The 115343-nt window shown below is 72.6% G+C and carries 105 protein-coding genes and 1 pseudogene (1 of these 106 only partly in view); 41 read left to right on the forward strand and 65 right to left on the reverse strand.

Going from position 1 to position 115343, the window contains the following annotated elements; all coding sequences use genetic code 11:
• The 9 genes from LX83_RS02070 to LX83_RS02110 form a co-directional block, all read right to left on the reverse strand.
• On the reverse strand, positions 1–470 hold the 5' portion of the coding sequence (locus LX83_RS02070) for a hypothetical protein (RefSeq protein WP_253766318.1). It extends 331 nt beyond the left edge of the window; the window shows 470 of its 801 coding nt (coding positions 1–470); its start codon is at positions 468–470; its stop codon lies off the left edge, out of view.
• A 307-nt stretch (positions 471–777) separates the two neighbouring features.
• On the reverse strand, positions 778–1296 hold the full coding sequence (locus LX83_RS02075; protein ID WP_253766320.1) for a hypothetical protein: 519 nt from the start codon (positions 1294–1296) through the stop codon (positions 778–780).
• Between the two features lie 61 nt (positions 1297–1357).
• A complete protein-coding gene (locus LX83_RS02080; RefSeq protein ID WP_253766322.1) occupies positions 1358–2020 on the reverse strand; it encodes a hypothetical protein in 663 nt (220 codons plus the stop codon).
• 7 nt (positions 2021–2027) lie between these two features.
• Positions 2028–2732, reverse strand: coding sequence for a WXG100 family type VII secretion target (locus tag LX83_RS02085; protein ID WP_253766324.1), 705 nt, complete (start codon positions 2730–2732; stop codon positions 2028–2030).
• On the reverse strand, positions 2729–3043 hold the full coding sequence (locus LX83_RS02090; protein WP_253766326.1) for a type VII secretion target: 315 nt from the start codon (positions 3041–3043) through the stop codon (positions 2729–2731). The genes LX83_RS02085 and LX83_RS02090 overlap by 4 nt, the downstream gene beginning before the upstream one ends.
• Positions 3044–3046: 3 nt before the next feature.
• The gene (locus LX83_RS02095) at positions 3047–3529 is read right to left on the reverse strand and encodes a YbaB/EbfC family nucleoid-associated protein (protein WP_253766328.1); all 483 of its coding nucleotides are present in this window, start codon (positions 3527–3529) and stop codon (positions 3047–3049) included.
• A gap of 141 nt (positions 3530–3670) precedes the next feature.
• A complete protein-coding gene (locus tag LX83_RS02100) occupies positions 3671–5002 on the reverse strand; it encodes an MFS transporter (protein ID WP_253766330.1) in 1332 nt (443 codons plus the stop codon).
• Positions 4999–6657, reverse strand: a complete 1659-nt coding sequence (locus tag LX83_RS02105; RefSeq protein WP_253766332.1) for a hydantoinase B/oxoprolinase family protein — start codon at positions 6655–6657, stop codon at positions 4999–5001. The genes LX83_RS02100 and LX83_RS02105 overlap by 4 nt, the downstream gene beginning before the upstream one ends.
• A gap of 1 nt (position 6658) precedes the next feature.
• A complete protein-coding gene (locus tag LX83_RS02110; RefSeq protein ID WP_253766334.1) occupies positions 6659–8716 on the reverse strand; it encodes a hydantoinase/oxoprolinase family protein in 2058 nt (685 codons plus the stop codon).
• Positions 8717–8926: 210 nt separating this feature from the next.
• Between LX83_RS02110 and LX83_RS02115 the strand changes: the two genes are divergently transcribed.
• From LX83_RS02115 to LX83_RS02125, 3 genes are all read left to right on the forward strand, one after another.
• Positions 8927–10045: an NAD(P)/FAD-dependent oxidoreductase gene (locus LX83_RS02115; protein WP_253766336.1), complete on the forward strand. Its 1119-nt coding sequence runs from the start codon at positions 8927–8929 to the stop codon at positions 10043–10045.
• A 194-nt stretch (positions 10046–10239) separates the two neighbouring features.
• On the forward strand, positions 10240–11274 hold the full coding sequence (locus LX83_RS02120; RefSeq protein WP_308203892.1) for a Gfo/Idh/MocA family protein: 1035 nt from the start codon (positions 10240–10242) through the stop codon (positions 11272–11274).
• Positions 11271–12350 carry a LacI family DNA-binding transcriptional regulator gene (locus tag LX83_RS02125; protein ID WP_253766340.1) on the forward strand — a complete coding sequence of 360 codons (1080 nt, stop codon included), beginning with the start codon at positions 11271–11273 and terminating at the stop codon, positions 12348–12350. The genes LX83_RS02120 and LX83_RS02125 overlap by 4 nt, the downstream gene beginning before the upstream one ends.
• Positions 12351–12362: 12 nt before the next feature.
• Here LX83_RS02125 and LX83_RS02130 read toward each other — a convergent pair whose 3' ends face one another.
• Complete coding sequence (locus LX83_RS02130; RefSeq protein WP_253766342.1) at positions 12363–13088, reverse strand: SDR family oxidoreductase; 726 nt, start codon at positions 13086–13088, stop codon at positions 12363–12365.
• Positions 13089–13171: 83 nt separating this feature from the next.
• On the opposite strand from LX83_RS02130, the gene LX83_RS02135 reads away from it, so the two are divergent.
• Together LX83_RS02135 and LX83_RS02140 are read left to right on the forward strand one after the other, a co-directional pair.
• Positions 13172–14059, forward strand: coding sequence for a LysR family transcriptional regulator (locus LX83_RS02135; RefSeq protein WP_253766344.1), 888 nt, complete (start codon positions 13172–13174; stop codon positions 14057–14059).
• 133 nt (positions 14060–14192) lie between these two features.
• Positions 14193–14909, forward strand: coding sequence for a DJ-1/PfpI family protein (locus LX83_RS02140; protein ID WP_253766346.1), 717 nt, complete (start codon positions 14193–14195; stop codon positions 14907–14909).
• A gap of 19 nt (positions 14910–14928) precedes the next feature.
• Here the strand turns inward: LX83_RS02140 and LX83_RS02145 are convergent, their stop codons facing one another.
• Entirely contained in the window at positions 14929–15528 is a 600-nt protein-coding gene (locus LX83_RS02145; protein WP_253766348.1) for a TOPRIM nucleotidyl transferase/hydrolase domain-containing protein, read from the reverse strand.
• A 54-nt stretch (positions 15529–15582) separates the two neighbouring features.
• A complete protein-coding gene (locus LX83_RS02150; RefSeq protein WP_253766350.1) occupies positions 15583–16197 on the reverse strand; it encodes a TetR/AcrR family transcriptional regulator C-terminal domain-containing protein in 615 nt (204 codons plus the stop codon).
• A 129-nt stretch (positions 16198–16326) separates the two neighbouring features.
• Between LX83_RS02150 and LX83_RS02155 the strand changes: the two genes are divergently transcribed.
• Positions 16327–17850 (forward strand): FAD-dependent monooxygenase, encoded by a 1524-nt coding sequence (locus tag LX83_RS02155; RefSeq protein ID WP_253766352.1) that lies wholly within the window; start codon positions 16327–16329, stop codon positions 17848–17850.
• Here LX83_RS02155 and LX83_RS02160 read toward each other — a convergent pair.
• Together LX83_RS02160 and LX83_RS02165 are read right to left on the reverse strand one after the other, a co-directional pair.
• Positions 17823–18431 (reverse strand): helix-turn-helix transcriptional regulator, encoded by a 609-nt coding sequence (locus LX83_RS02160; protein ID WP_253766355.1) that lies wholly within the window; start codon positions 18429–18431, stop codon positions 17823–17825. The genes LX83_RS02155 and LX83_RS02160 overlap by 28 nt on opposite strands.
• Positions 18432–18565: 134 nt before the next feature.
• Entirely contained in the window at positions 18566–19498 is a 933-nt protein-coding gene (locus LX83_RS02165) for a PfkB family carbohydrate kinase (protein WP_253766357.1), read from the reverse strand.
• 306 nt (positions 19499–19804) lie between these two features.
• Between LX83_RS02165 and LX83_RS02170 the strand changes: the two genes are divergently transcribed.
• Together LX83_RS02170 and LX83_RS02175 are read left to right on the forward strand one after the other, a co-directional pair.
• Positions 19805–23284, forward strand: a complete 3480-nt coding sequence (locus LX83_RS02170) for a BTAD domain-containing putative transcriptional regulator (protein ID WP_253766359.1) — start codon at positions 19805–19807, stop codon at positions 23282–23284.
• 80 nt (positions 23285–23364) lie between these two features.
• The gene (locus LX83_RS02175) at positions 23365–27108 is read left to right on the forward strand and encodes a BTAD domain-containing putative transcriptional regulator (protein ID WP_253766361.1); all 3744 of its coding nucleotides are present in this window, start codon (positions 23365–23367) and stop codon (positions 27106–27108) included.
• Between the two features lie 33 nt (positions 27109–27141).
• On the opposite strand, the gene LX83_RS02180 is transcribed toward LX83_RS02175, so the two are convergent.
• From LX83_RS02180 to LX83_RS02210, 7 genes are all read right to left on the reverse strand, one after another.
• Entirely contained in the window at positions 27142–27735 is a 594-nt protein-coding gene (locus LX83_RS02180) for a putative immunity protein (protein ID WP_253766363.1), read from the reverse strand.
• Between the two features lie 117 nt (positions 27736–27852).
• Complete coding sequence (locus LX83_RS02185) at positions 27853–28656, reverse strand: carbohydrate ABC transporter permease (protein WP_253766974.1); 804 nt, start codon at positions 28654–28656, stop codon at positions 27853–27855.
• Between the two features lie 98 nt (positions 28657–28754).
• The gene (locus LX83_RS02190; RefSeq protein WP_253766365.1) at positions 28755–29717 is read right to left on the reverse strand and encodes a carbohydrate ABC transporter permease; all 963 of its coding nucleotides are present in this window, start codon (positions 29715–29717) and stop codon (positions 28755–28757) included.
• A 7-nt stretch (positions 29718–29724) separates the two neighbouring features.
• Positions 29725–30996 (reverse strand): extracellular solute-binding protein, encoded by a 1272-nt coding sequence (locus LX83_RS02195; RefSeq protein WP_253766367.1) that lies wholly within the window; start codon positions 30994–30996, stop codon positions 29725–29727.
• 108 nt (positions 30997–31104) lie between these two features.
• Positions 31105–31683, reverse strand: a complete 579-nt coding sequence (locus LX83_RS02200) for a helix-turn-helix transcriptional regulator (RefSeq protein ID WP_301327537.1) — start codon at positions 31681–31683, stop codon at positions 31105–31107.
• A 129-nt stretch (positions 31684–31812) separates the two neighbouring features.
• A complete protein-coding gene (locus tag LX83_RS02205; protein ID WP_253766372.1) occupies positions 31813–33867 on the reverse strand; it encodes an ATP-binding protein in 2055 nt (684 codons plus the stop codon).
• 446 nt (positions 33868–34313) lie between these two features.
• Positions 34314–34934 carry a helix-turn-helix domain-containing protein gene (locus LX83_RS02210; protein ID WP_253766374.1) on the reverse strand — a complete coding sequence of 207 codons (621 nt, stop codon included), beginning with the start codon at positions 34932–34934 and terminating at the stop codon, positions 34314–34316.
• Positions 34935–35059: 125 nt separating this feature from the next.
• On the opposite strand from LX83_RS02210, the gene LX83_RS02215 reads away from it, so the two are divergent.
• Positions 35060–36145, forward strand: coding sequence for an NAD(P)/FAD-dependent oxidoreductase (locus tag LX83_RS02215; RefSeq protein WP_253766376.1), 1086 nt, complete (start codon positions 35060–35062; stop codon positions 36143–36145).
• Positions 36146–36254: 109 nt separating this feature from the next.
• On the opposite strand, the gene LX83_RS02220 is transcribed toward LX83_RS02215, so the two are convergent.
• From LX83_RS02220 to LX83_RS02240, 5 genes are all read right to left on the reverse strand, one after another.
• On the reverse strand, positions 36255–37412 hold the full coding sequence (locus LX83_RS02220) for a S1 family peptidase (RefSeq protein ID WP_253766976.1): 1158 nt from the start codon (positions 37410–37412) through the stop codon (positions 36255–36257).
• A gap of 42 nt (positions 37413–37454) precedes the next feature.
• A complete protein-coding gene (locus LX83_RS02225; protein WP_253766378.1) occupies positions 37455–37853 on the reverse strand; it encodes a septal ring lytic transglycosylase RlpA family protein in 399 nt (132 codons plus the stop codon).
• A 136-nt stretch (positions 37854–37989) separates the two neighbouring features.
• Positions 37990–38769 (reverse strand): thaumatin family protein, encoded by a 780-nt coding sequence (locus LX83_RS02230; RefSeq protein WP_253766380.1) that lies wholly within the window; start codon positions 38767–38769, stop codon positions 37990–37992.
• 9 nt (positions 38770–38778) lie between these two features.
• Positions 38779–39657: a glycoside hydrolase family protein gene (locus tag LX83_RS02235; RefSeq protein ID WP_253766382.1), complete on the reverse strand. Its 879-nt coding sequence runs from the start codon at positions 39655–39657 to the stop codon at positions 38779–38781.
• Between the two features lie 54 nt (positions 39658–39711).
• Positions 39712–40599, reverse strand: a complete 888-nt coding sequence (locus LX83_RS02240) for a glycoside hydrolase family 16 protein (protein WP_253766384.1) — start codon at positions 40597–40599, stop codon at positions 39712–39714.
• Between the two features lie 367 nt (positions 40600–40966).
• On the opposite strand from LX83_RS02240, the gene LX83_RS02245 reads away from it, so the two are divergent.
• The 5 genes from LX83_RS02245 to LX83_RS02265 all read left to right on the forward strand — a co-directional run bounded on the left by LX83_RS02245 (position 40967) and on the right by LX83_RS02265 (position 46358).
• Entirely contained in the window at positions 40967–41632 is a 666-nt protein-coding gene (locus tag LX83_RS02245; protein WP_253766386.1) for a response regulator transcription factor, read from the forward strand.
• Between the two features lie 27 nt (positions 41633–41659).
• Positions 41660–42973, forward strand: a complete 1314-nt coding sequence (locus LX83_RS02250) for a sensor histidine kinase (RefSeq protein WP_253766388.1) — start codon at positions 41660–41662, stop codon at positions 42971–42973.
• Between the two features lie 147 nt (positions 42974–43120).
• Entirely contained in the window at positions 43121–44473 is a 1353-nt protein-coding gene (locus LX83_RS02255) for a helix-turn-helix transcriptional regulator (RefSeq protein ID WP_253766390.1), read from the forward strand.
• A gap of 177 nt (positions 44474–44650) precedes the next feature.
• On the forward strand, positions 44651–45196 hold the full coding sequence (locus tag LX83_RS02260; RefSeq protein ID WP_253766392.1) for a lytic transglycosylase domain-containing protein: 546 nt from the start codon (positions 44651–44653) through the stop codon (positions 45194–45196).
• A gap of 133 nt (positions 45197–45329) precedes the next feature.
• Positions 45330–46358 carry an L-idonate 5-dehydrogenase gene (locus LX83_RS02265; protein WP_253766394.1) on the forward strand — a complete coding sequence of 343 codons (1029 nt, stop codon included), beginning with the start codon at positions 45330–45332 and terminating at the stop codon, positions 46356–46358.
• Between the two features lie 15 nt (positions 46359–46373).
• Here LX83_RS02265 and LX83_RS02270 read toward each other — a convergent pair whose 3' ends face one another.
• Genes LX83_RS02270 through LX83_RS02285 form a run of 4 tightly spaced genes read right to left on the reverse strand, consistent with a single transcriptional unit; the run spans position 46374 to position 51704 of the window.
• Entirely contained in the window at positions 46374–48116 is a 1743-nt protein-coding gene (locus tag LX83_RS02270; protein ID WP_253766396.1) for a dipeptide ABC transporter ATP-binding protein, read from the reverse strand.
• Positions 48113–49804 (reverse strand): ABC transporter substrate-binding protein, encoded by a 1692-nt coding sequence (locus LX83_RS02275; RefSeq protein ID WP_253766398.1) that lies wholly within the window; start codon positions 49802–49804, stop codon positions 48113–48115. Before LX83_RS02275 ends, LX83_RS02270 begins: the two co-directional genes overlap by 4 nt.
• Positions 49805–49839: 35 nt before the next feature.
• A complete protein-coding gene (locus tag LX83_RS02280; RefSeq protein ID WP_253766400.1) occupies positions 49840–50835 on the reverse strand; it encodes an ABC transporter permease in 996 nt (331 codons plus the stop codon).
• A complete protein-coding gene (locus LX83_RS02285) occupies positions 50835–51704 on the reverse strand; it encodes an ABC transporter permease (RefSeq protein WP_253766402.1) in 870 nt (289 codons plus the stop codon). The genes LX83_RS02280 and LX83_RS02285 overlap by 1 nt, the downstream gene beginning before the upstream one ends.
• 361 nt (positions 51705–52065) lie before the next feature.
• On the opposite strand from LX83_RS02285, the gene LX83_RS02290 reads away from it, so the two are divergent.
• From LX83_RS02290 to LX83_RS02305, 4 genes are read left to right on the forward strand one after another with little or no spacing between them, the layout of a single operon-like run.
• Positions 52066–52947 carry an ABC transporter permease gene (locus tag LX83_RS02290; protein WP_253766404.1) on the forward strand — a complete coding sequence of 294 codons (882 nt, stop codon included), beginning with the start codon at positions 52066–52068 and terminating at the stop codon, positions 52945–52947.
• A 56-nt stretch (positions 52948–53003) separates the two neighbouring features.
• A complete protein-coding gene (locus LX83_RS02295) occupies positions 53004–54050 on the forward strand; it encodes a taurine ABC transporter substrate-binding protein (RefSeq protein ID WP_253766406.1) in 1047 nt (348 codons plus the stop codon).
• The gene (locus LX83_RS02300; RefSeq protein WP_253766408.1) at positions 54040–54867 is read left to right on the forward strand and encodes an ABC transporter ATP-binding protein; all 828 of its coding nucleotides are present in this window, start codon (positions 54040–54042) and stop codon (positions 54865–54867) included. The genes LX83_RS02295 and LX83_RS02300 overlap by 11 nt, the downstream gene beginning before the upstream one ends.
• Before the next feature lie 17 nt (positions 54868–54884).
• Positions 54885–55760, forward strand: a complete 876-nt coding sequence (locus LX83_RS02305) for a TauD/TfdA dioxygenase family protein (RefSeq protein WP_253766411.1) — start codon at positions 54885–54887, stop codon at positions 55758–55760.
• Positions 55761–55780: 20 nt separating this feature from the next.
• Here the strand turns inward: LX83_RS02305 and LX83_RS02310 are convergent, their stop codons facing one another.
• From LX83_RS02310 to LX83_RS02320, 3 genes are all read right to left on the reverse strand, one after another.
• Positions 55781–56506 (reverse strand): AroM family protein, encoded by a 726-nt coding sequence (locus tag LX83_RS02310; protein ID WP_253766413.1) that lies wholly within the window; start codon positions 56504–56506, stop codon positions 55781–55783.
• 18 nt (positions 56507–56524) lie between these two features.
• A complete protein-coding gene (locus LX83_RS02315) occupies positions 56525–58207 on the reverse strand; it encodes an OPT/YSL family transporter (protein WP_253766415.1) in 1683 nt (560 codons plus the stop codon).
• 104 nt (positions 58208–58311) lie between these two features.
• Positions 58312–59256 carry a DUF1177 domain-containing protein gene (locus tag LX83_RS02320; protein WP_253766417.1) on the reverse strand — a complete coding sequence of 315 codons (945 nt, stop codon included), beginning with the start codon at positions 59254–59256 and terminating at the stop codon, positions 58312–58314.
• Positions 59257–59387: 131 nt separating this feature from the next.
• Between LX83_RS02320 and LX83_RS02325 the strand changes: the two genes are divergently transcribed.
• Entirely contained in the window at positions 59388–60215 is an 828-nt protein-coding gene (locus tag LX83_RS02325; RefSeq protein ID WP_253766419.1) for an IclR family transcriptional regulator, read from the forward strand.
• Between the two features lie 62 nt (positions 60216–60277).
• Entirely contained in the window at positions 60278–61003 is a 726-nt protein-coding gene (pepE, locus tag LX83_RS02330; RefSeq protein WP_253766421.1) for a dipeptidase PepE, read from the forward strand.
• Between the two features lie 94 nt (positions 61004–61097).
• Here pepE and LX83_RS02335 read toward each other — a convergent pair whose 3' ends face one another.
• The 6 genes from LX83_RS02335 to LX83_RS02360 all read right to left on the reverse strand — a co-directional run bounded on the left by LX83_RS02335 (position 61098) and on the right by LX83_RS02360 (position 66988).
• Positions 61098–62291: an acyl-CoA dehydrogenase family protein gene (locus LX83_RS02335; protein ID WP_253766423.1), complete on the reverse strand. Its 1194-nt coding sequence runs from the start codon at positions 62289–62291 to the stop codon at positions 61098–61100.
• Complete coding sequence (locus tag LX83_RS02340; protein WP_253766426.1) at positions 62288–63316, reverse strand: 3-hydroxyacyl-CoA dehydrogenase NAD-binding domain-containing protein; 1029 nt, start codon at positions 63314–63316, stop codon at positions 62288–62290. Before LX83_RS02340 ends, LX83_RS02335 begins: the two co-directional genes overlap by 4 nt.
• The gene (locus LX83_RS02345) at positions 63313–64056 is read right to left on the reverse strand and encodes an acetoacetate decarboxylase (protein WP_253766428.1); all 744 of its coding nucleotides are present in this window, start codon (positions 64054–64056) and stop codon (positions 63313–63315) included. The genes LX83_RS02340 and LX83_RS02345 overlap by 4 nt, the downstream gene beginning before the upstream one ends.
• Positions 64053–64817, reverse strand: a complete 765-nt coding sequence (locus tag LX83_RS02350; RefSeq protein WP_253766430.1) for a crotonase/enoyl-CoA hydratase family protein — start codon at positions 64815–64817, stop codon at positions 64053–64055. Before LX83_RS02350 ends, LX83_RS02345 begins: the two co-directional genes overlap by 4 nt.
• Positions 64814–65968 (reverse strand): CaiB/BaiF CoA transferase family protein, encoded by a 1155-nt coding sequence (locus tag LX83_RS02355; protein ID WP_253766432.1) that lies wholly within the window; start codon positions 65966–65968, stop codon positions 64814–64816. The genes LX83_RS02350 and LX83_RS02355 overlap by 4 nt, the downstream gene beginning before the upstream one ends.
• A 99-nt stretch (positions 65969–66067) precedes the next feature.
• Positions 66068–66988 carry a LysR family transcriptional regulator gene (locus LX83_RS02360; protein ID WP_253766434.1) on the reverse strand — a complete coding sequence of 307 codons (921 nt, stop codon included), beginning with the start codon at positions 66986–66988 and terminating at the stop codon, positions 66068–66070.
• Positions 66989–67168: 180 nt separating this feature from the next.
• Between LX83_RS02360 and LX83_RS02365 the strand changes: the two genes are divergently transcribed.
• Complete coding sequence (locus tag LX83_RS02365) at positions 67169–68905, forward strand: GMC oxidoreductase (protein WP_253766436.1); 1737 nt, start codon at positions 67169–67171, stop codon at positions 68903–68905.
• A 41-nt stretch (positions 68906–68946) separates the two neighbouring features.
• Here the strand turns inward: LX83_RS02365 and LX83_RS02370 are convergent, their stop codons facing one another.
• Positions 68947–70005: a LysR family transcriptional regulator gene (locus tag LX83_RS02370; RefSeq protein ID WP_253766438.1), complete on the reverse strand. Its 1059-nt coding sequence runs from the start codon at positions 70003–70005 to the stop codon at positions 68947–68949.
• Between the two features lie 235 nt (positions 70006–70240).
• On the opposite strand from LX83_RS02370, the gene LX83_RS02375 reads away from it, so the two are divergent.
• The 4 genes from LX83_RS02375 (at position 70241) to LX83_RS02390 (ending at position 73427) form a co-directional block, all read left to right on the forward strand.
• Positions 70241–71359 carry a radical SAM protein gene (locus LX83_RS02375; protein WP_253766440.1) on the forward strand — a complete coding sequence of 373 codons (1119 nt, stop codon included), beginning with the start codon at positions 70241–70243 and terminating at the stop codon, positions 71357–71359.
• On the forward strand, positions 71356–72012 hold the full coding sequence (gene tmk / locus LX83_RS02380) for a dTMP kinase (protein WP_253766442.1): 657 nt from the start codon (positions 71356–71358) through the stop codon (positions 72010–72012). The genes LX83_RS02375 and tmk overlap by 4 nt, the downstream gene beginning before the upstream one ends.
• Complete coding sequence (locus LX83_RS02385; protein ID WP_253766444.1) at positions 72003–72842, forward strand: endonuclease/exonuclease/phosphatase family protein; 840 nt, start codon at positions 72003–72005, stop codon at positions 72840–72842. The genes tmk and LX83_RS02385 overlap by 10 nt, the downstream gene beginning before the upstream one ends.
• Positions 72843–72929: 87 nt before the next feature.
• Complete coding sequence (locus LX83_RS02390) at positions 72930–73427, forward strand: NUDIX hydrolase (protein ID WP_253766446.1); 498 nt, start codon at positions 72930–72932, stop codon at positions 73425–73427.
• A 23-nt stretch (positions 73428–73450) separates the two neighbouring features.
• On the opposite strand, the gene LX83_RS02395 is transcribed toward LX83_RS02390, so the two are convergent.
• Positions 73451–74425: a helix-turn-helix transcriptional regulator gene (locus LX83_RS02395; RefSeq protein WP_253766448.1), complete on the reverse strand. Its 975-nt coding sequence runs from the start codon at positions 74423–74425 to the stop codon at positions 73451–73453.
• A gap of 138 nt (positions 74426–74563) precedes the next feature.
• On the opposite strand from LX83_RS02395, the gene LX83_RS02400 reads away from it, so the two are divergent.
• Complete coding sequence (locus tag LX83_RS02400) at positions 74564–74959, forward strand: RidA family protein (RefSeq protein ID WP_253766978.1); 396 nt, start codon at positions 74564–74566, stop codon at positions 74957–74959.
• 90 nt (positions 74960–75049) lie between these two features.
• On the opposite strand, the gene LX83_RS02405 is transcribed toward LX83_RS02400, so the two are convergent.
• The gene (locus LX83_RS02405; RefSeq protein WP_308203893.1) at positions 75050–78340 is read right to left on the reverse strand and encodes a BTAD domain-containing putative transcriptional regulator; all 3291 of its coding nucleotides are present in this window, start codon (positions 78338–78340) and stop codon (positions 75050–75052) included.
• 123 nt (positions 78341–78463) lie between these two features.
• Here LX83_RS02405 and LX83_RS02410 point away from each other — a divergent pair, with 123 nt between their 5' ends.
• Positions 78464–79342: an alpha/beta fold hydrolase gene (locus tag LX83_RS02410; RefSeq protein WP_253766450.1), complete on the forward strand. Its 879-nt coding sequence runs from the start codon at positions 78464–78466 to the stop codon at positions 79340–79342.
• Between the two features lie 62 nt (positions 79343–79404).
• The gene (locus tag LX83_RS02415) at positions 79405–80463 is read left to right on the forward strand and encodes a DUF2293 domain-containing protein (protein ID WP_253766452.1); all 1059 of its coding nucleotides are present in this window, start codon (positions 79405–79407) and stop codon (positions 80461–80463) included.
• 32 nt (positions 80464–80495) lie between these two features.
• Here the strand turns inward: LX83_RS02415 and LX83_RS02420 are convergent, their stop codons facing one another.
• The 6 genes from LX83_RS02420 to LX83_RS02445 are packed head-to-tail and all read right to left on the reverse strand — an operon-like array spanning position 80496 to position 86902.
• Positions 80496–82199: an adenine deaminase C-terminal domain-containing protein gene (locus LX83_RS02420; protein ID WP_253766454.1), complete on the reverse strand. Its 1704-nt coding sequence runs from the start codon at positions 82197–82199 to the stop codon at positions 80496–80498.
• Positions 82200–82219: 20 nt separating this feature from the next.
• The gene (locus tag LX83_RS02425; protein ID WP_253766456.1) at positions 82220–83182 is read right to left on the reverse strand and encodes a nucleoside hydrolase; all 963 of its coding nucleotides are present in this window, start codon (positions 83180–83182) and stop codon (positions 82220–82222) included.
• The gene (locus tag LX83_RS02430) at positions 83179–84225 is read right to left on the reverse strand and encodes an ABC transporter substrate-binding protein (protein ID WP_253766459.1); all 1047 of its coding nucleotides are present in this window, start codon (positions 84223–84225) and stop codon (positions 83179–83181) included. Before LX83_RS02430 ends, LX83_RS02425 begins: the two co-directional genes overlap by 4 nt.
• Positions 84222–85262, reverse strand: coding sequence for an ABC transporter ATP-binding protein (locus LX83_RS02435; protein WP_253766461.1), 1041 nt, complete (start codon positions 85260–85262; stop codon positions 84222–84224). Before LX83_RS02435 ends, LX83_RS02430 begins: the two co-directional genes overlap by 4 nt.
• A 30-nt stretch (positions 85263–85292) precedes the next feature.
• Positions 85293–86078 carry an ABC transporter permease gene (locus LX83_RS02440; RefSeq protein WP_253766463.1) on the reverse strand — a complete coding sequence of 262 codons (786 nt, stop codon included), beginning with the start codon at positions 86076–86078 and terminating at the stop codon, positions 85293–85295.
• Complete coding sequence (locus LX83_RS02445; RefSeq protein ID WP_253766465.1) at positions 86078–86902, reverse strand: ABC transporter permease; 825 nt, start codon at positions 86900–86902, stop codon at positions 86078–86080. Before LX83_RS02445 ends, LX83_RS02440 begins: the two co-directional genes overlap by 1 nt.
• Before the next feature lie 330 nt (positions 86903–87232).
• On the opposite strand from LX83_RS02445, the gene LX83_RS02450 reads away from it, so the two are divergent.
• The 4 genes from LX83_RS02450 (at position 87233) to LX83_RS02465 (ending at position 90456) form a co-directional block, all read left to right on the forward strand.
• On the forward strand, positions 87233–88213 hold the full coding sequence (locus tag LX83_RS02450; protein ID WP_301327411.1) for a LacI family DNA-binding transcriptional regulator: 981 nt from the start codon (positions 87233–87235) through the stop codon (positions 88211–88213).
• 249 nt (positions 88214–88462) lie between these two features.
• Positions 88463–88879, forward strand: coding sequence for a DUF346 domain-containing protein (locus LX83_RS02455; protein ID WP_253766469.1), 417 nt, complete (start codon positions 88463–88465; stop codon positions 88877–88879).
• A gap of 28 nt (positions 88880–88907) precedes the next feature.
• A complete protein-coding gene (locus LX83_RS02460; RefSeq protein WP_253766471.1) occupies positions 88908–89330 on the forward strand; it encodes a hypothetical protein in 423 nt (140 codons plus the stop codon).
• A 598-nt stretch (positions 89331–89928) separates the two neighbouring features.
• Positions 89929–90456, forward strand: a complete 528-nt coding sequence (locus LX83_RS02465; RefSeq protein ID WP_253766473.1) for a hypothetical protein — start codon at positions 89929–89931, stop codon at positions 90454–90456.
• 288 nt (positions 90457–90744) lie between these two features.
• On the opposite strand, the gene LX83_RS02470 is transcribed toward LX83_RS02465, so the two are convergent.
• From LX83_RS02470 to LX83_RS02480, 3 genes and pseudogenes are all read right to left on the reverse strand, one after another.
• A complete protein-coding gene (locus LX83_RS02470) occupies positions 90745–91008 on the reverse strand; it encodes an alpha/beta fold hydrolase (RefSeq protein WP_253766475.1) in 264 nt (87 codons plus the stop codon).
• 83 nt (positions 91009–91091) lie between these two features.
• A pseudogene (locus tag LX83_RS02475) lies at positions 91092–91391 on the reverse strand (helix-turn-helix domain-containing protein); the annotation flags it as partial.
• A gap of 172 nt (positions 91392–91563) precedes the next feature.
• A complete protein-coding gene (locus tag LX83_RS02480) occupies positions 91564–92142 on the reverse strand; it encodes a TetR/AcrR family transcriptional regulator (protein WP_253766477.1) in 579 nt (192 codons plus the stop codon).
• Between the two features lie 83 nt (positions 92143–92225).
• On the opposite strand from LX83_RS02480, the gene LX83_RS02485 reads away from it, so the two are divergent.
• Positions 92226–93278: an NAD(P)-dependent alcohol dehydrogenase gene (locus LX83_RS02485; protein ID WP_253766479.1), complete on the forward strand. Its 1053-nt coding sequence runs from the start codon at positions 92226–92228 to the stop codon at positions 93276–93278.
• Positions 93279–93481: 203 nt separating this feature from the next.
• Here LX83_RS02485 and LX83_RS02490 read toward each other — a convergent pair whose 3' ends face one another.
• The 11 genes from LX83_RS02490 to LX83_RS02540 all read right to left on the reverse strand — a co-directional run bounded on the left by LX83_RS02490 (position 93482) and on the right by LX83_RS02540 (position 104353).
• The gene (locus tag LX83_RS02490) at positions 93482–94831 is read right to left on the reverse strand and encodes a sensor histidine kinase (protein WP_253766481.1); all 1350 of its coding nucleotides are present in this window, start codon (positions 94829–94831) and stop codon (positions 93482–93484) included.
• 53 nt (positions 94832–94884) lie between these two features.
• Positions 94885–95532 (reverse strand): response regulator transcription factor, encoded by a 648-nt coding sequence (locus LX83_RS02495; RefSeq protein WP_253766982.1) that lies wholly within the window; start codon positions 95530–95532, stop codon positions 94885–94887.
• Positions 95533–95948: 416 nt separating this feature from the next.
• Positions 95949–96485 carry a hypothetical protein gene (locus tag LX83_RS02500; RefSeq protein WP_253766483.1) on the reverse strand — a complete coding sequence of 179 codons (537 nt, stop codon included), beginning with the start codon at positions 96483–96485 and terminating at the stop codon, positions 95949–95951.
• A complete protein-coding gene (locus tag LX83_RS02505; protein WP_253766485.1) occupies positions 96482–98257 on the reverse strand; it encodes a class I adenylate-forming enzyme family protein in 1776 nt (591 codons plus the stop codon). The genes LX83_RS02500 and LX83_RS02505 overlap by 4 nt, the downstream gene beginning before the upstream one ends.
• Positions 98254–99195 (reverse strand): hypothetical protein, encoded by a 942-nt coding sequence (locus LX83_RS02510; RefSeq protein ID WP_253766487.1) that lies wholly within the window; start codon positions 99193–99195, stop codon positions 98254–98256. The genes LX83_RS02505 and LX83_RS02510 overlap by 4 nt, the downstream gene beginning before the upstream one ends.
• A complete protein-coding gene (locus tag LX83_RS02515; protein ID WP_253766489.1) occupies positions 99192–100364 on the reverse strand; it encodes a beta-ketoacyl-[acyl-carrier-protein] synthase family protein in 1173 nt (390 codons plus the stop codon). Before LX83_RS02515 ends, LX83_RS02510 begins: the two co-directional genes overlap by 4 nt.
• Positions 100354–100623, reverse strand: a complete 270-nt coding sequence (locus LX83_RS02520; protein WP_253766491.1) for a hypothetical protein — start codon at positions 100621–100623, stop codon at positions 100354–100356. Before LX83_RS02520 ends, LX83_RS02515 begins: the two co-directional genes overlap by 11 nt.
• Positions 100620–100892 (reverse strand): acyl carrier protein, encoded by a 273-nt coding sequence (locus tag LX83_RS02525; RefSeq protein ID WP_253766493.1) that lies wholly within the window; start codon positions 100890–100892, stop codon positions 100620–100622. Before LX83_RS02525 ends, LX83_RS02520 begins: the two co-directional genes overlap by 4 nt.
• Before the next feature lie 34 nt (positions 100893–100926).
• Positions 100927–102399 (reverse strand): class I adenylate-forming enzyme family protein, encoded by a 1473-nt coding sequence (locus LX83_RS02530; protein WP_253766496.1) that lies wholly within the window; start codon positions 102397–102399, stop codon positions 100927–100929.
• Entirely contained in the window at positions 102399–103508 is a 1110-nt protein-coding gene (locus tag LX83_RS02535) for a 3-dehydroquinate synthase II family protein (RefSeq protein ID WP_253766498.1), read from the reverse strand. The genes LX83_RS02530 and LX83_RS02535 overlap by 1 nt, the downstream gene beginning before the upstream one ends.
• A gap of 32 nt (positions 103509–103540) precedes the next feature.
• Entirely contained in the window at positions 103541–104353 is an 813-nt protein-coding gene (locus tag LX83_RS02540) for a 2-amino-3,7-dideoxy-D-threo-hept-6-ulosonate synthase (protein ID WP_253766500.1), read from the reverse strand.
• Positions 104354–104609: 256 nt separating this feature from the next.
• Between LX83_RS02540 and LX83_RS02545 the strand changes: the two genes are divergently transcribed.
• The 5 genes from LX83_RS02545 to LX83_RS02565 all read left to right on the forward strand — a co-directional run bounded on the left by LX83_RS02545 (position 104610) and on the right by LX83_RS02565 (position 108824).
• Entirely contained in the window at positions 104610–105233 is a 624-nt protein-coding gene (locus LX83_RS02545) for a flavodoxin family protein (RefSeq protein ID WP_253766502.1), read from the forward strand.
• 7 nt (positions 105234–105240) lie between these two features.
• Positions 105241–106779: an MFS transporter gene (locus tag LX83_RS02550; RefSeq protein WP_253766504.1), complete on the forward strand. Its 1539-nt coding sequence runs from the start codon at positions 105241–105243 to the stop codon at positions 106777–106779.
• Positions 106780–106788: 9 nt separating this feature from the next.
• Positions 106789–107757 (forward strand): LysR family transcriptional regulator, encoded by a 969-nt coding sequence (locus LX83_RS02555; RefSeq protein ID WP_253766506.1) that lies wholly within the window; start codon positions 106789–106791, stop codon positions 107755–107757.
• A gap of 63 nt (positions 107758–107820) precedes the next feature.
• Entirely contained in the window at positions 107821–108165 is a 345-nt protein-coding gene (locus LX83_RS02560; protein ID WP_308203895.1) for a TFIIB-type zinc ribbon-containing protein, read from the forward strand.
• On the forward strand, positions 108162–108824 hold the full coding sequence (locus LX83_RS02565; RefSeq protein ID WP_253766509.1) for an AAA family ATPase: 663 nt from the start codon (positions 108162–108164) through the stop codon (positions 108822–108824). Before LX83_RS02560 ends, LX83_RS02565 begins: the two co-directional genes overlap by 4 nt.
• Positions 108825–108918: 94 nt before the next feature.
• Here the strand turns inward: LX83_RS02565 and LX83_RS02570 are convergent, their stop codons facing one another.
• A complete protein-coding gene (locus LX83_RS02570) occupies positions 108919–109293 on the reverse strand; it encodes a VOC family protein (protein WP_253766511.1) in 375 nt (124 codons plus the stop codon).
• A 56-nt stretch (positions 109294–109349) separates the two neighbouring features.
• On the opposite strand from LX83_RS02570, the gene LX83_RS02575 reads away from it, so the two are divergent.
• Positions 109350–109799, forward strand: a complete 450-nt coding sequence (locus LX83_RS02575) for a MarR family winged helix-turn-helix transcriptional regulator (protein ID WP_253766513.1) — start codon at positions 109350–109352, stop codon at positions 109797–109799.
• A 28-nt stretch (positions 109800–109827) separates the two neighbouring features.
• On the opposite strand, the gene LX83_RS02580 is transcribed toward LX83_RS02575, so the two are convergent.
• On the reverse strand, positions 109828–112686 hold the full coding sequence (locus LX83_RS02580) for an FAD-binding and (Fe-S)-binding domain-containing protein (protein ID WP_253766515.1): 2859 nt from the start codon (positions 112684–112686) through the stop codon (positions 109828–109830).
• Between the two features lie 80 nt (positions 112687–112766).
• Positions 112767–113741: a cupin domain-containing protein gene (locus LX83_RS02585; protein WP_253766518.1), complete on the reverse strand. Its 975-nt coding sequence runs from the start codon at positions 113739–113741 to the stop codon at positions 112767–112769.
• Positions 113742–113822: 81 nt separating this feature from the next.
• Between LX83_RS02585 and LX83_RS02590 the strand changes: the two genes are divergently transcribed.
• Positions 113823–114659 (forward strand): NAD(P)H-binding protein, encoded by an 837-nt coding sequence (locus tag LX83_RS02590; protein ID WP_253766520.1) that lies wholly within the window; start codon positions 113823–113825, stop codon positions 114657–114659.
• Between the two features lie 79 nt (positions 114660–114738).
• Positions 114739–115167 carry a pyridoxamine 5'-phosphate oxidase family protein gene (locus LX83_RS02595; RefSeq protein WP_253766522.1) on the forward strand — a complete coding sequence of 143 codons (429 nt, stop codon included), beginning with the start codon at positions 114739–114741 and terminating at the stop codon, positions 115165–115167.
• Positions 115168–115343 lie beyond the last annotated feature (176 nt).

The following is a 115343-nucleotide window of genomic DNA, read 5'->3' on the forward strand; positions in this document are numbered from 1 at the left end:
CGCTCGACGTAGTCGTCGATCTCCTGCTCGCCGTACCGGTTCTGCAGCAGTCCCCGGTTGTTCAGGTCGTGCAGGCACAGCTCAAGCATTCGCCGCACGAACCGCGGGTCTCCCAGGCAGTGGTTGAGCGCGGCCTCGTCCAGGCTCTCCGCGTGGCGGATCTCGCCCTGCCGCAGTCCTTCGGCCTGGGTGTTGTCCGCATCGGCCGGGGGCTGGAACGACTGGAAGTGATCGGCGACGAAGGAGACGAGTTCAGCGTTCGTCAGGGTCGCGTAGAACACGCGGTTGACCCGGTCGTGCACCTCTCGCGAGGTGCGGGGGTGCAGACCGAGCCGGGTGAGCACACCGCTCGGATCGCGAATGAATTCCTCGGCCGTGGCCGGGTCGGCGATGATCTGGGACATGACCCGGTCGACCCGGGACAGGTCGGCGTGCGCGTCGAGCGACAGGCGGTCGCCTGGTTCCGTCATCGGTTTCGCCTCTCTGCCTTGGCCTCTCGCGGTGGCGCTGGGCACGGAGGCGGGAGGCAGTCGCGCGGCGACCACCACCTCGGCCGGCTTGGTCCGGATCCGATCCGGACCGTTGTCGCCTGCCGGTCATGGCGTCAACCTGGTTCGCCCCCTTCGCCACGCACGTGTTCCCCGCCGTCAGCGGCATGCCACGCTTCCGACCACTGTGGACAGAACGGTCCGAGCGCGCCAGTCGATCACGGCCGCGGGTGATGGCGCGGCCACGGCAGTTCGCCGCGGCAGCCCTTCCCCGACGAGGGCACCCCGCTCACGGAATCCTGTTGGTGATCTGCTCGTCGCGCTCGTAGCGCGCGATGGAGCGGTAGTCGCCGAACACGGGGATCGGTTCCCAGTTGGTGCCGACCGGCACGTCGGTGTACTCGACGGTCTCCTGAAAACGTTCCACCTTGTTCTTGACGACCCGCTTCACATAGCCGTCCTCGCGGTAGTGCACCGTCTCGTGGGACGAGGAGTCGGACAGCCGCAGCCCGGGCTGTTCGCTGGGATAAGTCCACATGTGGACACGGGTCAGAAAAAGACTTTCGTCGGTCTTCTTCATGAACGTGTACTCGGTCGCCTTTCGACCGGGGTCGTCGAGGAAGGTCACGACCACCACACCGGTTTTCCACACGGGCGTCACCAGCACCGGTGATTTCGTCCCGGGCCGGGGCGGCATGACGGCCGTGTACTCCTCGCCCGCGCTGTCCCTGACCCGCGCCTCGTCCTCGGTCAGCGGTTCCCCGGGAGCGCCGTCCGCGTAGTTCCACTTGAAGCAGTAGTCGACCATGTCTCCGTGCTCGCGGTGTCCGGTGTCACGTCGTGGAGAATGACATCAGTAGGTATGACCGTCAGTAGGTATGACCGTTCTCGTCCCTGATAATGATACCCAGACGTCTCGCCTCGGCGAGCACGGCAGGCGGAACAGCATTTCTCTGCACTGGAACCTCAAGGACCATGTCCCCGTCCATTGGTTGACCAATCGCGTCGTCACCGAGATCGCGACGATTTGTCGGGGTGTCCGCGACAATGGTGCCCGGGCCATAGGTGTTGGCGAGTTCGCGCAGATAGGCGAACGCCGTCTTCTCCTGCACGTCCGCTAACTGGGTGTGCTTCCGGCTGACGATTTCCTCGCCGGGCACGTAGGAGTCGACGCGCGGGTACTGGCCCCGCTCCGACTTCGGCTCGACGTGCACCTCGTTCGCGCCGCCCTGCTCCTCGTAGTAGGGCTCGCGCCGCCGGTTGAACTCGTTGCCCTCCTCGATCTGCCGCCGCAGCCACTCCGGCCGGCTCGACTCCTCGCCGGAACCCGGTTCGCCGGGCCGCTCCGGCTGGTTCGGTTGGCCGTTGCCCGACCCGCCGCCAGGTCGGCCTCTGCTGGCGATGTCCTGGGTCTTCTGCTGGGCGCCGGAGATGCTCGACGACGCGTCGACGTCGCCGGACCGCTGGGACGGATGCCCTGTCGAGCCGTCGCCGTCGTCTCCGCCCTTCGGGCGCCGTGGTCGTGGGGTCATGTCGCGCCTATCCGTCCAGCAGCAGCGAGAGGTTGGTGATGCTCTCGACCAGCGAGGTCGTGTAGTTGAGGATCCGCCCGGCCCACTTGACCACCGCGGCGACGATCTGCGCCGCGATCACCGGGATGGTCACCACCAGCAGCGCCTCAACGGCCCAGACGATCACCCTGGCCACCAGGTCGGCGATCAGGTCGCGGACGATCTCGCGGGTCATCTCGACCAGGCCACCCGCGCCCTCGGTGGCCGCCGCCAGCCCGGCCGAGGTCGCGGCCAGCCCGCCGAGCGCGTCGACGTTGTTGGCCATCAGGGCGCGGTAGGCGTCGGCGGCGCCGCCGGTCCACTCCGTCAGGTCGTTGGTGAGGTGCGCGCCGAGGTCCTGGGACATGCTGTACAGCTCAGTCGCCATGTTGTTCCAGGTCTCGGCGTGCGACCGGACGACGTCCGGCAGGCCGGTCAGCTCGTCGAGCACCTGCCGCAACGGCTCGAAGTACTCCATGGCCCAGCCGAGCCCGTTGGACAGCAGCGCGCTGAACGGGTCCATCACCGTGGCCGCGGTCTCCACGGCCAGCCCGGCGCCGGCGAGCGCGCCGGTGACCCAGTTCTCGCTCTTGATCGCGTCAACCAGGTCCTCGATCCCGTCCGCGAGGCTGGATCCGGTCCACGCCTCGCGGGTCGACCGCACCGGGGCGACCAGGGAACCGTCGTCGGTCATGGCTGCCGCACCACCCCGATCTGGTTGAGCCGGTCGCTCCCGTCGTTGTCCACGGTGTCGTAGGCGTCCGCGGTCAGCTCCAGCTCCTCGGTGACCAGGTCGAGGTTCTCAGCGACGTAGGCGAGCAGCTCGTCCTGTTTCTGGTGCCTGCCCTCCAGCACCCCGGCGATCCACCCGCACAGCAACCCGTACGCCTGGTCGTTGCGCGCGATCTGCGCGCTGGCGCTCTGCACGGCGGCGAACCGCTGCCGAACCGCCTGCACGTTCTGCGCGTGCGTGCGCAGTTGTGGGATGTCGACGTTGAATCCCATGCCTCACCGCCGCCGGAAGCTGGAAAGCGGGTCGTAGTCGTCGTCATCGCCGACGTCGTCGGCGCGGCCTCGGCCGCGTGGCGCCCGCTGTTCCGGGCCCTGCTCGGCGAAATCCCGCCGGAGGTGGCGGTCCACGCTCTCCGCGATCGCCCTGGCCGCCGCCGACTCCGTGCCGACGGTGTCCGCGATGACCTCCCTGGACCGGTCGGCCAGCATGTTCCTGGCCGTGCCCAGCGTTGTCATGATGGTCTGGGCGACCACGTCCGGCGCCACCCGGTTGATCCGCTCGGTCAGCCGCAGCGCGACCAGCGCTCCCGTCGAGTCGACCGAGACCTCGGCCAGCCCGTTGGGATCGCGCGCGGTCACCCGCAGGTCCTGCAGTCGCTGACGCATGGCCTCGGTGTCACGGGCCATCTTGTCGATCCGCCCCTTCCACGCGGCCAGGTGCTCACGCGCGCCGTCCGGGTCGAGGATTGTCCCGTCCATGCCCGAGGAGCGTAGGTGACCGGCGACACCCAGCAGGAGGAAATGACCAAAATCGGCGTACCGGTCCAGGCCGGACCCGATCAGCACACCCGATCGGCACAGCCGGTTGGGCGCGGCCCGGCGCCCCGGGCCGCGCCGGGGTCAGGCCGCGCGGGTGGGTGCGGCCTGCTGGCTCCAGTCGGGCTCGCGGTAGTCCACCGATGGTGGCAGGGCGAAGACGGTGACCAGGATGGACACCGCGCAGGCCGCCGTCATGTACCAGCCGAAGGCGACGTCGGTGCCGGTCAGGCTGTGCAGCCACACCGCGACGAGGCCGGCGGTCGACCCGATGAGCGAGGTGCCGATGTTGAAGTTGAGCGCCGCCGCGCTCGACCGCACCTCGGGCGGGAAGCTGAGCACGTACGCGGTGTTGAGCGGCGCGGAGACCAGGTTGTTGAGCACGGTGAAGACGATGACGGCCGCGGTGGCGAGCACGATGGACCCGCTGCCGATCGCCATGAACGTCGGCACGGTCAGCAGCACGAACAGGCCGTAGCCCACCAGGAGGGGCACCCGGGCGCCGTGGCGGTCGGCGAGCACCCCGCCCCAGATGCTCGGCAGCGGGCCGACCGCGTAGGTCAGCATCGACGCGAGCAGCGACAGCGACGTGGGGAAGCCGGCGCTGATCAGCGCGGTCACGAAGTACGCCTGGATGGTGTACGTGCCGATCCGCTGTCCCGCGCCGAGTCCGATCGCCCTGAGCATGTCCCGCCAGTGGTAGCGCACCGCGTCGCGCAGGGGCGTCTGCTCGACGCGGCCGTGCTTGGCCAGCTCCAGCACCTCGCGGAACTCGGGTGTCTCGTCGAGCCGGCGGCGGATGTAGAGCCCCACGAACGCGATGGGCACCGCGAGCAGGAACGGGATCCGCCAGCCCCAGCTGGTGAACGCCTCGGCCGGCATGACCGTGGTGAGGGTGAACGCCACGGCGGCGGCCAGCAGCGAGCCCACCGAGCAGGTGGCGTTGATCAGCCCGGTGAGGTAGTTCCGCCGGTTGCCGCGCTCGTGCTCCAGCATGAACTGGGCGGCGGTGGTGAACTCGACGCTCGCACCGAAGCCCTGCAGGACCCGGCAGAACAGCAGCAGGGCCGGTGCGGCGACACCGATCGCCGCGTAGGTGGGCAGCAGGCCGATCCCCGCGGTGCCCGCGCTCATCAGCATGATCGTGAGGAAGAGCACGAAGCGGCGGCCCCTGCGGTCGGCGAGCGGCCCGAGGACCAGCCCGCCGAGGGGGCGGACGAAGTACGACAGCGAGACACCCACGTAGGTGGACAGCAGCGCGACCGCCGGGTCCGCCGAGGGGAAGAACAGCGTCGACAGCACCGCGGCGAGCGTGCCGTACAGGGTGAAGTCGTAGTACTCGACGATGTTGCCGAGCATGGTCGAGGCGAACACCCGGCGCCGCGTGCCGGTGCTGACGGTGGTGGGCGCGGTCATGGACGTTCCTCCGAGGGGTCCGGACGGCGGTAGTGGCGTGCGGCGGTGTCCGCCGTGATCCGCGACTCGGCGAGGTCCTGCTCGACCGCCTGCGGCGACCGGTCCTCCGGACGGCCGTAACCGCCCGCGCCCGCGGTCTCCACGGTGACCACGTCCCCCCGCCTGAGCAGCGCGTACCCGTGGTCGACCGGGCCGGCGCCCTGGCTGAGCAGCACCTTGGCCGTGGCACCCGGCCCGCCGCCGCACAGGCCCCACGGCTGCGACCGCTGGCGGCTGGTGTCCACCCAGAAGTGCACCTCGTCGCCCTCCACCCGGACGCGGCGGCGGATGCCCATGCCGCCGCGGTGCTCGCCGACGCCACCGGAGTCGTCGATCAGCTCGTAGGCCTCGACGAGCAGCGGGTACTCGGTCTCCAGGCTCTCCACCGGCAGGTTGGACGTGTTCGTCATGTGCACCTGGACGCCGTCGAGCCCGTCCTTGCTCGCCCGCGCGCCCGACCCGCCGCCGATGGTCTCCAGGTAGACGAACTCGGCGCCGGTGACCGGATGCCGCCCGGAGAAGTGCACGCCGGTGTTGGCGCCGTTGCTGGCCGCGGTCACCCGCTCCGGCACGGCGCCGGCCAGCGCGCCGTGGATCAGGTCGACGATGCGCTGGCAGGTCTCGCTGCGCCCGTTGACCGCGGCCGGCAGCACGCAGTTGACGATCGAGCCCTCCGGCGCGCTGATGTGGATCGGCCGGTAGAGCCCGGCGTTGGGCACGATGTCGGCGTCGATCAGGCTCTTGACCGAGTAGTAGACGGTGGCGTGCAACGCGGTCCAGACCACGTTCACGCTCGCCCGCACCTGCGGCGGGTTGCCGGCGAAGTCGAAGTGGATCTCGTCGCCGGCGATCCGCACGGCCACGCGCAGCTCCAGTTCGTCGTCCAGTTCCGGACAGTCGAACAGGTCGGTGAACGCGTACTCGCCGTCCGGCATCTCGGCGATGGCCGCCCGCGTCCGACGTTCGGTGTAGTCCAGCAGTTCCTCACCGGCCGCGACCACCGCGGCCGTGCCGTAGCGCTCGCACAGCTCGCGGTAGCGCAGCACGGCGAGCCGGTTCGCCGAACTCTGGGCGCGCAGGTCGGCCCGCCGCTCGTGCGGCACCTGGCAGTTGAGCAGGATCAGCGACAGCACGTCCTGCTGGAGCACGCCGGCCCGGACCAGGCGCACGGGCGGGATGCGCAGCCCCTCCTGGAAGATGTGCGCGTGCCCCCGGTCGCCGAAGTCCGCGTGGTGGGCCAGGGTCGCGGCCCACGCGGTCAGCTCGCCGGCCACGAAGATCGGCGTCGCCAGGACGATGTCCGGCAGGTGCGAGCCGCCGCCGTTGTACGGGTCGTTGCCGATGAACGTGTCCCCGTCCTGGATCTCCTCGCGGGGGTAGCGCGCCAGGATGCTGTCCACGATGCCCATCAGCGAGCCGAGGTGCAGCGGTGAGCCGCCCTCGTCCTGCGCGATGCCCCGGCCGGCCGCGTCGAACAGGCCCGCGGTGCAATCCCGCCGCTCCTTGATGTTGGTGGAGAAGGCCGCGCGGACGAGCGTGCCGCTCATCTCCTCCACGATGGTGGCCAGTGCCGAGCCGATCACCTCGACCAGCACCGCGTCGAGTTCCCGTGCCACGTCAGCTCCTCGAAGTCCGGATGATCAGGTTGCGCATCTCGTCCACCGCGCAGGTGTCGGAGGGCAGCAGGAGGGTTGTGCTGTCCATCTGCTCGACGATCGCGGGGCCGGTGAACCGGTGGCCGACGTCCAGCAGCGCGCGGTCGTACACCGGGCAGTCCACCCGGCCGCCGGCCTCGGCCAGGTAGACCGAGCGGTGCGCGACCACGGCGTCGGCCAGGTCGGCTCCACTGGGCGCGGAGCGCTCGACCCGGGCGCGGGGCACCGCGCCCACGGCCTGCGCCCGGAAGGTCACCGCCTCCACCGGCTCGTCCTCGGCGCGGTAGCCGTACATCCGCTCGTGCGCGTCGTGGAAGCGGTCCACCAGCACGCGGATCGTCGCGGCCGTGACGGGCCCGTCCGGGACGTCGACGCCCAGTTCGTAGTTCTGGCCGGTGTAGCGCAGGTCCACGGCGCGGGTGACCGACCGCCGCGCCGGCTCGATGCCCTCGCTGTCGAACCAGGCGTCCGCCTGCGCGGACAGGTCGGTGAGCACGGCCGCCAGTTCCTCGCCGGTCTCCGGGCGCACCGGCACGATCCGGGTGCGCATGAAGTCGCTGCGCACGTCGGTCATGAGCAGGCCGAGCGCCGACTGCGCGCCCGGGATCTCCGGGATGACGATCACCGGTGAGCCCAGCTCGGCCGCCAGCCGCGCCGCGTGCAGCGGGCCGGCCCCGCCGAACGGCACCAGGGCGTAGTCGCGGGGGTCGTAGCCCCGGTGCACCGAGATGACCCGGATCGCCCTGGCCATGTTCGCGGTGACCACGCTGATGATGCCCTGCGCGGTCGCCTCCACCGACATGCCCAGCCGCTCGGCCAGTCGCCCCACGGCCCGGTGCGACGCGTCCTTGTCGATCTTGAGCTGGCCGTTGAGCAGGTAGTCGGGGTTCAGCACGCGCAGCACCACGTTGGCGTCGGTGACGGTGGGTTCCTCGCCGTTGCCGTAGCAGGCGGGGCCGGGGAAGGCGCCCGCGCTCATCGGGCCGACCCGCAGGTGCCCGCCGGAGTCGATCCACGCGACCGAGCCGCCGCCCGCGCCCACGGTGTGGATGTCGAGCATGGGCGAGCGGATCGGCCGGCCGTCGATCTCCAGGCTGGCCGCCACCTTCGGCTCGCCGTCGCGGACCAGCGAGACGTCGGAGGACGTGCCGCCCATGTCGAAGGTGATGATGTCGCGGAAACCGGCCGCCGCGCAGATCGCCGCGGCGCCGACCACGCCGGTGCTCGGACCGGACAGCACCAGCCGCACCGGCAGCCGCTCCGCGGTGACGAACGGGATGACCCCGCCGTTGGACTGGGTCACGTGCGGTTCGCAGCGCAGCCCGGACGCGGCCAGCGTCCCGCGCAGCCGCGCGAGGTAGTCGGCCACGACCGGACCCAGGTAGGCGTTGGTGACCACTGTGGACAGCCGCTCGAACTCGCGGAACTCCGGCAGCACCTCACTGGACAGCGAGACGTGCGCCTCGGGGAACTCCGCGCGGATGATCTCGCCGATGGCCCGCTCGTGGTCCGGGCGGACATAGCTGTAGAGCAGGCACACGGCGATCGCCACGACACCGCGCTCGCGCAGTGCCCGGACGGCCGCGCGGACCTCGTCGTGCGCGAGCGGGACCTCGACCCGGCCGTCGTGGCGGACCCGTTCGGTCACCTCCATCCGCAGGTCCCTCGGGACGAAGGGCACCGGCTTGTCGGCCTGCGCGTCGTACATGTGCGGGCGTCGCCCGCGACCCAGTTCGAGCAGATCGCGAAAGCCCCGGGTGGTGATCAGACCGGTGCGCGCGCCGCGGCCGGTGAGCAGGGCGTTGGTGCCCACGGTGGTGCCGTGCGCGAAGTAGGCCACCTCGTCGACGCCGCGCCCGCCGATCTGGTCCAGCAGTTCACCGAGGCCACGCACGATGGCCTGCCCCGGGTCCTCGGGGGTGGAGGAGACCTTGCGGACGTGGATCTGTCCGGTCGTGTCGTCGTAGGCGCACAGGTCCGTGAAGGTGCCGCCGGTGTCCACACCGATTCTCAGGCTCATGGTGCCCTTGCCTCACGCTGGGATTCGGGAACGTTCCCGGACTGGGAATTGGGGAGGGAATCTACGCACGCCCGTCCACAGTGGTCAAGAGTGTGTTTTCCCTGGATCTGTTCGGCCGCAGAATTGCTTGACCACCGACAGCGCGGGTGCCTAGGGTCAGCGCCACGAGATCCCGGGAACGTTCCCGGATTGGGTGGGGAGGAAAGACACATGGTTCGGAGAGCACCGGCGATGAGGGTGGTCGTCCTCGGGGGCGGTGTCCTGGGTGTGTCCACCGCGCACCAACTCGCCCGGCAGGGGGCCGCGGTCACGCTCGTGTCCGAGGCCGCACCGGCCAGCGGCGCGTCCGGCCGGTCGCTGGCGTGGCTGAACTCGGCCGCGGCGCGCTCGGCGGAGTACCACCGGCTGCGGGTGCTGGGCATCGACCGCTACCGCACCCTCGGTGCCCGCGTGCCCGGCCTGGACTGGCTGCGCTTCGACGGCGGACTGGCCTGGGGCGCCGAAGCCACCACCCGCGAGACGTTCGCGCGCCAGCGGGCCGTGGGCTACGACGCGGAGTGGGTTCTCCCCGACGAGATCGCGGCCCTCGCCCCGGGGGTCGACCCCGCCGCCGTGCCCGACCACGGCGCGATCTTCAACCCCGGTGAGGGCTGGGTCGACCTGCCGTCCCTGATCGACCTGCTCCTGCGGCAGTTCACCGGCCTCGGCGGGACCGCCGTGTTCGACGCCGGTCCGACCGAGGTCCGCACCGAGGGCGACCGGGTGCTCGGCGCCCGGACCGGGTCCGGCCACGACGTCGACGCGGACGCGGTCGTGCTCGCCACCGGCGCCGCCGTGCCGGCGGAACTGGCCCGGCTGGGCGCGCCGATCGGCGACCGGACCCCGATCTCGGTGCTGCTGCGCACCGAACCCGTGGCCACCGGGCTGCGCTCGGTGCTGAACACGCCGCGGGTGTCCATCCGCCCCACGCCCGACGGCGCGCTGGTGTTCGACTCGGCGTGGTCGGAGGAGGAGGTCGTGCACCACGACGACGGCACCTTCGAGATCCCACAGTCCACTGTGGATGGGCTGCTCGCCGAGGCGAGCGCGGTGCTGGCCGGCAACCCCCGCCTCCCCCTCGACTCGGTGGCGACCGGCCGGAAGCCCATCCCCGCCGACGGGGAACCGGTGCTGGGACCGGTGCCCGGGATCGACGGCCTGCACGTCGCGTTCACCCACAGCGGCGCCACCCTCGGCCTGATCGCCGGAGAACTGCTCGCCGAGCAGATCGTCACCGGCCAGCCCCACCCGCTGCTGGCGCCCTTCGGGCCGGGCAGGTTCCTGACGTGAGCGCGCGAGCGAGCAATCCACACCGCGAGCTGACAGCGAGGGAGCATCGCAGCGAGCGCCAGCGAGCGAGGAACGGACCGAGCGCGGAAGCGAGCAATCCACACCGCGAGCTGACAGCGAGGGAGCATCGCAGTGAGCGCCAGCGAGCGAGGAGCGGACCGAGCGCGGAAGCGAGCAATCCACTCCGGACAGCTGTGGTCGGTTTCGGCACGGCAGGGCGGGTGTTCCACGCGCCGTTCCTCCACTCGGACCCCCACTACGCGCTGCACGCGGTGGTGACCAGGGACGAGCAGCGCCGGGCCGAGGTGCTGGCCCGGTACCCCGACACCCACGTCGTGTCCGATGTGGACGCGTTGCTCGACCGGGCGGCCGAGTTGGACCTCGTGGTCATCGGCTCGCCGCCGGCCACCCACGCGGAGTTCGCGGACGCCTTCCTCGACGCCGGTGTCGCCGTGGTGGTGGACAAGCCGTTCACCGTCACCTCGGCCGAGGGCCGGGCGCTGGTGGCCAAGGCCGACCGCCTCGGCGTGCCGCTGACCGTGTTCCAGAACCGCCGCTGGGACGGGGACTTCCGCACCCTGCGGCGGTTGCTGGCCGAGGACGCGCTGGGCGAGGTGTGGCGGTTCGAATCCCGGTTCGAGTGGTGGAAACCCGACCGCGACCCGTCGTGGAAGACCCGGACACCGGCCAGCGCCGGTGGCGGCATCCTCTACGACCTCGGCACCCACGTCATCGACCAGGCCGTGCGCCTGTTCGGCACCGCGGTGCCCGTCCACTGCGAGGTGTTCACCCGCGACCCCGGCGGCAGCGCGGACGACGACGCGTTCGTCGTGCTGGACCACGAGTCGGGTGTCCGGTCGCACCTGTGGATGAACGGCCTGGCGGCGCAGGCCGGTCCCCGGTTCCGGGTCCTCGGTTCCCGGGGGGCGTTCACCAAGCACGGACTGGACCCCCAGGAAGCCGCGCTCGCCGCCGGCGCCCGGCCCACCGACCCGTCCTTCGGGCACGAGCCGCGAAGCGCCTGGGGCCGCCTGGGCGTCGACGGCACGACGCGGGCGGTGCCGACCGAACCCGGTCGCTACGCGGAGTTCTACGCGCTGCTGGCCAGGGCACTGCTGGCCGGCGAGCCGGTGCCGGTCAACCCGCTGGACTCGGTGCGGGTCATCGAGTTGATCGAGCGGCTATTGTCAACGCCAGCGCCAGCAACGAGGAGGAGCCCGCAGCCGTGACGTCGCGCCAGACGGTGACCATCGTCGACGTCGCCAGGGCCGCCGGGGTGTCGAAGTCGACGGCCGGTCGCGCGCTCGCCGGTGCCGCCGAGGTCAGTGCCCGCACCCGGGACAAGGTCGCCAGGGTGGCCGCCGAGCTGGGGTACCGGCCCAACCAGTTGGCGCGCAGCATGATCACCGGCAACACCCAGACGGTGGGCGTGGTCGTCCCCGACCTGAGCAACCGGTTCTTCGCCGAGGTGCTGCAGAGCACCGCCCGCACCGTGCGCAAGCACGGCTACGAGGTGCTGGTCAGCAGCACCGAGGGGGAACCCGAACTCGAACGCAGGGCGGTGGAGACACTCGCGGCCAAGCGCGTGGACGGGTTGATCGTGGCGCCGCTCGACGGCACGGACGACGACCACCTGCGGCGGCTGGCCGAGGACGGCACCGCGCTCGTCCTGCTCGACCGGCGCGCCCCCGGGGTGGACCGGGCGAGTTTCGTGTCCGCCAACAACATCGAGGCGTCCCGGCTGGCGATCGACCACCTCATCAGGCTGGGCCACCGCCACATCGGCATCATCAGCGAAGCGCGCTACGACCCCGCGCTGCTCGACGTGACCGAGCCCAGCGCGGCCGGGCTGCGGCCGAGCGCGATGCGGCTCGCCGGTTACCTCCAGGCGATGACGGCCGCCGGGGTGCCCACGCGGCCCGACCACGTCATGCACAGCGCCTACTCCAGCGCGATCTCCTACGACGCGACCCGCACCCTGCTGCGCACCAACCCGGAGATCACCGCCATCTACTGCACGGACAACGTGCTGAGCGCCGGCGCGTTCGCCGCCGTGCAGGACAGCGGGCTGCGCTGCCCCCAGGACCTGTCCCTGATCGGCTTCGACGACCACGAGTGGGCCACCCTCGTCCGTCCCCGGCTGACCGCCGTGGAACAGCCGACCGAGGCCATCGGCGTCGCCGCCGCCGAGGACCTGCTGGACGCCATCGCCACGCCGGCGCGTCCCCCGGTCACCCGGCTGCTCGCCGCCCACCTCGTCGTCCGCGACTCCACGGCGGTGCCCCGCCGCCAGGACGTGGACTAGCCGGCGGCGTGGTCACCAGGGGATGACGCCCGCGTCGTCGAAGAAGCCGCCGCGCGGCCCGTCGTCGGGCAGGGTGGCCAGCCGGATCGCGATCGCGGCGCCCTGCTCGGGTGTCCTCGGCGCGCTGAAGCCGGTGAAGTCGGTCGCGACGTAGCCAGGGCAGCAGGCGTTCACGATGACGTCGGTGTCGGCGAGTTGGCGGGCGTACTGCACGGTGATGCTGTTGAGCATGGACTTCGACGGGGCGTAGGCGGCCATGACCGGGCCGGTCCGCAGCGTCAGCGAGCCCATGTTGCTCGACACGTTGACGATGCGCGGTGCCTCGGCCCGGCGGAGCAGCGGGAGCATCGCGTTGGTCACCCGGACGACCCCGAACACGTTCGTGTCGAGGACGGTGCGGACGACGTCGAGGTCGAGCGTTGTCGGATCCTGCGCGCCACCGTCGGTCCGGCCGGCGATGCCCGCGTTGTTGACGAGGATGTCGAGCCGTCCTGCCGTCCGCTCGACGGTCGCCGCCGCCGCGGTGACGCTCTCGGCCGAGGTGACGTCGAGGGCGACGCCGAACGCGTCGACGCCCGCGGCGCGCAGCCGCGCGACGGCCGCCGCGCGCCTGGCGTCGTCGCGCGCGCCCACCGCGACCGTGCAGCCGATCGCGCCGAGCCCCTGGGCGATGGCGAAACCGATTCCCTTGTTCGCGCCGGTGACCAGCGCGGTCTTCGTGTCGTTCACGCGATCCATGCTCGGCGGGCCGCCGCCCGGTGTCCAAGATCGATTCAGTACGCCCTGATACCCGCCGGGTATCAGGCGGGTAGCATCCGTCCGTGGACGACCTCGAAACCCGCGAACTCCGGTACTTCGTCGCCGTCGCCGAGGAACTGCACTTCGGCCGCGCCGCCGTTCGGCTCGGGATCGCCCAACCGCCGCTCTCACGCGCGATCCGCCAGTTGGAACACCGGCTCGGCGTCCAGCTCCTGGACCGGGACCGTCGTGGCGCGGTGCTCACCGACGCCGGCCGGGTGCTGCTCCGGGAGGCCAGAACGGCCCTCGACGCGGTCGCGGCGGCCGCGCGCCGGACCCGACGCGCCGGGAATCCGCAGCGTCCGCTGGTGCTCGTGACCAAGGCCGGGGCATCCCACGAGCTGCTGCAACGGCTGCTCGACGCGCTGGCGGGCGAACCCGGTGCGACACCGGTCGAGGTCCTGCTGTGCGAGGTCGGCGAACAGGCCCGGCGGCTCCGCGACGGCCAGGCCGACGTGGCGCTCATGCACCGCCCGTTCGACGACCTGGCCGGGTTCGACACCGAGGACCTCTGCGTCGAAGGCCAGGTCGCGATCCTTCCCGCGGCACACCCGCTCGCGTCCCGCGACCAGCTCACGCTGGCGGACGTGCGCGACGTGCCGGACCTGCCGATGGCTCGATGGCCCCGGCTCGACGGGACCTACCCCGACGGGCCCGGGCCGGAGGTGCGCACCCAGTCGCAGCTCGCCCAGCTCGTGGCGCTCGGCAGGACGCTGCTCGTCATCCCCGCCTCCAGTCGCGCCTGGCAGTGGCCGGAACACGTCGCGGTGCCCGTCGTTGACGCGCCGGAGGTCACGACGGTGCTCGCGTGGCCGCCAAGCACCCACTCCGCCGCGGTTGCCTCCCTGGTCCGCTCAGCGGCCAGGCTCCGCGACAGCGCCCCGCCGGCAGGTCGGCGGGATCGTGACTGACACCGTTGCGGATCACGATCCGCAGCACCGACAGGTCCTCGCCCGGCAGCTCCGACCGGTTCACCCGAGCGCGCGGGAACCACCGGGGTGGTTCGCCCGACCAGTGGGGCGAACCGGAATCGGGGAGGTCATCATGCGACGCCGTGTTTTCCTGCGTGCCTCGGCGCTGTCCGCGGGCACGGCAACCGGCCTGGGTGCGCTGGCTGTCGGAGCACCCACCGCGGCCGGAGCACCCGCCGAGGCCTCGGCGCACCCGCTGCGGGTGCAGGTGCTGATGTTCGACGGGGTGGAGGAGCAGGACTTCACCGCCCCGGTGGAGGTGCTGGGGCTGGCCGGGCGCGCCAGCGGCGGCGCGGTGACCGCGACGCTGGTGACCACCGGCCGGCCCGGCACGGTGACCTGCGCCTACGGCACGCGGGTCGAGGTGGCGACGGGCTGGTCGCCGCGGGCCGCGGACGTGCTCGTGGTGCCCGGCGGTGGCTACGCCGACCCGGCCGGGCCCGGCGTGCGCCAGCTCATCGCCGACCGGGACTTCCTGCGTCGGCTGGCCGCCTCGGCCGTGCTGCACGTCGGCATCTGCACCGGCACGATGGCGCTGTCGGCCGCCGGGTTGACCAGGGGGCGCCACGCCACCACGCACGCGTCGGCAAAGGCCGACCTGGCCGCGCAGGGTGCCACCGTGGTCAACGCCCGGGTCGTCGACGACGGCGACCTCGTCACCGGTGGCGGCATCACCTCCGGTCTGGACGTCTCGCTGTGGCTGGTGGAACGCTTCCTCGGCGCACAGCTGGCCCAGCGGGTGGAGACGGTGCTGGAGTACGAGCGGCGCGGCACGGTGTGGCGGGCCTGATCCGGTCCACCCGACGCGGTCAGCTGGGCGGCGGGAGGTGGTCGAGCACCGCGTTCAGCGGTCGCGGCACCCGGTCGAGGTCGACGGCCTCGGCCATCAGCCTGGCGTAGCGGTACTTCCCGCCGGCGCGGCCGCCCATCAGCCGCCGCAGCTGGTCGTGCAGGCTGCGGTCGCGCTGCGCCGGCTGCCGTTGCAGCCGCCGGAACGAGGCGATCCCGCCGTCGGCCTCGACGAGGCGTTCCACCCGCTCGGCACCGATCGCGCGGATCAGCTCGTCCTCCAGGTCCGCGGTGCACCTGAAGAACCCGCACTCCGCCATGCCGTCCGGCCCCGGCCCCGGACGCCGGCCGATCCGCTCCAGCCCCCGCCGGAAGAAGCGCTCCTCGGCGCTGTCGTAGAGCCCGGCCACCGTGACATCGAGCCCGGGCGGTCCGTAGTGGTCGAGGTAGCGCGCGATGTTCGTCGCACCGCTCATCGCCACGACACCGATTCCCTCGCCGGCCAGGTCCCGGCCGAGGCGCCGGGCGAGCACCTGCAGAGCGAGCTGATCGCTGTGCCCCTCGACCAGCACGACCGCGCGCAGGCCCCGGTCCCGTCCTGGTTGGGGGCTGGTCGGCACGGGTCCACCCTAGTCACCCGGGCGGCCCGCCCCGCCGCGGTGCGCGCGCCCGCGTCAGCTCGACCGCGTCAGCTCGGCGGCGGACCGGATGATCAGGTCCAGGCCGAACTCGAACCGCTGGTCGAAGCCGCCCCCGCCGAGGTGCGCCCTGGCGCGGGTCAGCGCGGGATGCGCCTGCGGCGAGACCGCCGCAGTGAGCACCTCGGCGACCGCGTCCACCGCGCCCTGTTCCTCCTGGACCAGGCCCAGCACGAAGTAGATGACGGTCCAACTGGTCCACATCGCCTCCCGCTCGGTGAGCCCGCCGTCCAGCAGGCAGGCGAGGAACGCCTCGCCCACCCGCAACGTGTGCTCCTCGGCCGCGAAGGTGCCGGCCACGACCCGGGCGCCGTCGCGGTGGCGGAGCAGGGCCGCGCGGTAGCGGTGCGCCAGTTCCCGCAGCCGGGCCTGCCACTGCTCGGGCAGCTCGGCCAGGGACAGGTCGGCCAGGACGGCGTCGGCCATCAGCTCCAGCAGCCGCGCCTTGGTCTTGATGTGCCAGGAGACGGTGTTGAGCCGCACGCCGAGCCGGTCGGCGACCGCGCGCAGGCTCACCGCGTCCACGCCCTTCTCGTCGAGCAGGTCCAGTGCCGCGGCCACGATCTCGGCCCGCCGCTGTGTGTTCGCCACGTCACACCCCGTTGCTTTCTTGGTCAGCAACCAAGTGTACTGACCCCGGTTCGTTGGTCACTGACCAAGAGTCGGGTCGGTCCGGGTGAACGCCCCGCACCGGCACGTGTGGACGATCAAGGAGATCGCGTGGAACAGGAACAGGTAGTCGTGGTCGGGGCCGGTCCGGTGGGCCTGTGGACCGCGGCGGAGCTGGCCCTGGCCGGACTGTCCCCGCTGGTGGTGGAGCGGGCGCCGCGGCGAAGCCCGCACTCGAAGGCACTGACCGTGCACCCGAGGACCGTGGAGGTGCTGGCGATGCGCGACGCGCACCAGCCCTTCCTCGACGCGGGCACCCCCATCCCCAGCGGGCACTTCGCCGGGCTGCCCACCCGGCTGGACTTCCGGCCGCTGGACACCCCCTTCCCGTTCACCCTGCTCATCCCGCAGGAGCGCACCGAGGAACTGCTGGAGCGGCACGCCGTCGGCCTTGGCGCGCGCGTCCTGCGCGAGCACACCGTGACCGGCGTCGCCCAGGACGCGGACTCGGTGCTGGTGAGCGTGCGCGGCCCGGACGGCGAGCACCGGGTCCGGACCGCGTACCTGGTGGGCTGCGACGGCGCCGGGAGCACGGTCCGGACCCGGGCCGGCATCGACTTCCCCGGCACCGACGCCACCGTGTACGGCTTTCTCGGCGACGTCGTCCTCGACACCCCGCTGCCGCACGGGGCCAGCTGGTACAGCGAACACGGCGGCGCCATGGCCACCCCGCCGCTGCCGGACGGCCGGCACCGGCTGGTGGGCGCCGTCGCCGCGCAGCCCGACCGCCCCGGCACCGAACTCACCCTGGCCGAGCTGCGCGACAAGATGTCCCGGATCGCCGGGGTCGACCTCGGCCTGCGCGACCCGTCCTGGCTGTCCCGGTTCGGCAACGCCACCCGCCAGGCGGCCAGCTACCGGCGCGGCCGGGTGCTGCTCGCCGGGGACGCCGCGCACATGCACTTCCCCACCGGCGGCGTCGGCCTGAACGTCGGTGTCCAGGACGCCATGAACCTGGGCTGGAAGCTGGCCGCCGTGCTCACCGGCCGGGCCGAGGAACGGCTGCTGGACACCTACCACGCCGAGCGCCACCCGGTGGGCGCGGCCCTGCTGGCCAACACGCTCGCGCAGACCGCGCTGATGACCGCCTTCTCCGCCGAGGGCAGGGCGCTGCGGACGCTGTTCGACGGGCTGCTGCGCGAGCACCCCGAGCTGTCCCTGGACCTGGCCCGGCGACTGTCCGCGCTCGACGTCGACTACCCGGCCGCCACGCCGGGAGCCCACCCGCTCACCGGCACCAGAACGCCGGACCTGCGGCTGTCCCAGGACAACCACGTGTTCGCGCTGCTGCGCGCGGGCCGCCCGGTGCTGCTCGACCTCTCCGGCGGCGCGCTGGCCACCGCCACCGACCAGGCGCGGGCACTGGCCGTCCCGACCTGCTCCGGCGTCCTCGCCGAGCGGGACCGGCCAGCCTGGTCAGCGGTGCGGGCCGCGCTGATCCGCCCGGACGGCCACGTGTGGTGGGCCGGTGACCACGCCGACGACCCGGCGCTGGACCGCGCGGCCGGACAGGCACTGTCCACACTGACCTCCGGGCGGACGGGCGCTCAGATCACCCCGGCCCGCAGCGCGTAGGCCACGGCATGCGGGCGGTTGCGCAGGTTGAGCCGGTTGGTCATCGCGTAGATCACGTTCTTCACGGTGCGCTCGGAATAGCACAGCTTGTCCGCGATCTCCGCGGTGTCCCAGCCCTCGGCCATCAGCCGCAACACGTTGATCTCGCGGGGCGCGAGATCCGAGGCGACCGGCCGGTGCCGGCCCAGCACCTCGCGCCGCACCCGCTCGAAGCGCCGCGCCAGCTCGGCCGGTTTGCCGGAGCCGCCCGAGGCCGCGGCCCACACCGCGTCGACCAGGCGGTCACCGGTGGCCGCGATCCTGGGCAGCGCCACGGCCACCCGGCACTCGGCGATGCCGAGCAGTTCGGACTCGTCGAGTTCACCGGTCACCAACACGATCGGCAGACCGGTCTCGCCGGCTATCCGCCGCAGCAGGGCCGCCACCGCCGGGATGATCCGGTCGGCCGCGAAGACCACGACATCCGCGTCGGCCGGTTGGCCGGTCACCACGAGCACCTCAGGACGGGAGGTGAGGTAACTGGTGATGCCCGCCTGCGACAGGGGGTCCGACGCCTTGACGGCTACCCGCACTCGTTCCATCGCTACCTCCACACGCCGGGTTACCACCCCGACAGTGTGTTGGCCGAGACTTCACAATCTCTCTACGAAATCCGTCAACTCCTCAATCCGCAGGTCAGCGGCGGTGTGCACGGGGCCGTGGCGCCGGCTGGCCGTCACCCCGACCGGCCGGACAGCTGGGCGCGCGCCAGGCAGGACCGCCCCTGGACGTCGTGCACGGTGACCAGCCAGGGGTGGATGTCCCTCGGTCCCGGCACGGCGCCCACCGGCAGGCACGCCGCGGCCGCGGCCCACGCCGTGCCGACCAGCAGAGCCAGCGCGCCCGACCCGCCCACGGCCAGGAAGCCGGCCAGCAGGGTGTCCTCGTGCCGGTCGGTGGGCCGGCGGGGTTCGCTGGCCGAGCGGGCGTACCAGGCGCCGGCGCTGTCAACCAGCACGGCGCCCTGCCCGCGCAGGCTGACCAGCACCGCGTCCGTGCCCTGGTCGCGCAGGCGCCCGGCCGCGGCGACCACGTCCGCGAGTGTCCACAGTGGCCAGTCGACCAGCTCCGCCAGCTCGGCCAGGTCGAGCGCGACCAGCGGCGGCCGTTCGGCCAGGGCGTGGCGCAGTGCCGGGCCCCTGGCGGCCACGGCGACGGCCAGGCCGTGCGCGGAGATCCGCCGCACCAGCGTGGCGACCACGTCGGCGGGCAGCTGGGCCGCCAGATCCCCGCACAGCACCACCCACTCCGCGCCGGTGGCCGCGCGCACCACGGCGTCGACCAGGTCGTCACCGGGCAGGCGTGGCTCCGGGGCCGGTCCGGGCGCACCAACGTCGTCAGTCGGCCAGGCGGGCAGCGCCAGCACCTCGACGCCACCGTCGACGAGCCCGCCGGCCAGTCGCCGGCCGGCCGCCCCGGACACCGGCAGCACCGCCCTGGCCGAGATCCCGTTGGCCGCCAGGACACGGGCCACGGTGGTTCCGCCGCCGACGCGCGCCGCGGACACCGTGCCTGCTGGCACTGGGCCGGCTGGCACCGTGTTGGCTGGCACCCGCTCACGCCGCGCACCGCGCGCCACGCCCGGGGCGGCCGTCACCGTGACGATCACGCCTGTCACCTCCGGCTCGGCTGAACCGTCCCCACACGGCCGCCGCACACGTCAACGCTGGTCGCCGGGTATCGGATCACGCGGGAGGCGCCGATCATCGGCGTGTCGGCCCGGATCTGCCCCGAAGTTGGGGGAATCTGCCCGATCAGCCCTCGCCCGGCGGCGGAGTCGCGGTGATCGGTTTGTTGCGGCGCTGCACATACACTGTAGTTGTGACAGCACGGACATTGGTAGACACGTTGAGTGGTGGTTAGTGTCCTGGTTCGTTCACCGGTACTGCTGCCGCCGTGAGCCCAGGGAGACCACGTGAGCGCGGGTGAAGGGGCGTCTCTCCGAGTCGGCCTGCTCGGTCCGGTGCGGGCATGGCGGGGCGAGACCGAGATCGAGCTGGGGTCGGCGCAGCGCCGCGCGGTGCTGGCCGTGCTGGCGATGTCGGCGAACCGGCCGGTGTCCCGTGCCGAGCTGATCGACGCGGTGTGGGGCGAGACCGCTCCGGCCAGCGCCGACGGCAGCGTCTACACCTACGTGTCCAGCATCCGCCGGGCACTGGAACCCGACCGTCCGGCCCGGTCCGCCGGGCAGGTCCTGGTCTCGGTCGACTCCGGCTACTCGCTGCGGCTGGACCAGGACGCGCTGGACGTCGACCGCTTCGACACCTGGCGGGAGCGCGCGCAGCAGCGCTGGTCCACCGGTGACCTCCCGGGCGCGCTGGCCGCGCTGGACGCGGCCGAGGGACTGTGGCGCGGCGTGGCCCTGTCCGGCATCTCCGGGCCGTTCGCCACCGCACAGCGGGCCCGGCTCACCGAACTGCGGCTGGCCTGCCTGGAGCGGCGGGCCGAGATCGCGCTCACCCTCGGCCGGCACCGGGAGATCGCCCCGGAACTGGCCGCGCTGGCCGACGCGCACCCGCTGCGCGAGGCGTTGCGCGGGCTGCTGATGCTGGCCCTGTACCGGTGCGGCCGGCGCGACGAGGCCCTGGCCGTGTTCGAGGACGTGCGCGCGAGCCTGGCCGAGACCTCGGGCACCGAACCCGGCGCGGTCCTGTCCCAGCTGCGCGAGCGCATCCTGGCCGACGACCCGGTCCTCGACGACACCACCAGCGCGCTGGCCTGTCCCGGCCGGCGCCCGCCCGGGCCGGCGACACCGCCCGCCGCCCCGCCGCGCTCGGCCGGCGCACGGACGCGGGCCGGTGCGGTGACGCCCCCGAGGCAGCCGCCCAGGCAGCCGGACCGGCCGGCCGGTTTTGTCGGCCGCACCGACGAGGTGGCCCTGCTGCGCTCGGCCCTGGCCACCCTGGCCAGCACCGGGCGCGGCCACACCGTGTGGATCGACGGCGAGCCGGGGGCGGGCAAGTCCGCGCTGCTGGCGCAGGGCCTTGCCGAGGCGGACACGCTGGGCTGCCAGCTCCGCTGGGGCGTCTGCGACGAGCTGGGCCAGCGCTTCCCCCTGCGGGTGCTGCTGGACTGCCTCGGCCCGGACGCGGCGGCGGTGGACCCGGCGCCGCACGGTGCCGACCCCGCCTCCGGGCTGGCCGATCACGTGCTGGCCGCGGTGGACCGGATCGTCGCCCTGGTCACCGAGTCCTGTGTGGACACTCCACTGGTGCTGGTCGTCGACGACCTGCACTGGGCCGACCAGGCCACCCTGCTGGTGTGGCACCGGCTGTGCGTTGCCAGCCAACGGCTGCCGCTGCTGCTGGTCGGGGCGTGCCGGCCGGTGGCGCGCCGGCCCGAACTGGACCGGTTGCGCTGCGGGCTGGTCGAGGCGGGCGGCGAGGTGCTGTCGCTGGCCCCGCTGTCCGAACCCGTGGTGCACCGGATGCTCGGCGAGATCGTGGGCGCGCCGGCCGGCCCCGGACTGTGCCGGCTGGCCGCGAGCGCCGCGGGAAACCCGCTGTACGTGCGGGAACTGGTGAGCGGGCTGGTCCGGGCGGGCGCGGTGCTCTTCGACGGCGTGCACGCGGACGTCGACCCGGCCGCCGCCCAGGTGCTCCCGTCCGGCGTGGCCGCGACCGCGGACCGGCACCTGGCCGCGCTGTCCGACCAGGCCAGGGAACTGCTGCGCTGGGCGGCCCTGTTCGGCACCGAGTTCCCACTGGCCGACGCCGCGGTGGCGCTGGGCCGGCCGGCCTCCGAACTGGTCGAGCTGGTCGAGGAGGCACTCGCGGCCGGGCTGCTGGTGGCCTCGGGTGAGCGGCTGGTGTTCCGGCACCCGCTGATCCGCCGGGTGCTCTACGAGCGGGCGCCCACCGCGGTGCGGATCGCGCTGCACCGGCAGGTCGCGCAGGCGCTGGCCGAGGCCGGCGCCCCGGCCGACCGGGTGGCCAACCAGTTGACCGCCGCGCCCGTGCCGGTCGACTCCTGGGTGCGGGACTGGCTGCTGGACAACGTCGGCGTGGTGGCCAACCGGGCCCCGCACGCCGCGGTGGACCTGCTGCGCAACGCGCTCGACCAGGAGTCGCTGTCCAGCGCGGTGCGCGAGACGTTCACCGCGACCCTGGCCAGGCTGCTGTTCTGGTTGGGCCGCGAGCCCGAGGTGCAGGCCCGCTACGTGGTGGCCCGGACCACCGACAGCGAGCGCGCGGCCGAGATGCGCTGGATCCTCGCCTACGTCTACTACCGCAGGGGCGCGGTGGACCGGGCGCTCGACGAGATCACCACCGCCCTGCGCGACCCGAACATTCCCGAGCTGTGGCGCGGTCGCCACCACACCCTGCTGGCGATGTGCCGGCGCACCGACTCCGGTGACCAGCCCGGCCAGCCCGACTCCGGTGACCAGCCCGACCGGCCGGTCCGCTCCGCCGCCCGCGGTTCCCGAACCACCTCGGAGCTGGCCGGGCTGAACATGCTGCTGCTGGACGACAAGTTCGCCGCGCTGTCCGATGTGGACAGCCTGGGCGGGGCCGCCGAGGCGCTGTGCTCGGCCAGGCAGCTGGCCACCACGCACGCGCTGCCCGGCGAGGTGCACGTGGTGGGCGCGGTGCACTACTACTGGCTGGGCCGCTGGGACGAGGCACTGGCCGAACTGAGCACGGTCACCCGGGAGCGGCGGGGCACCGTCTCCTACGTGCTGCGCCGGCCGGGCTCGGCCATGCTGCTGCACGGTGTCGCCGCGCTGATCGCCGGCCACCAGGACGACCAGAACGCCATGCGGATGCACCTGCAGGCCGCCGGCCACCCCTCCCGCGCGTCCCTGCGCGACCAGGACTGCGCCACGTTCCTGCTGATGGCCACCGCGCTCGGCGCCGAGCAGCAGGGCCGGCCGGCCGACGCGCTGGACGCGCTCACCCTGATCCTCCAGCCCGGCATCGCGCCGCTGACCGGCCACCACGGCTGGCTGCCCGACCTGGCCAGGCTGGCCATGAGCGTGGGTGACGAGGACCGGGCCCGGCTGGCACTGCGCATGTGCCTCGCCGAGGCCGAGCGGGAGCACACCCCGGCCCGGCTGGCCGCGGCGGCCCGCTGCCAGGGCCTGGTCACCGGCGCCCCGGAACCGGTGCTGACCGCCGCCGACCACTACCGCTCCGCCGGTCGCCGGCTCGAACTGGCGTGGACCATGGAGGACGCCGCCGCGCTGCTCGGCGCGCGCGGCCGGCTGGCCGAGGCCAGGGCCGCGCTCTACAGCGCGCTGGCCGCCTACACCGACATGGGCGCGGCCTGGGACGTGCGGCGCGCCGAGTCCCGGATGCGGCCCTTCGGCATCCGCCGGCTGACCCCGCTGCGCCGCGGTGGACCGGACCGGCAACCCCCGGCCGCGCCCGCGCCACCGGCCATCCTGTCCGGGTGAGCGGTGCGGCCAACCAGGGGCGGAGCAGCAGGCGCTGGCCGGCCGTCGGGGCCAGCGACCACGGCCAGAGCAGGACGGTCATGACAGCGAACGGCAACGAGGAACTGCGGGTCGAACTGCTGGGCCCGCCCCGGGCCTGGCTCGGTCGGCAGGAACTCCACCTGGGGCCGGCCCGGCAGCGCGCGGTGTTCGCGGTGCTGGCCCTGCACGCCAACCAGGTGGTGTCCCGGCGCGATCTCATCGCCGCGGTGTGGGGCGAGTCGCCGCCGGCCAGCGCGGACGGCAGCGTGCACACCTACATCTCCGGGCTGCGGCGGCGGCTGGAGCCCGACCGCGACCGCTGGGCCGCCGGGCACGTCCTGACCTCGCAGCCGGCCGGCTACCTGCTGCGCCTGCCCGAGGCCGCGCTGGACGTCGCCGTCTTCGACCGGTTGCGCGACCAGGGGCAGCGCCAGCTGGCCGCCCAGGACGCGGCCGGCGCCCGGGAGTCGCTGGACGCGGCACTGGCGCTGTGGCGCGGCGAACCGCTGTCCGGGGTGCCGGGCCCCGCCGCCGAACTGGAGCGGGAACGCCTGGTCGAGGCGCGCCTGGTGGCCGCGGAGCACCGCGCCAGGGCCGTGCTGGCCACCGACGGGCAGGCCGAGGTGGTCGCGGAGCTGACCGCGCTCAGCCACGACTACCCGCTGCGGGAGTCCCTGCGCGAGCTGCTGATGATCGCCCTGTACCAGGCCGGCCGGCAGGCCGAGGCGCTGGAGGTGTTCCACCAGGCCCGCCGGGTGCTGCTGGACGAACTCGGCATCGAGCCGGGGCCGGCGCTGCGCCGCACGCACGAGCGGGTGTTGGCCAACGACCCGGCGCTGGGCGCGCTCGCGGCCGAACCCGGCGGGGCCGGCCCGGCCGTGCCGCCGCTGTCCGTGGTGCCCGCACCGGTGGCCAGGGCGGCCGCGCGGCCCACCGCGCCCGGCACGTTCGTGGGCCGCGCGGCCGAGGCCGCCCGACTGCGCCAGCTGGTCACCGGGGTGCTGGCCGGCCGGGGCGCCCCGGTGTGGATCGAGGGCGAGCCGGGCATCGGCAAGTCCGCGCTGCTGGCCGTCGGCCTGGCCGACGCCGGGCAACGCGGGTGTCAGCTGGGCTGGGTCAGCGCCGACGAGTTCGGCCAGGACGTGCCGCTGCGGGTGGTCCTGGACTGCCTCGGCGTCAGCGCGGACTCACCGGACCCGCGCCGCGCCCGGCTGGCCGGGCTGCTCGGCGAGCAACCCGCAGCCGACGGCTGGGTGCGGGGCGATCCCGTGCTGGCCGCGGTGGACCAGATCCTCGCCCTGGTCGACGAGTTGTGCGCGCGGGCGCCGCTGGTGCTGGTCGTCGACGACCTGCAGTGGGCCGACCAGGCCAGCGTGGTGGTGTGGCACCGGCTGTGCGCGGCCACCCGCCAACTGCCCCTGCTGCTGGTCGCCGCGTCCCGCCCGACCGAGGAGCGGACCGAGCTGGCCGCGCTGCGCCGCAGCGTGGAGGCGCGCAACGGTGAACTGCTCACCCTGACCCCGCTGTCCGATGTGGACACCGAGAGCCTGGCCAGTGGGCTGCTGGGCGGCCCGGCCGGGCCGGGCCTGCGCGAGCTGGTCGGGCAGGCCCAGGGCAACCCGCTGTACCTGCGGGAGCTGCTCGACGCGCTGGTCCGGGCGGACGCGGTGACCAGGTCGGCCGACGGGGTGGACGTTCTCGCCTCGGCCGTGGCCGAGGCGCCGCGTTCGCTGGTCGCCGCGATCGGCAGGCGGATCGCGCTGCTGTCCGAGCCGACCAGGGACGTGCTGTGCTGGGCCGCGCTGTTCGGGGTGGAGTTCGGCGTGGCCGAGCTGGCCGCGGTGACCGGCCGGCGGGTGTCGGAGCTGGCCGGCGCGCTGGCCGAGGCGGTGGCCAAGGACGTGGTGGTGGACGTGGACGCCCGGCTGTCCTTCCGGCATCCGCTGCTGCGCCAGGCACTGTGCGACACCCTGTCCCCCGCTGACCGGGCCGCCAGGCACCGGCGGGCCGCCGAGGCACTGGCCGGTGCCGGCGCGGCCGTGACGCGCGTGGCCGAGCACCTCGGGTCGGCGCGGCTGGGCACCACCGCCACCGCGGTCGACGACTGGGTGGTGGCGTGGGTGGCCTCGGCCAGCGCCGCGCTGTCCAACCGCGTCCCGCTGATCGCCGCGGACCTGCTCGACCGGGTGCTGGCCGGCTGCCCGCCCGACTCGCCGCACCGCGTGACCCTCGGGCTGGCCCTGGTCCGCGTGCTGTTCCGGCTGGAGCGCAACCCCGAGGCGCTGATCAGGCAGGTGCTGGCCACCGCGACCGAGCCGAGGCACGTCGCCGAGCTGCGGCACCTGCTCGCCGCCGTCCTGCACCGCACCGGCCGGACCGCCGAGGCCGTGCGCGCGCTGGGCAGTGCCGCGGACGACCCCGAGGTGCCGGAGCTGTGGCGGGTCAGGCACCGGCAGCTGCTGGCCAACTTCCGCCGCGGCGACCTGAGCGACCTGGACGCGACCGAGGCCGCGGCGCGCCAGGCCCTCGCCCAGGCCGGCGGCGAGCCCTACCTGGTCGCCCACGCCGAGCAGACCCTGTGGCTGGTCAACTCCATCCGCCGCCGCCACGACCGGGCGCTGGAGCACGTGGACCAGGCGCTGGCCGCGCTGACCGACGACGCCGAACTGGCCGGCCTGCACCTGGACCTGCTCGACAACCGGGTGTTCACCCTGCAGAACCTGGACCGGCTGGCCGAGGCGGACAGCGCGCTGCGACGCGGCCGCGCGGTGGCCGCCCGGTACGCGCTGCCCAACGGGCTGGGCGTGACCGCGGCCGTGCACCACTACTGGACGGGCCGGTGGACCGAGGCGCTGGTCGAGCTGGACGCGGTGGCCGAGGACGGGCCGGAGATCACCTTCTACGGCCTGCGCGAGCCGGGGCCGGCGGCACTGCTGCTGTACGGGGTGGCCGCGCTGATCGCCGGCCGGCGTGACGAGCGCGCCGAGGCCGCCGCGCTGCTGGACGCCGCCGAGGAGCACGCGGTCGCGACCAACGCGGAGCGGGAGAGCTGTGACTTCCTGCTGGTGGCCCAGGCACTCGCGGCCGTGCAGCGCGACCGGACCGAGCAGGCCTTGTCCATCGCGGACCCGATACTGGACCCCGGCTACGCGCCGATGATGCTGCGCCACCAGTGGCTGCCCGACGTGGCCCGGCTGGCCGTGCGGGTCGGTGACCTCGACCGGGCGTGGCGGGCCCTGGCCGTCTGCGAGCAGGAGGCGGCCAGGGAGACGGTGCCGGCCAGGGCGTTCGCCGCGGCGGCCCACTGCCGGGGGCTGGTCACCGACGATCCCGAACCGGTGCTGGCCGCCGCCGACCACCACCGCTCGGTGGGGCGCCGCCTCGAACTGGCCACCGCGCTGGAGGACGCGGCCGTGCTGCTGGCCGGCGGCGGCCACCGCGCTGAGGCCGCACCGCTGCTGGCCGAGGCGAGCGAGGTGTTCGCCGACCTGGGCGCGCACTGGGACCTGCGCCGGGTCGAGGCCCGGCTGCACCAGTTCGGCCTGCGGCCCACCAGCCAGCCCCGCCCGGACGCCGGGTGGGCGGCGCTGTCCCCGCTGGAGGCGCAGATCGCCGCGCTGGTCGCGGCCGGTCGGTCCAATCTGGACATCGCGGGGGAACTCGCGCTGCCCCGCCGCACGGTCCAGGCCCACGTGGCCAGGGTGCTCGGCAAGCTGCACGCGCCGTCCCGGGCCGGTGCCGCCGACCGGGTGCGGCGGCACCGCGCCAACGCCGACCGCGACACGCTGGAGCCCGGGGCGTGAGCCAAAAGCCGCCCCGGCCGTGAACCCCCGCGGTCAGCGGCGGCGGCCAGGGCGGCCACCGGTCAACGGCGGGACGCACGCGCGCCGCAACGAGTCGTCCAGGCCGCGCAGCAGCTCTCCCACCCGGCCGCCACCGCTCGGCGCGGTGGGGTAGCGCGCCAGCACGCGCACCACGACGGGACCGGCCAGCTCGCGCGCCCGCTCGATGTGCTCGGCGCCAACCCGGGGGTCGTCGCCGGCGTCGATCTCGAACGCGCGCGCCGCGTGCGCGGCCGATCCGAGGATGTGCAGGACCTGGGTGGCTTTCGCCAGCGGGTGCAGGTAGCCCGCCGCTCCCGCGTGACCGGCGGCGCGCGCCGCGTCGGCCGCGGCGGCACATCCCCGCTCCTGCGCCGCCCGCGCCGCCCGGTGCGCCGCCAGCGCGGACACCCGCATCGCCCTGGTCCGCCGACCCCCGGCGACGAACCCGCGCGTCTGGTCGAGCGCGTCCCGCGCGCGGGGGTCATCCGGGCAGTCGCGCTCGAAGATCGCCAGCGCCGGCTCCGCGCAGGCCACCGCGTAGCCCGCGATCTCACGCAGTTCGGCCGTGCTCAACTCGATCGTCAGGTCCTCGTCGGCCACCGTCATGTCGTTCAACGGTATCGTTGAACGGTCGGTGTGGACTTTCCAGCGGTACCAGCAGGACAGCGACTGGAAAGCGTCAAGACGACCGCCGGCCCAGCACCGGGTGGCCCCGGGTGCGGTTCAGCCGCGCACCGCGCCGCGCAGGATGCCGCTGACGATGTGCCTGGCCAGCAGCAGGAACAGGACGACGACCGGCACCGCCGCCACGCTCACGCCGGTGAGCAGCAGGGCGTAGTCGGTGTAGTACCCGCTGGCCAGTCGGGACAGGGCGACCTGCACGGTCGGGGTGTCGTTGGGGTCCAGCACGATCAGCGGCCAGAAGAAGTCGTTCCAGGCGGCCAGGAACGAGAGCATGCCGAGCACCGCGGCCTGCGGACGCACCAGCGGCACCACCACGTGCCAGACCGTGCGCGGCAGTGAGCAGCCGTCGCTGCGGGCCGCCTCGACCAGTTCCACCGGCACGGCCTCCTCGCACGCCTGCCGCATCCAGAACACGCTGAACGCGCTCACCAGGCCGGGCACGATCACCGCCTCCAGCCGGCCGTACCAGCCGAGGTCGCCGACCACCAGGTAGAGCGGGATCACGCCGAGCTGGGTCGGCATCATGGCCGTGCCGACCACCACCAGGAACAGGCTGTTGCGGCCGGGGAAGCGCAGCCGGGCGAAGGCGAACCCGGCCAGGGTGGCCAGCACCACGTTGGACACCATCACCGTGCCGGCCACGATCAGCGAGTTGCCCAGCGCCAGCCACAGGTCGACGGTGTCGACCAGCTCGCGCAGGTTGTCGAGCAGGTGGCCACCCGGCACCAGCGGCGGGACGCGCTCGCCGATGGCCGAGCCGTCCCTGGAGGCCACCACGACCGCCCAGTACAGCGGGAACACCGACACCACCACGACCGCCACCAGCAGCGCGTACACCAGCACGCCTGGGCCGCGCCGGGCCGGTGCGGCCGAGGGAGCGCGCCGGGCCGGCCGGGTGGACCGGGTGGACCGGACGGGTCGGGTGGTCTGCCGCACGCCGCTCACAGCCGCCCCCGCCTGGCCAGGCGGCGCACCAGCCCGAGGCCGACCAGCACGCACCCGCCGCACAGCAGGGCGAGCACCCAGGCGATGGCCGCGGCGTAACCGGCGTCGAACACGCCGAAACCCTTCTCGTACAGGTACATGGTGATCGTCTGGAACTGCCGGTCGGTGCCGCCGATCCCGCCGAGCCCGGACACGTCGAACAGCTGCGGCTCGACGAACAGCTGCAGGCCACCGACGGTCGCGGAGAACGCGGTGAACCCGATCGTGGGCCGGATGGCGGGCACGGTCACCGCCCAGAACGCCCGCCACCGCGACGCGCCGTCGAGTTCGGCCGCCTCGTACAGCTCCTGGTCGACGCTCTGCATGGCGGCCAGGTAGAGCAGGGCGTTGTAGCCGGTCCAGCGCCAGGTCACGGTGGCCGCCACGGCCAGGTGCGCGGCCAACCGGTTGGCCTGCCAGTCGACCGGCGGCACGCCCAGCTGGTCCAGCACCCAGTTGGCCACCCCGAAGTCGCGGCCGAACAGCTGGGCGAACACCAGCGTCACCGCGACCACCGACACGGCGTTGGGCAGCAGCACGCCGGCCCGCCAGAACACCGCTGTCCGAAGTGGACGGTTGAGCAGCGCGGCGATGCCAAGGCCGGCGAACAACTGCGGCACCGTGGCCAGCACCAGCATGCTCACCGTGTTGCCCAGGGCGTTGTAGAAGTGGGGGTCGGTGAACAGTGCCGCGTAGTTGGCCAGTCCGACGAACCCCTGGTCGCCGTTGACCAACTGCCAGTCGTGCAGCGAGATCCAGGCGGTGTAGGCCAGCGGGAACACCCCGAAGACCGCGAACAGCACGAAGAAGGGCGCGACGAACAGCAGCGGGGTCGCCCTGGCGTCGAGCCGCGCGAGCAGCACCACCCGCCGCTGCCGCCGCGCTGGCGCCGCCAGGCGGGCGGCCCAGGCCAGCACCATCGTCCGGTTACCTGACCGCGTCGCTGGCCTGTTGCAGGGCCTGCGCCCAGGCCTGTTCCAGGGTCTGCTTGCCCTCCTCGACCCGGCCGAGGGCCTGGCCGAACTTGGGGCGCACCTCGGCGTCGCGCAGCCCGCGGTAGTTGGGCCGCAGCGTGTCCGCCGAGCGGGCGAAGATCTGGCCGACCGGCGCGTTGCTGAAGTAGGCGTTGGTGCTGCCGACCACGTCCGGGTCCTGGTACACGGCTGGCTGGCTGGGCAGGATGCCGTCCCGCAGGAACAGCCGCTTCTGCTGCGCCGGCGCGGTCAGCCAGGCGGCCAGGTCGTAGGCTTCCCGGTGGTGGGCGCCCTGTCTGGGCAGGGTGAGGAAGGACCCGCCCTGGTTGCCGGCGTTGCCCGGCACCGTGGTGACGTCCCACTTGCCCGCGTTCTCCGCGCCGCCCGCGTCCTCGATCTGCTTCAACAGCCAGGCGGGGCAGGCGATGGTGGCGAACGCGCCCTGCTTGATCGCCACCGTCCAGGGCTGGGTGTAGGTGGTCACCCTCGCGGTCTGCCCCTTGGCGCCGATGCCGCCGGCGATGTCGAAGGCCCGCCGCACGTTCGGGTTGCGGTCGGCGCTGAACGAGTCGTCGCTCTTGGCGAAGTAGTTCTCCTCGGCCTGGTTGAGGATGGCGGCGTAGATGGTGCCGGCCGAGTCGGCGAACTTCGCGTCGGTGACCGCGGCGCTGAAGCGGTCGGCGACCCGCGCGAAGTCCTCCCAGGTCGGCCAGAGTGCGGCCACCTCGGCCCGGTCGGTGGGCAGGTTGGCCCTGGCGAACAGGTCGCGGCGGTAGCACATGGCCAGCCCGCCCATGTCCGTGCCGAGGCCGAGCACCACCCGACCGCCGTCGGTGACGCCCTGCTCCCACTTCCACGGCACCCACTGGCCGCGCAGGTCCAGTGCGCCGAACTCGGCGAGGTTGACGAACTTGTCGGCGGACTGGCGGAACAGCGGCAGGTACTGCTCCTCGACGGCGACCACGTCGGCGGCGCCGTGGCCGGCGGCCAACTGGGTGGCCAGTCCCCTGTGGTGCGAGTCGAAGTCGGTGACCCGGCTCTTCACCTCGATGCCGGGATGTGTTGCCTCGTACTCGGCGAACAGCGGCTCGTAGCCGAACTCGCCGTAGGTGGCCACGGTGAGGGTGGTCTTCGCGTTGTCACCACCGGCGCACCCGGTGAGCAGTGCCAGCGGCAGCACCACGGCCAGCGCCGTGGCGGCCCGGTGCAGGAGCCCGCGCGTCATCAGCTTTCCCATCTCCAGAGATGTCCACGAATCCCCCAGGCTCGATCCTGCGTTGATCGGGTGAGTGCTGTTGTTCCTCCCGGTCGTGCCCGGGCCCGTGGCGGAGTGCTAGATCATGCCGGCGCGCATGGCGTAGGCGACCGCGTGTGGGCGGTTGCGCAGGTTGAGGCGGCTGCTCATGGTGTAGATGATGTTGCGGACCGTGCGCTCGGAGTAGCACAGCCGGTCGGCGATCTCGGTGGTGTCCAGTCCCTCGGCCATCAGCCGCAGCACGTTGATCTCCCTGGGCATCAGGCCGGACGCGTTGAGCCCCCGGGGCGCGAGCACCTGCCGCTGCAGGCGCTCCACCTGCCGCAGGAGTTCGCCCAGCAGTTCCGGCGGGAGCACCCCGCCCCCGGTCGCGGCGGCCCTGATGCCGCCGATCAGCCGGTCGTCGGTGGCCGCACCGCGGGGCAGCACCGCGACGACCCGGCACTCGACCACGGTCAGCAGGTCGGCCGGGTCCAGCTGCCCGGTGACCAGGACCGTGGGCCCGGTGCCCTCCTCGGCCACCGCGCGCAGGGTGGACATCACCTCCCGGCTCACCCGGTCGGCGGCCACCACGCACACGTCGGCGTCGGCCACCTGCTGGGTCAGCAGCACGCCGACGTCGGAGCGCCCGCCGAGATAACTGGTCAGTCCAGCCATGGTGATGGGATCCGAGGCCCGCACGGCCACGCGCACTCGCTCCACTATCTCCTCCTGAACAGATTGGGTGCCTGCAGCATCATGGGTTTGGCTGCTCACTTTCCAGGCCACTTGGTGTCCGTTCGGTGCTCACTTCGGGTTGCCGATGCGCAGTTCGCGGTGCCACAGCCGGTCGCACACGCGTTCCAGCCCGCCGGCCAGGTGCCGGCGGTAGGTGCTGAAGGCCAGCCCCAGCCGTTCGGCCGCGGCCTCCTGGGTGGGGACCCCGTCGAAGAACGTGGCGCTCACCGCGCGGTGCCACTTGGCCTCGCGCGGGTCCTCCCGCAGCGCGCCGACCGCCTCCCGCACGGCCTGGCGCAGTGAGCGCACCGGGTCGGCGATCCCGTAGTCGGCCACCACCCGGCTGCGGGTGAGCGGGTTGGCGGCGAACACCTCGGGCTGGCGCCACGAGCGCAGCGCGTCGCGCACGGCCGCGTCGAACTCGGGCCGGGACAGCACCACCAGTTCCGGCGGCCGCGCCGCGCCGCGCACCCGGGCGCCGAACAGCTCCCTGGACTTCTGCAGCGCCAGCCACGCCTCCAGCGGGACGGGCCGCCAGTCGTGGGCGAACAGGCCGTAGCTGGCCCCGCCGACCGACGGGGCCGCGCCGGCCTGCGGGTGGTCGATGTAGGCCATCAGCGGCTCCCAGAACTTGGTGTCCGCGAAGACCAGCACCGACCAGGCCAGCCGCTCCTGGTGCAGGATCTCGGCCAGGATGCGCCACTCGACCAGGTCCATCACCGGTGACGGGCGCTGGTAGTCGGTCGGGCAGACCATGAACCGGGCGATCCCGAGGTGCTCTCCCGGGCGGGGCGGTCCGAACGCCGACACGTGCTGCCACACCGCGGCCACCACCGGGTCGGCCTCGATCTCCTCGTCCCTGGGCTCGGCCAGCCGCAGCCAGGCCATGAAGCCGACCGGCTCGCCGGTGGCCGGGCGCCGGTGCACCCGGAACGCCTCGGGCGCGCGGTCCAGCCAGAACCGGACGACGGCGGCGGACTCCGCGCCCTCGGCCTCGGCGGCCAGCCGGAGCACGGTGGTCCGGTCCTCGGGCCGCACCTGGTCCTCGACCACATCGCCGTCGGTCTGCCAGGTCAGGAACTCGGGCATCACCCCGCCGCCGCGGTGCAGGTAGGTGAGCGCGGCCATGGCGGGCAGCACGTCCGTGCCCGAGGCCTCCCGGCCCCGCTCCAGCACGTGCGCCCGGATCTGGTAGTGCATGGCCTGGTAGCCCTGGGGATCGCGCCAGCGCAGGTCCGCGTCGAGCGCGTCGCGCAGCACGTCGAGCGGGTGCAGCCCGTGCTGGCCGGACTGGATGAAGGACAGCTGCCGCAGCCAGGTGAACAGCGCGCCGGCGTCGGCGTCGGGCATGACGGTGCGCAGCAGTTCCTCGGTGGTGGCCAGGGCGTGGGCGGAGATCTCCAGGGCGCGCCGGTGCAGTGCCGAGGGCACCTCGCACATCAGCTGGGCCAGCAGCGTCTCCTGCACGTCCCTGGTGGGTGTCCAGCTCGCCCGCGACTCGTCGCGCACCGCGTCCTCGGCGGCCAGGCGCAGCGCCAGCGGGTGGCCGCCGGCGAAGGCCAGCACCGACTCGTGCAGCCGGGGCGCCACCCCGCGCGCGGTCAGCAGGGCGATGGCGTCCTCGGGGGCCAGGTCGCGCAGTGCCACGATGCGCAGCGCCTCGTCCCAGCCGGGGTCGGTCCGCCACCGCACGCTGGGCCGCTGCCGGCTGGCCAGCACCGCGACCGCGCCGATCGGCAGCCGGGGCAGGAACTGCTCGCGCAGCCAGCACTCCAGCTCCTGGACGTGTTCCACGTTGTCCACCAGCAGCACGGCGCCGTCCGCGCGCAGCACCTGGCCCACCGCGGCCTCGAACGCGTCCGCGCTGGGCGTGATCGTGTTCGCGTCCAGCTCCACCACGGGCCGCTCGGCCGCCCTGGCCTCGTCGCCGAACCGGCGCAGCAGCGTGGACTTGCCGATGCCGCCCGGGCCGTGCAGGAAGAGCACGGGAAACGACCCGGCGTCGCCGGCCAGCGCGGACCGGAACAGCGCCAGCTCCACGGATCGACCGACGAAGGCACGGTTGCGCGCCTCGCGCAGCCGGTGTGCCAAGCGGTCCGCGGAGTGGTCCACACCAAAGGGCATGAGCTGACTGTAATCGAACCGTGACCCGTTGGGAGGATTGGGATCCAGCGATGGTCCAGACCTCTCGCCCCCAGTAATTACCCTGTGTGACATCCGCTTACCCGTCTCGCCGAACCGGAGCCCTGCGGCACCGAACCGGCGTCAGCCCCACCGGCGGCCACCGAGTGCGGGCACGGCTCCCGACTGCCCGGCTCAACCAGCCGCACAGAAAATCCCTTCTCCCGGCTCCGCCGGGCCCGCGGACGCTGTCGGTTGGTCGGTCTTCTGCGGAATGGCGAACTGACACCTCAACGATCAGGACAGCGCTGCCCGACGACGGCCCGCGCAGACGGTGAGTGGTCAGTTGACAGTTTTCCCCACCCGGTCGGTTCCCCTACCTGATCAGGTCTGGCGCGGCGCTCGACTTTGCCTGTCACATCGGGGCCGCCGCTGTTGTTCCGCCGCCGCTACGGGCTCGCGCGCCGCTTCGTCGCCGGCCGGGCGCGCACGTGCAGGCGTTCGCCCTGCGGCCCGAACAGGCTGATGATCTCCAGTGGGCCCGGGCCGGGATTGTTGAACCAGTGCGGTGTGCGGGTGTCGAACTCGGCGACCTCACCCGCGCCGAGGGTGAGGTCGTGCTCGCCGAGCAGCAGCCGCAGCCGCCCGGAGAGCACGTACAGCCACTCGTAGCCCTCGTGCGTCTGCTGCTCCGGCTCGCGGTCCGACGCGGCCACCGGGTAGATCATCTTGTACGCCTGCACACCGCCCGGCCGACGGGTCAGCGGGATGAACGTGATCCCGTGGCGGACCACCGGGCGCGGGTGGACGCGCGGGTCGCCGGTGGCCGGTGCGCCCACCAGTTCGTCCAGGGTCACCTGGTGCACCCGGGCCAGCGGCAGCAGGAGTTCCAGGGTCGGGCGCCGTTCCCCGGTCTCCAGGCGGGACAGGGTGCTGACCGAGATCCCGGTGGCCGAGGACAGCTGGGCCAGCGTCACCCGGCGCTGCTGGCGCAGCGCGCGCAGCCGCGGCCCCACCCCGTCCAGGACCTGCTGCGGAGCCGTGGCCGGGACAGCGGAGTCTTCCTTCATCCCTCCATTTGCCGCTTCGGCAACGTTTCTTGTCAAGTCGGCAGCCGAGGGCGGACGCTCGCGTTCCGAGAACGTCCCGCCGGCCCGGGAGCACCAGCGCCGGCCGAGATCAGGAGGACACCGCGATGACTCAGCCATCACCACACGATGAGCTGGCCGAGCAGTACGACGCCGTCGTTGTCGGCGGTGGCGCGGCCGGGCTGAGCGCGGCACTGGCACTGGGCCGGGCCCGCCGTGCCGTGCTGGTCGTGGACGCCGGCGACCCGCGCAACGCGCCAGCCGGCCGCGTGCACAACTTCCTGACCAGCGAGGGCACCCCCCCGGCCGAGCTGCTGGCCGCCGGGCGCGCCGAGGTCGCCGGGTACGGCGTGCGGGTGCTGAGCGCCACCGCCACCTCGGCCCGGCGCCTGGCCGGCGAGGCCGCCGACGCCCCGGGGCGGGCCCGGTTCCAGGTCGACCTTGCCGACGGCCGCGCGGTGCGGGCCCGGCGGCTGGTGGTCACCACCGGCCTGGTCGACGAACTGCCCGAACTGGACGGGCTGGCCGAGCGGTGGGGCCGGGACGTGCTGCACTGCCCGTACTGCCACGGCTGGGAAGTGCGCGACCAGGCGATCGGCGTCCTCGCCACCGGCCCGACCGCGGTGCACCAGGCGCTGCTGTTCCGCCAGCTGAGCGCGGACGTGGTGCTGTTCCAGCACACCGGGCCCGCGCTGAGCGCGGCCCAGGCCGAGCAGCTGGCCGCGCGCCAGATCCCCGTCGTCGACGGCGAGGTCGCCGCCGTGGTGGTGCGCGACGACCGGCTCACCGGTGTCCGGCTGCGCTCCGGCCGGGTGGTCGCGCGCCAGGCCCTGGTGGTCGCGCCCCGGTTCACCGCGCGCGCGGGCGTGCTGGCCGGCCTGGGGCTGGCCACCAGCGAGCTGGTCGTCGACGGCCACGTGCTCGGCAGCCACGTGCCGGCCGACGCCACCGGGGCCACCAGCGTGGCCGGCGTGTGGGTGGCCGGCAACGTTGCCGACCCGATGGCCCAGGTCGTCATGGCGGCGGCAGCGGGTCTGCGGGCGGGCGCGGCGGTCAACGGCGACCTGGTCAACGAGGACACCGCCGGCGCCGTGGCCGCGCACCGCGCCCTGACCGAGGCCGAGCTGTTCTCGGCCCGGGCCGAGGCCGAGGTGTGCGAGCAGGTGGTCGGCGCGCGCCGGCACGGCGTGTGAGCGCGCCGGCACGGCGTGTGAGCGCGCCCAGGTCCGGCCCGGTGAACAGCGGCGGCCCGCCCGGCACAGCACCGGGACGGGCCACCGACGGGCTGGTCGGACCGCGCGGTCAGGCGGTCACCAGGGACACCCCGTAGACCGACAGCGCCTCGTTGACCGGCTGGAACCAGGTCTCGCCACCGGACGAGCAGTTGCCCCAGCCGCCCGAGGTCATGCCCTGGGCCTGGTCACCGGAGATGAACGAGCCACCCGAGTCACCGCCCTCGGCGCAGACACTGGTCTTGGTCATGCCGTACACCGCGCCCTGGCTGTAGTTCACGGTCTCGTTCTTGGCCAGGATGGTGCCGCAGTGCCAGTGGGTCGTGGACCCCGACCGGCACACCGACGTGCCCACCGCGGCCTCGCGCGACCCGCGCACCAGCACGTCGCTGACCGTGCCCCAGCCCAGCACGACCGGCACCGTCCACCAGCCGTTGCCGATGCGGATGAACGAGTAGTCGTTGCCGGGGAAGGACGAGCCGGCGAAGCTGCCCATGGCCGAGCCGTCCCAACCGGACACCGAGGCGCCGGCCGTGCCGCAGTGGCCGGCGCTGACGAAGCCGCCCTGCACGGAGAACCCGATGGAGCACCGGACGTTGCCGTTGATGTAGTACGGGTCGCCGCCGACCGTGCCGGCCGCGAACGTCTCCGGCCGGGGCGCGGTGGTCCGCTCCACGGTGACCGGTCCGGCCTGCCGCGCCCGGTCCAGGAACGCGTCCAGCTCCTGGTCGTCCGCGCCCGCCCGCACCGAGATCACCACGCTGCCGCTGCGCGGGTCGGTGCGCCAGCTGTGCACGCTGGCCGGCGCCGCGGTGTGCTGCGCGGCCTCGTCGATCCTGGCCTTGACCGCGGCCAGGTCGGCCTCGGTGCGCGCGACCTGGGTGGTGCGCGCGCCCGTGGCCCGCACCGCCTCGGCCTTGCTCTGGTCGGTCAGGCCCACGACCAGCGCGCCCTGGTCCGCGTCGAACCACGCGCCGCCGAAGGCCTCACCCGCGGCCTGCTGGGCCGCCGGCGCCACCTCGGCCGCCGCGGCCTCGGCCAGCAGCCGTGTTCTGGCCTGCTGTTCGGTCAGTCCCAGATCACGTTGCATGGCCGGGAGCACGCCGGCCGACAGCTCCGGAAGCGCGGTGTCGGGCGCCGCCGAGGCCGGCGCCAGGGTGGTGCCCACCCCGACACTGGCCGCCAGCAACACCGACGCACTGATCCGGAGCAGGATCTTGCGCTGCACCATGATGGATTTCCTTGTCGTAGCAGGGATTCCGGCGTGCACTCAGCGAACCGTGTAGCCGACCGTGATCACGCCGAGGTCGCGGTTGGCCAGCTGCCCGAAGGCGCCGTAGGTGAGGTCGAGGCAGACCGGGTCGGCGAACGCGCCCCGGTCGTTGATCCGCACCGTGATGGTCCTGCCCTGGTAGCTGACGTCCACCAGGGTGTTGAACGGCAGTGACCGGTGCGCCGCGGTCATCGCGTAGCGGTCGAAGATCTCACCGCTGGCGGTGTGCGAGCCGGGCGGGATCTCCCCGTCCGCGCCGTACCAGGTGGCGTTGCAGGTCGCCGTGATCGACATCTGGACGTGCGCCGGCTCCGCCGCCGCCGTCGCCACCCCGGCCGAGCTGAGCGAGAGGACTCCGCTCGCGGCGAGCGCCGCGACCCGAATCGTGTGTCGCATCAACGTTTCCCTTCACCGTAGCGCTGGTTCCGGTTCCAGCGCCCACAGCTTGGCGCGGCGCCCGGGCGGGATCTCTACGGAGACACCGCAGGATCCGCCCGGTCCGGCACAGCCGGGATCGGCCGGCCCGGGGTGCTCAGGCCACGGCGTGGAAGGTCACGGTGAACCCGGTGCAGGCCGGGCAGTCGTACACGGTCTGGTTGCCCGGCTCGGTGTCCTGTTTGGACCACGCGTAGGCCTTGGGGCACTGGGCGGACAGCGCGTTGCTGTAGGCCGTCCTGGCGTCCCGGTTCGGGTTCACGCACAGCACGCGCCTGCCGTTGTCGGTGACCGCGTTCTCCGCCGGGCAGTACGGCAGCAGGTCCTTGGCGCAGCCGGCGGTGCCGCACAGCTGCGAGCCGGGCTGCGGTGACGCGCCCTTGGGGGTGATGGTGATCGGCAGGGAGAACGCGTTGACGTAGGAGACGTTGTACCAGGGGGCCAGCGCGTCCTTGGTGTCGAAGTTGAACTCGGCGAGGCTGGCCGGCTGCTCACCGGTGACGCAGTGGCCCGCCTGGACCCCGCAGTCGCCGATCCTGCAGTGGAAGGTGCTGCCGGACTGGCCGGTGCAGCCCTGGCGGGCGAAGAACTTGCCCCGCCAGTGGTTGGGCGACTCGTTCTCCGGGATCGTCACGGTGGCCGACTGCCCATTGTCCAGCCTGGGCAGGTTGGTGAGGTTCTTGGAGCCGTCGGCGTTGACCAGGCTGCCGATCCAGATGGGCTGGCCGGACTGGTTGACGAAGGTCACGGTCCGGTTGGCCGCGGCGAACGCCGTGGTGGTCGTGCCGGTGCCGACGAGCACCACGGCGAGCGAGAGCACGAACGCGGCGGCGAGGGCGAGCGTTCGCCGCAACCGGTGGGGCGCGGGGACGTCCACGAGTGCCTCCTAACTCACGGCCCGGTAGGCCTGGCCGACCGCGTTCGGGGTGGTGCCGTTGTACAGGCCGGTACCCGAGCGGTCGGTGGGCAGTGCGAACCAGGCATAGCGCTCTACATAGGACAGTTGGTTGAGCATGGCGGTGGCGCCGCGCACGAAGTCCACCTGCTGTTGCTGGGTGGGGTAGCGCGGCGTGGCACCGGAGAAGTCGATCAGGGCGAACTCGGTGAGCCAGATGGGCTTGTGGTACCTGTCCCACACCGCCTGCAGGTAGCCGCGCAGGTGGTCGACGGCGGCGGCGCTGAAGTCCGAGCCGTACCAGTGCAGTGCGATGAAGTCGACCCGCAGGGAGCGGGCCGCCGCACCGGACAGGAACCGGTCCAGCCAGCCGCCGGCCACGTCACCGCTGTGCGCGACCACCGGGCTGCCCAGCCGCATGCCGGTGGACTGCAACCGGGGCCACAGCTCCAGTGCCCGCTCCACCGACATGTTCGCCTGCTCGGCCAGGTCGGGCTCGTTGAAGCCGAGCAGCGTGCTGCCCTCGGCCCGGGCCTGGTCCAGCCTGGCCTGGGTGACCGAGCCGGCGCCCCAGATCGTCGGGACGAACTCGACGCCGGCCGGCGCCGCGATGTTCTGCCTGCCCGAGTCCCAGTTGTGGTACCAGCCGACCCGGACATCGGCCAGCGCCTGGGTGACGCCGTCGAAGTACCAGGTGCTCACGCCCTTCTTGGTGGCGGCCACCTGCCCAGCGGCCGCCTGCCCGGCCGCCGCGTTTCCAGTCACCGCGTTTGCAGCCGCAGCGTTTCCGGAAGCCGGGGACACGGCCAGCGCGCCGAGGACCACGATCAGCAGGGCGGCCAGGCGGTGTGCGGTGGGGTGTCGTCGCAACGGTGTCTCCTCCTGACGGTGCGCGCTCAGGTTGGTGGGGCGGCGACGAGCTGGTCAGCGGGGCAGCTGGGTCCAGTCCACGACGGCGTCGGTGTGCTGCGTCGGCTGGTTGTGCGCGGGAAAGCCGTACGGGTCCCAGTTGTTGGTGTGCCACACGTTCTGCATGAAGGCGCCGGGCTTGCTGGGAATGCGCGTGGCCGGGCCGCGGTAGTCCCACAGCGTGACCCGTTTCCCGGCGCGGTCGACCAGGTAGTAGGTGACCGCGTCGGCGGACCAGCTGAAGCCGTACTCGAAGTACTCGGTGGCCGAGTTGTAGCCGGCGATCGCGGGAACCGAGGTCGGCTGGTTCTCGCTCGCGCTGACCGGCATGCACTCGCCGAAGTGGGTGGAGAAACAGGTGGAAATGATCTTTCCGGCGCGCAGGTCGATGACCCGGGACACCTTGCGCAGCTCGCTGTCGGCGTAGTCGGTCCAGATGGTCAGGTAGATGACCTCGGGCTGGGCGCACAGCCACTCGATGTCGATCTCGCTGTTGTCCGGCAGGCCGTCGCCGTTGCCGTCGGCGTGGTCGGTGGAGTAGGTGAACACACCGGTCACCACCCCGACCCCGGGCTGCCCCGAGCAGTCGGCCGCCTTCATCCGGGTGCTGTACTCGCCGTAGCCGTAGGACTGGTTGCTGGCGATCTGGATCCCGGCATCGGGGCCCACGCCCGGTCCGGCCACCAGCCGCATGCGCAGTGCCGTGCCGTCCACCGCCCCGGGGTCGTCGACCCGGGTGAGCTGGTTGCCGCTGGGCAGCTGGTGGAAGTGCGGCGAGGTCACCGCGGCCCAGTTCTCCCTGGGGCCGGCCGCCGCGGCCGGCAGCGCCGCGGCCGACAACACCACCACGGCGCCCACCACGCCCGCGACGAGCAGGCGTCGCAGCCCACTGCGGATTCTCATCGCTGTCCCTTCCCGGATACCAGTGCGGCTGCCCGAATGTCCCCCCGGGTGATGTCGGTACGGGCAGAGTCGGCTCGGCACCGCGGTGCGCCACGCGCGAAGTCAGGCGCCGCCGAGCGCGAATGCCAGTAGGGCGGCCGGGCCGGGGCCGAGTGCGCGCACTGCCGCGAGTAGCGGTTCTCGTTCGATTCAGGTGCGGAAACCATGTCGTTTCTCGATCAAGACGCGGACGATCGTGCTGACTGCGTACCTGACCTCAACTCGCTTCTGCTCAACGTGTCGGGCCGCCGCAGATTCTTGGGGTGTTCCCCAGCCGTGTCTCTACGGACCCACCCCAGGATTTCTCCGCCCACTACCCTGTCGGGCTGTGCGAGTTTTGACGGTGGAGGACGACAACGAGTTGGCGTTCGAGATCGTTTCTGGATTGCGCCAGGCCGGATTCGCGGTGGATCTGGCCGTTGACGCGGGGTCGGCGGATCTGAATTTGTCGACCTACACCTACGACTGCGTGGTGTTGGACCGCGGTCTGCCCGACGGCGAGGGCCTGGCGTTGCTGCGCGGGTGGCGCGAGCGCGGCGAACGCGTTCCGGTGCTGGTGCTCACCGCCATGGACAGCGTCGACGAGCGGGTGGCCGGGTTCCACCACGGCGCCGACGACTACGTGGGCAAGCCGTTCGCCATGGCCGAACTGGTGGCCAGGGTGGGTGCCCTGTGCCGGCGGCTGGAACAGCCACGACCGACCACCATCCGGTTCGACGACGTCGAGATCGACGTGCCCCGAAGACGCGTGTTCCGGGGCGGCGTGCTGTTGAGCCTGACCACCAAGGAGTTCGCCGTCCTGGAACTGCTGGCCTCCCGCCGAGGCAGCGTGGTCTCGCGCTCGGAACTCATCGAGCACTGCTGGGACGAGATGGCGCAGCCCATGTCCAATGTGGTGGACGCGGTCATCGCGCAGCTGCGCCGCAAACTCGGTCCGCCGCCACTGATCGCCACGGTGCGCGGCGTCGGCTTCCTCATCAGCGAAACGGCCTGATCCGTGCTCCGGCCGGTCACATCCCGGTTGACCCGGCTGCGTTGGGCGCTCACCGCCCTGTTCACCGGAACCGCGGCCATCTGCATCGCGACCATCGCCACGTTCACCATCGTGACCGACTCCCGGTTCCGCGCCGCCGCGCTGGACAGCGAGCTGGACCGCCAGGTGGCCGGACTGTCCCGGGCGATCTCCTACCTGGACGGGCGGTTGCGCCTGGAATCCCTCGACGGGGACGTCCTCGTCGAGCACACCATGTCGCTGTCGGTGTGGGAGGACACCGGCGACGGCTGGCGGCTGCGGTACTCGCGCACCGCCAGCGACCCCGCCCCCGACCCCCAGCGCGAGCAGGACCTCGCCCACCGGGTGCTGCGGAGCCGGGAAACCGAGTTCGCCGACGGCGCCGGCCTGACCGGTGGCCCGCTCCGACTGGCCGGCGCTCCGGTGTGGCACGGCGACCGGGTCGGCGCGGTCGTGGTGGTCACGGGCGATCCCACCCCTGGGTGGCGTGCGCACACCGAACTGGTGGCGGGGATCGGTTGGGGCGCACTGGGTCTGCTGCTGCTGGCGGGTGGGGCCGGGTACCTGCTGTCGGCGATCAGCATGCGTCCCGCCCTGCAGGCGCTGGAACAACAGGAGCGGTTCCTCACCGAGGCCGCGCACGAGCTGCGCACTCCCCTGGCCACGCTGCGGCTGCTCGCCGAGGCCGGCGCCGCCGATCCGGCCAGGGCGGGCGCCACGGCCGGTCAGGTGGTCCGGTTGGTCGACCGGATGGGACACCTGGTCACCGGGCTGTTGACCAGGGCACGGGTGCGCAACGGCAGCTTTCCCGTCGAGCTGCTCCCGCTGCGGCTGGACCAGCTCGTCGAGGAGGTCGTCACCGAGCACCAGGGGCCGGTCGCCCTGGAGACCGAGCCGACCGTGGTGCGCGGCGACCCGGTGCTGCTGGGGCAGGCCCTGCACAACCTGGTCGACAACGCCTTCCGGCACGGCGCCGACCCGGCCGGGTCGGCCCGGGTGTGGGTGCGGGTGGCCGCGGGACGGGTGGTGGTCGGCGACCAGGGACCGGGCATCGCCCCCGAGGACCGGGAACGGGTTTTCGACCACTCCGTCACCGGCGCACCGGACGGCACCGGAATCGGCCTGGCCATCGTGCGCTGGGTCGCCGAACTGCACCACGGTTCGGTGCGGGTGCTGCCCGGCAGTCCGCACGGCACCGTCGTGGAGTTGATCGTTCCAGAAGCGCCACCGTCCATTTCAGGACATCGCGGAAGCCAATCAGGGCAACATGGAAGCGCTCTCACGAAATTCTCACAATCCGACTGCCACCGTCCCTGCCAATGACGGACGACCACGTGGCACGTAGGGAAGAACCCCGGCGCGGACACTGCCGCGGTCCGGTTACGCCAGTGTGAGGAGTGAGGTCCGGCCCAGGCGCCGGACGATGGGGAGTGGATGAGAGTGTCTGCTGCTCAGCAACAGCCCACACCGTTGTCGGACAACAGGATCGAAGTCTGGTGCGCCGATCGGCTCGGCACCGGCCAGGTGAACATCACCGACCAGGTCGACACCGACCTGTTGGTCAGGGCACTGAACGTGGCCGACATCGGCACGGTGGCCGTCTACCGGGAGAAGTGCGCACCGGTACTGCCCGCCCCGACCCACCCGGCCGCGCTGACCGACGCGGTCAACCGCGGCGTTGACCGGCTCACCGTTGTCGCACAGGCGAAACAGCTGCTGGACACCGGTGCCGTCGACAGCGACCCGGTCGCCTTCCAGCACGCGGTGTCCACTTTGGTCAGCGCTGACGAACTGGCCATCGCGGACACCCACTGCCTGCGGGCGCAGCGGCGGGACCGGCCGTGCGACGACCGCCCGTGGCACGCCCTCACCCAGCTCCTGCGCGCCCGGATCAACGCGGCCCGCGGTGAACTGGTCGCGGCCAGCCGCGACGCGGCCGAGGTGCTGGCCGAGCAGGGCGGCACCGGAACCGTCCCGGTCCACTGGGGACGGCAAGCCCTCGCCCAGCTCGTCACCACCCACGTCGTGCTCGGCGAACTGGAGTCCGCTCGCGACCTGCTGCGCGAGCACCCGCTCGCCGGCCGGCGCTCCGAGCCCGCCGACAACGCCCACCTGCTCTTCGCCCGGGCCACGCTGCACCTCGCCGAGGGCCGCCCCGAGGAGAGCGTCAACGACTACCTGGAGTGCGGCCGACAGCTCACCGCCAGCGGCGTGCGCAACCCGGCGGTGCTGCCGTGGCGGTCCCGCGCGGCCTTCGCCGCACTGCGGGTCCAGCGCCGAGAACTGGCCGCGATCCTGGCCGAGCAGGAACTCGGCGACGCCCGCGGGTGGGGAACCCCACGCGCGATCGGCACGGCGCTGCACCCGTTCGCGCTCACCCAGCAGGACCCGGACCAGCGCCTGGCGCTGCTCGGCGAGGCGGTCGATCTGCTCAGGCTGTCACCCGCGGGCGCCGAACTCGTCCACGCCCGCTACGACCTGGGCAAGGCGTACTGCGCCAGAAAGGACTACGGCCGGGCGCACCGCCAGTTCCACGGCGCCATGCGCCTGGCCGAGCAGTGCCGGATGACCGGCTGGACCACCCGGGCGAGCCAGGCACTGGCCCAGGTGAACCGGTTGCGCGGCAACGTGACGCTGACCAAGCAGGAGACGCGCATCGCCCAGCTGGTGCGCGCCGGCTACAACAACCGGCAGATCTCCGAGAAGCTCTACCTGACCAGGCGGACGGTCGAGTTCCACCTCTCCGGTGTCTACCGCAAGCTCGGCATCTCCGGCCGCAGGGAACTGCACATCGCCCTGCCCGACGAGGCCGACACCCTCTAGGACCGCTTCCGCCCACATCGTCCACTGTGGACTAATCGCGGACTCCCACGGGCACACCCGCTCGTGGCAGCGCTCACCCCCGTGGGCGCTGGGCCACCGTGCGCCAGCGCCCAGAGCGAATCCCCCTGGCGCGCACGCCTGCCGCGCGGGCGCGCCCACCTCACCTCGGAGGTTCACGTGAGAAAGTTCACCAGCACCGTCCTCGGCGTCGCGCTGAGCATCGCCGGCGTGGTGGGCCTTGGCGCCGGGACGGCGTCGGCCGGCTCGATCCAGGTGCGCCCGGGCTCGGTGCCGGCCCAGTACCTGGCCGGCGTCCAGCGGGCGGCCACCACCTGCGGTGATGTCAACGCGCCGCTGCTGGCCGCGCAGATCGAGCAGGAGTCGAGCTGGAACCCCAACGCCGTGTCCTGGGCCGGCGCCCAGGGCCTGGCGCAGTTCCTGCCCGCGGCGTGGAGCGAGTGGGGCCGCGACGCGGACGGCGACGGCACCAACAGCCCGTTCGACCCCGAGGACGCCATGGACGCGCAGGGCCGCTACATGTGCTGGATCTTCCAGTTCATGCGCGACCGCGGTGTGCCGGGCGACCCGGCGCGGCTGGCGCTGTGGGGCTACAACGCCGGCCCGTGGGGCACCGCCGCCGCGTGGGGCAACCCGCCCACCGAGGAGGCCAGGCACTACGCCGACCGCATCCTCGGCGAGCTGATCTACAAGTACCGCCCGTGAGCTGAGGCGGGCCGAGGGGGCTGGCACCCCGAGCCGCCTCCTCGGCCCGCACCGCACGCCAGCGCGTGCTCTCCCACCCGTCGACCCGGCGAACTACAGTCGTGGGCGACAGGCGATTCGAGGAGGCGGCGGCGTGCAGGCGGTGGTGATCCACGGGGCCCGGGATCTGCGGCTCGACGACATCGAGCGGCCCGCACCGGGACCGGACGACGTGCTGGTCGCGGTGGAGTACGGCGGCATCTGCGGGTCGGACCTGCACTACTGGCAGCACGGCGCCACCGGCACGTCGATCCTGCGCGAACCGATGGTCCTCGGCCACGAGGTGGCCGGGGTCGTCGCCGCCGTGGGGTCGGGGATCACCGATGTCCACACCGGACAGCCGGTGACCCTGCATCCGGCCACCACCTGTGACCACTGCCCGGAGTGTCGGGGCGGGCACCCCAACCTGTGCGCGGACGTGTCCTATTTCGGCAGTGCCGCGCGCCTGCCGCACAGCCCGGGCGCGTTCGCCCGCTACCGGGTGGTGCCGCGCGCGCAGGTGCGGCCACTGCCGCCGGGCGTGAGCACCCGGCACGGCGCCGTGGCCGAACCCCTCGGGGTGGCCGTGCACGCGGTGCGCCGCGCCGGGAGCGTGCGGGGCAGGCGGGTGCTGGTCAACGGCGCCGGGCCGATCGGCTGCCTGGTGGTCGCCGCGGCCAAGGCCCTGGGTGCCGGCGAGGTGCACGCCAGCGACCTCACCGCGGCGTCGCTGGGGATCGCCGCGGCCATGGGCGCCGACCACACCGTCCAGGTCGGCACCGGCCAGTCGCTGCCGGCCGAGGTCGACGTCGTGTTCGAGGCGTCCGGGGCGCCCGCGGCGGTGGGTGCCTGCCTGACCGCGCTGCGTCGGGGCGGGACGCTGGTGCAGGTCGGCAACCTGCCGGCCGGTCAGGTCTCGGTCGAACTCGCGCCGCTGGTCAGCCGGGAGATCACCTATGTCGGCTCGTTCCGGTTCGTCGACGAGATCAGCGACGCGGTCGCGCTGATCGCCGAGGGCCTGGACGTCGAACCGCTGCTGACCCACACCTTCCCCGTCGACCAGGTGGAGACCGCGTTCCGCACCGCGCTGGACCGGTCCGTGGCCAGCAAGGTGCTGTTGGACTTCACCTCGGCCCGGGCCTGACCGGCCGGCCGGCGGTCAGCCGCGGTGCCCGGCCGCGTTCAGCTCCTGCCACGCCTGCCGGCGGCGGCGCTGTTCGGCCAGGTCCGCGACGGGGGCGGCGGCGAGCAGGCGCCGCGTGTACGGGTGCAGCGGCGCGGTCAGCACGGCCCGCGTCGGCCCCTGCTCGACGAGGTGGCCCCGGTGCATGACCGCGACCCGGTCGGCCACCTGCTGGATCACCGCCAGGTCGTGGCTGATGAACAGGCAGGCGAAGCTCAGCTCCCGTTGCAGGTCCGCGAACAGGTCCAGGATCTTGGCCTGCACCGACACGTCCAGCGCGCTGGTGGGTTCGTCCGCGATCAGCAGGTCGGGGTTGAGCGCCACCGCCCTGGCGATGCAGACCCGTTGGCGCTGACCGCCGGACAGCTCGTGCGGGAACCGGTTGCGCAGGCTGGTGGACAGGTGCACGGCGTCCAGCAGCTCGTCCACCCGGCGCTCCAGCGCGGCCCCGGCCAGCACCCGGTGCAGGCGCAGGGGTTCGGCCACGCTGCTGGCGATGGTGGCACGCGGGTTGAGCGCGGACGCGGGGTCCTGGAACACCACGCCGATCCGGCCGCGCGCGGTGCGCGCGGCACGCCGACCCAACCTGGTGATGTCCACCCCGGCCACCTGCACCTGGCCGCCGCTCGGCGTGACCAGTCCGGTCACCGCGGCGGCGATCGTGCTCTTGCCCGAACCGGACTCGCCGACCAGGCCGAGCACCTCGCCCGGTTCCACGTGCAGGCTCACCCGGTCGACCGCGCGCACCACCAGTGACCGGAACCGCCCGCCGTAGCTGACCGACAGGTTGTCCAGCAGCAGCGCGGGATTCACCGCCGCACTGTCCGGAATGGACCGGTGGGCCGGGTGCGCGGCCACGGCAACGTGCCCGTCCCGCGCCACGATCTCCGCACCGGGGTCGGGTTCCGGCACGGGCTGGGCGGTGGCCGAGGCGGTCAGCGACACCACCGATCCCAGCAGCTGTTTGGTGTAGTCCTGGTGCGCCTCGGTGAAGATCGCGGCCACCGGGCCCTGCTCGACCACGCGCCCGTCGCGCATCACCACCACGTGGTCGGCGATGTCGGCCACCACGCCCATGTCGTGGGTGATGAGCAGGATGGCCACGCCCAGCCGGTCGCGCAAATCCCGCAGCAGCGCCAGGATCTCCGCCTGCACGGTCACGTCCAGCGCGGTGGTCGGCTCGTCGGCGATGAGCACGGCCGGTTCGTTGGCCATGGCCATGGCGATCACCACGCGCTGCAGCTGGCCGCCGGACAGCTCGTGCGGGTAGGCCCGCAGCCGCTGTTCCGGGTCGGGCAGGTCCACCAGGCGCAGCAGGTCGAGCGCGCGCTGCCTGGCCTGCGCGCGGGAGCTGTCCCGGTGCACCCGGATGGCCTCGACGAGTTGGTCGCCGATGGTGAACACCGGGTTGAGCGCGCTCATCGGCTCCTGGAAGACCATGCCGACCCGGTTGCCGCGCACCGCGCGCAGCTCGGCCGCGTCCAGTCCGAGCAGGTCGGTGCCGTCCAGCAGCGCGCGACCGGTCACCCGCGCGGTGGCCGGCAGCAGGCCCAGCAGGGACAGGGCGGTGACGGTCTTGCCCGAACCGGACTCCCCCACCACGGCCAGCACCTGCCCGGCGTCCAGCTGGTAGCTGACCTGGCGGACCGCCGGGTGCCAGGCGCCGTCGGTGGAGAACTCCACGGAGAGGTTCTCCACCGACAACCGTGGACTGCTCACGGGGTGACCCCGATTTGCAGGTAGTTCGGGTAGGCCGGGAAGTCCGCGATGAAGAAGTTGGCCACCTTGGAGCCGTGCAGGAACGAGTTGCGGGTGTAGATCAGCGGCACCACGGGCGAGTCCTGCTGGATCTTCTTGTCGATCTCGGCCCACTGCCGCCCGGCCTCGGTCGGGTCCACCGTGCTCTGTGCCCGCTCGATGAGCTGGTCGACCTCGGGGTTGCGGTACCGGGACAGGTTGTACCCGCCGTTGCCGATCTCCGAGGAGGCGAACAGCGGCTGGAGGTTGGCGTTGGCGCTGGGGAAGTCCGGCTGCCACGAGCTGAGCGTCAGGTCGTAGTTGACCTGGTTGCCGGTCACCTCGGCGTCGTAGGCGTCGCGGTCGATCGACCGGATGTTGGTCTTGATCCCGGCCCTGGCCAGGGACGCCTGCACGGCCTGCGCCTTCTCCGGGAGGTTGTTGGTGTTGGCGACCACGAAGTCCAGGTTGTCCAGGCCGTTGGGGTAGCCGGCCTCGGCGAGCAGCTGCTTGGCCCTGTCCGGGTCACCGGTGGGCTGGGTCGGGTACAGGTCGTACTGCTCGCGCCCGGGGATGCCCTCGGTGATCAGGGTGGTGGCGATGTCGCCGGCGAGCTGGGCGCTGCCCGCGCTGGCGATCTGGTACGCGCTCTTGTCCACGGCGTACTGGAACGCCTGGCGCACCTTGGGATCGGCGAGCGGGCCCTTCTGGGTGTTCAGCGCCAGGTAGGCCAGGGCACCGGACTTGGAGGTGACCACGCGCTGCTTGGCGGAGGCGTTGTTCTGCAACTGGGCCAGCTGGGCCGGGGAGACGAAGGACGCGCCGAAGGCGAACCGGTCGTCACCGGAGTCGGCGACCAGCCGCTGCGAGATCACCGTGGTGTCCTGGCCGAGCTGGAACACCACCTCGTCCGGCAGCGCGGACCTGACCGAGTCGGTGTTCTTGTCCCAGTTGGGGTTGCGGGTCAGCTTGGCCCGCACGCCCTTCTGGTACTCGGCCAGCTGGTAGGGGCCGGACGCCACCGGGTGCTCGCTGTAGTCGGCCTCGGCGCCCTTGCCCTCGGGCACCGGCGCGAACGCCGGGGTGCTCACGATCCACGGCCAGTCACCGTAGGGGCGGGCCAGGTGGAAGACGAGGGTGCGCTCGTCCGGGGTCTCGATGGAGGCCAGGCGCTGCCCCTCGAAGGGCCCCCGGTAGTCGGCGCCGCCGACCAGCAGGGTCTTGTGGTAGCCGAGACCGCCGCCGGTGAAGGCCGGCGCGAACGAGCGCTCCACGCCCCACTTGACGTCCTGGGACCGGATCGGGGTGCCGTCGCTGAACTTCAGGCCCTCGCGCAGGGTGTAGGTCCAGGTGCGGCCGTCGTCGCTGGGTTTGCCGGTGTCGGTGGTCAGGTCGGGCACGACCGCGGCCGGCTGGCCCGGCGCCACGTTCCACGCGGTGAGCCGGCGGTGCACCAGGGCCAGCGAGGTGGTGGCGAGGTTGGCGCTCTTGGCCGGGTCGTAGTTCTGCGTGGCCGCGTCGCTGAGGATGTAGAGCGTCCCGCCGGTGGTCGCCGTCTGGGTCTGGGTGCTCGCCGTGTTGCGCGCGTTGGCGTTGCAGCCGGCGAGCGCGACCGCGCTCGCGGCGGCGGTGACCAGGGCCAGGCCCCGGAGGAGGTTCCTTCTGCGCATGCGCTTCTCTTTCTGCTGCCTGGGTTTCTGCTGGATCAGGTGAGTCGGGCCCTCGGGTCGAGCACGCCGTAGCAGAGGTCGACCACCACGTTGGCCAGGACGACGATGAAGGCGGAGAACAACGTGCAGCCCAGGAGCAGGGGCAGGTCGTGCTGGTGCACCGCGTCGATGAGCAGGCCGCCCAGCCCGGGCATGCCGAACACCCGCTCGGTGATCACCACACCGCCCAGCAGCGAACCCAGTTCGATGCCGAACAGGGTGACCACCGGCAGCAGCGCGTTGCGCAGGGCGTGCTTGCCGACCACTGTGGACTCCCGCAGCCCCTTGGCCCTCGCGGTGCGGATGTAGTCCTCGCCGAGCGCGTCCAGCATCTGGCTGCGGGTGAGCCGCAGGTAGGTGGCCGCGTGCACGAAGGCGAGCACCAGCCAGGGCAGCACCAGGTGCCACGCCCAGTCCACCGGGCTCTCGGTCAACGGCACGTACCCGTTGACCGGGACCATGTCCAGGGTGAACCCGAACACCAGGATGCCCAGCAGGCCGACGAGGTAGGTCGGCGCGGACACACCGGCGACCGAGGCGACCATCAGCGCCCGGTCCAGTGGGCGGCCGCGCCGCAGCGCGGCCAGCACGCCGGTGGCCACGCCGATGACCAGCCAGAGCAGCGCGGCGCCGAGGGCCAGCGAGAAGGTGACCGGGATCCGCTCACCGATGAGGTCGAGCACGGTGGCGTTCTGCTGGAAGGAGTAGCCGAAGCACGGGGCCGGGCAGTGGATGGCCGTGGCGCCGCTGCCGAACGTGCGTCCGGCCACGATGCCGCCGAGGAAGGTGAGGAACTGCTGCCACCACGGCACGTCGAAGCCCATGAACTCCCTGGCGATGGCCAGGTTCTGCGGGGTGCACGGCCGGCCGCAGGACTGCTGGGCCGGGTCGGTGGGCACCAGGTAGAACACCACGTAGGTGCAGAACACCACGATGAGCAGGACCACCAGCATGCCGACGAGCCGGATGCCGACGAAGCGCAGCGCGCGCACTAGCCACGCACCCCCGTCCTGGGGTCGAGCGCGTCGCGCAGCCCGTCGCCGAGGACGTTGAACGCCCAGGTGGCGAGGAACAGCGCGGCGCCGGGCAGGATCAGGTACATCGGGTCGGAGCGCACCCAGTCGATGGCGTCGCTGATGGTGCGGCCCCAGCTCGGGGTGGGCGGTGGGATGCCGACGCCCAGGAAGGACAGGGCCGCCTCCACCCCGATCTTGCCGGGGATGGACAGCGTGGCCATGACCGTGATCGGCGCCCACAGGTTGGGCAGCAGCTCCACGGTGAACACGTGCCACGGGCCGGCGCCGAACGCGCGCGCGGCGGACACGAACTTGCGCTCCTTGAGGCTGAGCGTCTGGGCGCGCACGATCCGCGCGTGCGTCGGCCAGCCGAACAGGCCGATCACCACGATCAGCAGCAGCGGGCGCGGCACGCTCGCCGGCACCACCACGCCCAGCGCGATCATGAAGACCAGGTAGGGAAAGCCCAGCAGCACGTCGGCGGTCCAGGTGACCAGGCGGTCGTACCACCCGCCGAGGTAGCCGGCGCTGACCCCGAGCAGCACGCCGAGCAGCACCGACACCGCGGTGGCCGCCAGTCCGATCAGGAACGAGGTGCGGGCGCCGTGGGCCACGATGGCGAACAGGTCGCGTCCGGTCAGCGGTTCCACCCCGAACCAGTGCGTGCCGCTGATCCCGCCGAGCACACCGGCCGGTCCGCCGGTCGCCGGGTCCAGCGCGTCGGTGTGGTAGCTGAAGGGGTCCTGTCCCTCGATGGCGGTCAGCACGTCCGCGCCCACGGCGAGCAGCCCGAGCAGCGCGATGGTGAGCGCTCCGGCCAGCGCCCACCGGTCGGTGCGCAGCATCCGCCAGATGGCGGCAGGGACCGAGCGGTTCTGCGCAGCCAGGGCGCTGGGCTGCGGTAATGCGGTTTCGGACAACGGTCACCTGCTGTCGACGGGACGGAAACGCGCTCACCCTAGGCAAGATCCGGCTGTACCAGACCCGTCATCTCAACATGTGGACTGCGGGATCCGCAACAGCCGCCCAGCTCACCGGCTGTCGCCGGGCCCGCCGACCCCGGCGCGGAACCGGCTCGGTGTTCCCACGATCCGGACCACCTCGATGGCAATTCGGTCCATCCGTAGATTGTCGGCGAGAAAACAGCTTTCCCCCGACCGCCACTCCCCAGCCATTCGCGTCCGTCGGCGAACACGGAGTCCCGGTATGTCCGCACAGTTCACGAAAAACGCGTTGGACGAGGCAGCACCGGCCCGTGGCTGGTCGCGCGAAAAACGCACCCGCCGCGATTACCGGCACTGGTCGGGCGTGTTCGGCGGGCCGTTGCTGGGATTGGTCGCGGTGCTCGCCCTGCTGGCGGTCTGGCAATTGCTCGCGCTGGCACGTATCTGGCCGGAACAGATCGTCCCACCGCCCACCCGGGTGTGGGAGCAGTTGCTGGTCACCACCGACCCGCACAACGGCCAGGGCGGCTACGCCGGAGCCACGCTGTGGCAGCGGCTCGCGGTGAGCCTGCGCCGGGTGGCGTACGGATCGGGCTACGGCATCGTCATCGGCGTCCTGCTCGGGCTGGTCATGGGCCTGGTCCCGGTGGTCCGGGTGGTGGTCGCCCCACTGGTCACCTTCCTGCGGGCGCTGCCCCCGCTGGCGTACCTGAGCCTGCTGGTCATCTGGTTCGGCATCGACGAGGAACCCAAGGTCTACCTGCTGATGCTCGCCGCGTTCCCGCCCGTGGCCGTGGCCACGGCCGCCGCGGTCAGCGGGGTGAACCGCCAGTACGTCGAGGCGGCCAGGGCACTGGGCGCCCGGCGGCGGCACGTGCTCGGGTCGGTCGTGCTGCCCGCCGCCGCACCCGAGATCCTCACCGGCGTCCGGCTCGCCGTCGGCGTCGCCTACAGCTCGGTGGTGGCGGCCGAAACGGTGAACGGGGCGGACGGAATCGGCGGAATGGTGTTGAACGCGCAGCGCTACAACCAGACGGCCGTGGTGCTGCTCGGTTTGTTCGTCATCGGAATCACCGGACTGGTCATCGACGCCCTGATCGTCGCCGTGCGGCGGTTGCTTTCCCCGTGGCGGGGACGGGCCTGAATTCCGCCGCCGCGCCAAATCCCGACCAGTAGCAGGACGAACCGGAAAGGAACGCGGTGCCCACCTCCTCCAGAATCAGCCGACGGGACGCGCTCACGCTGTTCGGCGGAATCGCGTCCGCGTCGGCGCTGGCCGCCTGCGGCGTCGGCGGCTCAGGCACACCACCGTCCACCACGTCGGTGCGCATCGCCTTCCAGAACTTCGCGGACAGCACCCTGCTGGTCAAGGACCAGGGCACGCTGGAGCGAGCCCTGCCCGGCCACACCGTCACCTGGACCGCCTTCGACTCCGGCGCCAGCATCAACACCGCCTTCCTGAGCGGCGCGCTGGACATCGCGGTGATCGGCAGCAGCCCCACGGCCCAGGCCATCTGCCCGCCGCTGGGCATCCCGTACCAGGTCATCGAGCTGTTGAACGTGATCGGGAGCAGTGAGGCGCTGGTCGTCCGCGCCGGCAGCGGCATCACCGCGCTCGCCGAGCTGACCGGGCACAAGATCGCCACCCCGTTCAGCTCCACCGCCCACTACAGCCTGCTCGCCGCGCTCGACCAGGCCGGGGTGGACCCCGGCGGGGTCACGCTGGTCGACCTGGAACCGCAGAACATCCTCGCCGCCTGGCAGCGCGGTGACATCGACGGCGCGTACGTGTGGACCCCGACCCTGTCCACCCTGCGACGCGACGGCACCACGCTCATCGACAGCGCCCGGCTGGCCGAGGCCGGCAAACCCACGATGACCTTCGCCGTGGCCCACAACGACTTCATCGCCAGCCACCCGGACGTCGTCGACGCGTGGCTGACCGCGACCAACGACGCCATCACCCAGATCGGGCGCGACCCGGCCGTGGTCGCCGAGGCGGTGCACCGGCAACTCGGGATCAGCGGCGCGGACGCGCTCGCCCAGCTCGACCAGAACATCTACCTCGACCTGGACCAGCAGCGCGGCGCCGACTACTTCGGCAGCACCGCCGCGCCGGGCGCGCTGGCGGACCGGCTGCGGGACACCGCCGAGTTCCTGTTCCAGCAGAAGAAGGTCGACTCCGTGCCGGAGCTGGCCACCTTCCGCGCGGCACTGCGCGTCCCGGAGGTCTCCGATGGCTCCTGAACCCGCCACCACCGCCGCACCAGCCGGCCCGCCCGCCGCGCTCGGGGACGGCGGGCCGTTGCTGGCCATCAGCGGGGTGACCAGGCGCTACGGTCGCGCGGCGCGCGCGGTCACCGCGCTGGGGCCGCTGGACCTGCGCGTCGACCCCGGCGAGTTCGTGGCCGTTGTCGGTCCGTCTGGTTCGGGCAAGAGCACGCTGCTGCGCCTGGTCGCCGGGTTCGACCAACCCAGTTCCGGCACGGTCCGGCTGGCGGGCCGGCCACCGGTGCCCGGACGCGGTGTCGGCGTGGTCTTCCAGCAACCCCGGCTGTTCCCGTGGCACACGGTGCGCCAGAACATCGCGGTCGCCCTGCGCTGGGCCGGCGTGCCCGCGGCCGAGCGCCCCCGGCGCACCGCGCAGCTGCTGGCCCTGGTCGGTCTCGGGGAGCTGGGGCGGCGCCGGGTGTGGGAGGTCTCCGGTGGTCAACAGCAGCGGGTGGCCATCGCCAGGGCGCTGGCCACCGCACCCGCGCTGCTGCTGCTGGACGAGCCGTTCGCCGCGCTGGACGCGCTGACCAGGGAACGCCTCCAGGAGGACATCCGGGCGCTGACCCGGCGCAGCGGCCAGGCGGCGGTCTTCGTCACGCACAGCGTGGCCGAGGCGGTCTTCCTGGCCAACCGGGTCGTGGTGCTCAGCGACCGGCCCGGGCGCGTCGTCCTCGACCTGGAGATCCCCCTGCCCCGCACCGGGGTGACCGCCGACGAGTTGCGCGGCAGCGCCGACTTCGCGGCACTGCACGGTGAGGTGGCCGCCGCGGTGCGCGCCACGGCCCGCTGAACGAAGGGAAACCAGCCATGACCCTCGCGGTACACACCCACCCGGTGTTCGAACCGCTGACCACCAGCATCGGCGCCACAGCCCACCACGTCGACCTCGCGGCCGACCTGTCCCCCGCGCTGGTCGCGGACATCAGGTCCGCGCTGCTCGAACACAAGGTGGTGATCTTCCCGCGCCAGCGGCTCACCCCGGAGAGCCAGATCGCCTTCGGCCGCGCGCTCGGCGAACTCACCGCGTCCCACCCCGTGGTGCCCGGCCTGGACGCCGCCCACCCGGAGATCTACGTGCTGGACAGCACCGACGGTGGCAAGGCCCCGGTGTGGCACACCGACGTGACCTTCATGAAGCGCCCGCCCCTGGGGTCGGTGCTGCGAGCCGTGTCACTGCCGGCGGTGGGCGGCGACACCTGCTGGACCAACCTGGAGGCGGCCTACCTGACGCTGTCCGAGCCGCTGCGCCGGCTGGCCGACCAGCTGCACGCCGAGCACGACGGCCGCCGGGACTTCCAGGAGTACCTGGAACAGCGGCGCAACGGCGAGGGCAACACCTGGGAGGGCACCACCGTCCGCTCCCTGGAGCCGGTCACCCACCCGGTGGTGCGGGTGCACCCGGAGACCGGCCGCAGGAGCCTGTTCGTCAACCCCGGGTTCACCACCCGGCTGATCGGTCTGTCCGATGTGGAGAGTCGCGCGCTGCTGGACGTCTTCTTCGCCGCCATCGGCAAACCGGAGCACAGCATCCGGCACCGGTGGCACGAGGGTGATGTGGTGGTCTGGGACAACCGCAGCACCGCGCACTACGCCGTGGACGACTACGGCGACCACCGCCGGGTCATGCACCGGATCACCATCCGCGGTGACGAACCGGTCGGCCCCGCCCCGGCACACCCCTGACCTGTCACACCCCTGACCTGTCACACCCCGACCCGGCGCACCCCCGCGCCGGCCACGGCGAACTCGGCGGCGAGCCGGACGGCGAGGGCGCGGGCCAGCAGCACCGGCCGGCCCGCGGCCTCGGCGGCCACCGCGCGCATCCGCTCGGTGTAGCCGACGCAGTCCAGCACCAGCAGGTGCGCGCCGGCCGAGGCGAGTTGGGTGGCGGCGTGCGCGAGCACGTCCGCGCCGTCGGTGTAGGGGCTGGCGACCGATGTGGACACCGCGCCGGGCAGCACGTGCTGCCAGCGGGCGCGCACGTCGTCGGCCTGGTCGGGCAGCGGGCACACCACGCCCACCGGCCGGTCACCGGCGAGCGCGCGCACGCCCTGCTGCACCAGGCTCTCCGCCTCCAGCAGCGGACGGCTGGCGCGCAGGCCGGCGAAGTGGCCGGTGCACAGCAGCAGGGTGGCGGTGGCACCGTCCTGTTCGGACCGATCGACCGCGTCGGCGAGCAGCGGCAGCAGGGCGCGGTGGCCCAGCACCACCGCGCCGCCACCGCGCAGCCGCGAGGTCAGCGGTGCCTCGTCGGGCTCGGGCGCCAGCGCGGCCAGGTCGTCCGGGGTGGGCCGGTCGCCCAGCGGGTCCAGCGCGCCGTGCTGCACCAGGTCGATCCCGGCCAGCAGCGGCACCACGTCCGGGGTCAGGTCGTCGCGCGGCGCCTGGCCGATGGTGACCAGGCCCAGCACGGGTCGACGCGTGGTCATCGACGCCTCCTCCTCAGCTCACTTCGCGCGCAGGATCTGACTGGTGTCGGCGACCGAGCCGCCGGCGATCAGGCCGGCGCCGACCAGGGCGAGATCGGTGTCCGCGTCCTCGCCCGCCGTGCGGCCACCCGAGCGCCGGCGCCACCAGCCGTAGCCGGCGCGGACCAGCAGGGCGCCAAGCACCGCCCAGCACGCCTGCGGGGTGGCCACCAGCAGGCCGGTGGCCAGCAGCACGCCCATCTGCCGCGCCGGACCGCCGAGCAGCTGGATCAGCGCGCCGGGGACCGCCCACAGCAGCAGGTTGCCCAGCACCGACGGATCGCTGATGCCGGCCACGATCGTGCTGGCGTACACCTTGGCGACCGGCGGCACCAGACCCTGACCGAAGAACGACCGCCAGGTCAGGATGACGGTGACCAGCGCGACCGCGAAGCCCACCAGCTGCGCCAGGTACTGCTGCTGGCGGCCGGCGTTCTCGAAGGGGCGCCACGGCCGGGCGTCCCTGCGCAGCAGCCAGCCCGCCTTGAAGTCGTAGCCCATGTCGGCGAAGGCCGGTCCGGTGGACGCGGCGTAGCCGACCAGCAGGGCCAGCGGCACGGTGGGGATGCCCAGCACCAGACCGAGGATCAGGAAGATCAGGGTCACCGCGAACGCCGGGAACCAGCCGGAGTGCATGGCGGCCAGGCCGACGATCAACTGGTGCACCAGGGCGGCGATCCCGGCCAGCAGCACCCAGCCGACCAGGGCGATCGGCGACATCTGCGCGGTGACCCCGCCGACCACCGCCAGCACGACCGCGCCGGCCACGAACAGCACCAGGCCCTCAACGAGGCCGCGGCGCATCCGGTGGTCGTCGACCGTGTGCTCCTCGTCGTCCACCGTCGCGACAGGACGCTCGGCCGCACGGTCACGGACCCGCGCGGCCCGCTGCTGGCGGCGCCGGCCCCAGCCGGCGAGCACCACGACGGCCTGCCCCAGTGCCACCACGCCCGCGCCGATCATCACCCCGTGCGGGATGTACAGAGTGGACAGTGACACGTGGAACAGGGTGGGCGCGTACTGGGCGACGAGCAGGCCCACCCCGAACATCAGCAGCGCCCACATGTTGCCGATCAGGGCCACGCCCGCCGCGCTCATCGGCAGCTTGAGCAGGGTGCCCACCAGGCCCACCAGACCGCCGACGCCCAGGATGAGCGCGCGTCGGCCGCCGCTGTCCCCGGCCTTGATCGTCTCGGCCGCGGCCACCCCGGGCGGCCAGGCGTTGCCGGCCGGCAGCAGCCTGGAGTCGAACACCCGGTAGAGCACCCAGCCGTCCACGGCCAGCCCGATGGTGGCGCCGAGCAGCATCGGCCCCACCAGTTCCGGCCGGCCCAGCGCGAACGGCACGGCGATCGGGGTGAGCAGCGAGTTGGCCGCGGCGAAGGTGGCACCGGACACGGCCGACTGCACCAGGTTCTGCCGGTGCCGCGAGCGCATCCTGGACAGGCCGGCGAAGGAGATCCGGCCGACCAGCATGGCCACCAGCGCGCCGATCACCGACGTGTTCGGTGAGATGCCCAGCGTGGTCACCAGGTTCAGCCCGATCACCGCACCGAGCACCGAGAGCACCGCGGTGAGCACCAGGGTGATCGGATCGAACGCCTTGGGGTGCGCGTCCGACGGGCCCTGGCCCACGGCGTTCGCCACCGTCTTGGAACTCATGACTCTCTCCAGGGGTGCGGCCCGAACCGGGTGGTCGGGCTGCCGGGTGTCGCGGTGTCGGCGCTGGCGCGGTCAGCGGTCGCCGCCGCCCGGCCGGCTGGGGATCAGGCGGTTTCCGGCGCCGACTGCAACTGGGTCATCGACCCGTACAGCGACACCAGCCGGTCGAACTCGTCGGCGTCGTGGAAGCGCAGGCTGCCCGCGCCCAGTCGCTTGGCCGTCTCCACGGCGACGCGCGCGGCCAGCGCGATGTCCACCTCGTGGCTGGCGCCGGTGGCGCAGCCGGCCACCGCGGTCTGGGCGGTGATGGCCAGCCCGACCACCGGCGCGGACGTGGCCACCGCCGGCTGCAGGATGGAGTTGATGTGCTGCACGCCGTTGCCGTACGGGGTGATGTCCTGCATGGTGATCGGGTAGGTGCGGGCGTGCTCCCCGGTCACCGTCTCCACCACGTCGATCAGGTCGTCGCTGACCTTCAGGATCCACCCCTGCTTGACCGTGGGTGAGAGCGCGATGCCGCGGTGGTTGATCACCCGGTTGCCCTTGGTGGTGTCGATGGACAGCACCACGTCCATCTCGTCGCTGACCTCGTGCTCGTTCATGGTGCGCATGTCCACCGGCGAGTTCATGAACGGCACCGGGTGGTGCGGCTGGGTGGGGGCCCAGCCGCACACGTGGGTGGACACAATCACGTCACCGGGCAGCACGTCGCCCTTGGCGTGCATGTCCAGCAGCTTGGCGGCGACGGCCAGGGCGGCCGCCGCACCGTCCCCATCGGACACGTAGCCGACCAGTTCGGGCCGCGCGCCGACACCACCGAGCCGGCCGATCACGCCCAGGGTCGGGGCGCTGCCGCCGGACCGCTTGCCCGCGCTGCCCGCAACCACCACGGTGACGAAGTCGGTGTGGCCCTGCTCACCGGTCACCGTCTCCACGGTGATCTCCGCGCCGTCCGCGCCCGCGAACGACTTCAGGTGCTCGGCGAGCACGGCGCCGCTGGTGTTCGGCGAGTCCAGCAGCTCGACAACATCGAGAACGTGCTTGAGCAAGGCGCTTCCTCCGCGTGGTGGGCCTCGGGTGGTTGTTGGTGGGACCTGGGGTTGTTGGTGGGACAGGGTTGTCCGGCATCTCGCAGTCCACAACGAATTCTCTGATAGCGAGAAGCCGTAAACTGCCCGTCATGAGCACCGGGCACCAGGAGGCAGGCCGGCGCGGCCGACGTGACGCGGCCGGTCCCGGTCCACTGCAGAGCGTCGACCGCGCCCTGGAAGTCCTGCTCTCCTTTGACGAGCATCGCACGGAATGGGGCGTGACCGAGCTGGCCGAGGAGTTCGGCTGGGACAAGTCGGTGGCGCACCGGCTGCTGGCCGCCCTGGCGCACCGGGGTTTCCTGGTGTCCCAACCGGTCACCCGCCGTTACCGGCTGGGGCCGTCCGTGTGGCACCTGGCCTGGCTGTGGGAGCGCAAGGGCGGCCTGGCCACCCTGGCCCGACCGGCGCTGACCCGGCTGGCGCAGCAGACCGGGTACACCGCGCTACTGGCCGTGCCCGACGGGACGCACATGCGCTGTGTGGAGACAGTGGACGGTGCGGACGGCCCGCTGCGGCACTACTCGCTCGTGGGCGAGCTGTACCCGGCGCACGCCGGCGCCACCTCGCGCGCCTACTTCGCCATGCTGCCGGACGGGGCGCGGCACACCCTGTTCCAGGACCGGCCGATGGCGCGCTTCTCCGACACCACCCCGGTGGACGCGGACCGGCTGGACCGGCTGTTCCGGGTGACCCGCGCCACCGGCTACGCCTACTCCGAGGGCGAGTACGACGCGGACACGGCCGCGCTGGCCGTGCCGCTGCTGATCCGCCACCAGCCGGTGGCCACCCTCACCCTGTGCGCGCACGCGATCCCCCGGGACCGTCACGCCGAGCTGGTGGACCTGCTGCGGGACGAGGCACTGGAACTGACCAGGGTGCTCGCGCCGCGCCCCCGGCCGGCCGCGCGCGGACGTTAACCTGCTCCCCGCCCGACCCCGCACAGCCAACCGCCGTGCACGACCGCGAAAGGCCCGTTGCGATGCGCCTGCTGCTGCTGTCCAACTCCACCGCTCCCGGGCGGGGCTACCTCGAACACGCCACGGACGTGCTGCGCGACACCCTGTCCGGCGTGCGCCGGCTGGTGTTCGTCCCGTTCGCGCTGGCCGACCACGACGACTACACCCGCAAGGTCGCCGAGGCGCTGGCGCCGCTGGGCGTCGAGGTGCTCGGCGCGCACCAGGGCGACCCGCTCGCCCTGCTCGACTCGGCGCAGGCGGTGTTCGTCGGCGGCGGCAACACCTTCCGCCTGCTCAAGCGGTTGCACGCCACCGGGCTGGTGACCGCGATCAACGCCGCGGTGCGGGCCGGAACCGTCTACATCGGATCGAGCGCCGGCACGAACGTGGCCTGCCCCACCGTGCGGACCACCAACGACATGCCGATCGTGCAGCCGCCGTCGCTGGACGCGGTCGGCCTGGTGCCCTTCCAGATCAACCCGCACTACCTCGACCCGCTGCCGGACAGCACGCACATGGGCGAGACGCGCGAGGAACGGCTGGTGCAGTTCCTGGAGGAGAACGACGGCCCGGTGCTGGGCATGCGCGAGGGCACCTGGCTGGTGCGCGCCGAGGACACCCTCACCCTGGGTGGGACGGCCGCGGGCGCCCGGCTGTTCCGCCGCGGCCAGGAGCCGGCCGAGATCGCCACCGGCACCGACCTGAGCTGGCTGCTGGACACCCGGACCCGGTACGACGCCGGCGCGTGAGGCGCGCACCGGCCGTTGGGCAGGCGCCCCCTTCCCGGGTGTTCCGGCGGGAAGGGGGCGCCAGATCCAGTGTGTCCACAACGGACTGTCCAGATCAGACGAAGGCGCTCTCGCCCGTGATGGACTTGCCCACGATGAGGGTGTTCATCTCGCGGGTGCCCTCGAACGAGTAGATGGCCTCGGCGTCCACGAAGAACCGCGCCACGTCGTGGTCGAGCACGATCCCGTTGCCGCCGAAGATCTCCCGGCTCCACGCCACCACCTCGCGCATCCGCGAGGTGACGAACGCCTTGGCCAGCGAGGAGTGCTCGTCGCGGAAGATCCCGTTGTCCTGCAACCGGGCCAGCTGCACCAGCATGCCCCAGCACGCGGTGATGTTGCCCAGGCTGCGCACCAACAGGTCCTGCACCAGCTGGAACTTGGCGATGGGGCGGCCGAACTGCTTGCGCTCCTTGGCGTAGGCCAGCGCCGCCTCGTAGGCGCCGATCATCACGCCCAGCGCCTGCCAGGCCACGCCGCCCCGGGTGGCGCGCAGGATTCCGGCCACGTCCCGGAACGAGTTGATGTTCTGCAGCCGGTTGGCCTCGGGCACGCGCACGTCGGTCAGGGTGATCTCGGCGTTCTCCACGATGCGGAACGCCACCTTGTTCTCGATCTTGACCGGCTCGAAGCCCGGGGTGCCCCGCTCCACCACGAATCCCTTGACGTGGTTGTCGGCCACGTCCCTGGCCCACACCACGACCAGGTCGGCGAAGGTGGCGTTGCCGATCCACTTCTTGGCGCCGTTGAGCACCCAGGTGCCGTCCGCGCCGCGCTCGGCCGTGGTGCGCATGCCACCGGCCACATCGGACCCGCCCAGCGGCTCGGTCATGGCGAACGCGCCGATCTTGTCCATCGCGGCCATCGCCGGCAGCCAGCGGTCCCGCTGCTCCTGGTCGCCGCCGGAGTAGACGCTGTACATGGCCAGTCCGTTGTGGACACCGTAGAAGGTGGCCACCGACGGGTCGGTGCGGGTGTACTCCATGGCCAGCATGCCGGTCAGCAGGTGGCTGGCGGCCGGCAGCGGGTCGCCGTACCCCTCGTAGGCCACGCCAGCCAGGCCCAGCTCGCGGAACTTGCCGATCAGCTCACGCGGGAACTCACCCCTGGCCCAGTACTCGTTGACCAGTGGCTTGACCTCGGTGCGCATGAAGTCGCGGGCCTTGAGCAGCAGCTTGCGCTCCTCCTCGGACAGCAGCGCCTCGTAGCCGTAGAAGTCGGCGGTGAGCAGGTTGTCCGGCTGGGTCATGACTGGTCTCCTTCGTGCAGCCCAAAATCGTGCTGGGCGGAATCGTGCTGGGCGGAATCGTGCAGAGCGGACAGCACGGCGCGCTGTTTGCGGTCGCGGTCCGCGGTCAGGTCGGCGTAACTGGCCCCGCCGTAGGCCTGTTCCACCGCGGTGATGACCCGCTCGGCGGCCTGCGGGCTGGTGTCCGGCTCGCCCAGCGAGATCTGGGCCATGGACGGGCCGATCCGGGTGGCGATGTGCCGGTACCCACCGGGCCCGCCGCCCAGGTGCGCGCCGAGGAACGGGCCGACCGTCGCCCAGCGCAGGCCCAGCGAGTTCACCACGATCGCGTCCAGCTCGGCCGGGTCGACCACGCCCTGTTGCACCAGGTACATCGCCTCCCGCTGGAGCGCGTGCTGCAGCCGGTTGCCGACGAAGCCCGGCATCTCCTTGTGCTCCACCACCGGGGTGCGGCCCAGCGACCGGTAGAACGCCACCGCGCGGCGCACCGCGTCGGCCCCGGTCCGCTCGCCCGGCACCACCTCGACCAGGGGCAGCAGGTGCGGTGGGTTGAACGGGTGTCCGATCAGGACTCGGCTGGCGTCGTCGAGGTCGCGGGCGAACGCCGTGGCCGGGATCGCCGACGACGAACTCAGCAGCAGCGCGTGCGCCGGGGCCGCCCCGACCAGGGTGGCGAACAGCGCGCGCTTGACGTCCAGGTTCTCCGGCCCGTTCTCCTGCACCACGTCGGCGTCGGCCACGGCCTCGGCCGCGTCGCCGGCCAGGTGCACCCGGCCGGCGAGTTCGGCGGCGTCCAGCCCCAGGTGCGGGGCGAAGGTGCGCAGCGCGGTGTCCACGGCCTCGGCCAGATCCGGCCGGGGGTCGCTGACGCGCACGGTCAGGCCGTGCCCGGCGAACAGGGCCGTCCAGGACAGCCCGATCGTGCCGGCGCCGATGACCGCCGCGGTGGTGACCGGCGCGGGGGTGACCGGCGCGGGGGTGATCGGCGCAGAGGTGCCCGCCGCGGGGGTGGCCTGCTCGCTCATCGCGCCTCCTCCAGGTAGTCGTGCACCGGGGTGACCGGCGCGAGGGTGAGATCGGTGAGGATGTGGCTGGCCGACACGACCTCGCGCACCGGCAGGTCGGCCAGGGGCGCCAGCGCGTGCTCGAACAGCTGCAGCCGGGCCGGCCCGGTCCACGCCTGCTTCACCACCACGTCGGTGATCTCGGTGCGCACCAGCTCGGCCACGCGCGGGGTGCCGTCGTAGCCGGGCACGATCTTGAGCATGAAGGTGGGCACGCTGATCTGTGCCCTGGCCTCGGCGAGGTCAAACTCGTGGTGCTTGTAGCCCATGGTGGCGGTGGCCACCCGCAGCGTGCCGTAGTCCAGCGTGCCGACCAGCACCCCGTGGTCGACGTAGAGCCGGGGCGCGCCCACGGTCTTCGGGTAGGCGCTGATCTCCCGGCCGGACGCGGTGGCCGGGAAGTTGTCCAGGTACATCGCGTGCAGGTACTCGCCGTGCTGGTCGCCGAGGCGCACCGGGATCGCCTGGCCGCACTCGGTGTACGGGCCGTACCCGGTGACATCACCCATCCGCATGACCTCGAAGCGCACCAGCGGCTCGTCGATCTCCAGCGGCTCGGGCACCACCGCGCGCAGCGCGTCCGCGTCGGTGCGGTAGACGATGTTCAGGTACTCGCGGTCGGTGAACCTCGGCACCACCGGCGGGTAGGCCGGGCTGGTCAGCGGGGTGCTCAACCGGTGGGCGATCTGGTCGGCTCTCATTCGCCCCTCCAGACCGGGTCGCGGCGCTCGGCAAAGGCCTGCATGCCCTCGCGCACGTCGGCGGAACCCATCAGCCGGGTCAGTTCCCCGGCCTGCGCGGCGAACGCCTCCGCCTCGGGCACGCCGTCGCTGGCGTGGACCACCCGCTTCACCGCGGCCAGCGCCAGCGGCGCGTTGACCGCGAGCTGGTCGGCCAGTCGCAGCGCCAGGCTCACCGCCTCCCCGGGCGCGGCGACCCGGTTGACCAGGCCGAGTTCCGCGGCCCGCACCGCGGTCACCGGTTCCCCGGTGAGCAGCAGTTCCATCGCGAGGTGGTGGGGAATCCGCTTGGGCAGCCGGATCACCCCGCCCCCACCGGCGATCAGGCCGCGCTTGACCTCGGGCAGGCCGAACCGGGCGTCGTCGGCGGCCACGATCAGGTCGCAGGCCAGGGCCAGCTCGAAGCCGCCGCCCAGCGCCCACCCCTCGACGGCGGCGACCAGCGGCTTGGTGACCCGGGCCTCGACCAGGCCGGCGAAGCCCCGGCCGGGCACGTTCGGCGACTCGCCGGCCAGCGCGGCCTTGAGGTCCATGCCCGCGCTGAACGTGCCACCGGCTCCGGTCAGCACGCCCACGCGCAGCGCCGGGTCCTGGTCCAGCCGGTCGGTCGCCTCGGCCAGTCCCTCGGCGACCGCCGCGTTGACCGCGTTGCGGGCCTGCGGGCGGTCGATGGTGATCAGCAATGCCGGACCGAACACCTCGGTCCGCACCTCGTTGCTCATGACTGGTTCTCCTCGTCGAGTTCGCGCAGCACCTCGTCGGTGTGCTGGCCGGGCACGGCCGCCAGGCCGCGGATCGAGGCCGGGGTGGCGGAGAACCGGTAGGGGATGCCCACGGTTCGGACCGGGCCCTCGGTCGGGTGCTCGACCAGCCTGATCAGGCCGCCCTGCCGCACGTAGGGGTCCTCGTCCGCGTGGTCGAGTTCCAGCACCGGCGCCATCGGGATGCTGTGCTTGGCGCACACCTCGGCCCACTCCTCGGTGGTCAGGTTCGGCGAGCACTGCTCGATCAGCTCCTGCAGCGCCTCGGCGTCCCTGGCGGTGTCGATGAACTCCCCGTTGACCCTGGGGTCCTCGGCCAGGTCGGGCCGGCCGGCCGCGGCGAAGAAGTCCCGGAAGTTCTGCGGGTTGTAGGGGATGACACAGGCCAGCCCGTCCTTGGTGGGCACCGCCCGGTGTCCCCTGGCCATGGACAGGGTGAACCCGGTGGGCCCGGTCGGCGGCTCGAAGGTGTGCCCGGCCAGGTGTTCCACCAGGTTGAACGCGATCAGCGTGTCGGTCATCGGGATCTCGACGAGCTGGCCCTGGCCGGTGGCGCGCTGGTGCAGCAGCGCGGCGAGCACCGTGTAGACGATGGTCAGCGCGGAGACCTTGTCGCCGAGGATCGTGGGCAGGTACACCGGCTTGCCGATGGCCCGGTTGGCCAGGTCCACCAGGCCGGACGCGGCCTGGACGGTCTCGTCGTAGGCGGCGTTGCCGGCCCGGTCCGAGTCGCTGCGGAAGCCCTGGGCGTGCGCGTAGACCAGCCGGGGGTTGCGCTCGGCGAGGTCGGCGTGGGTCAGCCCCAGCCGGGCCAGCGCGGCCGGCCGCATGTTGGTGATCAGCGCGTCGGCCGTGTCGATGAGCCGGAGCGCCTGCTCGCGCTGGTGCTCGTCCTTGAGGTTCAACGCCACGCTGCGCTTGTTGCGGTTGACCGCCATGGCCAGCGCGGTCATCCCCGGCGTGGTGCGGTAGGTGCCGACCCGCGCCGAGTCGCCCGGGGCCTCGATCCGGATCACGTCCGCCCCGAGGTCGCCGAGGATCTGCGCCGCGTACGGCCCCATCACCACCGTGGACAGGTCGATGATCCGGACACCGTCGAGTGGACCGCTCATCACTGCTCCTCGCATTCGTTCTCGCTTCCAATTCGACGGTAGGAGCGAATACGGGGAAGAGGAATGATCAGTTGACGAACACCGGTATGACCACGGCGGTCACACCGGCGAAATGTCCGACTCGATCCCGAACACCGCACTCGCCTGCTCGATGAGCCGGTGCAGCTCAGCGCCCTCCCTGGCCCGGTCGCGCCGCCAGATCAAGCCGGTGACCAGCTGCGGAGCAAAGTCGTCAAAGGGAAGAACAACGATGTCACCCAGGCTGTACCGGTGTATCGGACTTTCCGGATCAAGCATGGAGATGGAGAATCCCAACCCGCTGGACACCATTTCGGCGACGCCCGCGTAATCGGTCCTGGGCATTTTCACCCGTTTCCGGACACCGGCCTCGCGCAATTCGGTGTCGATCTTGTCGAACGAGGCGGGCAGGCTGTCGCCCGGCCCGGGCACGTAGGCCATGTCGGCCAGGTCCGCCAGGCGCACCGACGCGCGGCCGGCGAACTGGCCGGCGGGCAGCACCGCGCCCAGCGGCTCGGTCAGCACCTCGGCGACGTGCAGCGCCGGGTCGGCCACCGGCAGGCGCACCAGCGCCAGCCCCAGCCGCCCGTCGTGCACCTCGGTCACCAGGTCACCGGTGGTGCCCGGCCACCGCTTCAGGTCGTAGCTGTCCCGGCAGCGCTCCTCCAGCTCCTGCAACCGGGCCCGCAGGTCCGGGTGCAGTGCGGCCGGCACCCCCACCAGCACCGTGCGCCGCTGCGGCCCGACCGCCTCGCGCAGCCGCCACGGAATCGCGTTGAACCGTTCGAGCACGTCCCGGGCGATCGGCAGCAGCGCCGCGCCCGCCTCGGTCAGCTCCACCCGGTGGGTGCTGCGCCGGAACAACTGCTGGCCGAGTTCGTGTTCGAGGTTCTTGATGCGCTGGCTGAGCGGAGAGGCGGCCATGTGCAGTTTGCGGGCCGCCTGGGAGAAGTTCAGCTCCTCGGCCACGGTCACGAAGTAGCGCAGGTGGTACATCTCCACTCCGCCACCGTAGGGACAGCCTGCGCGAACAGCGAGTCCAGCCGGCCGGCCCCGCTCGGGTCGAAAACCCCGGCCCACCCGAGTACCTTCCGAAGCAGTGACGATCCGAACACGAGTGATCACCGTGCGCGCAGGGTGTGGTGGTCACCGGCCTTCGACTCCTGGGGCGGGGAGAGCGACATGGCGACGCTGATCAGTCGACGCGGGTTTCTCGGCACGGCAACGGCAGCGGCGGCGGCGGTGGGCACGGCCGCTCCCGCGACCGCTGCCGCGACCGGACGATCCACAGTGGACACCGTGCGCGAGCGGCACCGGGCGGTGGTGGTCGGCACCGGTTTCGGCGGTGCGGTCACGGCGTTCCGGCTCGCCGAGGCCGGGGTACCGGCCGTGGTGCTGGAACGGGGTCGGCGCTGGCCGGTCACCCCGGACGGGGACACCTTCCCGCCCGTGCTGCGTCCCGACCGGCGCTCGTCCTGGCTCACCCCCCACCCGGTGTACCCGGGCCAGCCGCCCGTGCTCTACCGGCCCTACGTCGGGTTGTTCGAGAAGGTGGTCGGCCACAACATCAGCGTGATCTGCGGGGCCGGGGTGGGTGGCGGGTCGCTGGTCTACGGCGGCGTGATGATCCGGCCGCCGCGCGAGGTGTTCACCAGGGTGGTGCCGGCCTCGGTGGACTTCGACGAGCTGGACCGGGTGCACTACCCCCGGGTGGCGGGCCGGATCGGCATCGGCACCATTCCCGACGACGTGCTCGCGCACGAGCGCTACTGGTCGTCGCGGCTGTTCCTGGACCAGGCCGCCCGGGCCGGGCTGCCCACGCAGCGGCTGACCGTGGCGGTCGACTGGAACCTGGTGCGCGCGGAGTTGCAGGGCAGGGCCAGGCCGGCGGCGTCGGTCGGCGAGTACCTCAACGGGCTCAACGGCGGCGCCCGCCCCTCGGTGGACCGCAACTACCTGGCCTGGGCCGAGGCCAGCGGCCGGGTGGAGGTGCGGCCGCTGCACGTGGTCACCGGCCTCGGCCGGGACGGCCAGGGGCGTTACGTGGTGCGCTGCGACCAGATCAACGAGGACGGCGAGGTGCTGCTGCACCGCGAACTCACCGCGGACGCGGTGTTCCTGGCCGCGGGCTCGATGGGCACCACCCGGCTGTTGGTGCGCGCCCGCGACACCGGTGCGCTGCCCGGGCTGCCCGAGGACGTCGGCCGGCACTGGGGCAACAACGGCGACCAGATCTACTTCCGCGCGTTGGTGCCCGAACCGACCGGCGCCCACCAGGGCGGCCCCATCTGCGTGGCCGTTGTGGACTGGAACACCCCGGACGGCCCGGTGGTCATCCAGCACGGCCCGGCGCCGTTCCCGATCGACGCGCACGCCATGGCCGTGCCCGGCTTCGGTCTGGCCGAGCCGCGCGGCCGGTTCGAGTACTCCCCGGTCACCGACCGGGTCACGCTGCACTGGCCGGCCGGCAGCGACCGGGCCGCCCAGCAGGGCGTGCGCGCGGTGCTGCGCCAGCTGGTCAGCCGGACGGGCGGGCCGGTCGGCGTGATCGGCGCGGAACTGACCGGGCTGCTCGACCTCGCCGCGGGCGGACTGGCCCAGGCACTGGCCAGGCTGCCCGGTGGCTCCTCGGTGCTCGGGCCACTCGGCGGCCTGCTCGGCCTGGCCGCGGCCGCCCCGGCCGGGCTGATCGACTACTCCGGGCTGGACCCGGTCACCTTCCACCCGCTCGGCGGGGCCGTGATCGGCGCGGTGTGCGACGACCGGGGCCGCGTGCACGACCACCCCGGACTGTACGTTGTGGACGGTTCGCTGCTGCCCGGCTCGACCGGCGCGTGCAATCCCGCGTGGACGATCGCCGCACTGGCCGAGCGCGCCATGGACGACGTGCTCACCAGGGACGTGGGCGCGGTGTTCTAGGCCAGCGCCGAGACGTGGCAACCGCACGGGCCTTTCGCGCGTCACCCAGGCAGAACGCCGGGGACAGTGCGGGTGGGTGTCGCATCAGCGAAGGCATTCCACAACAGGTTTAGCGGGTGGTCAGGGGCGTAGCGGTCACGCTCACCCTTGCGCGCGAAGATGCCGGTGACAATCTCCAGACGAGGTTGGTAGTCGTCGGCGAGGTCGATCTTGCGCAGGCCCTGGCCGGGCAGGCGGCCATCGAGGGCGGCGTCGGCAACGCGTTCGGTGGTGAGTAGGCAGCCGTGCAACAGCTGCGTGGTGAGCAGGTTGAGCCCGTAGTTGAGGGAGTCGATGTCGGCGATGACGTGCAGCACCCCACGGTAGTCGGGGCCATACCAGCGACTGAGAAACTGGGCGAGCAGGCCGGCGGTCGGCGCGAGCAGCGGCAGGCCGGGCAACCGGTCAGCGGTGACCGGGGTGCCAGGAAGTTCGCGTGGGGCGAGGTTGGTCAGCAGGGCGACGCGTTCGCGGTGCCATTCCAGGAAGTCATAGTCCAGCACGGGGCGCCGGCTGTGTTCGGCGGCGAAGCTGCCACACACCAGGTCTACCTTTTTCCCGTCGAGCTTGCGCCACAGGTCGCGGGTGCGGACATGTTCGATGTTGAGGTGCACGCCGCGACGCTCGAAGTCCTCGCGCAGCATGGGCCAGACCGCGCCGAGGAACTGCACGGTGAACTCGGTGGTGCCGAAGGTGACGGTGGACCCGACCCGACGCCGGCTGCGATGCAGGCCGTCGGTCCACGACAGCAGGGTCTGCCGCGCCAGGGCTACGACCTCCTCCCCGGTCGGGGTAAATAGGAAGTCCTTACCTCGGCCCTGCTTGACCACCAGTGCCTCGCCCACCAACCGGGTCGCGGTTTTGTTGAGGTTGTCGAGCTGCTTCTGCACGCTGGACTGCTCTCGCCCTAGCGCCCGAGCGGCCCGCTGTGCGGTACCCGTGACGTGCACTACGACCAGGGTGCGCAGTTGATCCAGGCTGACATCGAGCATCTCAGGCGGACAACCCAGCAGTGTTGTCAGAACCTCCGCAGCCTCGCCATCGTCTCCGGTCTCTGGCACCACGCCTCCTCGTTCGCTCCACAGCACCATCATGCGCACCCTCAGATGCGCGAATTGTCCGCTCGAACAGTTGGGCTGTCATTGATCGCACTTCCCACCGAGATGTCCCAGAAATGATCGCACGAACATCTCAAGGCAGCGTGATGTCCGGCCGAACATTTCAGTGAGTCAGCCCGACCGGGCCAGCCCACGTTGGCGCCCGACGACGGCGCCTGGGAAAGCGGAGGTTCCGCTGGTGACCGCTCTCAGCATCGCCACCGATGAGGTGGCCCAGTCCTGTTACTTCCGCACCACTGTCGAGCAGCCATTCCGCAAAGCGCTGGTCCAGATCAACGAGGACTGCAATCTGCGCTGTGCCCACTGCTTCGTGTCCGCAACGCGGATCGGCAAGCAGATGCCGCTGACCGAGGTAATCGACAAGGTGATCCCACGCCTGGCCGCGTGCCGCGTTCGGCGGGTCACGCTCACCGGCGGAGAACCAACGATTCACCCCGACTTTCTGGCCATCACGCGGGCGTTTCGCGCCACTGGGATGGACGTCGGGATCTGCACCAACGCCACCGTCTTGAACGAGGCCCAGATCCGCGAACTGGCTGAGTTGGGCGTGCACTGCAACGTGTCTTTGGACGGGTTCGCCGCCGACTCACACGGCAAGTTCCGCGGCGACCGAGCCAGCTTCGCTGTCACCGTGGCCACCGTGGAAAAGCTCGGCGCGGCCGGAATTCTGCAAGGACTACTGTGCACTCCGAACACGCTGGCACAGAACGACGAGTACACCCGGCTGTGTGCCTTCGCCCGCGCCAACGGTGCCCGCTACGTGCTGCTCAATCCGCTGGGCAGCATGGGCCGCGGGGTCAGGTCGCAGGCCAAGCTGGCGAAGCCGAGCGCGCACATGCGGGAAATCTTCGAACTGACCGCGCCGTTCGCCGGCCCAGACCTCGACATCGCGCACATCCGCTTTCCCAACACGGACGGCCGGCCTCTGGCCGGATGCGAGGCCGGGACGATCATCTACGTGTTCACCCCCGGCGAGGTCACCGTGTGCCCGTACCTGGTGTTCGCCGCCCGCACCCCGGCCGCCCAGCACGCCGACACCGAGTTCATCGTCGGCAACATCTTCACCGACCCGGATATCGCCCGCCGTCTGGACGACTACCGCTTCCACAACCACTACCGGATGGGTGACAACAGCACCTGCACGGCGTGCTCGGTGAGCACCGGCTGCGGCAAGGGCTGCCCGGCCGCCGTAGTCGCCGCCGGCGGCCGGATCGGCGACGTCGACACCGAGCAGTGCCCGATCACGACCGACACCCTCGCTGAAGGACGTCGGCTCCTGCCGCTGATGCCCGCGTGACCGGCTTCGTGGTGGACGAACCCCGGCGCCTGCCGGGCGTGCTGATCACTCTGGATGGTCCTGGTGGAGTGGGGAAGTCCACTGCCGCACTCCTAGTCGCCGAGACCCTGAAAGCGACCGGGGTACCGGTGCATGCGACGACCCAGCCTTCTCGCGCACCGCTGGGCGAGCTGGCCCGGCACAGCACGGACACCTACCACGGCATGGCCCTGGCTTGTCTCTGCGCCGCCGACCGCCACCACCAACTCGCAACCGAGATACTGCCCGCACTGCGCGAGGGCACGTTGGTGGTGTGCGACCGCTACCTCGCATCCTCACTGGTGTTGCAAGGTCTCGATGGCCTGTCCGCCGAGGCGGTGTGGCACCTCAACCACGGCGTCTACCGACCCGACCTGTCGTTCATCCTCACCGGCGCCCCCGAGATCATCGACGCCCGCCTGCGGGCACGCGGCGGACACAGCCGGTTCGAGCGCGCCGAGGACAGCAGCGAGAGGGAGACCGCCCTTTACGCCCAGGCCGTGGTCGAGCTACACAACCGAGGCTGGCCGGTCGCCTCACTGGATGCCACCGCCAACTCACCCGACACGATCGCCACCGCGATCGTATCCCGTCTCCACCACGTCCTGAACGAGAAGAGCACGGCATGTCTTTGAGCCTGATCACCGTCAACATCGGCGCCCCCTCCCTCGACCGCGCCCATCGACAACTCCGCTGGCTAGCCGACCGGCCCGAGGAGGTGCTGGTGCTCACCGAAACGAAGGCCACCGCAGGCAGCCAGTTCCTCGCCGGGGCGTTCACCGCCGCCGGGTACGCGGTGACTTTCCCGTACCACGCGCCCGGCGAACTCGGCGTGATGATCATCAGCAAACTGAGCACGACCCCGGACCCGCTCGGTACGGCGCTGGACTACCTGCCCGCCCGCGCGACCGGGGTCGTGGTCGACACCACCGACGGGCCGCTGCGGATCGCCGGCGCCTACGTACCGTCTCGAGACGCTACCGCGGACAAGACCGAGCGCAAGAAGACCTGGATCCGGCGCTTCTGCCAAGCCCTGGACGCCACGGCCAGCGAGGCGCCGCTGTTGCTGCTCGGCGACCTCAACGTGCTCGAACCAAGCCATAAGCCCACGCATCGGGGTCAGTTCGCGCCCTTCGAGTACGCCTTCTACACCAACCTGACCGACCAGCACGGCCTGGTTGACCTGTTCCGACACCTGCACCCCGATCGGGTCGAACACAGTTGGGCGCGCCAGACGGACCTGGGCTACCGCTACGACCACGCCCACGGCTCCCGTTCGCTGGCTGAGATGCTCACCGCGTGTGAGTACGTCCACGAGACACGGGAACCAGCGGCGGATGGTCCCCCGCTCACCGATCACTCGGGACTCGCCGTGCGCCTGGTGCTGACCGCCACCGGCGCGCTGCTAACGTCGGACCCCACCACGGCGGCTGCGTCTGCCGAGTCGGAGCCCACCCTGTTCTGAACCCCGCGGGTCCTGAACCCCACGGCTGGATCGGGGTCGGCTGCCAAACCACCTGCCTGTCCGCCGACCCCGAGGACCAGCCGCGGAATGTCCACCCAGACCAGCAGCGCCACCCCCCGAACCGGCGCCCGCGTCCTCCTGCTCGACCCCGCCGACCGCGTGCTGCTCATCCACGCGCTGGACCCCGCCGACCCCGGTCACCACTGGTGGGAACTGCCCGGCGGCGGCCTGGACGAGGGCGAGGACCTGCGCACCGCCGCCCGCCGTGAGGTCGCCGAGGAGACCGGGATCGTGCTCGGCACCCTCGGCCTGAAGCTGTGGGTGCGCGAGTCCCGCTTCCGCTACCAGGGCCGTGACCACCACCGCGTCGACCACGTGTTCCTCGGTCGCGTCCCGGACACCGCGCCGCGGGTCCCGCTCAGGCCCACCGCCAACGAGAAGGCCGGGCTGGTCGAACGCCGCTGGTGGTCACTGGACGAGCTGCGCCGCTGCCGCGACAAGCTGCTGCCCGCGACACTGCCCGCCCTGCTCGACGACCTGCTCGCCGGCCGGTTGGGCCCCACCCCGCTGACGCTCACCGACTGACCGCCGCCGGTCGGCGACCGCGCTCAGGACGGCGTCGCGTAGCGGGTGGCGATCGCGGTGGCGCGGTCGCGCAGGCGGGTGCGCAGCCACCGCGGGGCCAGGGCTTCCGCGTCCGTGGCGAGCTGCCACAGCGCCCACTCGGCGTGCCGTGCGTCCTGGAAGGCCACCTCCAGCCGCAGCCAGCCGTCCGGACCGGTTTCTTCGGCGCGGACGGCCAGCGCGGTGCCCAGCAGGTCCGCCCGGCGCGCCGGGTTCACCCGCGCCAGCACGGTGACCTGGTCGCCGCCGGTCCGGAACCGCGTGCTGCGGTCCTGCCAGACCCGGTCCAGATCGACCCGGTCGGGACGCTGCGCGGGTTCGTCGAGTTGCTCGGCGGCCAACACCCGGGACAGCCGGTAGGTGCGGTCCGCGCCCGACCTCATGGCCAGCAGGTAGCCCTGGCCGCGCGCGGTGACCAGGCCGATCGGGTCCACCGTGCGCCATCGTGGTGGCTGGCCCGAGGCCGCGTAGTGGATGCGCAGCTTGTGTCCGGCGACCACCGCGCGCCGGATCTCGGCCACGATGCTGTCGGGCACCTCCTCGGTGACCAGTCGGCGGGCGAGCAGGTCGGTCTCCGGGTCGACGAGCAGTCGCTCGGCCACGCCGGCCGCGGTGTCCCGACAGCTCGCGGGTAGCGCGTCAACCACCTTGAGCATGGCCGACGCGAGCGCCGAACCGAGGCCGAACACCTGCGTGCCGCGCCGCGATCCGGCGACCAGCAGGGCGAGCGCCTCGTCGTGGTTCAGCCCGGTGAGTTCGGTCCGGAAACCCGGCAACAGCGCGAAACCGCCGTTCCGGCCGCGTTCGGCGTAGACCGGGACACCGGCCGCGGACAGCGCCTCGATGTCGCGCAGCACGGTGCGGGTGGACACCTCCAGTTCGCGGGCCAGCGCGGCCGCGGACAGCCGACCGCGCTGGCGCAGCAGCAGCACCAGCGAGACCAACCGGTCGGCGCGCATGCGAAGAACCTACCGGGAATACACGACACAGGATGTCGTGATTCGTTGCGAGGCTGCCTCCACGACGTCGGAGACGGGCGGCTACCGAACCGCTCGACGTGCGTACTCCCGATGAGTCGAAATGGAGTTGGTGTGGCAGTGGAACGAACGACGGTCAACCCGTGGACGTGGTCGGTGGAGCTGGGGTACGACCAGGGCGAACTCGTCTCCGGGCACACCCGGACCCTGTACTGCGCCGGGCAGACCGCGATGAGCGCCGACGGTGCGCCCCAGCACCACGGTGACATGGCGGCGCAGTTGGCGCTGAGCCTGGACAACCTGGAGGCCGTGCTCGGCGAGGCCGGCATGTCCCTCGCGAACCTCGTCCGGCTCAACGTCTACACCACCGACGTCGATCTGCTGTTCCAGCACTACGGCGTGCTGGCGTCGCGGTTGGGCGCCGCCGGAGTGGCACCGGCCAGCACGTTGCTCGGGGTGACCCGCCTGGCGATCCCCGCTCTGATGGTCGAGTTGGAGGGCACCGCCGTCGGGTGATGCACCCCGCCGCCCGCCGCCCGGGCCGGTCGAACAGCACGAGCGGCGGGCCGGTGAGTGATGCCCGGGACGGCCTGCGACGTCCGCCGGCTACTCGCCGCCAGCCATCCCGCGGGACGCCCCCACGCGGTCGGCGATCGCCTGGGCCTGCCGGTGGTGCTCCTCGGCGCGGTCGTGCCGGCCGAGGGCGGCGGCCAGGTGGCCGAGGTGCCGTGCGGTGGGGCCGAGGGTGAGCAGGCCGCTGCCGGCGCCGGCGAGTTCGTCGGCCGCGGGCAGCAGGCGGTCGTAGAGGCGTTCCACGGCCGGCCGGTCCCCCGCCTGGACCGCGATCATGGCGTGCAGGCAGGTCCGCGCCTCGAAGAGCAGGTCGCGTGGCGCGTCCGGGATGAGCCGGGCAGCGGCGAACGCCTGCTCGCGCCGGCCCTGGGCGAGCAGCACCAGCGGCCGGGCCCACGGCTCGTGCGGACCCCAGTCGGCGTCGACCAACTCGGCCGGCACGTCGGGGGCGGTGAGGCTGAGCAGGGCGAGCGGGAGGACGCCGCGCTCCATGCCGGGCATGCCGCTGCCGGCGAGCCGGGCGCCGGCCGCCCGGTAGGCGGCGCGCGCCTCGTCCCGCCGTCCGGTGATCGCCAGCCGGAGCGCGGCGTACCAGTCGGTGAACACGCCGACGAGCGGGAGTTCGTGGCGCTCGGCGAGCCGGTCGGCCTCGGCGGCGTGCCGGTCGGCGGCGGCGAGGTCGGCCAGCGCGGCGTGCGACTGGATGAGGATCAGGTGCCCGAGCACCTCGGAGGTCACCAGAGCGCGGTGCCGCCCGGCCAGGTCGAGCAGTTCCGCGCCGATCCGGGCGCGCTCCGGGGCCAGCCCGGCGCGGTGGAAGGTCTGCAGGTAGCGGGCGTTGAGCGCGTGCGCGAGCAGGGCGGGGTCGCGCCGGGCGCGGGCGATCGCCTCGGCCTGCCTGGCCGCCTCGGCGCCGCGTGGTCCGGCGTCGGCGCGGCGCTCCACCGCGATGGTGCTGAGCAGCCGGGCGCGGTCGGTCTCGTGCTCGGCCGGCAGCCTGGCCAGGGTGCGTTCGGCGGCCTCGACCAGGCGGGCGGACAGGTTCTCGTCGTCGTTGGTCGTCCAGATCGCGGGCACGTCGAACGCGCCGATCACCTGGGCGGTGAGCACCGGGTCGCCCAGTGCCTCGGCCGAGGTGACGGCCTCGGCGCGGTGGCCGCGGGCCTGGTGCAGGTCGCCGGTGACCGCCAGGGCCCGGACCATGCCCATCACCGCGGTCAGGCGGGCCCTGGTGTCGGTGCTGCCGGCCCGGTCCAGTGCGGCGACCGTCTCCCGCCACAGCCGGGCCGCCTCGTGCGGGGCGACGTGCCGCTCGGCCTGTTCGGCCGCGGCGCGGGTGTAGTGGGCGGTCCGGGCCGCGCTGGCCCGGTGGCCGGCCCGGAGCAGGTGGTGGGCGATCGCGGCCACGTCGTCGGGCCGGGTCTCGGCGATGATCGCCGCGGCCGAGGCGTGCCAGCGGGCCCGACGGGCCTGGCTGGTGTCCGCGTACAGCGTCTCCTGCACCAGGGCGTGGGCGAAGCGCAGCCGGTCGGCGTCCTGCTCCACCAGGAAGCCCGTGAGCAGGGCGGACTCCACCGAGTCCAGCACCGCGTCCTCGTCGCCGGCCAGCGGGACCAGCACGTCGAGGTCGACCTGCTGGCCGAGGACCGCGGCCTGGCGCAGGTGGGTGCGCGCGGTCCCGGTGAGCCCGGCCAGGCGGTGCCGGATCACGTCCCGCACACCGGCCGGCACGCGGTGCAGGGCCGCGTCGCCCTCGGTCTCCCACAGCCGGGTGAGTTCGCGGACGAAGAACGGGTTGCCCGCGCTGCGCGCGTGGATCACCCGGGACTCCCCCGGCGCGGGCACCCGGCTGGTGAGGGCGGTGACCATCTGCCGCACCTGGGGCTCGGTCAGGCCGCCCAGGTAGACGCGGGTCGGTTCGGCGCGGGCGGCCCGGCCCAGTGCCTCGGCCAGTCCGGTGGAGATCTCGGTGGCCCGGTAGGTGCCGACGACCAGCACCGGCCCGGCGTCGCGGTCGGTGGCCAGCGCGGTGAGCAGGGCGAGGGTCTCCTCGTCCGCCCAGTGCAGGTCGTCGAAGACCAGCAGGACCGGGGCCGTGGCGGAGACCGCGGCGAGCAGGGCGCTGGCCGCGCGCTGCCGCTGGAACCGGGCGGCCACCGGGTCACCGGGCGAAACGGTGTCCGCGTCCGCGTCGGCGTCGGCGTCCGCGGCGGCGGCGGGGTCGAGGCTGGCGCGCACCTGGGTCCACGGCCACGCCGACGGCGCGCCGGGCAGTTCCGGGCTGCTGCCCCACGCGGTGGTCCAGCCACCGGCGCGCAGCCGGGCGAGCAGGGTGCTGGCCAGCGCGGTCTTGCCGGCGCCGGCCGCGCCGGAGACCAGCGCCAGGCGCGGGTGGCCGGTGCGCGTCACGGCCGCCGCGGCGCGCTCCAGGTCGGCCAGTTCCGCGGTTCGCCCGACGAACGGCGGGTGCTCGACCGTCGGGTGCCGGTCGACCGGGGCCGGATCGACCGGGGCCGGGCCGGGCGGGGTCGGGCCGGGTGGGGGCGCGGTCGGCTGGGGGGCCAGGTGCGGGGCCTGGGCGAGGATGTCGGACTCCAGTTGGCGCAGGCGCGGGCCCGGGTCCAGGCCGAGTTCGGCGCGCAGCGTGTCGCGCGCCTGGCGGAGCGTGGCCAGCGCGTCGCCCTGCCGGCCGGTCCGGTAGAGCGCCAACGCCAGCAGCCACCAGCCGTCCTCGCGCAGCGGGTGCGCGGTGACGTGGGCCCGCAGGTCGGCGACGGATTCGGCGGCCCGCCCCAGGGCCACCGCCGCCTCGGCCCGGCGTTCCACCGCCAGCAGCCGCAACTCGTCCAGTCGCGCGGCGGTTCCGCGTGCCCAGTCCAGCTCGGCGAACTCCGCGTACGCCGGTCCCCGCCACCCGCCCAGGGCCTCGTCCAGCAGGGCGTGTGCCCGCTCGGTCTGCCCCGAGGCGAGCAGCTGCGCGGAGGTGGCGACCGCCGCCTCGAAGCGCCAGGCGTCCACCGCCTCGGGGTCGGCCCGCAGCGCGTAGCCGGGGGCCGCGGTGACCAGCAGCCGGGACGGGGTGCGGGGCGGCCGGTCCGGCTCCAGGGCCTTGCGCAGCGCGCCGACGAAGGTCTGCACGGCGCCGAGCGCGCCGGGTGGCGGGTCGTCGTCCCAGAGGTCGTCGATGAGCCGGGTGACCGGCACCACCCGGCCCCCGGCCACCAGCAGCCGGGCCAGCACGGCCCGGTGCCGAGGGCCCCGCAGGTCGACCGGCCCGTGCTCGTTCTCGGCCATGAGTGGGCCCAGCACAGCGAAACGCACCACCGGGGTCCAATCTAACCCGTGCTCCCCGTGCCGGAGCCGGTGCTGACGGCACGCTGACCGGCCGCTGATCGGCCGCCGGCAGGGTGGTTCCCGCACCGGACGAACCACCCGCGAGAGGGCACCATGACACCGAAGATCACCGGATTCACCCAGCGCCGCGTCACCGTCGCCGACGGGGTGGCGCTCAACGTGGCGGTGGGCGGCTCGGGCAGCCCCGTCGTGCTGCTGCACGGCTTCCCGCAGACCCACCTGATGTGGCGGCACGTCGCCGCCGACCTGGCCGCCGACCACACGGTCATCTGCCCGGACCTGCGCGGCTACGGCGACAGCGACAAGCCGGCCGACACCGACGGGCGGACCTACGCCAAGCGCACCATGGCCGCGGACGTCGTGGCGCTGGCCCGCGCCCTCGGCCACGACCGCTTCGCCCTGGCCGGCCACGACCGCGGCGCGCTGGTGGCCATCCGCGCCGGGCTGGACCACCCCACCGCCGTCACCCACCTGGCCTCGCTGGACGTGCTGCCCACCCTGGACATGTGGGACGTGATGCACGGGGTCTCCGCCGCCGTCGGCTTCCACCTCTACCTGATGGCCCAGCCGCCCGGGCTGCCGGAGACGCTGATCAGCGGCGCGCCCGAGGAGTTCTTCGGCCACTTCCTCGACATCTGGGCCACCGACCCGGGCGCGATCCCGCCGGACGTGCGCGCGGCCTACCTGGCGGCCGCGCGCGCGGCCATCCCCTCGATCGTCGCCGACTACCGGGCCTCGGCCGGCATCGACGTGGCAGACGACCAGGCCGACCGGCAGGCCGGCAACCAGCTGCGGATGCCGGTGACCGTGCTGCAGCAGGACTGGGGCGCCGCGCTCGGCTTCGACGCGGCCGCGCGCTGGCGGGCCTGGGCGCCCGACCTGGACCACCGCACGGTGAGCTGCGGGCACTTCATGGCCGAGGAGGACCCGGCCGAGGTGGTCAAGGCACTGCGCGACCTGCTCGCGCGGTAGCGGCGCGGCGCTTGGCTACCCTCGTTCCCGCACCCAACCCGGTGCGGGAACGAGGAGTGGAGTTGGCGGGCGAACAGTCCAAACTGGAGCGTCGGGTGGTCGCGGCGGCCGAGGCCCAGCTGGCCAGGAGCAAGTTCGTGTCCCCGGTGGCGCTGGTGGCGAGCCTGGGCTGGCTGCCGGGCCGGGTGGTCGAGCAGTGGCAGCAGGGGCGCGTCGAGCACCTGGAGAGCGCCGCCGCGGTGTCCCCGGACAAGCTGGCCCTCGCGCTGGAGCACTTCCACCACTGGGCCCGCGCGCGGCACCTGGAGCCGACCGAGACCCCGTACGTGGCGGCCACCCGGGACCGCCGGCCGCTGCGGTTCACCGCCGCCGGCGCCGAGGCCGTCGAGCGCGCCTGGCGCACCCACTGGCTCTCGCCCGGGCTCAGCCAGGCCGGGCGGGACCGGTTGCTGCGCAGGCAGAGCCAGCCGCCGGACCTGGTGGTGGTGTGGGCGACCGGCGACTGGTCCTGTGTGGACTGTGGTGACACCGGCGAGTTCCTGGTGGTGGAGGACGAACAGTCGCGCTGCCTGTCCTGTGTGGACATGGACCACCTGGTGTTCCTGCCGTCCGGGGACGCCACACTCAGCCGCAGGGCCAAGAAGGCGAGCCGGCTGGCCGCGGTGGTGGTCCGGTTCGCCAGGGGCCGCAAGCGCTACGAGCGCAGGGGCATCCTGGTCGAGGAGGCCGCGCTGGAGCTGGCCGAGGAGCAGTGCCTGGCCGACGCGGACGTGCGCGAGCGGCGGCGGGAGCGGGACCGGGAGCGCCGGGCCCACGCCGACGTGGCGTTCCAGGCCAGGTTCGCCGAGGAGATCAGGCGGCACTTCCCCGGCATCCCCACCGACCGCGCGGAGCGGATCGCGCGGCACGCCGGGGAGCGCGGCAGCCGCCGGGTGGGTCGCTCGGCCGCCGGCCAGGCCCTGGGCGAGCGCGCCGTGGAACTGGCGGTGATCGCGTCGGTGCGCCACGAGGACACCGACTACGACGACCTGCTGATGTCCGGGGTGCCCAGGCAGCAGGCGCGGGACCGGATCGCCGCCGACATCGACCGGGTGTTGCTGGCCTGGCGGTCGCCGGGCTGACGGCGACCGCCCCGCTGTCGTGGCTACCGGGCTCAGCCCACCACGGCCGGTTCCCACCGCCGCTCGACCACCCGCACCAGCCCCTGGTCGGTGAGCTTCACCTGGGGTGACACCGGCAGGGTCATGGTGGAGATGCTCATCAGCACGTTGCGGTGCTGCCAGCCCCACTCGTGCAGGGCCTGGCGCACCGCGCCGGCCGCGGCCGCCACCTCGGGTGCGGGCCGGTCGGAGAGCACGCCGGCCACGGGCAGCGGCAGGTGCGTGGTGGGCGCGCCGTCCCGGACCACGCACAGGCCGCCCTGCGAGTCGATCAGCTGGTTGGCGGCGGCGCGCATGGCCGCGGCCGCGGTGCCGACCACGGTGAGGTTGTGGCTGTCGTGGGCGTAGGTGGTGGCGGCGGCGCCCCGGCCGAGCGCCATGCCCAGCACCGGGGCCATGGACCGGTTGCCGCTGCGGTGGTGCCGCTCGTAGACGGCCAGCACCGCGGTGCGGCCCTCCCAGTCCACCACGCCGTCGCGCACCGGCAGCACCACCTCGGCCGGTTCGGTGTAGGTGTCGACCGGGTTCACCCGCAGCGCCCGGAACACGTGCTCGCCGTCGGGCAGGTCCACCCGCCAGCGCAGGTCGTCCTCGGTCAGCGGGTCCAGGTGCACGGTGTCGGCGAAGGGGTGCGCCAGCGCGGTGGCCGCGGCCGGCTGGGGCTGGGCGTCGCGGGCCACCACCCGGCCGCCGCAGACCACCGCCACCGGGGTGAGGTCGTCCAGGGCGCGCAGCAGCACCAGGTCGGCGCGCTTGCCCGGGGCCACCACGCCCCGGTCGTCCAGGCCCAGGCGCCGCGCCGGGTGCAGGGTGAGGGCGCGCAGCACGGCCAGCGGGCTCAGGCCGGCGGCCATGGCCACCCGCCCGATGTGGTCCAGGTGTCCCCGGTCCAGGATGGCGTCAGCGGCCAGGTCGTCGGTGACCAGGCAGAAGTCCGGCAGCACCGGCAGTTCGCCCAGCGCGCGCACCAGCTCCGGGGTCAGGCACTTCTCCTGGAGCATCAGCAGCATGCCCAGGCGGGCCTTTTCCACGGCGATCTCGGGTGTGTTCTTGGTGTGGTCGGAGTCGATGCCCGCCCACAGGTACTCGTTGAGGTCGTCGCCGGTCAGGTTCGGGCAGTGCCCGTCCAGCCGGACGCCCTGCTGGCGGGCCGCGGTGACGATGGCGTGCATCCGCTCGTCCCCGTTGACCACGGCCCGGTAGTCCATCACCTCGCCGAGCGTGTTGACCCCGTCCCAGGTGAGCATCTCGGCGATGTCCTGGGCGGTGAGCCGGCTGCCCGCCGTCTCGAACCCCTCCAGCGAGGGCACGCAGGAGGGCACCGCCCACAGCATGGTCTGCGCGCAGTCCCGGCCCTGCTCGATCATCCACGCCATGGCCTCGCGGCCGGCGACGTTGACGATCTCGTGCGGGTCGGCCAGCACGGTGGTGGTGCCGTGCGGCAGGGTGATCCGGGCGAACTCGGCGGGCGCCAGCAGGGAACTCTCGATGTGCATGTGCGCGTCGATGTAGCCGGGCGCCACCAGCAGGCCGTCGGCGTCGAGCACCTCGTCGGCCTCGACGGCCACGCCCGGAGAGGTGACCGCGCGGATCACGTCACCGGTCACCAGCAGGTCGGCCGGCCAGATCTCGCCGGTGTGCACCGAGACAACGCTGGCCCCCCTGATCAGCAGGTCACAGCGAGTGGGGATGGACATGGGGTCTCCTGCCCTCTCAGTCACGGGTCCTGGCGGGAGTAGCGGCGCAGGCGGGACAGCAGCAGTTCGCGGAAGGCCGCCGCGTCCACGCCGGTGGCGACCAGCGCGTTGCGGGCCTGCCCGGTCCGCTGGTGGACGTCGGCCACCAGCGCTCCCCTGGTGAACTCGCCGGTGCACTCCACGGTCACGCTGGCCTCGGTCCACTCCAGCAGGTCCGGTTGGACGGCCGCGGCCACGGCGAGCGCGTCGTGCACGGCGCAGGCCGCGACGCCGCTGCGCGCGGAGTGGCGCTCCACCAGGTGCCGCAGCATCCGGCCGGCCGCGGAGGTGACCGGAGCGCCGTCGCGTTCCAGGGTCTGCGCGTCCTCCAGCGGCGTCAACGCCTTGCGGGTGGCGTCCAGCGGCACGATGCGCAGCGGCACGCCGGTCTCGGCCACGTACCGGGCGGCCTCGGGGTCGGCGTAGAAGTTGAACTCGGCGGCCGGGGTGACGTTGCCCGGCGCGAACGCGGCCCCGCCCATCAGCACGATCTCCCGCACGGCCGCGCGCAGGTCCGGGCGGGTGTGCAGCAGCGCGGCCACGTTGGTCAGCGGCCCCAGCGCGATCAGGGTGAACTCGCCTGGCCGGCGCTCCAGCTGCTCGGCCATCCAGTCCACGGCGTGCCCGGGGTGCGGCGGCCGGGTGGCCTCGGGCAGGTCGACGCCGCCGAGGCCACCCGCGCCGTGCACCGGCTCGTCGGGCAGGCGCCGCACCCTGGCCACCGGGCCGGCGTGGCCGCGCACCACCGGCACGGTCTCGGGCACGCCGATGAGCTGGGCCAGCCGGGCGGCGTTGTCGGCCGCCCGGTTGATGCCCACGTTGCCCGCGACCGCGCAGATCCCGGCGATCTCCAACTCCGGTGAGGCGAACGCGAGGAACAGCGCGATCGCGTCGTCGATACCCGGGTCACAGTCGATGATCACCGGGGTGCGGGCCGGACTCACCCGGAGACCTCCCGGGCGAACCGGTCCACCCACTCGTCGTTGTGCTCGACGGCGAAGTCCAGGTCCGGGGTGCGGTACCCGGCGGCGGTGGGGTCCTTGGCGATCTCACCGGACACCGCGGCGAGCGCGTCGGGCACCTTGGCGTAGCGGTTCACCGGCTTGTCGTTGAACGCCTCGGCGGCCTTCTCCTGCACCTCGGTGGACAGCAGGTAGTCGATGAACTTCTCGGCGCCCGCCTTGTTGTGCGCGCCCTTGACCACCTGGGCGCTGTTGGTCACCACGTACTTGCCCTTGTCCATCGGCGCCCAGGCCAGCGGCTTGCCCGCCTTGACCGGGTCGACCGCGAACAGGTCCAGGGCGGGGGCCATGGTGACCTCGCCCCGGTCGAGCAGGCTGACCACCTCGGTGCTGCTGCTGAAGAACTTGAGCACGTTCGGCTTGAGTTCGGTCAGCTTGGTGAAGGCGGCGTCCACGTCCTGCGGGCCGGAGCCGAACTGCTCGGCGGTGCCGAACAGCAGCGGGATGCCGGCGCTGGCGGACAGCGCGGGCAGGGCCACCTGCCCCTTGTACTTGGCGTCCCACAGCTGGCTCAGGCCGGGCTGCCCGCTCACCTTGTCGGTCCGGTAGAGCATGCCCAGCAGCTGGTAGGTGTAGGCGGGGCCGTACCCGTCGGTGCTGTAGGCGAAGTCGAAGGACTTGGACAGGTTGGGGATCGCGGCCGAGTCGATCTGCTCGAACAGGCCCTGCTTCTTGCCGATCGCGGCGAACAGGTCGGAGATCAGCACCACGTCGACGGTGGGGTTGTTCTTGTTGATCTGCAACTTGGTGAGCCGGTCGGCGTTGTTGCCGCTCTCCACCACGACGTCCATGCCGGTCTGCTGTTCGAACGGCTTGACCACGGCCTCTTCGAACCGGTCGGCACCGAAACCGAAGGTGCTGACCACGAGCTTGTTGGGGTCCTGCGACGGGCTCTCGCCCGCGCAGGCGGTCACCGAGACGGCGAGCACCGCCCCGGCGAGCACGGCACGCAACAACCTGCTCACGCTGGAGACTCCTGCTGGTGTTGGAGGGATGGGGTGCCCTGGCCACCGTCACCGGGAACCGAGTCGGTCCCGGTCAGGCTGATCGCCCGGTCCAGCGGCAGGAACAGACGCACCGGCGAGCCGGCGCGCAGGCTGTCGTTGGTGGTGGTGGCGAGAACGTTCTGGCCGCCGACATCGACGGTGACCACACAGTCGGTGCCGCGGAACCGGACAGCGGCGACGGTGCCGGTGACGGATTCCCCGCCGGCCGGCGGCGCCGCGTCGTGCTCGACGACGTCGACGTGCTCCGGCCGGATGGTGATCCGTCCTCGTCCTGGCAGGTCGAGGAAGTTCTCGTAGCCCAGGAACTCCGCGACGAACCGGGTCCGAGGGGCGCGGAACACCTCGCGCGGGTGGCCCTGCTGCACGACCCGCCCCCGGTCCAGGATGACCATGGAGTCGGCGAGTTCGAGTGCCTCCTCCTGGTCGTGGGTGACCAGGATCGCGGTGATGCCGGTCTCGCGCTGGATGCGCAGCAGTTCCTGGCGCATCTGCACGCGCAGCCGGGCGTCCAGGTTGGACAGTGGCTCGTCCAGCAGCAGCACGGCGGGGCGCGCGGCGATCGCCCTGGCCAGCGCGACCCGCTGCTGCTGGCCACCGGACAGCTGCTGCGGCCGGCGGTCGGCCAGGTGCGCCAGCCCGACCAGGTCCAGCGCCTCGTGCACCCGGGTGCGGATCTGCGCGGCGGGCACCTTGCGCATCTGCAGTCCGAACGCGACGTTCTTGGCCACGGTCATGTGCGGGAACAGCGCGTAGGACTGGAACACCATGCCGATGTTGCGGCGTTCCGGTGGCAGCCGGGTGGCGTCCCTGCCCTCCAGCAGGATCGTGCCGCTGGTGGGCTGGAGGTAGCCGGCGATCATCCGCAGGGTGGTGGTCTTGCCGCAGCCACTGGGGCCCAGCAGTGCGACGAACTGGCCGCGGGTCACCGTCAGGTCGACCTCGCGCACGGCGGCGGTGCCGGCGAACTCCCGGGTCACCGCCTTTAGCTGCACCACTGGCGTCATGATGTTCTCTTCCCTACTGGCCTACTGGCTGAAGACCTTGTTGAAGCCGACGAGTCGTTCGGTGACCAGGGCGACCACCACGGTGATGCCCAGCAGCAGCGTGCTCACCGCGGCCACCACCGGGTCGAAGGAGAACTCGACGTAGCGCAGCATCTCCACCGGCAGCGTGGACATGCCCGGGCCGGTGAGCAGCAGCGAGAGCGGCACGTTGTTGAACGAGGTGAGCAGGGACAGCACGGACGCGGCCACGATGCCCGGGGTCATCACCGGCAGGGTGATCCGGAAGAAGGCGCGCACCGGACCGGCGCCCAGGCCCCTGGCCGCCTCCTCCAGCGCCGGGTCGGACATGGCCAGCGACGCGCCGGTCACCCGGACCGCGTAGGGCAGCAGCAGCACGGTGTGCCCGATCAGCAGCGCGCCCAGCGCGGTGATCCGCAGCGTCACCATCAACTGCTGGAACAGGGCGAAGCCCAGCACCAGCTCCGGCACGATGACCGGGGACAGGAACAGGGTCTCGATCGCCTTGCGGCCGGGGAACCGGTACCGCTGGATGACCAGGGTCGCCGGAACCCCGATCAGCAGCGCGAGCAGCGTGGCGCCGCCGGCCACCAGCAGGCTGGTGCGCAGCGCGTCCAGGAACGGCTGGTAGTCCAGGGCCTGCTCGAACCACCGGGTGGACAGGCCCGGCGGCGGGAACTCGATGGTGTCGCCCGAGGAGAACGCCACCGGCACCATGAGCAGGATGGGGCCGAGCAGGAACAGCAGGGCCAGCGCGGCAAGACCCCAGAGCACGGGACGGCGGCGCATCACACCACCTTCGCTTTACCGGACAGTCGGGTGGTCACCGCGCTGACCACCAGCACGATCACCGTCATGATCAGCGCCACCGCGCTGGCCGCGGCCCAGTCCAGCTTCACGTTGGCGTACTCGTAGAGCAGCGTGGCCAGGGTGCGGTTCTGCGTGCCGCCCAACAACATCGGCGTGGTGAACGCGGTGACCGAGCCAGCGAACACCAGGGTGGCGCCGACCAGCACGCCGGGCAGTGCCAGCGGCAGCACCACCCGCCGGAACGCCCGGCCCGCGCTGGCGCCCAGCCCCCGGGCCGCCTCCTCCAGCCGGAAGTCCACTTGGGACAGTGAGCTGTAGCTGGTGACGATCATCATCGGCATGAACAGCTGGGCGAGCCCGATGACCAGGGCCAGTTCGGTGTACAGCAGCTGCACCGGCTCGTCGGCCAGGCCCAGCGCCACCAGCGCCTGGCTGATCAGGCCGTTGCGGCCCAGGATGACCAGCCAGGAGTAGGTGCGCACCACGTTGCTGAGCAGCAGCGGGAAGATCGACATGGCCAGCAGCAGACCGCGCCAGCGGGCCGGCACCCGGGAGATCAGGTAGGCCACGGGGAAGCCGAACACCAGGCACACCACGGTGACCACGACGGCGACCCGGATCGTGCGCGCGGCCACGGTGAGCACGAAGCTGTCGCCGACCAGCTCGCCCAGCCGACCGAGCACACTGGTGTCCTCGATCGTCGGCGGCGCGAACAGGGTGGTGATGAAGGGGTACAGGAAGCCGAAGACCAGCAGGGCAAGGCCAGGCACAAGCAGGAGACCAACCGTCACTTTGCGTGACATCGACCGCGCGTCTCCTTCCGGTTCGTCAGGTGGTGCGGTGGCCGGACAGTCAGCCGCGGGCGGAACGCCGGTGTCCACGCGCGCGCTGTGGTCGTTGTCGGTGGGTCGGACAGCTCTGGCCGTCTGCTCACCATGTGGGAACAGCGGACCAGGCCATCAGAGCTGCAACCGGTTGCAGCAACCGGTTGCACGGGAAGCTACTGTTCTCCACTCAGCGGAGTCAAATCTTGACGGAACCGGCAAGATCGATTCCGAAAGGCTGACCGCCGGACCTCCCCGGGTGGCGGCTGCGCGCCTCACCAGACATTTCGACGAGAACGGGCAGGACGGATGGTTCGGCTAGCGGACATCGCGCGAGCGGCGGGTGTGTCCACCGCGACAGCCTCGCGCGCGTTGAGCAGACCCGAGATGGTCGCGGCGGCCACCAGGGAACGGGTGCTCGCCGCGGCCGAGGAGATGGGGTTCCGGCTCAACGCGTCGGCCAGGGCGCTGACCACCGGCCACACCGGCCTGGTCGGGGTCATCGTGCCCACCCTGGCCAACCCGTTCTTCCCGCCCATCCTCACCGGTGTGCAGGAGGAGTTGCAGACCGTCGGCGGCAACGTGGTGCTGGCGGTGTCCGAGCACTCGGCCGAGAGCGAGCAGGCCCTGGCCGACCGGCTGGCCTCGCACGTGGACGGCCTCATCCTGGTCGCCCCGGTCAGCCCGGACGCGGCCGTGCGCACCATGGCCCAGCGCCTGCCAACGGTGACCATCGACCGGACCGTGCGCGGCCTGCCCGGCGTGCTGGTGGACGTGCCCGGCGGCGTCCGCGACCTGGTCAACCACCTGGTCGAACTCGGCCACCGGCGGATCGCCTACCTGGGTGGCCCACCCTCGTCCTGGATGGACCAGCGCCGCCGGCTGGCCGCGACCGAGGCCGTGCGCGCGGCCGACGGGGAACTCGTGGTGCTGCGGCCGGTGCCGCCGCGCATCGACGCCGGCCTGGCCGCGGCCGAGCACATCGCCAACGGCGCCTCGGTCACCGCGATCATCGCCTACAGCAGCTACGTCCTGCTCGGCCTGCTGATCGGCCTGCACAACGCGGGCCTGCGGGTGCCGGAGGACATCAGCCTGGCCGCCTCCGACGACCTCACCCTGCTGGGCACCACCCAACCCAGCATCACCGCGCTGCACGTACCACTGGACCGGGCCGGAGCCGCGGCCAGCCAGCTCGTGCTCAACGCCGACACCACCGGCAAACCCGCCAAGGCCGTCCGGATCGACACCCAGCTCGTGGTGCGCGAGTCCACCGCCCCGGCCCGCGCCTGACCACCCGGCCCCGCCACCACCGGCGCGGGTGGATGGTGGTCGGGTCGGGGAAAAGCCAGGAAGTGTCTCACCTTGACTGCCGTTCCGACTTCACCCTCAATTCACGGGGAACGGCATCAGCTACGCGCCAGCCCTCTTTCGTGCACACCGTGGATCCAGCCTCGATCCATCCCCGCGCCAAGGCGACGAGGTCGTCGTATCAGGCCCGGTCAAACCGGCGGACCGGCCCTGCGTGAGGCCAACGGGCGCGTGGGACTTGTCGCGATCAACCACACCTCCGTTCAGGGCGGTTGCCTGGCGGTGTCCGACACGCGCAACGCCGCCACCGAAACCCGCGTCGACGACCTGGCCGGCTGGATCGCGCAGCAAACCAAGGACGTGGCCAGCCCGATGGCCTACACCTGGCGCAACCAGCAACACGTGTGCGCCCGCGGCGACGATGGCAGCCTGCCGCACTGGTCCTGGGCGCCGGGTCAGGAGATCGTGAACCAGAACTGGGGCGGCCAACTCGTCGGCACCCCCACCGGGTTCAACCACCCCTTGGCTCGCCCTCGCCACGACCGGCACGACAGGAACAGTTGCCGCAGTCCGAGTAGCCGGGGAGATCGAGGGAACCCTCGTCGAAGCAGAAACCCTCGAAGCCAACCTCGCCAGAAAAACTATTGATGATATAGCTGGCCCAATTCTCCGTCGGGTGTGCGAGTTCAAAATCTCAGCACCGAGATCTTCAACACTGACGGCATCCGGCGTAAATCCCTGCTGGTCAGCCTCCGAGGAGAATTTGGATAAGATTTTTGATACGTACGGCCCAGAGATTCTCCAAGGTGTAGAGTGGAATATTCTGCGATACAATGAGGGAGCACTGGACCACGCCCTGAACGGCGTCTTGACAGATGAGCTCAAGCTGGCAGAACACCTCTCCGAGATAAGCAAAAATAAATTCGAATACGAGGACGTAAACAATCCTTCAGCGTCTATTTTCTTTGATGCAGAGAAGGAAATTTTGGTTATTAGAGATAGCAAGATGATCCATGCGTATAACTTCTCAAAAGCCCAGTGGCGTGATGCCGTTGGGAGCAGGTACGTCCCGAGCTCGTCCAGCAAGTCTGGAAGTTGAATTTCATGGAAAGCAAGATTGTAGGACTCCAAGGAGAGATCAGTCTTAGTAGTGATGAGTTGGGGATGCTTGTTTCAGTACTGATAACATTCGAAAGTGTAGTCGGATGGAAGAGTTCTTACCGAGAGAAGGTTAATTGGAGGGAGGGCGAAATTTTAGAATTTCGCGCCCACCTCGCCGACCTCTCTAGAGATCTGCCTGACGAGGACTGATTTCCCGCTCACCACTTTCGAACGCGGTAAATATAGCCTCCTTAAACGCGTCAGGCGAAGACAAGACACAGGAGACCAGATGGACGCCAAAATAGTGGATCAGCGATGCATACTAACCTTGACCCGAGAAGACGCTCAGTTGATCGCGTCCGCGATTAGCGTGGTCAATGAGGGAATCCTGTCAGATGAACTCTATCAGATCAGAGTTGGATGGAGCCGAGGGGAGGTTTCGATTCTTTTCGACCAGCTCTCATCTCTAGCTGAGGCTATCCCTTCCAGCTAGGACACTAATGAATAGTATCGACCGTCCAGCAGCAGAGGAAACTCGGCACCTCGCGCATACTAGACGTTTTCAGCCACAGCTCAACGTAACAGAATCGGACAAAATGAAGAGATTCAAACGTTTATTAGCAGTCGCATCAGCAGTAGTAGGGATAGCACTTACGGGCGCACTTGCCGCTCAAGCCAACCAACAAGCAACCCCTGACGCGCAGTTGTCAACAGTTGAGGACTACGCCTATCCGGGAGCGGACCAGATCTTTGCCACGTATGGAGTTAGGCTGATATCAGGCGATGGTCACATTATGGCCGCCGACTGTGCCATTCCCTCGAGCGGTCCACTTGGCCTAATCGAAGTCCACACCACGGAGCACATCGGTCCAGATCAGAAGGGCCTGATCTGCTTCAAGGTAATCGGCTCATCAGGGTCCCTTAGTCTGCAGGTTCCCAAGGCCTATGAGATCCGTGGTGATGGGCGTGTACCAGGGGCAGGACACAAAGTAAGAGCGGAATTAACTACCGAAGCAGGAGAGCACACTACTGTTGATGTCAATCCCAGTGGGTCCACTCCTGTCGGCATTGGCACCGGCAGCAACACGCCAACGACCTTGCTGAAGCTGATCGCCTCGCTGTGACAGCGAGCTAGCCCACACCAGTCACGGTCGGCTCGCTGCAGGGTAGTCAGGCGATGCCGACCGTGACTCGGACTGCCCACGTCATGGCATGAGCGAGCCATCCGGCGAGCCTGTGCCGAAGCTACAGCTGGCTACGCATGACGACTCGGTCCTGGCGGCCCTGCACCACCTCGCGGCGCTCGAGCAGGTCAAGGCGAAGCGGTAGCGTCGGGTGCTGTGAGTACGCGAGTCCGCGTCGATCAGCGCCTAACCGTTAGCCACCGCCGACCGCCCGGCGCCGCGCACTGATTACTTGGCGACCCCGTTTGGCAACTTGCTGATGAAGGCGAGCAGTTGCATGTTGTAACGATCGGCGTCGCCCGTGAAGATGCCGCGGCCCGCTCCCTCGATCACGACGAATCTCGAACCGGGAAGCAGGGCGTGCGTGCCACGCCCGGTTTGTTCGATCGGCACCGAGCGTTCAGCCTCGCCTCGGATGCCCAACGCCGGCACCCGGAGCTGAACGAGTTCCCCGTACTGGTCGACGTTGAGTAACACCTCGTTCGACGACATCAGCACCGTCGCGGCGCATCGAAAGACTGACGCCAGATTCAGTCGGCCAATCCAGTCTGACCTGATGAGCTGGCCGGAACAGGTCGGCGCGCGAGGCGCGGCCGGGGTGTGGGGCGGGCCAGGCCGTGCAGGTGCGCGCTGGCCTCCTCGTCCAGGCGCAGCGCGTCGGCGAGCGCGTCCAGCACCTGTGGCGAGGGGTGCCGCTGCCGGCCCTGCTCCAGTCGGATGTAGTAGTCGGTGGACAGCCCGGCGAGCATGGCCACCTCCTCCCGCCGCAGGCCCGCGACCCGCCGCCGTCCCGGTGCGGGCATGCCGTGGTCCTCGGGCCGGGCCAGGTCACGCCGGGCCCGCAGGTACTCGCCGAGCCGGTTGCCGTTGTCCATGACACGACCGTAGGCGTGACCCGCGCGTCGAGGGTGGGCGTGCCGCACCCAGTCTCGGGCCGGCGCACCGGGTCGGGGTGGCCGGCGTGCGGCGGTCGGCCGACAACAGCGCGGTGTCGCGGCTCGGCGAGTCGCGTGTGCTGTCCCCGGGGCCGGTCGCGGGATGGGCGGGTCAGCGGTTGGTGCGGAGCCCGGCGAGGTGGACGCGGACGAAGCGGCGCCAGCGGGTGTCGTCTCCGTCCGGCGAGACCGCGACCACGGCTCGGATCGCGACGATGAGCGCTTCGATGTCGTCGCCGGTGACGTCCGCGGCGAGGGCCCCGGCGTCGACCGCCTTCCTGGTGAGCTGGTGGAGGCGGCGCACGGTTCGCTCGCTGACCTCGTCGCCGGCGACCCGCTCCGTGAGGGCGCCCGCGTAACGTCGCTTCTCGGCGTTGAACGCGCCGATGAACTCAAGGAAGCGCTCCAGACCGGCGCAGGGGTCCGGGTCGGCGAGCGCGGTTGCGGCGGCCTGGTCCATCTCCTCGACGAAGACTCGCGCGATGGCGTCGAGCAGGGCTTCCTTGCCCGCGAACCGCCGGTAGATCGTGCCGACGCCGAGGCCGGCGCGAGCCGCGATGGACTCCATGCTCGCCTGTGGGCCCTGCTCGGCGAAGACCTCACGCGCCGCCCGCAGGACGATCGCGTCGTTGCGCACCGCGTCCCGGCGAGGTGCGCGTGGCCTGTTCGAGGAGTTCGTTGGTGGTGCCATCCGCACCAGTGTAACCAAGCGGAATCCATATTCCGGTTCGCGCTATAGTGAATCAGGATTCCGTTTCACTGTGAGGAGTGCACATGAGGACCACCACCGCCTGGCAGAGCGTCACACCGGGCACCAACGCGCTGACCCGCGTCACCATCGAGCGGCGTGATCTGCGCCGGGACGACATCGCGGTGCGGATCGACTACTGCGGCGTCTGCCACAGCGATCTGCACCGGATCCACGGCATGCTCGGCGAGAAGGACCTCGTGCCTGGCCACGAAGCCACCGGCACGGTGACCGCCGTCGGCGCGGGGGTCACCGGCTTCGCGGTCGGTGCGCGCGTGGCGATCGGCACGATCGTCGACTCGTGCGGCGAGTGCGCCATGTGCCTGGCGGGGCAGGAGAACTACTGCTACGACCGGCCGACCACCACCTACGGTGGCACCGACCGCGTCGACGGCACCCAGACCAGGGGTGCCTACAGCCGGGAGTACGTCCTGCGGGAGAAGTTCGCGTTTCACCTGCCCGACGGCCTCGACTCAGCCGCCGCGGCGCCGCTGATGTGCGCCGGCGTCAGCGTCTGGGAACCGATGCGGGCCGCCGGCGTCGGGCCGGGGACGCGGGTGGCCGTCGCCGGTCTCGGCGGGCTCGGACACCTCGCCGTCAAGCTTGCCACCGCGCTGGGAGCCGACGTCACCGTCCTCAGCCGCGGCACCGCCAAGGAGCGGGACGCTCGTTCCCTCGGGGCCACCGGGCTGCTGGTCACCAGCGACGACGCCCAGGTGTCCTCGGCACGGGGTCGCTTCGACCTCATCCTCGACACCATCCCCGGCGACCACGAGCTGACCCCGCTGATCAGCATGGTCGGCCTGGACGGCACCCTGTGCGTCCTCGGCAATCCCCTCCAGGCAGGCCCGCACCTGTGGGCGCTCGGCGCCGGCCGCAAGAAGCTCACCTCCTCCGGCACCGGGGGGCTGCGGCACACCGCCGAGCTGCTCGCGTTCTGCGCCGAGCACGGCATCACCGCCGACGTCGAGGTCCTGCCCTCCAGCGCGGTCGAAACCGCGCTGAACCGACTCGCCGCCGGGGACGTCCACTACCGGTTCGTCCTGGACATGTCCGACCTCGACATCCCGACCAGCTGAGTCCGGGGATCGACACCGCGGTTCGGCCTCCCGGCCGGACTGCCGCCGACCCGCGCGCCAGGCTCTCGCGGCGGGCGTCACCGTGATCACCGGCCTGACACCCGTGCGTGGCGGCGGCCGGCCCGCCGTGGTGCGACAGGCGGTGCCGGCCGTGGCGCGGACCGCGCCGGCCCGGTAACCCGGCGGCCAGCGGGTCACCGGGGTCAGCCGCGGCGGGCCGCGCGCTGGCGGGGGGTTCGGGGGGCGGGCGGTGCGGTGGGCACCGGGGACGCGGGCAGCCGGACGGCCTCGGGCTCGCGGCGGGTGGGGATCGTCGGTGCGCGGCGGTCGGCCGGCAGCAGCACGGTGAACTCCGCGCCCGTGCCCAGCTGGCCGCGCGCCATGATCCGGCCCTGGTGGCCCTGCACCACCTCGCGGACCAGGGCCAGGCCCAGCCCGAACCGGCGGCCCCGGCCGGTGCTGCCCCGGGCGAACCGCTCGAAGATCCGCTCGGCGTCGGCGGGGTCGAAGCCGACGCCGTTGTCGCGCACGGACAGCCGCACCGCGTCGGGGCTGGGCAGGTCAACGGTGATCACGATCTCGCCGCCGGGCGGGGTGTGCGCGATGGCGTTGTCGACCAGGGCGGAGATCACCCGCCGCAGCGCCGAGGGGACGCCGGCCACCAGGTGCCGGCCGGGTCCTCGGCGCAACGTGATGGTCAGGCCGATGGTCTGGGCCCTGGCGTCCTCGCTGGCCACCACCTCGCCGGCGAGCGCCATCAGGTCGACGGTGGTGAACTCCTGCGGGGCCGCGCCGAGTTGGGCGGACAGCAGCAGGTCGTCGACGACGTCGTTGAGCTGGCGGGTGCCGGCCACCAGCCGCTGGAGTTCGGTGGCCAGCTGCGGCGCGGCCGCGGCGCCGTCCACCCGCCTGGCCAGCAGCTGCGCCCTGGTGTGCAGCTGGGTCAGCGGGGTGCGCAGTTCGTGGCTGGCGTCCGCGATGAACCGGCGCTGCCGGCGCAGCACGTCCCCCAGCGGGGCGATGGCCCGCCTGGCCAGGACGAAGCCGGCGATGCCGGCCGCGACCAGGGCGACGAGTTCGGCCACGGCCAGGGCGAGCAGCAGGCTGGCGCGGGCGGCGATCTGGAACCGCTCGTCGTAGACGGCCTGCACGACGTCGGAGCCCCGGCGCTGGGTCAGCACGGTGTAGTCGGTGTTGTTGCGGTGCAGCCGCTCCAGCACGGCCTGGCCGTCGGCCGCGACCTGGTCGAGCACGGTGGTGCGGGGGAAACCCGGTGGCGGGTTGGGCGTTCCGGTGATCTCGCCCTCGTGCCGGACGAGCAGCCACACGCAGCCGGGCGGGTTGCCCGCCTCGCCGTGGGTGACCGCCCAGCGCACCTCGCGTTCGGCGTCGCCGCGCTGCGCGAGCAGCAGCACGCCGAAGACCACGGCGCCGATGAACACCACCACCGCGGTCATCACCGCGGCCACCCGCAGGCTGATCGACCACCGGGTGCGGGCCAGCGCCCGTTGCTCGGGATCGGCCACCTCGCCGAGCCCCACACCCGGTTTCACACCGGGTTCCGCGGCGGGTCCCACGCCGGGCCGCAGCGGTCTTCGCAGCACGCTCATACCGTTCCGATCTGGTAGCCGAGCCCACGAACAGTGCGAATGACGCCGCGTCCCAATTTGCGCCGCAGGTAGTACACATAGGTGTCCACAATGGACTCCGCAGAGGTGTCGGCGAACACGGTGGCGCGCAGGTCGGAGCGGCGGTAGATGGTCTTCGGCGCCGTGGCCAGCACCCGCAGCAGCTCGAACTCCCGGCTGGACAGCATGACCCGCTGCCCCTGCGGCAGCACCACCTCGCGGCGCTGCAGATCGAGGTGGCCGGCACCGAGCGGGAGCAGTTCTGCGCTGTCCAGGTGGCGGCGGCGCAGGGCGCGCACCCTGGCCAGCAACTCGCCCACGTCAAAGGGTTTCACCAGGTAGTCGTCGGCGCCCGCGTCCAGCCCGCCGATCCGGTCACCGACCTGGCCCCGGGCGGTGAGCACCAGGATGTGCGCGGTGATCCCGGCCCGGCGCAGCCGCACCACCAGGTCCAACCCGTCGATCACCGGTAGGCCGCGGTCGATGACCATGACCTGGTGGCCGCGGCTCAACCCGAGGTGCAGCCCGCGCTGCCCGTCGTGGGCCAGGTCGACCTGGTAGCCGGCGTCGGCGAACACCTCGACCAGCAGCTCCGCCGTTTCCTCGTCGTCCTCGACCAGGAGCAGCCGCGGCTGTTCTCGCGTTGGCCGGGCCCGCTCGGCTGTCTCCGCTAACGCCACGCGGATATTCTGCCCACGGCCGTTGTGGCCAGTGAACCCCTCGCGACTTTTGTTGAACATTCATTGAGTTGTACCAGCCGGGTGTGTGATCACCATGTTGACACCCGAGCGAGTCGGCGTGGTTACGCCGTTCGTCCGCACCTCCCGCGCGCACACCACCGGAACAGCCGAAACACCGCACTCCGCCACGGGTGCGACCCCGCACCGGCCGACCGGGGCCGCACCGGCCGGCGTGATCGACCCCACGCCCCGGGCGGATCACCCGGGCCGGGCCCGACCCGCGCTGTCCACCAGGTGGAACGACCGCGGCCGCACGCCTCGGGCCGCCAGCCGCGACACCGGCCCGGGCCGGACCGGGTCGATCAGCCGCCCGCCGACGCCGCTTCGTCCACTTTAGACGGACAGCGGCCGGCGATCCGCATCAGCAGCCGGCAGGCCGGGTCACCGTGGCGCAGGCAGGCGGTGGCCCGGTTCTCGGACAGCTCCAGGCCAAGCCCCTCCGACCAGCCGGCGTGGATGTCGGTGCACGGGCACCGGTAGCCGTCCATCGAGCCGGCCATGCGCACCATCACCAGGGCGAAGTTGCGGAACATCACCAGTTCGACCAGGTCCTCGTCGAGCGCGTTGACCTCGCCCTGGCGCAGCTCGTCCGGGAACATCTGCCGGGCGCACCGGTCGTAGAGGTCGCGCACCTGCTCGGTGGACGCCTCGGCGACCGGCCGGCCGAAGGCGCGGGCCACCTGCCGGCCCACCCGGCTGGCCACGAACCGGATCGCCTCGGCGTTGATCTCGTTGGCCACCTGCTGGCCGTAGCGGGCGGCCACTCCCTGGTACCAGCGGGCGTCGTGCAGCCACCACAGCCGGTACACCTCCATGGCCTGGGCGCGCTCGCTGCTCACCGCTGCCCGCCCTGGCCGGCCTCGGCGCGGGCCAGCAGCTCGCGGGCGCGTTCCCGCATGACCCGCTTGAGCACCTTGCCGGTGACCCCGACCGACACGTCGGTCGCGTCCATCCGCAGCGCCCTGGTCACCGGCGGGAACCCGGCGTCCGCCAGGACCCGGTTCACCCACGCGGTCAGGTCGCCCGCCGGGCCGGCCGCCCCGACACCCGCGGTCCCGGTTCCCGCGATGTCAGTGCCCGCGGTGTCAGTGCCCGCGGTGTCAGTGCCCGCGGTGTCAGCGCGGGAGGCGAACTGCAGCAGCACGTAGGCGTCGGCCTGGCCGTCGCCGTCCCAGTCGGCGCGCACGCCCTCCTCGGCCACGGCCACCACCGTGCAGTCGGCCAGCTCGGGCAGCTCGCGCAGCAGCAGCTCCTCGGTGCGGGTGCTGAACACCACGCCGGCCGCGGTGCGGATCGCGTCCGGCACCCGGTCCAGGTGGTAGAAGTTGCCCTCCTCGTCCTGGGTGGCCAGGTCGCCGGTCAGCCAGTAGCCGCCGAGCCGCATCCGGTGCCAGGTCAGGCTGTCGTTCCAGTAGCCGGGGGTCAGCGTCGGTGAGCGCACCCCGAGTCGGCCCACCTGTCCCGGCGGCAGCGGCTGGCCGTCCTCGGACAGCACGGCGGCCTCGGCGAAGCTCATCGGCTTGCCGATGCAGCGCCCGAAGGACTCACTGCCCGGCCGGTGTCCGTTGTGGAATATCGAGTAGCCCGTCTCCGACGAGCCCAGGCCGTCGGTGAACACCGAGCCGGGCACCCGGCGCGGCTTGAGGTCCGGACCGATCTCCTCGTGGCTGCCCTGCTGGATCAGCGCCCTGATGTGTGCCTCGTGCGCGGCGTCCCCGGTGTTGTAGTAGGCCTCCACACTGGACATGTCCCAAGTGGACAGATCCTCGGCGGCCATCTGGCCGTAGGTGCCGGCGAAGCCGAACACGGTGGTGGGCCGGAACTTCTCGATCGCGTCGAGCACGTCAACCCCGCGCTGGCTGGACAGCAGCAGCACCGGTGAGCGCAGCAGCAGTCCGAACAGCAGCACCGAGATGGCCGCGTTGTGGTTGCCGGGCAGCGCGACCAGCAGTCGGCCCATGGCGCCGCCGACGGACAGCTTCAACCGGTGCAGCTGGGCGTACAGCAGCGTCTGGTGGGTGTGCGGCACGGCCTTGGGCATGCCGGTGGTGCCCGAGGAGTGCGAGATGATGATCGGGTCGGTGGCGTGGTGCCGGTAGGGGTAGCCGGCGGGCAGCAGCGTGCGGTGCTCGGGGCGCACGTCCGCGCTGGTGACCACGAAGGACAGACCGGGGTCGGGGTCGGCGTCGCCGGACAGCGCGGCGTGCCGCTGCTGGTCGGTGATGGCGCCGAGCACGCCCTGCCGGCGCACGTACTCGCGCACGATCTCCGGGCGCAGCTTGGCGTTGGCGAAGGACGGGATCGCGCCCAACGCGGTCAGCGCGAGGAAGTTCACGGCGAACTCGGTGCTGGACGCGGTGACCACCGCGACCACGTCCCTGGGCCGCACGCCCCGGGAGTGGTAGAAGCCGGCGTAGGTCTCCACGACCTCGTGCAGTTCGCCGAGGGTGAGCACCTCGGGGTGGCTGCCGTCCGGGGCGCGCCAGGTGCGGTCGGTCCACAGCACCTGCTCGTCCAGGGGACGCTGGTAGGCCTTCAGCCGGTGCAGCACGTTGCCGGCACCGAGTTCGGTGTCGGCGTTGATCCGCGCGCGCTCTTGCTTGCTGATCACGGTGTCCCTTCCTTGTCCTGTGTGGACCACCCGAGGGTGGCCGGGCCGGCCAGCTCGATCAGCGCCAGCTCGTCGCGCGCCGCCGGGTCGGGCACGAGCAGCGCGTCGGCGTGCCCCCCGGCCACCAGCGCGTGGGCAGCGGCCAGCTGGACCAGGCCCTGCGCGCTGCCGCAGCGGCCGACGTGGTCGGTGGTCAGGTGCGGCGGCGCGGCCGGGTCGGCGGCGGCCACCGCCGCCGGGCCCACGCCGGTGATCCACACCGGTGGTCCCGGTTGGACCGGCTCGCGCGCCACCAGCACGGCAGCGGCCACGTCGGCGGCTGGCGGGTGCGCGCGACCGCCCTGCTCGGCCAGCCGGCGGTAGGCGTGCTCGGTCCGCTTGGTGCCGGCCAGTTCCACGCCCAGCAGCAGCACCCGGTCCAGTTCGGGGTCGGCGAGCAGCAGGTCGGCGGTGAGCAGCAGCGGCACGGCCAACCCATCCGGCGGCGAGAGCACGCTCATCGGCCCGGTGATGCCGAACTCGCGGCTGACGAAGCCCAGCACGGCGTTGGCGGTCGCCTGCATGAACAGCAGCGGGTTGTGCACCTGGCCGGCGACCAGCAGCTGGCTGGCCAGGTCGGTGGTGGTGGCGTCCCCCATCACGCTGGCCAGCACCACGGCGGTGCCCGCGCCCGCGCGCACCCGACCGGTCAGGCACTGCCTGGCCACCTCGTGGACCAGCGGGTTGAAGGTGGACTCGACGAATCCGGGCACCGCCGGCAGGTCCGGGGTGGTGGCGGCGCCCACGGGCACGTCGAGGTGGCGCAGCAGGTCGGCCTGGTCGGTGCCCCAGGGGCCGGCGGCAGCGCTGGCCAGCACGGCCAGCCGCAGGGCCTGCCGCCGGCTGGCGGGCTGGTCGGGGCGGGTGGTGGCGGGTGACGTGCGGGCACCGGGGTTCACGGCCGCTCCAGCAGGATCGCGGTGTTCATGCCGCCGAAGGCCGCGTTGAGGCTGAGCGCCCGGCGCACCGGGGCCGGCCGCGGTCCGGCGGTGACGTAGTCCAGGTCGCAGGCCGGGTCCGGGGTGGTGTGGCCGGCGGTGGGCGGCAGCACCCCGTCGGTGAGCGCGAGCAGCGTGATGACCGCCTCCACCGCGCCGGACGCCTCCAGCAGGTGGCCGGTGGTGCTCTTGGTGGAGCTGACCGGGATGGCGGCGGCGTGCGCGCCGAACGCGGCGTGCAGTCCCCTGGTCTCGGCGCTGTCGTTGGCCGGGGTGCCGGTGCCGTGCGCGTTGACGTAGTCGACGGGTCGGGCCTCCGCGTCGGCGGCCCCGCCCGGATCCGCGGCGCTGTCCCGGCCGGCGCCGCGCAGCGCCTGGCGGATCGCGGCGGCCATGCCGGCGCCGTCCGGGTGCGGCTTGGCGATGTGGTGGGCGTCCGAACTGGCGCCCCAGCCGGTGATCCTGGCCAGCGGCCGGGCACCGCGCGCCCGCGCGTGCTCGGCCGACTCCAGCACCAGTGCGGCCACGCCGTCGCCGAGCAGCAGCCCGGTGCGGTCCGCGGCGAACGGCCGGACCGCGCCGTCCCTGGCCAGTGCCCGGCCGGAGTCGAACTTGGCGAAGTTCTCCTCCTCCACCAGGTACGCGCCCGCGCACAGCACGGTGTCGGCGCGGCCGGTGGCGATCAGCCGGCAGCCCTGGATGATGGCGTGCGCCGAGGCGACGCACGCGTTGGTGACCGCCAGGTGCCGGCCGCGCAGGCCGAACCGGGCGGCCAGGCCCTCGGCCAGGTGGGCCGGCACGCTGTCGACCGGGCTGGCCGCGCGGTCGCCGCGCCAGAACCGGGTGACCGCGGTGAAGTCCCCGGCACAGCCCAGCAGCACGTCCGCCGCGCTCCCGGCGGCCAGCCCGGCCGCGGCCAGCGCGTCCTCGGCGCAGTCGGCCAGCACCTCGGCCAGCCGGGGATCACCAGGGCCCTGCGCGGCGAACGGGGTCCGGTAGGGCCGGGTGTCGAACCGGGTGGCCGGTGCGAACGCCGGTGTCCCGGCGAACACACCGCGCCGCAGCGCCTCGACACCCCGGCCGAACACGGTGTGCACGCCGAACCCGGTGACCAGCACGTCACGCCGCACGGGCCGCCGCCCGGCGCAGGTAGGCCGCGATCCGCTCGACCGAGCCGAACTCGGCGAAGTCCTCCTCGTCCGGGTCCACGGTCAGCCCGAACCGCAGCCGCACCTGGTGCAGCAGCCACACCAGGCCCATCGAGTCCAGCACCAGCTCGGTGTCGTCGCGCAGGTCCTCGGGCAGCTCGGGGAAGATCCGACGGTCGGCCAGCAGGTCCCGGACGTCGGCGGTGGTGATCTCCACCGCCGCGCCCGCGCGCTCGCTCACGCCGCCTCCCGGCGGCGGACGACGTCCTCGACCAGCTCCCCCAGGGTCATGGCGCCGATCCGCTCGATGTCGGAGTCCGGGATCGTGATGTCGAACTCGCGCTCCAGGCGCAGCGTGAGTTCCACCAGGCTCAGCGATTCGAGGTCGATGCCGTTGGTCCCGATGGGACAGTCGTCGTCGAGGCTGTCCCGCTCGATCGGGATGTTCATCTCCGTCACGAGCGTGGTGAGCACGAACTCGCGAACCTCGTTCTGCTGCAGGGTGGGCATGGCACACCTTTCCGCTCTGTCAACTCTTCTCGGCTCACACCTGGTCCGGCTGCCCCGGCCCGGCACCGGCCAGCGCCACAGTCCCCTGTGTCGTCTCCTGCTGGGCAGCTTCCTGCTGGGCAGCTTCCTGCTGGGCAGCCTCTTTCAGGGCGGCCTGCCCGCGCACCAGCTTGCCGTTGGAGGTGCGCGGCAGGGCCGGCAGCAGCCGGACCACCTTGGGCAGCTTGTGGTCGGCCAGCTGACCTCGGCACCAGCCGACCAGCGCGGCCGCGGTCAGCGACGAGTCCGAAGTGGACACGTAGGCCTCGATGGCCTCGCCGTGGGCCACCACGACCTCGTTGACCGCCGGGTGCCGGCCGAGCACCGCCTCCACCTCGGTCAGGTCGACCTTGAGCCCGCCGACCACCACCAGCGAGTCGCCCCGGCCGAGCAGCCGCACCGTGCCGTCCGGCCCGATCTCGGCGCGGTCCCGGGTGCGCAGCCAGCCGTCCACGTAGCGGTCCTGGCCGTCGGCGGTCAGGTAGGGCGTGCGGTCCAGGCGCACCTCCAGTTCCCCGCCGCGCACCCGCAGGTCCACGCCCGGGGCGGGCGGCCCCACCGAGGGCCGCGTGGTCGGCCGCACGTCCATGGCGATCACGCCGGTCTCGGTGGTGCCGTAGGACTCGCCCACACCCACGCCGAAGCGGTCCGCGAACGCGGCGGCGACCTCGGGCGCCATCAGCTCGCCGCCGGACACCGCCGCGCGCAACCCGGGCAGCCGGGGCGGGTGCGGCGCCGAGGCCAGCAGTTCGTAGTGGAACGGCACGCCGAAGATCACCTGGACGGCGTGGTCGGCGGCGGCCGCCAGGATGGCGTCGGCCGACACCCTGGCCGGGAACACCACGGCCGCGCCGGCGAACAGCGAGTGCAGCAGTCCGGCGATCAGGCCGAAGCTGTGCGCGGTCGAGCTGAGCAGCAGCACCCGCTCGCCCTGGCCGGGCATGCCCGGGATCAGGCTGAACCGCTCGACCTCGGCGGCCAGCGCGGCGGCGGTGCGGCCCACCACCTTGGGCAGCCCGGTCGACCCGGAGCTGAACTGGACCAGCCGGTGGTCGCTGCCGGCGGGCCGGCCGCCGGCCCGCCGCTCGGTGACCAGTTCGTAGCGGGCGCGGAAGTTCACCAGCGACCACCGGCCCGCGCCGACCCGGACCACGTGCTGCGGCCGGCACAGCGCGCGCAGCGCCTCCACCTCGGGTGGTTTGAGCCGGTGGTCGATCAGCATCACCTGGGCGCCCAGCCGCCACAGCGCCAGCAGCACCTCGACCTGGGTGAAGCTCGGCGGCACCTGCAACGCGACCGTGCTGCCCGGCCCCACGCCCGAGGAGGCGAACAGGGCGGCCTCCTGGGCCACGGCCTCGCGCAGCTGCCCGTGGGTCACGGTGTGGTCGGCGACCAGGTAGGGCGTCTGGTCGGGGTGCCGGTCCAGCAGCTCCTCGACGAAGGGGAGCCCGTGCGCGGTGGGCGGCATCAGCTCTCCCTGCAGAACTCGCCGATCGGGATGCCCACGTGCCGCTTGTCCGTGGCCAGGTAGCCCAGCAGCTCGTCACCGCGCTGCAACTCGGTGACGTTGCGGACCTTGCCGCCCGGCCCGAGCACCCGCACGTGCCAGTCGTCCTGCACGGTCAGGCTGACCGCGACGCCCTCGGCGGAGTGGGCGGTGATGGTCAGCAGCGGCCGGGACTCCAGCTTGGCCCGGCCCACCACCACCCGCCGGGTGCTGCCGTCGGCGCGCACCGCCAGCACGGTGCTGCCCGAGCGCAGCTCGCTGAGGTAGTTGGTGCGGTTGTCCGGCCCCAGCACGTAGGAGTGCAGCGCGCCGGCGTTGACCCGGAACGGCCTGGTCGGCATGTAGGGCAGCGGGTGGGTCTCGCTGCAGCACAGCACGAACCCGGACGAGTAGGAGCCGACCAGGATGCCCTCGTCCTCCTCGAAGTGCGAGCAGGTGTCCACGCAGACCCGGTCGCCGAGTCCGTTGTGCGCCACCGAGTCCACGGTGAGCGTGGCCAGTTCCAGCGCGGGCGTGCTCTCCTGGAGCAGGCGCGCCAGGGCGAACACCTCGGTGGCGTCGGCGGGTGCGAGCAGCACGCCGTCGGAGCCGTGTTCGAGCACGTCCAGCACGATCCTGGCCTCGTCGAGGTCGGCCACCTCGGTCACCAGCTTGCCCGGTGCGCGGTCGGCCGCGGCGATCACGATCTCCAGCGGGATCTTGGTCGGGTCGGTGAAGCTGACCACGGTGTAGGGCAGGGCCACGGCCGCGGCGCAGGCCAGCTTCAGGGTCCGGTCGTCGCGCACCCGCACCACGGCGGCGCCGCTGCCCCGCCCGGTGCGCACGGCCTCGGCCAGCGCGTCCACCTGGTCGGTGTCGGTGACCACAATGGCCACCAGGTCCGCCGGCTGGTCGGTCGCGCCGACGTCCCCGGCGGGCAGCAGCACCTTCCTGATCGTGGGCGGCAGCGTGGCCAGCAGCGCGGGGTCGGCCGCGACCACCCCGTCCAGCCGGGCGTGCACCGCGGCGTCCACCACCGCCTCGACCTGCGGCGGGGCCACGGTCCGAAGATCGATCCAGGCGAATTTCACCGAAACTCCAATCGTCGCCGCGACGTGAGTCGTCACGAGGAGGTGGCGCCGGCCGCGGCCAGCGGGGCGTAGCCGGTCAGCGGGTCGGTGTCCTGGTGCACCACCTCGGCCAGCCGCCGTACCAGGGACAGCGGGTTGGGCGCGGAGAAGATCCGCCGGCCCACGGCCAGGCCGCGGCAGCCGGCGGCCATGGCGGCGTGGCCGTGCGCGACGAGGTCCGCGCCGTCGGCCGGGCCGCCGGCGGCCAGCACCGGGATCGGGCAGCTGCCGGTCACCTCGGCCATCCGCTCCACCGGCAGCGCCATCGAGGTCTTCACCAGGTCGGCGCCGAGGTCGGCGGCGATGTTGACCACGTGGGCCAGCAGCGCGGGGTCGTGCGAGCTGGCCACGCGCGGGCCGCGGGCGTAGGCCATCACCAGCAGCGGCACGTTCCACGCGTCGCAGGAGCCGGCCACCGCACCCAGGTCGGCCAGTTGCCGCTGCTCGGTGTCCGACCCGATGTTCACGTGCACGCTGACCGCGTCGGCGCCCAGCCGCAGCGCGTCCTCGACCTCGCCGACCAGCACCTTGGCGTTGACGTCCGCGGCGTGCGCGGTGCCGGCGCTGAGGTGCACGACCAGGGCGCAGTCGCCGAGCAGTTCGGGGTCGATCGCCCTGGCCCTGCCCTTGTGCACGATGACGGCGTCGGCGCCGCCCATGGCCACGTCCCGCACCAGCGCGTCCCAGCCCTGGTTGGGCACGACCGGCCCGTCCGAGACGCTGTGGTCCAGCGGCACGAACAGGTGGCGGCCGTCCCGCTGACGGGAGAGCCGCCTCAGCCGAAACGCCTTCCGGGTATCCGCCACGTCGCGTACACCTCCACCCTCCGCGCGGACCACGCACCGCCTGGCCGCGCCCGTGACCGGGTAAATCCCGTCCGACCGATTCCGGGGCCACTCGACCGTCTCGACCGGTCCGGCCCCGACGCCACTGATCGTGCCCGAACAACACCCCGAACCGGCATTAACACCTGGCGATAACTCGGCAGTTATGCCCTTTTCGGGAATACCTCGGCGCACTGTTCTGATAATCCTTTGAGGTGCGCGTGCTATTGACGTTCCTGTGAATGTCAGCGACGCCGCGACCAATTCCGTTCGCATCGCCATTGCCCACGACCCGGGCGGCGGGCACACCGCCAGATTCGCCGAGGCGGTGCACCTCGGCGCCACGAACACGGCGGGCACCGAATCGGTGCTCGTCCCGGTGGCTGAGCTGGGTTCGGCGGAGTGGGCGCTGCTCGACTCGGCCGACGCCATCGTGTTCGGCTCCCCCACCTACATGGGCAGCGCCTCGGCGAGCTTCCACGCCTTCGCCCAGGCCAGTGCCAGCCGGTGGCTGCGCCAGCGGTGGCGGGACAAGCTGGCGGCCGGGTTCACCAACTCCGGGTCCAAGGCCGGGGACAAGTCGTCCACCCTGGGCTACTTCGCCACCCTGGCCGCCCAGCACGGCATGGTCTGGGTCAACCTCGGCCTGCTGCCCGGCTGGAACCGGTCCCGGGGCAGCGAGAACGACCTGAACCGGCTGGGCTTCCACAACGGCGCCGCCGCCCAGTCCGACGTGGACTCGTCGCCGGACGCGGTGCACCCCGCCGACCTGCGCACCGCCGAGCACCTGGGCCGGCGGGTGGCCGAGTACGCGGCCGTGGTCGCCGCCGGCCGGGCCGCGCTGGCCAGCCTCGTCCGGTGACACCGCCGTGACCACCCCGCCCGCCCAGCACCAGCGGACACCCGACCAGGGGGCGCGGCCGCGCTGGCGGCTGACCGCGGCCGTGGCCGTGCTCGCCCAGACCCTGGTGTCGATGGACAGCTCGGTGCTGAACCTGGCCGCGGTGACCCTGGCCGACCCGGTGACCGGCCTCGGCGCCACCCCCGCCGAGCTGGAGTGGTCGATCAGCGCCTACACCCTGGTGTTCGCCGCCGCGATGTTCGCCGGCGGCGCGCTGGGCGACCGGCACGGACCGCGCGCCACGCTGGTCGCCGGGCTGCTGGTGTTCGCGGCGGGGTCGGCCGCCGCCGCGCTGGCCCCCACCCCGCTCGCGCTGATCCTGGCGCGCGGGGTGATGGGCGTGGGCGGGGCGCTGCTGATGCCCGCCACCCTGTCCATCGTCATCCGCGCCGCACCCGCGGACCAGCGGCCCCGCGCGATCGCCTGGTGGGCCTCGGCCGCCGCCGCGGGCATCGCCGTGGGCCCGGTGGTGGGCGGCGCGCTGCTCACCGCGTTCTGGTGGGGCTCGGTGTTCCTGGTCAACCTGCCGGTCGTGGCCCTGTGCCTGGTGGCCATCGCCGGGTTCGTGCCCCGGCTGGCCGTGCCCACCCGGCGCCGGCTGGACGCCCCCGGTCTGCTGCTGTCCTTCGTGGGCTTGTTCTGCCTGGTCCACGGCATCCTCAGCGGCCAGCGCGACGCGTGGGGCCGGCCCGAGGCGCTGGCCGGCGTCGCCGTCGGCCTGCTGGTGCTGGTGGTGTTCGTGGTGGTCCAGGCCCGCTCGGCCACGCCCAGCTTCGAGGTGCGGCTGTTCACCCGGCGCCGGTTCACCGGCGGCAGCCTGGGCCTGCTGTTCGCCTTCTTCGGCGTGTCCGGCCAGCTGTTCTACGCCAGCTTCTACCTGCAGGGCGTGCTGGACCTGTCCCCGCTGGCGGCCGGCACGGCCGTGGCGCCGACCGCGGCCGGCATCGTGGTGGGCAACCTGACCGCGCCCGCGCTGGTGCGCCGCTTCTCGGTGCGGTCGGTGGCGGTGGTGGGCATGCTCGCCGGCATCGCCACCTTCGCCAGCTACCTGCTGTTCGACCAGCACACCCCGATCGGCTGGTTCGTGCTGCTCATGCTGGTGCAGGGCGCGGCCATGGGGCTGGTGACCGTGCCCACCACGACCGCGTCACTGGCGGAGCTGCCGCCGGAGCGCAGCGGCGCCGGATCAGCGGTCAACAGCGCGATGCGCCAGGTCGGCGCCACCCTCGGGGTGGCGGTGCTCGGTGCCGTGCTGGCCGCCAGCTACCGGACGGCGATCGCCCCGGCGCTGGCCGGGCTGCCCGAGACGGCCAGGAGCCGGGCCAGCACCTCCGCCGAGGCCACCCGGTTCGTGGCCGACGCGCTCGGGCGACCGGACCTGGCCGACGCGGCCGACACCGCGTTCCTGCACGCCATGCACGTCACCTCGGCCTGGACCGCGGGCCTGTGCCTGATTGGCGCCGCGGTGCTTCTCGTCTGCCTTCGACCACCGTCGACTCCGGAATAGGAACAAATCATGCAAATGGAGTTACGGCACCTGCACGTTGTCCTGTCGGTCGCCGAAGCCGGCAGCATCAGCCGGGCGGCGGCGCAGCTCCGGATCGCCCAGTCGGGACTCACCGCACAACTGCACCGCATTGAACAGGAGTTCGGCGGAACGCTGTTTGTCCGGGGCACCGGCGGAGTGGCCCTGACCGAACTCGGCGAACACGTTCTGGTGCGGGCCAGAGAACTGCTCGGCCGATTCGACGACCTGTTGGCGAGCAGCCGGGCACTGGTCAACCAGCCGGAGCCGATCGCCCCGGTGCAGCTGAGCGGGCCGCCGGGCGCGGTGGTGGCCATGCTGGTCTCGGCGGTGCGCGAGACCCTGCCCGACCGGGAGCAGACCACCGCACTGGAGCACGCCCCGGACACCCTGGTCGACCTGCTGGGCGCGGCCAGACTGGACCTGGCCGTGCTGGCGCGGCAGCCGGACAGCGCGGTCCGGCTGCCGGCCGAAGTGGACGCCAGGGAGCTGGTCACCGAACCGGCGTTCGTGGCGCTCGCCGCCGACCACCCGCTCGCCCACCGGCCCCGGCTGCGCCTGGCCGACCTGGCCGACCAGGAGTGGGTCACCGTCCGGGAGCGGCTGGGCGGGCTGGGCGCGCACTTCCGGCTGGCCTGCGAGGCCGCCGGGTTCACCCCGCGCTGCCACCACGTGGGCGCGGACCTGGCCACCGCGGCCATGCTGGTCCGGTCCGGTCACGCGGTCGCCGCCCTGTACCCGCAGTCGCTGCCGGTACCCGGCACCGTGCTGCGGCCACTGGTCGACCACCCGTTGCGCCGGGAACTCACCCTGGTGTGGCACGCGCACTCGGCGGTGGCCGGCGTGATCGGCGACATCCACGCGAAGGTGCGCAAGAGCTACCACGAGATGGTCAGCTCCCACCCGGCCTACCGCACGTGGTGGGCGGCGCACACCGCCGCGCCCGGCCACAGCGGCTGACCCGCCGCGCCACCCGTCCGCCGACTTCACCCGGTCACCACGGACTTCTCGTAGGCTGGTCCCGTGATTTGCCCGAAGTGTCAGAACCTGATGCAGACCGTGGACCGCCGCGGTGTGCACATCGAACAGTGCCAGGGCTGTCGGGGGATCTTCCTCGACCGCGGCGAGCTGGAGCAGATCGCCAACGCCGAGCGCTCGCACTACGGTCCGCAGTACGCGCCACCGCCGGCGGCGTACCGGCACGACTCGCCCCCGCCCTACCACGGCGGCTACCGGGACTCCCCGCCGCCGTTCCGGCACGGCCACGCCGATTCCCCGCCGCCGTTCCGGCACGGTTACGCCGACTCGCCGCCGCCGTACGGCCACCAGCGCCGGCACCGCAGCTTCCTTGAGGAGCTGTTTGATTGATCGGCAGCAGCGCGCCAGTGGACCTCAAGATCTGTGTCGCCTGCGGCGCCCGCGCGCAGACCCCGGTGGTGCCCGCGACCGAGCCGGTGGTGGTCTGCGCGGACTGCGGACATCGGCAGCCGTTCCGGCGGCTGCCCCTGTTCGCGTTGACCGGTCCCAGTGGGACGGGCAAGTCCACGGTCGGCCGGCTGCTCACCGCGGAACTGGGTGACCGGGTCGTGGTGCTGGAGCAGGACGTGCTGTGGACCGCCGGACTGCGCGACCCGGCCGACGACCACCGGCTGTTCCGCTCGACCTGGCTGCGCATGGCGGCGATGGTCCACCAGAGCGGGCGGCCCGTGGTGCTGTGCGGCACGGTGGTTCCGGTGCAGTTCGCGCAGTGCCCCGAGCACGTCTTCTTCAGCGACATCCACTACTTCGGCCTGGTCTGCGACTCGCAGGTGCTGCGCGAGCGGCTGCGGGCCCGGCCGGCGTGGCGGGAGTGGGACGAGCCGCGCATCGCGGAGATGGTGGAGTTCAACGAGTGGGTGCGGCGCAGCGCCGCCGACATGGACCCGCCCGTCGAACTGCTGGACACCACCACCCTGCCCCTGGCGGACACGGTGCGCGCGGTCGCGGACTGGGTGCGCCGGGGCCTGGCCGACGCCTCCCTCCACTGAGGACTGTCCACGCCGGACAGTCCGGGGGCCTGACCGGCGGAGCCACGTCGCCGCCGCCGGGGGCCTCGGCCCCGGCGGCGGCGGTGCGCGGTGCTCACCGCTGCCCCGGCGCGGCACCGTGCAGGGTGAGCTGGTAGCCGTCGGGATCGGCCACGGTGCAGGCGCGCCCGAAGGGACCGTCGGCCACCGGGCGGACGATCGTCGCGCCAGCGCGGTCCAGGCGTTCGCAGAGCGCGTCGACGTCGTCGCAGGCGAGCCAGAGCACCACGCCCTGGCCCACCGCGCCCTCGGGCACTGGCCCCGCCTCGGGGCCGCGCAGGGCGAACGGGATGGGGCGGCTGTCGAGCACCAGGACGCCCTCGGGGCCGCCCGGCGCGGCCGGGATGCCCAGCAGCTCGCAGTAGAACGTCCGGGCCGCGGTGAGATCGCGGACCTGCAGCGACAGGAAGTCAGGACCGTGGGTGGACATTCGCGCAACCTCCTAATTAGCACGCTAACTTCAATTAGGGAGCTAAGCTAGGTGGCGTGGATTCACATGTCAACCCGGATCGCATCATGGGGTTCGCGCTGAAGCGCCTCCAGCAGGCCCTGCGCGCCAGAATGGACGGTGCGCTCGCCGAGTTCGGGCTCACCAGCCCCCAGTACGCCGTGCTCGCGCTGCTGGCCGAGAACCCGGGCATCTCCAACGCCGAGCTGGCCAGGCGGTCGTTCGTGACGCCGCCCACCATGATCCGGATCATCGCGGCCCTCGCCGAGGCCGGGCTGATCGTGCGCGAGGACCGCTCCCCCGCCTCCCGGGCGCGGCCGGTGGAACTCACCCCCGAGGGCCGCGCCCGGCTGACCGAGGCGGCCGAGCACGTCCAGCGGCTGGAGGACACGCTGACCGCCCACGCGGGACCGCACCGCGAGGTGATCATGGCGTGGTTGCGGGCGAGCGCCGACGACCTGACCGCCCACCGCGACGACACCGGGTGAGCCCGGCGCCGCCCCGGTGCGCCCGGGCTCAGCCCCCGCCCGCGCGCAGCCGCGCCGCCAGCAACTGCGCCAGGTGGACACCGCGCACCCCGGCCAGCTGCTCGGCCTGGGTGCGGCAGGAGAACCCGTCGGCGAGGAACACCGTCTCGGTGTCCTTGTCCCGCAACGCCGGCAGCAGCGCGTTCTCGGCGACCGCCACCGACACCTCGTAGTGGCCGCGTTCCATGCCGAAGTTGCCGGCCAGCCCGCAGCAGCCGGCCAGGCTGCTGGTCCGCGCGCCACCGGCGGTGAGCAGGGCCAGGTCCGCCTCGTAGCCCATGACCGCGTGCTGGTGGCAGTGCGGTTGGGCCAGCACCCGCACCCCGCTCAGGTCCGGCACCTGCCAGCGCCGCCCGTCGGGCAGCGGCCGGCTCAGCAGCTCGGCGAGGGTGAGCACCGCGTCGGCGACCCGCCGCGCCTCGGCGTCCCCCGGCAGCAGCTCCACCAGGTCGGAGCGCAGCACCGCCGTGCAGGACGGCTCCAGGCCGACGATGGGCATCCCGGCCTCGGCGTACCGGCCCAGCACCGCGACCAGCTGGCGCAGCCGGCGCCGCGCCCCGGTGAGCTGCCCGGTGCTGATCCAGGTGAGCCCGCAGCAGACCGACCGCTCCGGCACGACCACCCGGTAGCCGGCGTCGGTCAGCACCTCGACGGCGGCCGTGGCCACCTCCGGGCTCATCCCGTTGCTGAACGAGTCCACCCACAGCAGCACCGGGGGCCGCGCCCGGTCGACGGCCGCGTGCGAGCGGTGGCGCCGCCACCAGCGGGCGAACGGCACCGGCGCGATCCTGGGTGCCCGCCGGCGGCTGTCCACTCCGGACAGTGACAGCAGCGCGCGGGCCAGTGGCCGGACGGCGAACACGGCGTTGGCCGCGGCCGGGCCGGCCACCGGCAGCAGCCGGTTGAGCAGCGCCAGCCACCGGGGCAGCTGCCCGAGGCTGTAGTGGCTGGCCGGGCGGAGCCGGCCGGCGTAGGAGCGGTGCAGCACCTCGGCCTTGTACCGGGCCATGTCCACGCCCGCCGGGCAGTCGCTGGCGCACGCCTTGCAGGACAGGCACAACTCCAGGGACTCGGCGACCTCGGGCGCCGACCAGCCGCCGGTGACCAGCGAGCCGTTCGCCATGTCCTGCAACACCCGCGCGCGGCCCCGGGTGGTGTCCTTCTCGTCCCTGGTCGCCAGGAACGACGGGCACATGAACCCGCCGGCCGCGCTGGTGTCCGCCCGACACTTGCCCACCCCGACACAGCGGTGCACCGCGTTGGTGAAGTCACCGCCGTCGTGGCCGAACGCGAACCCGTCGCGGGCCGGCAGCGGCCGGGCCCGGGGGCGGCGCAGGTCCGCGTCCACCGGCCGGGGCCGGACCAGCACGCCGGGGTTGAGCACGTCGTCCGGGTCGAACAGCGCCTTGAACGCCTGGAACACGGCCAGGGCCCGGTCGGAGTACATCAGCGACAGCAGTTCGCCGCGCGCCCGGCCGTCCCCGTGCTCACCGGACAGCGACCCGCCGTGCGCGGCCACCAACCTGGCCGCGTCGTGCAGGAACGCCCGCAGCACCGAGCCGTCCGACTCCAGCGGGATGTCGATGCGCACGTGCACGCAGCCGTCGCCGAAGTGCCCGTAGGGCAGCCCGGTCACTCCGTGCTGGGTCATCAGCGCGTCGAACTCGCGCAGGTAGCCGCCGAGCCGTTCGGGTGGCACGGCCGCGTCCTCCCACCCGGGCCACGCCGGTCGTCCGGCCGGGCTGCGACCGGCCAGGCCGGCGCCGTCCTCCCGGATCCGCCACAGCGCGGTGGCCTGCGGCCCGGCCGGCAGCACCACGTGGTCCAGCGCCTCGGCGTCGGCGATCAGCGCGTCCGCGACCCGCAGGGCGTCCCCGGCGGTGTCGCCGCCCACCTCGATCATCAGCCAGCCCCCGCCGCGCGGCAGGTCCGGCACGCGCCCCCGGTGCTGGCGCACCACCTCCACCAGCCGGGCGTCCAGCCCCTCCACCGCCAGCGGCGCGTGGTCGAGCAGGGCGGGAACCGCGTCCGCCGCCGTGAACATGTCGGGGTAGCCGAGCACCACCAGCACCCGGGCCGGGCTGATCGGCACCAGGTCGAGGGTGGCCCCCAGGGTGATCGCGACCGTGCCCTCGGTGCCGACCAGGGCCCTGGCCAGTGACCGCCCCCGCTCGGGCAGCAGGTGTTCCAGCGCGTAGCCGGACCCCTGCCGGGGGAACCGGCCCAGTTCGGTGCGCAGCACCTCCAGGTTGGCGTGCACCAGCTCGGCCAGGCCGGGCACCGGCTCCAGCCCGGTGGCCGCGGTGAACCGCCGGCCGGTGCCGTCGACCACGTCGAGCGAGCGCACGTTGTCGGCGGTGCGCCCGTAGGCCACGGCGTGCGCGCCACACGCGTTGTTGCCGATCATGCCGGCCAGGGTGGCCCTGGCGTGCGAGGACGGGTCGGGCCCGAACCGCAGCCCGTGCGCGGCGGCCTGGCGCTGCAGGTCGGCCAGGACCACACCGGGCCGCACCACGGCCGTGCGGCTGCCCGGGTCGATGTCCACCACGTGGTTGAGGTGCCGGGAGAAGTCCAGCACGATGCCCGGCCCGATGGCGTTGCCGGCGATCGAGGTGCCACCGCCCCGGCAGGTGAGCGCGACCCCCTCGCGCCGGGCCACGTCCAGTGCGGCGAGCACGTCGTCGGTGTCCCTGGGCAGCACCACGACCTCGGGCACCACCCGGTAGTTGGAGGCGTCCGTGCTGTACTCGGCCCGGCGCCTGGTGCTGTCGGACACCTCGCCGGCGACCACCCGCCGCAACCGGGCCGCGAGCGCGACGGCGTGCCCCTGGTGCTTGTCGACCTCCACCCCGCCATTGTCCGTCCCGGGTGCGGGCGGGGCGCCGGCGATCAGCGTTCACCGCTGTCCACCGGCCGGGGCAGGCCCCCTCACCCCAGTCGGGCGGATGACCCACTGCTGGTGGCGGTGGTCGCGGTGCGCCGGAACTCGCTCGGGCTGACGCCCCGGACCCGTTTGAACGCCGCGCTGAACCCGAACGGGTCGGCGTAGCCCACCGCGCGGGCGACCTCCGTGACGGTCGCGCTCGCCTGCTCGACCAGCAGGTCCGCCGCGAGCGTCATCCGCCAGCGGGTGAGGTAGGTCAGCGGCGGCTCGCCAACCAGCTCGGCGAACCGCTTGGCCAGCGTCGACCGCGACACCCCGGTGTGCTCGGCCAGCGCGGCGACCGTCCACGGCGCGGCCGGTTCGGCGTGCAGCAGGCGCAGCGCGTGGCCGACCACCGGGTCCCGCTGCGCGGCCCACCAGGCCGGTGGCTCACCGCCGGGCCGGTCGAACCACTCGCGCAGCGTGCAGACCAGCATCCAGTCCAGCAACCGGTCGAGCACCACCTGCTGGCCCGGGGTGTCCACGGCGACCTCGGCGGCGAGGTGGTCCAGCACGGGGTCGGCCGTGCCCCCGGCATCCACCCGCAGCACCACGGGCAGCGCGTCCAGCAGCCGGCGGCTGATCTCGCCGCGCACCGGGTAGGCGCCGACGATCAGGGTCGTCGCACCACTGCCGGCACCGGTGTCGTCGCCGGGATCGGTCCAGCCGAGCCGGTACCGGGTCCCACCCTGCTCGGGCGTCGCGCAGTGCTCACCGCACGCGATCGGCTCGGCGCGGGTGCCGACCTCGTCGACGAAGGTGAACGTGGCGGGGCCGCGCACGATGATCGTCTCGCGGGCGCGCAGCGGCTCGGGCGGGTGGTGCTCCGGCACGATCCAGCCCGCCCCGGTGAGGACGGTGCACAGGGTCAGCGGCGCGCCGTCCACGAAGTGCAGCGCCCAGGGTGGGGACAGGGTCGAACTGCCGAACAGCGAGCCGTGGGCCCGCACCCCGCGGATCAGGTCACTGAACGCGTCCACCCAGCCAGGTTAGACGAACACACAGGCGATCCGGCTTCTCACCTATGGGTTCGTCCGAGTTGACCGGGTTAAATCAGCGTCATGCGCAACGACACCACCCTTGTCCTCGGCGCGACCGGCAAGACCGGCCGGCGGGTCGCCGCCCGGCTGCGGCTGCGTGGCACGCCGGTGCGCGCCGCCTCCCGGACCAGTCCGACCCCCTTCGACTGGACCGACCCCGGCGGCTGGGACGCGGCCCTGCGCGGTGTCGCCGCCGTGTACCTGGTGGCCCCGACCGTGCCTGGCCCGGTGCACGAGTTCGTGGCCAGGGCCGAGGCCGCCGGGGTGCGGCGGCTGGTCCTGCTCTCCGGGCGCGGCGCCGACACCTGGGGTGACTCCACGTTCGGGCTGGACATGCGGTCGGCCGAGGAGGCCGTGCGCGGCTCGGCACTGGAGTGGACCGTGCTGCGGCCGTCGAACTTCGACCAGAACTTCGACGAGGACGTCTTCCACGCCCCGCTGCTCGCCGGGGAGCTGGCGCTCCCGGCCGGCGCGGTTCCCGAGCCGTTCATCGACGTCGAGGACGTCGCCGACGCCGCGGCCGCGGTGCTGACCGAGGCCGGCCGGCACGCCGGACGGGTCTACGAGCTGACCGGGCCACGCGCGCTCACCTTCGCCGAGGCCGTTGAGCTGATCTCCCGGGCGTCCGGACGATCCCTCACCTACCGGCAGATCTCCCCGGCCGAGTACGCCGCGACCCTGGTCGGGCAGGGCTTGAGCGAGGGCGACGCCCACCACGTCGCCGAGATGTTCGTGCTGATGGAACGCGGACTGCTCGCCACGACCACCGATGATCTCGCCACCCTGCTCGGCCGGGCGCCCCGCACCTTCGAGGACTACGTCGTGCGGGCCGCGGCGGCGGGAGCCTGGGGGCGGTGACGCCCACCGGCACCGGCCGGACGCCGACCCCGACCCACGACCTCGCAACCACTCCCCTCGCCTGTATGGAAGGGCCGTCATGAGCACCGACACCAGTTCGCTGACCACCGAGGACCTCGAATTCCTGCGCCGACCCCTGCACGGTTTCCTGTCCGTGGCCGCCGGGCCGCTGCCGCCGCAGCCTCTGCCGGTGTGGTTCGAGGCCACCGACGAGGGCACGATCCAACTGTTCACCGCCCCGGACTCGGTCAAGGTGCGGCGCCTGCGCCGCGACCCCCGCGCCTCGATCGTCGTCGCCGCCCCGGTCGGTGAGCGCGAGCGCTGGCTCTCGGTCGCCGGCCGCACCACGGTGGAACCCGACGGAGCACACGAACTGTGCCGCCGCCTGGCCGCCCGGTACTGGGACCTCGACGACCCGGCCCGCGCCGACGCCCTCGCCGGGATACTGGCCGAGCACTGGGTTCGGCTCGTCATCCACCCGGAGACCGTGCGCCGCTACGTGTTCTGACCGCCGGCCGCGGCGGCCCCCGGTCCGTTCCGGCCCCCGAGGGCGAACCTGGTTCGCCCTCGGCATGGGCCAGTGCGTCGTGGCTTCGCGTCCATCCGGGACTCCTGCGGCCGCCAACGCGAACGCGCGTGCGGATCGACACGACGCGCTCGCCGCGCTCGTGCGCCCTGGCCACC

It is taken from the genome of Goodfellowiella coeruleoviolacea (assembly GCF_024171785.1).
Lineage (GTDB): Bacteria > Actinomycetota > Actinomycetes > Mycobacteriales > Pseudonocardiaceae > Goodfellowiella > Goodfellowiella coeruleoviolacea.

Excerpts from the sequence above, each read along its gene's own strand:
- LX83_RS02075 (WP_253766320.1), bottom strand. The coding sequence starts at position 1,296 with ATGGTCGACTACTGCTTCAAGTGGAACTACGCGGACGGCGCTCCCGGG.
- LX83_RS02080 (WP_253766322.1), bottom strand. The coding sequence starts at position 2,020 with ATGACCCCACGACCACGGCGCCCGAAGGGCGGAGACGACGGCGACGGC.
- LX83_RS02085 (WP_253766324.1), bottom strand. The coding sequence starts at position 2,732 with ATGACCGACGACGGTTCCCTGGTCGCCCCGGTGCGGTCGACCCGCGAG.
- LX83_RS02090 (WP_253766326.1), bottom strand. The coding sequence starts at position 3,043 with ATGGGATTCAACGTCGACATCCCACAACTGCGCACGCACGCGCAGAAC.
- LX83_RS02095 (WP_253766328.1), bottom strand. The coding sequence starts at position 3,529 with ATGGACGGGACAATCCTCGACCCGGACGGCGCGCGTGAGCACCTGGCC.
- LX83_RS02100 (WP_253766330.1), bottom strand. The coding sequence starts at position 5,002 with ATGACCGCGCCCACCACCGTCAGCACCGGCACGCGGCGCCGGGTGTTC.
- LX83_RS02110 (WP_253766334.1), bottom strand. The coding sequence starts at position 8,716 with ATGAGCCTGAGAATCGGTGTGGACACCGGCGGCACCTTCACGGACCTG.
- LX83_RS02115 (WP_253766336.1), top strand. The coding sequence starts at position 8,927 with ATGGTTCGGAGAGCACCGGCGATGAGGGTGGTCGTCCTCGGGGGCGGT.
- LX83_RS02130 (WP_253766342.1), bottom strand. The coding sequence starts at position 13,088 with ATGGATCGCGTGAACGACACGAAGACCGCGCTGGTCACCGGCGCGAAC.
- LX83_RS02140 (WP_253766346.1), top strand. The coding sequence starts at position 14,193 with ATGCGACGCCGTGTTTTCCTGCGTGCCTCGGCGCTGTCCGCGGGCACG.
- LX83_RS02160 (WP_253766355.1), bottom strand. The coding sequence starts at position 18,431 with ATGGAACGAGTGCGGGTAGCCGTCAAGGCGTCGGACCCCCTGTCGCAG.
- LX83_RS02175 (WP_253766361.1), top strand. The coding sequence starts at position 23,365 with ATGACAGCGAACGGCAACGAGGAACTGCGGGTCGAACTGCTGGGCCCG.
- LX83_RS02180 (WP_253766363.1), bottom strand. The coding sequence starts at position 27,735 with ATGACGGTGGCCGACGAGGACCTGACGATCGAGTTGAGCACGGCCGAA.
- LX83_RS02190 (WP_253766365.1), bottom strand. The coding sequence starts at position 29,717 with ATGGTGCTGGCCTGGGCCGCCCGCCTGGCGGCGCCAGCGCGGCGGCAG.
- LX83_RS02195 (WP_253766367.1), bottom strand. The coding sequence starts at position 30,996 with ATGACGCGCGGGCTCCTGCACCGGGCCGCCACGGCGCTGGCCGTGGTG.
- LX83_RS02200 (WP_301327537.1), bottom strand. The coding sequence starts at position 31,683 with ATGGCTGGACTGACCAGTTATCTCGGCGGGCGCTCCGACGTCGGCGTG.
- LX83_RS02205 (WP_253766372.1), bottom strand. The coding sequence starts at position 33,867 with ATGCCCTTTGGTGTGGACCACTCCGCGGACCGCTTGGCACACCGGCTG.
- LX83_RS02210 (WP_253766374.1), bottom strand. The coding sequence starts at position 34,934 with ATGAAGGAAGACTCCGCTGTCCCGGCCACGGCTCCGCAGCAGGTCCTG.
- LX83_RS02215 (WP_253766376.1), top strand. The coding sequence starts at position 35,060 with ATGACTCAGCCATCACCACACGATGAGCTGGCCGAGCAGTACGACGCC.
- LX83_RS02225 (WP_253766378.1), bottom strand. The coding sequence starts at position 37,853 with ATGCGACACACGATTCGGGTCGCGGCGCTCGCCGCGAGCGGAGTCCTC.
- LX83_RS02240 (WP_253766384.1), bottom strand. The coding sequence starts at position 40,599 with ATGAGAATCCGCAGTGGGCTGCGACGCCTGCTCGTCGCGGGCGTGGTG.
- LX83_RS02275 (WP_253766398.1), bottom strand. The coding sequence starts at position 49,804 with ATGCGCAGAAGGAACCTCCTCCGGGGCCTGGCCCTGGTCACCGCCGCC.
- LX83_RS02285 (WP_253766402.1), bottom strand. The coding sequence starts at position 51,704 with ATGCTGCGCACCGACCGGTGGGCGCTGGCCGGAGCGCTCACCATCGCG.
- LX83_RS02290 (WP_253766404.1), top strand. The coding sequence starts at position 52,066 with ATGTCCGCACAGTTCACGAAAAACGCGTTGGACGAGGCAGCACCGGCC.
- LX83_RS02300 (WP_253766408.1), top strand. The coding sequence starts at position 54,040 with ATGGCTCCTGAACCCGCCACCACCGCCGCACCAGCCGGCCCGCCCGCC.
- LX83_RS02305 (WP_253766411.1), top strand. The coding sequence starts at position 54,885 with ATGACCCTCGCGGTACACACCCACCCGGTGTTCGAACCGCTGACCACC.
- LX83_RS02310 (WP_253766413.1), bottom strand. The coding sequence starts at position 56,506 with ATGACCACGCGTCGACCCGTGCTGGGCCTGGTCACCATCGGCCAGGCG.
- LX83_RS02315 (WP_253766415.1), bottom strand. The coding sequence starts at position 58,207 with ATGAGTTCCAAGACGGTGGCGAACGCCGTGGGCCAGGGCCCGTCGGAC.
- LX83_RS02325 (WP_253766419.1), top strand. The coding sequence starts at position 59,388 with ATGAGCACCGGGCACCAGGAGGCAGGCCGGCGCGGCCGACGTGACGCG.
- pepE (WP_253766421.1), top strand. The coding sequence starts at position 60,278 with ATGCGCCTGCTGCTGCTGTCCAACTCCACCGCTCCCGGGCGGGGCTAC.
- LX83_RS02335 (WP_253766423.1), bottom strand. The coding sequence starts at position 62,291 with ATGACCCAGCCGGACAACCTGCTCACCGCCGACTTCTACGGCTACGAG.
- LX83_RS02340 (WP_253766426.1), bottom strand. The coding sequence starts at position 63,316 with ATGAGCGAGCAGGCCACCCCCGCGGCGGGCACCTCTGCGCCGATCACC.
- LX83_RS02345 (WP_253766428.1), bottom strand. The coding sequence starts at position 64,056 with ATGAGAGCCGACCAGATCGCCCACCGGTTGAGCACCCCGCTGACCAGC.
- LX83_RS02350 (WP_253766430.1), bottom strand. The coding sequence starts at position 64,817 with ATGAGCAACGAGGTGCGGACCGAGGTGTTCGGTCCGGCATTGCTGATC.
- LX83_RS02355 (WP_253766432.1), bottom strand. The coding sequence starts at position 65,968 with ATGAGCGGTCCACTCGACGGTGTCCGGATCATCGACCTGTCCACGGTG.
- LX83_RS02365 (WP_253766436.1), top strand. The coding sequence starts at position 67,169 with ATGGCGACGCTGATCAGTCGACGCGGGTTTCTCGGCACGGCAACGGCA.
- LX83_RS02385 (WP_253766444.1), top strand. The coding sequence starts at position 72,003 with ATGTCTTTGAGCCTGATCACCGTCAACATCGGCGCCCCCTCCCTCGAC.
- LX83_RS02390 (WP_253766446.1), top strand. The coding sequence starts at position 72,930 with ATGTCCACCCAGACCAGCAGCGCCACCCCCCGAACCGGCGCCCGCGTC.
- LX83_RS02395 (WP_253766448.1), bottom strand. The coding sequence starts at position 74,425 with ATGCGCGCCGACCGGTTGGTCTCGCTGGTGCTGCTGCTGCGCCAGCGC.
- LX83_RS02410 (WP_253766450.1), top strand. The coding sequence starts at position 78,464 with ATGACACCGAAGATCACCGGATTCACCCAGCGCCGCGTCACCGTCGCC.
- LX83_RS02420 (WP_253766454.1), bottom strand. The coding sequence starts at position 82,199 with ATGTCCATCCCCACTCGCTGTGACCTGCTGATCAGGGGGGCCAGCGTT.
- LX83_RS02440 (WP_253766463.1), bottom strand. The coding sequence starts at position 86,078 with ATGCGCCGCCGTCCCGTGCTCTGGGGTCTTGCCGCGCTGGCCCTGCTG.
- LX83_RS02445 (WP_253766465.1), bottom strand. The coding sequence starts at position 86,902 with ATGTCACGCAAAGTGACGGTTGGTCTCCTGCTTGTGCCTGGCCTTGCC.
- LX83_RS02450 (WP_301327411.1), top strand. The coding sequence starts at position 87,233 with ATGGTTCGGCTAGCGGACATCGCGCGAGCGGCGGGTGTGTCCACCGCG.
- LX83_RS02465 (WP_253766473.1), top strand. The coding sequence starts at position 89,929 with ATGAAGAGATTCAAACGTTTATTAGCAGTCGCATCAGCAGTAGTAGGG.
- LX83_RS02470 (WP_253766475.1), bottom strand. The coding sequence starts at position 91,008 with ATGTCGTCGAACGAGGTGTTACTCAACGTCGACCAGTACGGGGAACTC.
- LX83_RS02480 (WP_253766477.1), bottom strand. The coding sequence starts at position 92,142 with ATGGCACCACCAACGAACTCCTCGAACAGGCCACGCGCACCTCGCCGG.
- LX83_RS02485 (WP_253766479.1), top strand. The coding sequence starts at position 92,226 with ATGAGGACCACCACCGCCTGGCAGAGCGTCACACCGGGCACCAACGCG.
- LX83_RS02525 (WP_253766493.1), bottom strand. The coding sequence starts at position 100,892 with ATGCCCACCCTGCAGCAGAACGAGGTTCGCGAGTTCGTGCTCACCACG.
- LX83_RS02530 (WP_253766496.1), bottom strand. The coding sequence starts at position 102,399 with ATGCCGCCCACCGCGCACGGGCTCCCCTTCGTCGAGGAGCTGCTGGAC.
- LX83_RS02555 (WP_253766506.1), top strand. The coding sequence starts at position 106,789 with ATGCAAATGGAGTTACGGCACCTGCACGTTGTCCTGTCGGTCGCCGAA.
- LX83_RS02570 (WP_253766511.1), bottom strand. The coding sequence starts at position 109,293 with ATGTCCACCCACGGTCCTGACTTCCTGTCGCTGCAGGTCCGCGATCTC.
- LX83_RS02590 (WP_253766520.1), top strand. The coding sequence starts at position 113,823 with ATGCGCAACGACACCACCCTTGTCCTCGGCGCGACCGGCAAGACCGGC.
- LX83_RS02595 (WP_253766522.1), top strand. The coding sequence starts at position 114,739 with ATGAGCACCGACACCAGTTCGCTGACCACCGAGGACCTCGAATTCCTG.